Origin of the sequence: Janthinobacterium sp. OK676, from assembly GCF_900103595.1 — a bacterium.
GTDB lineage: Bacteria > Pseudomonadota > Gammaproteobacteria > Burkholderiales > Burkholderiaceae_D > Janthinobacterium.
Window position 1 is genome coordinate 168002 of sequence record NZ_FNHA01000008.1, and the last position, 115343, is coordinate 283344.

The following is a 115343-nucleotide window of genomic DNA, read 5'->3' on the forward strand; positions in this document are numbered from 1 at the left end:
CGTATCGAACAAATGGTTCATGGCCAGCATCCCGCTTGCCTCGTGGAAATCGCCTTCCACCATCAGCTTCGGGTCGATGGCGATGTCCGCTTCGCGCAGCGCGCGCTGGTAGCCCGTCAGGCGCTCGGCCGCATCCGTGTTGTTGGCGGGGCCGGCCACGAAGGCGATGCGGCGGTGGCCCAACTCCACCAGGTGGCGCACGGCCAGGTAGGCGCCGTATTCGTTGTCGAGCTTGAAGCCGATGGCGCTTTTCGTGGCCAGCAGACGGCCCGTCGAGACGATGGGCCGCTGCTGCGAGAAATCGAGCACGCTCTCGTCCGAGATGCGCCCAGACAGTAGGATGATGCCGTCGACCTTCCTCGCCAGCAGCAAGCGGATGCGGTCCGCCTCTTCCTGCGCATTCCAGTGCCCGCTGACGATGACGGACGCATAGCCCGTGTCCTTCAAGCCGTCGTCCACGCCGCGCAGGCTTTCGTCGAAGAAGGGGCTGGAAATATCCTGCACCACGATGCCGATGGTCATCGAGCGGCCCTTCTTCAGACCTTGCGCCATCTGATTCGGCGCGAATTTCATGTGCGCGATGGCCGCCAGCACGGCGTCGCGCTTGTCGTCGGACACCCTGGCCGTGCCATTGAGGATGCGCGAGACGGTGCTGGGCGACACGCCGGCCTGGCGGGCCACGTCGAGCAGGGTGGAAGGGGGAGCAGCGTGGGCGCTATCGTTCAAGGTGATTCCTGGGTGTCAAGATGGCTGGTTCTCAGTGCTCTGAAAACCTTTTCATCGAAAGATTACCATAAATGCCTATAGGGGCTGTAGGTCGAGTTAGCCCGCAGGGCGTAACCCGACATATTGTTGGCTGTGCACGTCGGATTACGCGCTCATGCGCTAATCCGACCTACGCTTGAAAACGTTTTCACAAAAAACAACAGCAATCTCCACAGTCTGTATTTTCGCCTTTTTCATAGGAGAACACGCGCCATGGCGTGGACCTTGTCACGCTGCCCTCAATAAAAATGACAACTTTTTCGATTGACTTGATTTTCTTTGCGGTGTTAAATGGACACATGTTGTGAAAACGTTTTCAAGATAGAAGACGCTCAATAAACGGAGATGAAATAATGAAGTCAAGCATCCTTGGCGCCGCCCCTCTGGCAGCGCTGACCCTGGCCTTTGGCGTGGCCGCCGCACCCGCTACGCCGACCGTCCTCCCGCAGGCCGCACCGTTGCCGGCGCTGGCCCCGGCCACGATTACCGTCGCCTCGTTCCCCGACCTGGACCGCGCCGTGAAAACGGCCTTGCCCCTGTGGGAAAAGCTGTATCCGCAAGTGAAGGTCAAGCTGGTCAGCCTGCAGATCGACGACCACCATAACTCGATGACGACGGCGCTGGCGGCCGGCGCGCGCCTGCCCGACGTGATGGCCATCGACTTCCGCTATGTCGGCAGCTTCGCCGAATCGAAGGGCATGGAAGACTTGCTGCAGCCGCCATACGGCGCAGGGCAGTACCGCGCCCTGTTCGTGCCGTTCACCTTCGTGCAGGCGACCAGTTCGCGCGGCACCCTGGGCGCCATGCCGGCCGACCTGGGACCTGGCACCCTGTTCTACCGCAAGGACCTGATGGACAAGGCGGGCATCCAGGAAACCGACCTGACGCAATCGTGGGAGTCGTATATCGCGGCCGGCAAGAAGCTCAAGGCCGCCACCGGCACCTATCTGCTGGCCGGCGCCAGCGACCTGGCCGACATTGTTATCCGCGCCAATTTAAAAGATGGTGAAGGCATCTATTTTGGCGACAAGGGCCAGGTGCTGGTCGACTCGCCCCGCTTCGTGAAAGCGTTCGAACTGGCCAAGGCGGCCAGGGTCGCCGGCATCGATGCGCGCACCGTGGCCTGGACGGGCGAGTGGGCCGAAGGCTTCAAGCGCGACAAGGTGGCCAGCCAGATGATGGGTTCGTGGCTCAGCGGCCACCTGGCCAAGTGGCTGGCGCCCGATTCCAAGGGCCAGTGGCGCGCGGCGAACCTGCCGGCCGGCGCGCTGGCGTCGTACGGCGGCTCGTTCTACGGCATTCCGAAAAAGGCGGCGAATAAAACCCAGGCCTGGGAATTCATCAAGTTCATGACCGTGAACAAGGATATCCAGCTGCACTCGCTCAAAGAGATCGGCGCCTTCCCGGCCCTCAAGGCCGCGTATGCGGACCCGATGATGGACGAGCCGCAGCCGTATTTCGGCGGCCAGAAGACGCGCCTGCTGGCGCGCGACACGGCGGCCAAAATCCCCGTCATCCGCGTCGACAAGTTCGACGCCGTGGCGCGCGACATCGTCAACATGGAACTGGAAAGCGTGCTGGCGCAAAACAAGGATATCAAGACGGCCCTGGCCGACGCCAAGGCCCTGATCACCCACCGCGCGCGGCGCTAGGAGCAGCATGACTACCTCCATGCCTTGTACCGAGGACGCGCCCGCTGCAGCTGCGGCGCGGCCCGCCAGGAAACGCTACAACATGAAGACGTGGGCGCCGTATCTTTTCATCAGCCCCTTCTTCATCCTGTTCGCCGTCTTCAGCCTGTTCCCGCTGCTGTTTTCCATCTATCTGTCGTTCAACCAGTGGGAAGCGGCCAGCGGCGTGGAAGCCATGCAGTGGGTGGGCCTGGACAATTACAAGTACGCCTTGAGCGACCCGTGGTTTTTGCGTTCGCTGGGCAATACCGTCTGGCTGGCGCTGGCCTCGGGCGTGCCGCAGCACCTGGTCGCCATTCCGCTGGCAGCCTTCATCCACAACAGCTTCAAGCGTTCGCGCAACCTGGTGATCGGCATTTACTTTTTACCGTTCATCACGTCCAGCGTGGCCATCGCCATGGTCTTCAACACCCTGTTCTCGCGCGACTATGGCCAGATCAATGTGCTGCTGCAATGGTGCGCCAGCCTGCCGTTAATCGGTGGCCTGTTCCCGGCCGAATCGATCGACTGGCTGGGCAGCTCGCTGTTCATCAAGCCGGCCGTCGCCTTCGTCATTTTCTGGCGCTACCTGGGCTGGAACCTGGTGCTGTATCTGTCCGCGCTGCAGGTGATCCCCAAGGATTTGTATGAAGCGGCCACCATCGACGGCGCGTCGAAACGCCAGCAGTTCTGGTACATCACCTTGCCGCAGCTGCGTCCGATGATCTACCTGGCCGTGACACTCACCATCATGGGCAACCTGCAGCTGTTCGAGGAACCGTTCGTGCTGGTGGCCGAATCGAGCGGCGTGAGCCAGTCGGTGATGACGACGGCCATCTTCGTCTACAAGACGGCGTTTTCCTCGGGCGACTTCGGCACGGCGTCGGCCATTTCCTGGCTGCTGTTCCTGATCATCGCCAGCACCACCTGGGTCAACAACCGCATTTTCAGCCGCAATGAGCGCAAGGAGGTCCGATGAAAACCACCCGCTGGACGGCCTACGCCATGGTGGCCATCGGCGCCCTGATCATGGTCGCGCCGTTCTACTTCATGTTCGTCTTCGCCACGCACACAAGCGCCGAGATCTACAGCCTGCCGCCGCCGCGCTGGTTCGGCACGGCCCTGCTCAACAACCTGGAATTGCTGCAGGAGCGCCTGCCGTTCTGGCGCAATATCGGCATCAGCCTGTACGTGGCGCTGATGACGACGGCGCTGACCTTGTTCTTCTGCTCGCTGGGCGGCTATGCGTTTGCCATGTACGAGTTCCGCTTCAAGCGGCCCCTGTTCACCCTGGTGATGGCGTCGATGATCATTCCGTCCTTCATGAACATGATTCCGACCTTCATGCTGATGGATTTCTTCGGATGGCTGGACCAGCCGCGCGCCCTGTACGTGCCGGGAGCGGCCGGCGCATTGGGGATTTTCCTGATGCGCCAGTACATCGGCACGGCGATTCCGAAGGATCTGATCGAGGCGGCGCGCATCGACGGCTGCGGCGAATTCGCCATCTACTGGCGCGTCGTGCTGCCGCTGATCGGTCCCGCCATGGGCACCCTGGGCCTGATCACCTTCATCAACTCCTGGAACAATTTCATCACGCCGCTGGTCGTCATGCGCTCGGTCGAGAACTACACGATTCCGCTGGCCCTGCGCAGCATGCAGGCGCCGAACAACACGGAGTGGGGCGCGCTGATGACGGGCGCCGCCATCGCCGTGCTGCCGCTGCTGCTGATGTTTTTTGTCGCCTCGAAGCGTTTAATTGAAGGACTGACCCAGGGCGCCGTCAAAGGCTAGCACTCTCTTTAATCCACTCACACTGACATGACCACCATGCATAACGACGACATTGACACCAACTTTCCCGCCACCTTCACCTGGGGCGTGGCCACCAGCGCCTACCAGATCGAGGGCGCCGCCGCCATCGACGGCCGCGGCCCCTCGATCTGGGATACCTTCAGCCACACGGACGGCAAGATCATCGACGGCAGCAATGGCGACGTGGCCTGCGACCACTATCACCGCTACGCGGAGGACGTGGAACTGATCGCCAGCCTGGGCGTGAACGCCTACCGCTTTTCCATGTCCTGGTCCCGCGTGCAGCCCACGGGTTCCGGCGCCTGGAACGAGGCCGGCTTCGATTTCTATGGGCGCCTGCTCGACGCCCTGGCCGCCAAGGGGCTTGACGCGCACCTGACCTTGTATCACTGGGACTTGCCGCAAGCCTTGCAGGACGAGGGCGGCTGGCTCAATCGCGCCACCTGCTACCACTTCGCCGCCTATGCGGCCGAGGTGGCGCGCCGCTTCGGCCACAAGGTCGCCAGCATCGCCACCCATAACGAACCGTGGTGCACGGCCGTGCTGGGCCACGGCACAGGCCAGTTCGCGCCCGGCATGGCCGACCCGGCCGCCGCCGTGCAAGTGTCGCACCATCTGCTGCTGTCGCACGGCCTGGCCATGCAGGCGATGCGCGCCGTCAATCCGCCCGCGAAACTGGGCATCGTGCTCAATCAATGGACGGCCACGCCGGCCACCGACAGCGCCCAGGACCGCGAACTGGCCGAACTCGAATATGCGCGCTCGGTGCAGTGGTATATGGACGCCATCTTCAAGGGCCGCTACCCGGCTTTGGCCCTGAAACACGTCGACGCTTCAGCTTTGGTCATCTTTGAAAACGATTTCATGGATATCAGGCAGCCCATCGATTTCCTCGGCGTGAACTACTACACACGCGCTTTCATGAGCGCCGAGACGCCGCCGCGCAAGCCCGAGTGCAAGCTCGGCGTCAACGACATGGGCTGGGAAACCTATCCGCAGGGCTTGACGGAACTGCTCGTCGGCCTGCACCGCGAATACCGGCTGCCGCCCGTCTACATCACGGAAAACGGCATGGCCGTGGCCGACAAGCCCGTCGACGGCAAGATCCACGACGCGCCGCGCATCGAGTACGTGCAGCTGCACCTGGACGCCTTGCGCGCCGTGATCGCGCAGGGCATCGACGTGCGCGGCTATTTCTACTGGAGCCTGATGGACAACTTCGAGTGGAACTCGGGCTACGCCAAGCGCTTCGGCATGCTGTACGTCGACTACGCCACGCAGCAGCGCAGCTTCAAGGACAGCGCCCTGTGGTACCGCGACTTCATCGCGGCCCAGCGCGCATCCCACGCCGCCGTCCTGGCCGAGGAGCACTGACATGGCCGCCATCTCCCTGCGCGGCATCCGCAAGACCTACGGCGACGGCCCGGAAATCGTCAAGGGCCTGGACCTCGATATCCATGACGGCGAATTCATGGTGTTCGTGGGACCGTCCGGCTGCGGCAAGTCGACCCTGCTGCGCATGATTGCGGGACTGGAAGACATCAGCGCGGGCCAGCTGCGCATCGGCGACCTGCTGGCCAACGACGTGGCGCCGGCCGAGCGGGGCATCGCCATGGTCTTCCAGAGCTACGCCCTGTATCCGCACATGACGGCGCGCGACAACATGGGTTTTGCCCTCAAGTTGGCGGGCAAGCCGGAAGCGGAAGTGCGCGCGGCCGTCGGCAAGGTAGCCGAGATTTTGCAGATCACGCACCTGCTCGAGCGCAAACCCAAGGCCCTGTCGGGCGGCGAGCGCCAGCGCGTGGCCATCGGCCGCTCCATCGTGCGCCAGCCCAAGGTGTTTTTGTTCGACGAGCCGCTGTCCAACCTCGACGCGTCCTTGCGCGTGCAGACGCGCATCGAGCTGGCCAAGCTGCACCAGGAACTGGGCACGACGATGATCTACGTGACGCACGACCAGGTCGAAGCCATGACCCTCGGTGACCGGGTTGCCGTCTTCCACGGCGGCCACCTGGAGCAGGTGGGCGCGCCGCTGGACCTGTACCGCCATCCGGCCAGCCAGTTCGTGGCCGGCTTCATCGGCGCGCTGCGCATGAACTTTTTGCCGTGCGCCGCCGTCCCCGCGCTGGCCAGCCAGCTTGGCGGCGAGGCCGGCATGCTGGTCGGCATACGCCCCGAGCACCTGCGTCTGGTGCCGCGTCACGAAGGCTACGGCGCCACGGTGACCCTGATCGAGCAGCTGGGCGACGCGCAAATCATTCACGCGACGCTCGACGGCAGTTCGCACGCGGTGGCCATCAAGCTGCACGGCGAGGCGCGCCACAGTCTGGCGCAGGGCAGCGCCATCGGCTTTGCGCCGGAAGAAGGCCATGCCTTTCTATTCGACACGGCCGGTCGCGCCGTGGCTACCCATTGACCCCGCACGGAGGCGACATGACTTCAGATTGACACCCAAAAAATGTGCAGCAATAGCCAAAGAGCTATGTGATCATCAATCAACCAGCGGTACAGGAGACAACAACAATGCAACAGCTCAAACGCAATACCATCGCCCTCAGCCTGGCGCATGCGACCTTCGCCCAGTTCATCTTGCTGGGCAGCGGCGCCGCCATGGCCCAGGAGGCTGCAGCCACGGACGCGGCAAAGCCGGCCGCCGAGCAGATGGACCGCATCGTCGTCACGGCCACGCGCCGCAATACCTTCGTGCAGGAGACGCCGCTGGCCGTCACCGCCTTCAACCAGGACACCCTGCAAAACAACCAGGTTAAGGATCTGGCCTCGCTGGCGACCATGGTGCCCAGCCTCGTCGTCGAGCAGCATGGCGACTCGGGCGGCGTGCACGTCTACATGCGCGGCGTCGGTTCGGCCAACCACACGGAGCTGGGCGACCCGGCCGTCGCCTTCTACGTCGATGGCGTGTATTCGCCGCGTCCGCAGGGCGCCACGGCGCTGATGTATGACCTGTCGCACGTCGAGGTGGCGCGCGGACCGCAGGGCACCCTGAACGGCCGCAATTCGACGGCCGGCGCCGTCAACCTCGTCTCCGCCGCGCCGAGCACGGCCAAGTTCATGGGCTCGGCCGGCATCACGGTGGGCGACTACCGCCATCTGCAGACGCAGGGCATGATCAATATCCCGTTTTCCGACGACGTGGCGCTGCGCATCGCCGCCATCAAGGATAGCCACGACGGCACGGTGGATTTCCGCCGCGGCTCGAACGTCATGCCGGGTACTGCCAAGTATGGCGCCGGCGACCAGATGGGCGTGCGCGCCTCGCTGCTGTGGAAGTTCACGCCGCAGCTGCGCGGTACCTTCATCGCCGACTACTTCCTCGACCAGGGCGCCGGCAACGTCTACCTGGCGGCCGAACCGAAACCCGGTGAAAAACTGCGCTCGGCCCTGATCGATACGTCAGGCACCCTGGACCAGTCGATTCTGACCTATAAGGGCAAGCTCAATTACAAGCCGACGGACGCGCTGGACTTCACGTACCTGGGCAGCTGGAGCCGCTACAAGCGCCAGAACAGCAACGACTCCGATGCGGGCCTGTTCCCCGGCTTCAAGTCGGAAAACCGCACGGACTGGGCGCAGTTCGACAGCTATTCGCACGAGCTGCAGGCCCGCTCGGATGACGACGCGCCGTTCCAGTGGGTGGCCGGCCTGTTCCTGTTCAATGAAAAGAACAAGGTGCGCTTCGATATCGACCGCAGCCAGATTTCGCAGGCGGCCGTGCAGCAGGATATCGCCAACGGCGCCGTGATCTTCGTGCAGCCGACCGTGGGCCAGTACGCGTCCTCGATGTCCTTCATCCAGGGCGACCGCCAGCTCAAATCGAAAGCCGTGTTCGGCCAGGTCAGCCAGCAAGTGACGGACCAGATCAAGCTGACGGCCGGCGCGCGCTACACGAAAGACCATAAATTCGATATCGGCGGCAAGAACTGGGCATGCCCGAACTGGCCGGCCAACACGCCGCTGGGCACCACGGTCCTCACTGCGGACCAGCTGCGCCAGCTCGTCACGCCGGGCACGGGCCTGGCCAACACGCACAATATCGGCCCGGGCGGCGCCATCACGGCCGCCACCTGCGGCAATACGCCGGGCGACAATACGGCCGACCTGAAATACGGCCAGGCCACCTGGCTGGGCCGCATCGAGTACAAGCTGCGCCCCGACATCCTGCTGTTCGGTTCCGTGACGACGGGCTTCCATTCGCCGGCCATCGGCGACGGCGGCGCCACCACCAAGCCGGAAAAACTGACCAGCTATGAAATCGGCTTCAAGTCGGACTTGCTGAACCGCGAACTGACCTTGAACCTCGACGCGTTTTTGATGAAGTACAAGGACAAGCTCGAGTCGCAGGTGGTCAACAGCGTGCTGGCCAACTTCAACGCGGCCGGCGCCACCGTCAAGGGCCTGGAAGCGGAATGGGTGTGGCGGCCAACGAAGGTCGACCGCCTGACGGGCAACGCCACCTGGCTCAAAGCCGTGTATGACGATTTTCTCTCGTGCGACGTCGATGCGGCGCGCGCGAATGGGCAGTCCTGCGGTTCGACGGCGCCACTGGTGAACGTGGGCGGCAGCACCATGAAGCATGCGCCGAAGTTTTCCACCACCGTGCAGTACGAGCATGATTTCACGGTCGCCGGCGGCCAGCTCACGCCGCGCGCTTCGGTGCACTATGAAACCATGTCGTACGTGGGGGCGGGCGCGTTCAACGGCGACGTGCCGGGCCACGCCGGCGTCAAGCGCCAGGAAGCCTACACGACCCTGGACCTGAGCCTGCGCTTCCAGCCGGCCAACAAGGCCTACACGGTCGAAGCGTTCGTGCAGAACGCCACGGACAAGGCCGTCAAGCTGGACGTCAATGAAATCTGCACGGACGTGGGCATGCCATGCCAGCCGACGCAGCAGATCTACGGCGCCTTCTACAACGCGCCGCGCACGTTTGGCGCGCGCGTGTCGATGAAGTTCTAAGTCAGGTAGTGTGAAAGAGCAGTTGCGGTAGCAGTCCACTCAGTAGGGAAGGTGTTGGGCCGGGGTTCTTCCCCGGCCTTTTTTATTCCAACGCTTATTCCAGGCTGGCTTGCACGCTGGCGATGCCGACCTGCGCGCTGCCTTCGGCCAGGCGCACGTTGACGTTCTGGCGCGCCTGCAGCTGCGCCGGCGAGCGCACGATATTCCCTTTTTCATCGCGCAGGATGGCGTAGCCGCGTTCCAGCGTGCGTTGGGGATTGAGCAGTTCCAGCTGCGCCGCCAGGCCGTCGAGGCGGTGGCGCCGCTGGCCCAGCTGCTGCGCCATGGCCGCGCCGCTGCGCCGCTGGGCTTCCAGCAGCCGCGCGCGCGATGCCGTGACGTCGGGCCGCAGGTTGGCCCAGCGCGAGCGCAGGCGTTCGAGCGCGTACTGCGACTGGTTCAGGGGCGCGCGCGCCGCATGCGTCATGGCCGTCGACAGGGCCAGCAGCTGCAAGCGCTGCTTCCGCAGCTGCGCTGTCGGGTTGAGCAGGCGGCGGCTGTGGCGGTCCAGCGTTTGCGCCGCGTCGTCGAGGCTGCGGCGCATGGCGCGGCGCAAATCGGCCGCATCGGCGCGCAGGGACGCCATCCAGTCGGCGCGCGGCGTGGCCGCCAGTTCGGCCGCCGCCGTCGGCGTGGCCGCGCGCAGGTCGGCCGCGAAGTCGGCGATGGTGAAATCCGTCTCGTGTCCCACGCCGCTGATCACGGGCATGGAACAGTCGGCAATCGCATGGGCCACGGCTTCATCGTTGAACGACCACAGGTCTTCGATGCTGCCGCCGCCACGGCACACGAGCAGCACGTCGCACTCGGCCCTTGTCGATGCCGTGCGGATGGCGTGCGCGATCTTTTCCGGCGCCTGCTGTCCCTGCACGGGTGTCGGGTACAGGATGATGTTGACGTGCGGCGCGCGGCGCTTGAGCGCGATCAGCACGTCGCGCAGGGCGGCCGCCTGCGGGCTGGTGACGATGCCGATGCTGCGCGCGAACATGGGGATGGCGCGCTTGCGCTCCTGGTCGAACAGGCCCTGCGCGGCCAGCTTTTCCTTCAGGCGCTGGAATGCTTCGTACAGTGCGCCCACGCCGGCGCGGCGGATGGCTTCCACGTTGATCTGGTAATCGCCGCGCGCGCCGTACAGGGTGACGAGCGCGCGCACTTCGACCTTGTCGCCTTCGCGCGGCGTGAAGCCCGCGTACTGGGCGCGGCCGCGGAACATCACGGCACGGACCTGGGCGCCATCGTCCTTCAAGGTGAAGTACCAGTGGCCGGAAGCGGCGCGCGTGAAGTTGGAAATCTCGCCGGCGATCCAGGTCAGGGGGAACGAGCGCTCGAGCAGGCGCGCGACGGCCTGGTTCAGGGCGCTGACGGTCAGCACGGGCGGGGCGGCAAAGCCGCTGTCAGTGGGGTTGTCGGTCATCATAAAGCTGGGAGCGGGAAGGGAACTGTCCACATATTATCGGCGAGGTCATGCTTATGTCATATATCGCGCAAAACAACAAGTTCTATTTCTAAGTAATTGATTTCATGACGAATTCCCGTATGCCTGATTTGCGTGCACAGGGAAAAAATCCTTTAATATCAAGCACATCAGTGTAGCCCCTGCCACTTACGCACAAAGTTATCCACAGAAAGTGTGCGGAACTTTTTGCCTTGGACAAACATGACACGGCTGGACCTGATCGAGCGATAAAAGTGCCTTGCTACATTTTTGCGCACGGAAATAAAGTACATAGGAATCAAGCGCTTAGTATGCCATGAATGGCCTTGCGCACAATCTTATCCACAAAAAATGTGCAGAACTCTGGCGCGGCACCGGATTTATCCACTGCAAGGCATATTGCATGGCTTGCCTTAATTTTGCGCAGCATAAAAATAGCCATATAAATCAAGGGGGTAGCATCGAACCGTACGCCTTGCTCACAATCTTATCCACAGAATGTGTGCAAAACCGCATAAACCGTTTCGTCTTTTATCGTGTTTTTCCACCGCGCGATCAGCTTGATTTGCTGCCTCATTTTTCAGCATGAAAAAAAAGTCCTTTAAAATCAATGCTCTTGCATGGAGTCAATCGGCTTGCTCACAATCTTATCCACACTTTATGTGTGGAACTGCGCTGGCGCTGGAAAACTGCAGTTTTGAAGTGGAATCGGACCGTGAAAAACACGCTTTTCAGCCATTGCCACATTTTTATGCATGGTAATAAAAACGATATAAATCAATGTACTTGGCGCGTATCCGTACGCTTGCGCACAATCTTGTCCACAGATTGTGTGCAGAACTTTGACGGCCAGTCTGACGCCGATTGCGCGCCTGCTGCCACTTTTTTACGCATCGATTTAATCTCCTTTAAAATCAATGGCTTGATTACATTCCTCGGCTTTGCGCACAATCTTGTCCACAGTAAATGTGCAGAACTCTTCAAGTATTAACTTATTGACATTGACTACTATCGATAAGCTGCTATGCCTGTATTTTGCGCAGTATCATAATCTCCATGTAAATCAATCACTTGCATGCTGGACTTCATGCTTGCTCACAATCTTATCCACACAAAGTGTGCAAAACTGTGCCCCCGCCAGCACGCTGGGGACATGCAGGCGCCTCTTGCCGCCGGCGCGGCAACGCGCTACATTGCGCCATTCCTGCGCGCACGTACAATCGGTCTTCGGCGCTCGGTACAATACAGGCTGTTCTGGCGCTCCATCGCCTTCCCTTTACCAGGAGTTTCTTTTGCTCGCTATATTTCAAGCCGCTGGCTGGCCCATCTGGCTGTTGTTGATCGCTTCCATCGTCGCCCTGGCCCTGATCATCGAGCGCCTGCTGTATTTGCGGCGCGGAAAAATCCTGCCCCGCAAGCTGTTCGATGAAGTGGTGCAGGTGTATCGCAGCGGCAAGATCACGCCGGACACGGTGGCCAAGCTGGAAGACAATTCGCCGCTGGGCGTGGTGCTGGCCGCCGCCCTGCGCAATGTCGACGCGCCGCGCGAGGTGATGAAGGAATCGATCGAAGAGGCAGGCAGCGGCGTGGCCCACACGCTGGAACGTTTCCTGACGACCCTGGGCACCATCGCCACCCTGGCGCCGCTGATGGGTCTGTTCGGCACGGTGGTGGGCATGATTGAAATCTTCGGCTCGCAAAACGCCAGCGGCTCCAATCCGGCCCAGCTGGCGCACGGTATTTCGGTGGCCCTGTACAACACGGGTTTCGGCCTGGCCATCGCCATGCCGACCCTCGTTTTCTACCGCCACTTCCGCGCCCTCGTCGACAGCTTCGTCATCGACATGGAGCAGCAAGCCGTCAAGTTCGTCGACATCGTCCACAGTGGCCGCAAATGAACTTCCGCAAAGGCAAGGGGCGTGAAGACCCCGAAATCAACCTGATCCCGTTCATCGACGTGTTGCTGGTGATCCTGATCTTCCTCATGGTCAGCACCACCTACAGCAAGTTTACGGAGCTGCAGATCACCTTGCCGACGGCCGACGCCGAGCAGGCGAAAGAGAAGCCGCAGCAGATCGACGTCACCATCGACGCCAAGGGCAACTACACGGTCAACCGCGAGCCCGTTTCGTTCCGCGACGTGGCAGGCCTGGCCGACGCCCTGCAAAACGCGGCAAAGGCGGCCAACGGCGGCAAGGCGCCCGCGCAGACGCCCGTGGTGGTGGTCAACGCCGACCAGTTCGCCATGCACCAGATGGTCATCCACGTCATGGAAGCGGCGCGCCTGGCCGGCTATGAAAAGCTGACGTTCGCGGCGCAGGCGGGGGGCAAGTAGGTCGGCTTAGCCGGCACGGCGTAAGCCGACAAAGCCGCAGCCGAGCATGTCGGATTACGCTGCGCCTGGCGGCGCAGCTAATCCGACCTACCCCCAATTTTAAGTCTTCCCCCATGCCCACATCCTCCCCCGCCAAGCTTGAAACCACATTGACCCGCGCCTGGCTGACGCGCGGCCCGCTGGCGTGCGCGCTGTGGCCCGTGTCGCTGGTGTTCGGTGCTTTGAGCCGTATCAGGCGCTGCCTGTACCAGGCAAACATTTTGAAATCCGAACGCCTGCCCGTGCCCGTCGTTGTCGTCGGCAATATTTTCATTGGCGGCACGGGCAAGACGCCGCTGACGATCTGGCTGGTGCAAGCCTTGCGCGACGCGGGCATGCGCCCGGGCGTGATTTCGCGCGGCCATGGCAGCGCCGACCGTTCGCCGCGCGCCGTCACCGCCGCTTCCACGCCGCAGCAGGTGGGCGACGAGCCGCTGCTGATCTTCCAGCGCGGCGGCTGTCCCGTGATGGTGGGACGCGACCGCGCGCAAGCGGGCAGGGCGCTGCTGGCAGCGCACCCCGACGTCGACGTGCTGGTCACGGACGACGGCTTGCAGCATTACGCCTTGCGGCGCGACGTGGAAATCGTGCTGTTCGACGGCCGCGGCGCGGGCAATGGCTGGCTGTTGCCGGCGGGGCCTTTGCGCGAATCGCCGCGCCGCCGGCGCGACGTGACGGTGATCAATGCGCCCGGGCTGGCGCCGGCGCTGGTGGCCAGTGTCGCGCCGCAGGGCGGGCTGGTGGTGCAGATGCTGCTGGCCGGCGGCGTGGCCGAACGCCTGGCGGACCGCGGCGACAGCATGCCGCTTGCAACCCTGGCGGCCAGCGGCCAGCGCATCGTGGCGGCGGCCGGCATCGGCAACCCGCAGCGCTTCTTTGCCATGCTGCGCGGCGCCGGACTGGACTTCATGGAACTGCCCCTGCCCGACCATCACGACTTCCTCGACCAGCCATTTGCCGCGCTCGACACGGATGTGATCTTGATCACCGAGAAGGATGCAGTAAAATGTGCGCAAATTGAATATCTCAAAGACGACCCGAGACTGTGGGTCGTCCCCGTCAGTGCGCGCATCGATAGCGCGCTGGCCCAACAAATTGTGGAGAAATGTCGTGGACGCTCGACTGCTTGATATCCTGGTCTGCCCTGTTTGCAAGGGTCCGCTTGAACACGATAAGAAGGCGCAGGAACTGATTTGCCGCGCCGACCGCCTCGCCTATCCTATCCGCGATGGCATCCCCATCATGTGGGCGGACGAAGCGCGCACCCTGCAAGACGCAGTGGAATAACGATGGCGTTCATCGTCATCATCCCGGCCCGCCTGGCCTCGACGCGCCTGCCGGGCAAGCCGCTGGCCGACCTGGGCGGCAAGCCCATGGTGGTGCGCGTGGCCGAGCAGGCAACCCTGTCGGGCGCCGCGCGCGTCATCGTCGCCACCGACCATGAAGACATCCGCGCCGCCTGCGCCGCGCATGGCGTGGAAGCGTGCATGACGCGCAGCGACCATCCGTCGGGCACGGACCGCATCGCCGAAGTGGCGCGCACGCTCGCCTTGCCGCCGGACGCCGTCGTCGTCAACCTGCAGGGCGACGAACCCTTGATCGATCCGTCCCTGCTGGCCGCCTGCGCCGCGCAGATCAGCGCCGCCGTCCCCATGGCCACGTGTGCCCATCCGCTGCACGACGTGGTCGATGCCTTCAACCCGAACGTCGTCAAAGTCGTGCTGGACAAGAACGGCCGCGCCTTGTATTTCTCGCGCGCGACGATTCCGTGGCACCGCGACGGCTTTGCGCAGTCGAAAGACAGCCTGCCGGCCGGCTACGTGCCGCTGCGCCATATCGGCCTGTATGCCTACAGCAATGCGTTCCTGCAAACGTATCCCGGCCTGTCCGCGTCGCCGCTGGAAGCGATCGAGGCGTTGGAGCAGTTGCGCGTCTTGTGGCATGGCTATGCCATCGCCGTGCACGTGACCGATAGTGCGCCGGCCGCCGGTGTCGACACGCCGGAAGATCTCGCACGCGTGCAGGCCCATTACCGCGCCCTGTAAGCGCTACCCGCAAAACGGCAGGCGTGCAAATAAAATTTTGCGCGCCTGCAGCAAAAACCACATTTTGAAACGTCTGCTTCGATAATTGCTGGCTTTGATCAATCAGGGCATAGCAATTCGACAGCAAACTGGCGTTCCGGGGATTTTTTGTGGTAAGTTTCGTAGGGAAAGATAGCCATAGCAACATCATCTAAAAATAATTACACATACCACCATCCAAAATCTGTTTTTTAGGAACTTTTCAATGCGTCTGATACTTTTAGGAGCACCCGGTGCCGGCAAGGGCACCCAAGCTAACTTCATCAAAGAAAAATACAATATTCCACAAATCTCCACGGGCGACATGCTGCGCGCGGCGATCAAGGAAGGCACGGAACTGGGCCTGGCAGCGAAAAAAGTCATGGATGCGGGCGGCCTCGTGTCGGACGACATCATGATCGGCCTGGTCAAGAACCGCCTGCAGGAAGCCGATTGCGCCAATGGCTACCTGTTCGACGGCTTCCCGCGCACCATCGCGCAAGCGGACGCCATGAAGGATGCCGGCATCAATGTCGACTACGTGCTGGAAATCGACGTGCCCGATGAGTCCATCATCGAGCGCATGGATGGCCGCCGCAGCCACCCGGGTTCGGGCCGCGTCTACCACGTCAAATTCAATCCGCCCAAGGTCGACGGTATCGACGACATCACGGGCGAGCCGCTGATCCAGCGCGACGACGACAAGGCGGAAACGGTCAAGAAGCGCCTGGACGTGTACCACAACCAGACCAAGGTCTTGCTCGGTTACTATAATGACTGGGCCAAGTCGGGCCTGCCGGGCGCGCCGAAATACCGCCGCATCGCCGGCGTGGGTCCGGTCGAGCAAATCCGCGACAGCGCATTTGCCGCCCTGGCGGAATAAGCAGTATTTGAAAAGCGGACCTGAGTGTCCGCTTTTTTTGTGCCCGCGCTTGAGGGCGCCGTGTCGTTTTCGTGGTTCAGTTTTTTTGCAGGTCGTGTTTTCCTGGCTGCGCGTGCCTACCCGGTGCGGTCTGCAGCTGTTGGCAATGACGTCGGATAAAAACAGAAGGGGACGATATGGCAGCCAGTCTGTGGTTTGCGGTAGCCTGCGGCGTGGTCGCAGTCATTTACGGTTTGGTGTCGCGCAGCTGGATCCTGCGCCAGGATCCCGGCAACGCGCGCATGCAGGAAATCGCGCTGGCCATCCAGCAGGGCGCGGCCGCCTATCTGGCGCGCCAGTACCGCACCATCGCCATCGTCGGCGTGGCGCTGCTGATCGCCATCTATCTGCTGCTCGGCCTGCATACGGCGCTGGGTTTTCTGATCGGCGCCGTGCTGTCGGGCGCCTGCGGCTTCATCGGCATGAATGTCTCCGTGCGGGCCAATGTGCGCACGGCGCAGGCGGCCACCCTGGGCATCAACCAGGCCCTGAACGTGGCCTTCAAGGGCGGGGCGATCACGGGCATGCTGGTCGTCGGCCTGGGCCTGCTGGGCGTGACCCTGTTCTACTGGCTGCTGGTGACGACGGGCGCGCCGGGCCTGACCCAGCATGACCTGATCAAGCCGTTGATCGGCCTGGCCTTCGGCGCCTCGCTCATTTCCATCTTCGCGCGGCTGGGCGGCGGCATCTTCACCAAGGGCGCCGACGTGGGCGCGGACCTGGTGGGAAAGGTCGAAGCGGGCATCCCCGAAGACGATCCGCGCAACCCGGCCGTCATCGCCGACAACGTGGGCGACAACGTGGGCGACTGCGCCGGCATGGCGGCCGACCTGTTCGAAACCTATGTCGTGACCCTGATCGCCACCATGCTGCTGGGCGCGCTGCTGATGGCCGAGGCCAGCGGCATGGCCATCATCTATCCGCTGCTGCTGGGCGCCGTGTCCATCCTAGCCTCCATCGTCGGCTGCTCGATGGTCAAGACGGCGCCCGGCAAGAAGATCATGTCGGCCCTGTACACGGGCCTGTGGTGGGCGGCCGGCCTGTCCCTGGTCGGCTTTGCCGTCGTCACGTGGCTGCTGTGGCCCGACGACGCCATGCGCTACAAGATGCTGGGCGCGACCGTCGTCGGCATCGTCCTCACGGGGCTGATGGTGTACATCACCGAGTACTACACGGGCACGGACTTCAAGCCCGTGCGCCACATCGCCGAAGCGTCGACGACGGGCCACGGCACCAACATCATCGCCGGCCTGGGCGTGTCGATGAAGTCCACGGCCTATCCGGTGCTGGCCGTCTGCATCGCCATCCTCGTCTCGTATCAATTGGCGGGCCTGTACGGCATCGCCATCGCGGCGACCTCCATGCTGTCGATGGCCGGCATCATCGTCGCCCTCGACGCGTATGGTCCCATCACGGACAACGCGGGCGGCATCGCGGAAATGTCGGGCTTGCCCGACTCCGTGCGCGCCATTACCGACCCGCTCGACGCCGTCGGGAACACGACCAAGGCCGTCACCAAGGGCTATGCCATCGGCTCGGCGGGCCTGGCCGCGCTGGTGCTGTTTGCCGACTACACGCATGCGCTCGAATCCGTGGGCCAGCACATCACGTTTGACTTGTCGAATCCCATGGTCATCGTGGGCCTGTTCATCGGCGGGCTGATACCGTATCTGTTCGGCGCCATGGCGATGGAAGCCGTGGGCCGCGCGGCCGGCGCCGTGGTGGTCGAGGTGCGCCGGCAGTTCCGCGACATCAAGGGCATCATGGAAGGCACGGCGCGGCCCGAATACGACAAGGCCGTCGACATGCTGACGGCGTCGGCCATCCGCGAAATGATAGCTCCCTCCTTGCTGCCCGTGGTGGTGCCCGTCGTCGTGGGCATGCTGCTGGGGCCTGCGGCCCTGGGCGGCCTCCTGATGGGCACCATCGTGACGGGCCTGTTCGTCGCCATTTCCATGACCACGGGCGGCGGCGCCTGGGACAACGCGAAGAAATACATCGAGGATGGCCATTTCGGCGGCAAGGGGTCCGATGCGCACAAGGCGGCCGTCACGGGCGACACGGTGGGCGACCCGTACAAGGACACGGCCGGTCCGGCAGTGAACCCCCTGATCAAGATCATCAATATCGTGGCCCTGCTGCTGGTGCCGCTGCTGCCGGCCACGGGCTGGCTGGCGGTCAAGGCGCCGGCCCCGATCCACGCGCCCGTACCGCCCATCCTGGCACCGGCCACACCCGTGCAAAGCTTGCCGGCGCAATAAACTGGTCACTCCCTGCAGCCCCGTGGCCCGCGCCGCGGGGCTGTTTGCATTTGTATGGGCGCGACTCCCGGCTGGCCTTGTTCCCGGCGTCTAAAAGGTGAGCAATTGTTACGGCAGCTTGGCTTGCGCCGCCCGTTTGCCAATAATGGAGAAAGGATAATGAACGCCTTGCACGGCAGGAGGATGTCATGGACAGCAAGCACAAAAGACGTGGCCTATGGCTGGCGCTGCTGGTAGCGGGCCTGGTGCTGGCAGGCGATGCCTGGGCCACGCCCGGTGGCCATGGCGGCCACGGTCATTTTCACGGCCGGGTGCATGGCGGCGCGTGGGTTGGCCATGGATGGCACCATGGCCACGGACCACGCTGGTATGGCAATCCCTGGCATGGCTATCCCCGTGTTGACTACTACGGCGGCACGGTCATCGTGCCGCCGCCCGTGTATCCGGAACCGGATGTGTGGTATTACTGCGCGCGGCCACGCGGGTACTACCCGTACGTGGCGCGCTGCATGACACCCTGGCGCGCCGTGGTGCCGGCCAGCGTGCCCTGAACGTCAGAAGCGCGACGTCAGGCCGACGAACATGCGCCGTCCCGGCACGTAATAGTCGACCAGTCCATCGGCCAGCGGGCCTTTCTTGAACAGGTTTTCCACGCCGCCGCGCACGGTCCATTGTGGCGTGACCTTGTACGACACGACCGTGTCGACGATGGTGTAGGCCTTGTTGGCCGCCTGGCCCGCGTCGAGTTCCTTGCCCGTGTACTGGGCCGATACTTCGCCGAACAGCTGGTCGTTGACTTGCCAGCCCAGCGCCGAGTACCACGACAGCTTCGGCGTCGACAGCAGGTTGGCGCCCGTCGTCAGGTTTTTCGCTTCCGCCATGTAGGTGACGTTGTTACGCCAGTTCAGGTTTTTCGTCAGCGGGACGGTGGCCGTCGCTTCCACGCCGCTGGTGCGCGCTTTCTGGATATTCGTCATCTTCGTCCACCACTGCTTCTGGTAAAAACCCAGCGGCGCGTAGTCGATCTTGTTCTTGAAATTTGTGTGGAAGTACGTCACGCCCACGTCCCAGCCATTCTGTTCCCACGCCACGCCGATCTCGCCGGCCGTGCTCGTTTCCGGCTTCAAGTCCGCATTGCCGGCCATGTAGCAGCCGCCCGTGATGTAGCCCAGCGGTTTGAGGCTGCCGCAACCGCGTCCGCCCGACTGCGTGGCCGCCGCCGGCGAGTTTTCCTTCAGGTTCGGGGCGCGGAAGCCTTGCGACACGCCGCCCTTGATGGTCCAGGCGGGGGCAGGGTGGTACACGAGGTACAGGCGCGGGCTGTAGTGGTTGCCGAACTTGCCGTGGTGGTCGAGGCGCAGGCCGGCCGTGGCCGTCAGGTTCTCGCGCAGGAACAGCTGGTCTTCCGCGAACAGGGCCGACGTGGTGCCGGACAGGGTGGCGCCGCTGACGGGGTTGCCCAGGTAATCGGTAGGGATGGTGCCGATGGTGTCCGTATTCGTCAGTTCCTGGTGTTTCCACTGGCCGCCCATCACCAGCATCTGTTCGATGCCGCCCCAGCCGACGCGTTTTTCCAGGCTGGCGTCCAGCGTGCTGTCCTTGGATTTGGCCACTGTGCCGACGACTTCGTTGTCGAAATCGTTGTGGTACAGGTTGATCATGGCCTTGCCGAAATCCCAGCGGCCTTCATAGCCGATGCTGGCGCTCTTGCGTATCAGCTTGCTCGCGCCCCAGGCGCCGAACAGCGGGTAGCCGTCCGCATCGAGTGTGGTCGAATCCGTCGATTGCTGCTTGCCGTAGCTGGCGTCCAGCGTCAGGTTCTGTTTCTTGTCCAGCGCCCAGCTCAGCTGGCCCGTGACCGTCTGGTTGCGTTCGCCGCCGATGCCACCCGATTTGCCGATGGCTTTTTCATCGGGATTCTGGCGCGTCTGGCCCACGCCCAGGCGCATGCCGACCGTGTCCGACAAGGGGCCGGCCACGTTCACGCCCAGCTGGTGCGCCGTGCCGCGGCCGCTGTCCTGCGGCTGCGTGTAGTTGGCCGTGGCCGAGCCGTTCCACTTGCCCGGCACCTTGCGCGTGATGATGTTGATCACGCCGCCCATGGCGTCCGAGCCGTACAGCGAGGACATGGGGCCGCGCACCACTTCGATGCGCTCGATCATGTCGGGCGAAATCCAGTTCAGGTCCTGGCGGCCCAGGTCGGGACGGTAAGCCGTGTCGGCCGAGCTGCCCACGCGCTTGCCGTCGACGAGGATCAAGGTGTATTTGTCGGGCAGGCCGCGCAGCTTGATCTTCGATTCCTCGCCCACGGGGCTGGTGCCGCCCGTCACGCCGGGGATGCGGCGCAGCAGGGTGTTGAGGTCGTACACGGGCTGGCGCTCGATTTCCTCGCGCGTGATGACGCTGATGCTGGCCGGCGCATCCTTGATGTCGATGGCCGTGCCCGATGCGGTGACGACCACCGTGTTCATGGTCGGGTCGGCGGCCGCATTGCCTTCGGCCCAGGCGCTGCTGACGGCCAAGGAGAGCAGGCAGGGCAGGAGCAGGGCGGCGGAATGCATGGAGCGGGCGGGAACGACGACGGGGGCTGCGAGGGGGGCGAAGGCGGGACTGCGCTGTGTCATGGTGAGCTTTCCGGGTATTGTTATTTCCTGGCTGCCTTCCGGGTGGCTCGGGTATGAATGATTGAAAATGCAATAAACTGCGCTCCCATTCTGCTAATTAGAATAAGAATCGTTCTTATTGTAATGCCGTCCTGGCAAGAAGGAAAGTGCTGAAAGGAAATAAAACACTGTTGCAGCATGTGCACGGCAGCTACAAGCGTGAGAAATTGTTACGCGCGCTGGTATCTGTCACGGCGTGTGCCAATAATGAACGCCATGAGATCGATGCTTGGAGAGGCGGCATGAAGATGATGAAAAAAGCGATACCGGCGCTGGCCTGCGCCATGCTGCTCGCTGGCGGCCATGCCTGGTCGCAGGAGCCGCCGGCGCCCGCCGAATCCTTGCCTGAACCTTTGCCCGTATGCCGGCTCGACCCGCGTGACAGCGGCAAGCTGCTAGAGGAACCATGCCGACCGGCGCCGCCCGTGCGGCCGCGCCGTTCCGTGGCGCAGGTGATCGGCCGCATGCCGGCGCAAGTTACACCTCCCGTCGTGCCCATGGCGCCCCTGCCGCCCAGTCCGGCCGTGCCCATGCCCCGCGCGCCGCAGCCGATCGGCGCTTGCGACACGGGCGGCTGCCGCGACGCGTCGGGCGCACGCTACAACGGCGCGGGCAACGCCACGCTCGATGCCAATGGCCGCATCTGTCACCGCAATGGCGTTTTCATCCAGTGTTTTTAGTCCTGCCGTAGGCTGGTGTTACAAGTTTTCGCGCGGTGCGCTCAAAAATGGCTACAATTGTCGCCGACATTACGTTTACGTAAACGTAATGATGGCATCATGTGCCATGCAACCATCAGGCGCCGGGAACATGGCCCTTATTACTCAGGATACTCAGGAGATTTCATGCAGATTCAGAACAATGTATTCATCATCACGGGCGGCGCATCGGGCCTGGGCGCGGCCACGGCGCGCATGCTGACGGCGGCGGGCGGCAAGGTCGTGCTGGCCGACGTGCAGACGGAGGCGGGCCAGGCGCTGGCCGCGGAACTGAACGGCGTGTTCGTGCAATGCGACGTGACGTCGGAAGAAGACGGCATGGCCGTGGTGGCGGCAGCGGCCAAACTCGGCACCTTGCGCGGCCTGGTCAACTGCGCCGGCGTGGCGCCCGCCGTGAAAACCGTGGGCAAGGATGGCCCGCATCCGCTGGCCCTGTTCCAGAAAGTCGTCAACATCAACCTGGTGGGCACCTTCAATATGTGCCGCCTGGCGGCCGACGCCATGGCCAAGCAGGATGCGACTGCCGAAGGCGAGCGCGGCATCATCATCAACACGGCTTCCGTGGCGGCCTACGATGGCCAGATCGGCCAGGCTGCCTACGCGTCGTCGAAGGCGGCCGTGGTGGGACTGACCCTGCCGATGGCGCGCGACCTGTCGCGCAACGGCATCCGCGTGATGACGGTGGCGCCCGGTATTTTCGAAACGCCGATGCTGCTGGGCATGCCGGCCGAAGTGCAGGATGCGCTGGGCAAGATGGTGCCGTTTCCATCGCGCCTGGGCAAGCCCGGCGAATACGCGCAGCTGGTGAAAGCCATCGTGGAAAACGTCATGCTCAATGGCGAAACGATTCGTCTCGACGGCGCCATCCGCATGCAGCCGAAGTAAGCCCTCGGCCAGGGTGCAGCGCCGTGGCCGGCATTTGAGGTAGCATACCCGGGTATCTTTACCGGAGTAAGCATGATCACATTGAAGCCGCTGGCGCTGAGCCTGACCTTGCTGGGAGCCCTCGCTGCCAGTCCCGTATTTGCAGAGGCGCCGCAGAAGGCGCCGGAAATCGCCACCGCGTATGCGGAAAAATCGGGCTGGGCGGCGCAGAAATTCATGGTGGCCGCCGCCAATCCGCTGGCCGCCGATGCGGGCTACCAGATGCTGAAAAAGGGCGGCAGCGCCATCGACGCGGCCATCGCCACGCAACTGGTGCTGACCCTGGTCGAGCCACAATCGTCGGGCATCGGCGGTGGCGCATTCCTGCTGTACTCCACGGCCAAGGGCGTGCAGGCGTTCGACGGACGCGAAACGGCGCCGGCCGCCGCCGATGAACACCTGTTCCAGAATCCGGACGGCAGCCCCGTCTCGCGCGCCACGGGCGTGGTGGGAGGACGTTCCGTGGGCGCCCCGGGCGTGCTGCGCATGCTGGAACTGGCGCACAAGGAACACGGCAAGCTGCCGTGGGCGACCCTGTTCGCTCCCGCCATCAAGCTGGCGCACGGCGGTTTTCCCGTCAGCCAGCGCCTCAACGGCCTGCTGAACTGGGACCAGGCCTTGAAGCGCGACCCTGTCGCCGCCGCGTATTTCTATGACAAAGAGGGCAAGGCCTGGCCCGTCGGCCACGTGCTGAAAAATCCGCAACTGGCGCGCACCCTGCGCGAGATCGCCCGTGGCGGCGCCGACGCCTTTTATAACGGCCGCATCGCGCGCGACATCGCCGCCAAGGTGGCGTCGCATCCGACCAATCCCGGCAAGCTGACGGCGGCCGACATCGCCGGTTACCGGGCCAAGGTACGCGAGCCCGTCTGCAACGATTACAAGGCCTGGACCGTGTGCGGCATGCCGCCGCCATCGTCGGGCGGCATCGCCATCGCGCAGATGCTGGGCATCCTGGAAGTGAAGGATATCCGCCCGTATGCGCCCGTCGACGGCGTGCTCGATGCGCAAGCGATCCACCTGTTCTCGGAAGCGGGGCGCCTGGCCTACGCGGACCGCAACCGCTACGTGGCCGACACGGACTTCGTGCCGCTGCCCGGCAATGGCGTCGCCTCGATGCTCGACAAAACCTACCTGGCGCAGCGCGCTTCCCTGATCGGCGACAAATCCATGGGCCGGGCCTTGCCCGGCACGCCGCCCGGCATGCAGGTGGCGTGGGGCATGGACAACGCCTTGCAGCGCCCGTCGACGTCGCACCTGGTGGCCGTCGACGCTTTTGGCGGCGGTCTGTCGATGACCACGAGCGTGGAAGACGCGTTCGGCTCGCGCCAGATGGTCGACGGCTTCCTGCTGAATAACCAGCTGACGGATTTCTCGTTCGATTCGCGCGATGCGGACGGCCCGATCGCCAACCGGGTCGAAGCGGGCAAGCGTCCGCGCAGCGCCATGTCACCCACCCTCGTGTTCGAGAAGGGCACGCACAAGCTGGTGCTGGCCACGGGTTCGCCCGGCGGCTCGTCCATCATCAACTATGTCGCCAAGGTCCTGGTCGGCACCATGGATTGGGGCTTGAACGTGCAGCAGGCGATCAACCTGCCGAACTTCGGCAGCCGCAACGGCCCGACGGAACTGGAAAAGGGCCGCGCGCCGGCAGCGCAAGTCGAGGCGCTGCAGGCCATGGGCCACGAAGTGCGCGTGATCGAGCAGAACTCGGGCTTGCAGGGCATCATGCGCCTGAATGCGCATGGCAAGGATTTCTGGTTTGGGGGGGCGGATCCACGGCGTGAAGGCATGGTTCGGGGCGATTAGGGGGCACCGGACCAAACCTACTGCGCGTCGGTATAGGCGGCCTGCGATGCTCACCGTACTAGAGTACGGTTGCGCTTCTTAGCCGCCTCTCCCTTCCGCTCGCTACGGTTTTGTCCGGCGCCGTGCTGCCAACAATATACCTGCAGGAACTGGCGTCTACCTTCCAAACTTTTCCACAAAGCATCCAGACCCTGCTAATCTGCCGGCATGGGAATGCAAAATAAAACAGGCTTGATACTCACGGGAGGAGGCGCCCGTGCCGCCTATCAGGTGGGTGTGCTGCAGGCGATTTCGGCGATTCTGTGGGAAGCGGGCTGGGCGCCGGCGCGCAACCCGTTCGACATCATCTGCGGCACCTCGGCCGGAGCCATCAACGCCACGGCGCTGGCCTGCCGGGCCGATAACTTCGGCGAAGGCGTGCAAAAGCTGCTCGATGTCTGGCAGCACATCGAAGTCGAGCAAGTGTACCGCGCCGATTCGCTGGGCGTGATCCGTTCGGGCGCGCGCTGGCTGTCCCTGCTGTCGTTCGGCTGGCTGCTGCGCCAGTGGCATGCGTCGCCGCCCAGTTCCCTGCTCGACAATACCCCGCTGGTCAGCCTGCTGCACCGCATGCTCGACTTGCCGCGCCTGGACGCGGCCCTGGCCGACGGCCTGCTGCATGCGCTGGCCGTGACGGCGTCGTCGTATTCGGGCAGCCGCCACATGACGTTTTACCAGACGGCCGAGGACATCGCGCCCTGGGTGCGCACGCAGCGCCTGGCGCTGCCGGACCAGATCGGCGTGGAGCACTTGCTGGCCTCGGCCGCCATCCCCTTCATCTTCCCCGCCGTGCCCCTGTACGTGGGCGGCCAGCGCGAGTACTGCGGCGACGGTTCCATGCGCCAGCTGGCGCCGATTTCGCCGGCCATCCACCTGGGCGCGAACAAGGTGCTGGTGGTGGGGGCGGGGCGCATGACGGAGCCGGCGCCGGCCGCGTCCGAAGCGGCGCGCTACCCGAGCCTGGCGCAGATCGCCGGCCACGCGCTGTCGTCGATCTTCCTCGACGGCCTGGCCGTCGACATCGAACGCCTGAACCGCATCAACCTGACCCTGTCGATGCTGCCGCCCGAGTTGCTGGGCAAGACGGCGCTGAAACCGGTGGAATTGCTGGTCATCGCGCCGTCCGAGCGGCTCGACGCCATCGCCAGCCGGCATATCGGCAGTTTGCCGCGTCCCATCCGCACCATGCTGTCGGGCATCGGCGCGGCCGAAGCGCGCGGTGCGGCGCTGGCATCGTATTTATTGTTCGAATCGACGTATACTAACGAGCTGATCCGTCTTGGACAGCGCGATACGCAAGCCCGCAAGGACGATGTACTGGCGTTCTTTGGTTCCTGAGACGGCCCTTGGAGCGGCGTGCGGGTTTTTCGCGTTTTTTTTGACAGGACGATTGTGCGGGTATTTCGACGTGTTTGCGATGTTGCCTTACTATTAATTCTGCTGGTGGGTGGCTCGGCCGTGGCGGGGCCTGCGCCCACCCTGCGTTTCGACCAGCTCAGCGTCGACCAGGGCCTGGCGCAGGAATCGGTGCTGGCCATCGCCCAGGACCGGCAGGGCTATATGTGGTTCGGCAGCCAGTCTGGCCTGAGCCGCTACGACGGCTACCGCATGGTCGTCTACAAGAATATCGAAGGTGACAAGACCAGCCTGGCCGACAACTGGGTGGGCGAACTGCACGTCGATGGCCAGGGCCAGCTGTGGGTGGGCACGGACAATGGCCTGGACCGTTTCGACGCCGCCAGCCAGACCTTCATCCATTACGGCCCCGCCGAAAAGAGCAAGCGCGGCAACGGCAACCGGCATATCCACGCCATTCTCGACGATGGCGCGCGCGGCTTCTGGATCGCCACCTCGGACGGCTTGCAGCATTTCGACCCCGCCACGGGCCACTTCCGCACCTGGCACCATGAAGAAGGCAACCCGCACAGCCTGGGCGACAATGAAATCAAGGCGCTGGCGCTGGACGCGCAACAGCGTTTGTGGATAGGCACGGTAACGGGCCTGGACATGCTGGCGCCGGGCAGCGAGCGCTTCGAGCATTTCGCCGTCGATGCGGCGCCCGGTTCGAAGTACAACGTGATCCAGTCGCTGCTGATCGACCGCCAGCAGAACCTGTGGATCGGCACCATGGCCGGGGCCGAGCGCTGGCGCCTGGGCGCCGCCGGCCAGCCGCCGCAATCGAGAGTGCGCTTCGGCGAGAAACATGGCTTCTCCGCCATCCGCGTGGCCAGCCTGTACCAGGATGTCGACGCCACCGTCTGGCTGGGCAGCAATGCCGATGGCCTGTTCCGCTGGCTGCCCGAAAGCGGCACCTTCCTGCAATACCGCCACCAGACGGGCGACAAGTTCAGCGTCGCCGACAACCAGCTGTCATCCTTGTACCGCGACCGCGCCGGCACCTTCTGGGTCGGCTCCTGGTACAACGGCGTGAGCCGTGTCGACCTGGGCAGCGGCGGCTTTTCGCGCATGGCGCGCGCGCCCGGCGACGTGGGCGCGCTGGCCGACAAGAAAGTGCGCGCCGTGGCCGACGCGGGCAATGGCAAGCTGTGGCTGGCCACCAAGGGCGGCCTGAAACTGTACGACACGCGCGACGGCAGCTCGCGCCTGTTCGACCTGCGCAGCGCGCCCGGCATGTCGCGCGACGAGCAAGTCACGACCCTGTACAAGGCGCCGGACGGCGTGCTGTGGGTGGGCGGCTCGACGGGCTTGCACCGCTTCGATCCGGCCCTGGAACGCTTCTTCACCATGCGCTTTGCCGCCGGCGACCCGAATAGCGACACCATCCGCAATATCGTCAGCGACCGCAGCGGCATGCTGTGGGTCTCGACGCGGGGCGGCGTGCACCGCTTCGAGCCGGCCAGCAAGCGGTTTATCACCTACCGCCACGATCCGGCCGACCCGAACAGCCTGTCCGACAACATGGTGCGGCCCGTGCTGGAAGACGGCAAGGGACAGCTGTGGATAGGTTCCTTCCACGGCCTGGACTTGCTGGACCGCGCCAGCGGCCGCTTCCGGCATTTCCGCCACGACCCGCAAAACCCGCAGAGCCTCAGTCACGACGAGGTGCATTTCCTGCACGAGGACAAGCGCGGCGTGCTGTGGGTGGGCACGGCCAATGGCTTGAACCGCATGGACGTCGACGCAAAAGGCGAGATCCGCTTCCGGCGTTTCCTGCGCAAGGATGGCATGGCCGACGACGCCGTCGCCAGCATCCTCGGCGACGACAACGAGCAGCTGTGGCTGAGCACGAATAGCGGCATCACGCGGCTCGACATGCGCAGTGGCCTGTTTCGCAACTACGACAGCGCCGACGGCACGGTGGAAGGCTCGTACTTCGATGGCGCGGCCCTGCGCGCATCGGACGGCACCATGTATTTCGGCGGCTTCAACGGCATGACGGCGTTCGTGCCGCAGGATATCCACGACAACCGCGTGCCGCCGCTGGTGGCCGTCACGGAACTGCAGATCTTCAACAAGCCGGTGGGCATCGGCCGCGGCGAGTTCGCGCACGTGCTCAAGACGGCCATCGACCACACGCGCAAGCTGGTGCTGACCAGCCGCGAAAGCGTCTTTTCGCTGGAATTCGCGGCCCTGCATTTCGCCGCGCCCCAGCGCAATATGTTCGCCTACCGGCTCGAAGGCTTCGACCAGGACTGGGTCATGACGGATGCGGGGCGGCGCTTTGCCACCTACACCAACCTCGATGCGGGCAACTATGTGTTTCGCGTCAAGGCGGCCAACAAGGACGGCGTGTGGAACGAGAGCGGCGCCACCCTGGCCATCACGATCTTGCCGCCGTTCTGGAAAACCTGGTGGTTCCGCACCCTGATGGCGGCGTTGCTGCTGGGCGCCGTGTACGGCGCCTACCGCCAGCGCGTGCGCGCGTTGCGGCGCCAGCAGAACGAATTGGAAAAACTGGTCGGCGAACGCACGGCGGAGCTGCAGAGCAAGGAAATCGAAGTGCTGGCCCAGTCGGAAAAGCTGGCGCAAGTAAACAGCAGCCTGACGAAAAACGAGGAAAGCCTGCGCCAGGCCAAACGCAAGGCCGAGGATGCGACGCGCCAGAAGTCGGAATTTTTGGCCAATATGAGCCACGAGATGCGCACGCCGCTCGCTGGCGTGATCGGCATGCTGGGCTTTGCCCTGCGCGACGAGCAGCTGCACGACGCCACGCGCGAGCAAATCCTGCGCGGCCAGGCCAATGCCCAGTCGCTGCTGGTGATCATCAACGACTTGCTCGACTTTTCCAAGATCGAAGCGGGCAAGCTGAGTATTGAAAACATCGATTTCGCGCTCGGCGCGGCCATCGAGACGGTCGTGGCCCTGTTCGAGGAACAGGCGGCCGCGCGCAGCATCGGCTTTTCCATCGATTTCGCGCCCGACCTGCCCCCATTCGTGGTGGGCGACCCGACCCGCTTGCGCCAGGTGCTGGTCAACCTCGTCGGCAATGCCTTCAAGTTCACCCAGCGCGGCGGCGTGAGCGTTTGCGTCGAGCGGGCCGGCGTGGCCAGCGGCAGGGGCGGGCGCAAGGTCAACCTGATCCGCTTCAGTGTCAGTGACAGCGGCATCGGCATCGATGCGGAAGCGATGGCGCGCCTGTTCCAGAAATTCGAACAGGCCGACGCCAGCACCACGCGGCGCTACGGCGGCACGGGGCTGGGCCTGGCCATCTGCCGCCAGCTGGTCGAACTGATGGATGGCGAGATCGAAGTGACCAGCACGCCGGGGCAGGGCAGCACGTTTGCTTTCACCTTGCCGCTGGCCGACGGCGTGGCGCCGCCGCTGGTGCCGCAGGTGGCGCTGGCGCCGCACAGCCACCAGCTGCGCGTGCTGTGCGCGGAAGACTTCCCCACCAACCAGATCATCATCCGCGTCATGCTCGAAGAGCTGGGGCATCGGGTCGACGTGGTCGCCAATGGCATGCTGGCCGTGGCCGCCTGCGTGCATACGCGCTATGACCTGATCCTGATGGACGGGCGCATGCCGGAGATGGATGGCGCCACGGCGACGCGATTGATCCGCGTGGGCGGCTGGCCGGACCAGCCCGTGCGCGACCAGGAATTGATGATCGTCGCCCTGACGGCGAACGCCAGCGAAGAGGACCGCAGCCGCTACCTGGGCGTCGGCATGGACGATTTCCTCAGCAAGCCGGTGGACGAGACGGCGCTGCATGGCTTGCTGGCGCGCGCCATCGAGCGCCAGCTGCAGCGCGGTTTCCTGTTGCCGCGCATGCCGCCGAATGAGCCACGCGGCGCTCCTCGCGGGCAGGCTGAACTCGACGCCCTGTTCGGCCTTGCGCCGGCAGGTCCCGCCTTCACGCCGTCCCAATCCATCCGCAGCGGTGAACTGCAGCGGCGCATCCGCGTCGCCTTCGTCTCCGACCTGGAAGGGCGCTTGCGCGAACTCGACGACGCCCTGGCGGCGCAGGACCGCGATAACGCCGGGCGCCTGCTGCACGGCTTGAAGGGCAGCGCCGCCTATCTCGATGAAACGCAGCTGCACATGCTGTGCACGGAAATGGAAGAGGCGGCGGATGGCGGGCGCTGGACGCAGGTGGCCCTGCATTTGCCGCAATTGCGCGCACTGTTGGCGCAAATAGCCGTTTCGGGCCAGGAAATGTAAAATAAGCAATTCCGGCTGTGTGGCGCGCCGCGAAACTGGGTAGAATACGGCCAGGGCCCTGACGCCGCCGGCAATGGAGAAAGCAATGAAAGTACTGGTGGTTGACGATGATGTCGTGTCGCGCATGGTGCTGATGCACCTGATCGACAGCTGCGGCGTGCACGATATCGTGGAAGCCGAGGATGGCGCGGCCGCGTGGGAACAGCTCGAAGGCGGCTTGCGTCCCTCGCTGTGCTTTTGCGACTTGCGCATGCCGCGCCTGTCCGGCATGGAGCTGCTGCAGAAGATCCGCTCTGACAGCGCGCTCGACGCCATGCCGCTCGTACTCGTCTCGTCGGCCAATGACCAGGACACGGTGCGCGACGCCGTGCAGGCCGGCGCCGCCGGCTACATCGTGAAACCCTTCCAGCCGGAACAGGTGCGCCAGCATATCGACGCCTGCTTTGACGTTTCCGCCTTGCCGGCCGAGGCGCCGCGCGACACCTTGCAGCGGCTGGGCATCGACAGCGAACGCCTGCTGGCGTATCTGACGGGTTTCCAGGGACAGATCGGCGCCGCCAGCGACCAGGTCGACGACTTGCTGGCGCGCGGCGAACCGGCCCAGGCACGCCAGCAGCTGGAACGGCTGCACCTCGGCTGCCGCACCCTGGGCTTGCACGGCGCGGAAGCGGGCATGAGCGCGCTGCTGCAGTCGGCGGTGCTCGACGGCGAGCAGATGCAAACGGCCCTGGCGGCGCTGGCGCGCAGCGTGGCACAGCAGGCGCGCTTGCTGCAGCAACAGGACAGAGACGACTGAATCTGCTGTTTTTCGCTTGCCGGAAAAATACTTTAGGTTTAAAGTATCTGCTTCCGGGCCTTGTGCACGCGCCCGCTACCCGCCAGGATGAGCATGAGCAGCGACCCTTCGCCTACCACCGCATCTCCCCACGACGACTTTGCGCGCGCGCATTTGCCGCCGCGCGCACTCTGGCCGCAGCTGTGCCTTGATCTGCCCGAGCTGCAATATCCTGCGCGCCTCAATTGCGTCGCCGCGCTGCTCGATGCGGCCGTGGCCAATGGCGGCGGCGGGCGCACCGCCATCCTGGCCGACGGCCAGCGCTGGAGCTACGCCGACCTGGCGCGGCAAGTCGACCGCATCGCCCACGTGCTGCGCAGCGACCTGCGCCTGATCCCCGGCAACCGCGTGCTGCTGCGCGGCGCGAATACCCCGATGATGGCGGCCTGCCTGCTCGCCGTGCTGAAAGCCGGCTGCATCGCCGTGCCCACCATGCCGCTGCTGCGCGCGCGCGAACTGTCCACCATCCTCGCCAAGGCGCAAGTGAACGCCGTGTTGTGCGCGCAGGGCTTGCGCGCGGAGCTCGACGCGGTGCCATCCCTGCCGGCCATGCTGTGCTTTGGCGCCGATGACGGGGAGCTGGAACGGCGCATGGCGGCCCACGCTGCGCCGTTTGCCGCGCACGACACGGCGGCCGACGATGTGTGCCTGATCAGCTTTACCTCGGGCACGACGGGCGTGCCCAAAGGCACCATGCACATGCACCGCGATATGCTGGCCATCTGCGACTGCTTTCCCCGCTCCATGCTGCAGGTGCGCGCCGACGATATCTTCATCGGCACGCCCCCGCTGGCGTTTACCTTCGGCCTGGGCGGCCTGCTGCTGTTCCCCCTGCGCTTTGGCGCGGCCACCGTACTGCTGGAAAAGCTCACGCCCGACGGCCTGCTGCGCGCCATCGGCGCCTATCAAGCCACGATCTGCTTCACGGCGCCCACCTTTTACCGCCAGATGGCGCCCCTGGCGGCCAGCCACGACTTGCGCAGCCTGCGCTTGTCCGTGTCGGCCGGCGAAGCGCTGCCGCTGGCCACGCGCGACGCCTGGCAGGCGGCGACGGGCCTGGCCATGACGGACGGTATCGGCGCGACCGAAATGCTGCACATCTTCATTTCCGCCACAGGCGAGGGCATCCGCCGCGGCGCCATCGGCAAGGCCATTCCCGGCTACCAGGCATGCATCGTCGACGATGCGGGCGTGCCGCAGCCGCCCGGCGTGACGGGCCGCCTGGCCGTGAAAGGCCCCACCGGTTGCCGCTACCTGTCCGACCCGCGCCAGCGCGAGTATGTGCAGAACGGCTGGAACCTGACGGGCGACACCTTCGAGATGGATGCGGACGGCTATTTCTATTACCGTTCGCGCAGCGACGACATGATCGTCTCGGCCGGCTACAACATCGCCGGCCCGGAAGTGGAAGAGGCGCTGCTGCGCCACCCTGCCGTGGCCGAATGCGGCGTGGTCGGGCGCGCCGATGCCGAGCGTGGCCAGATCGTCGAGGCGCACGTGGTGCTGAAAGACGGCAGCCAGGCCAGCGAGGCGCTGGCGGCCGAACTGCAGGACTTCGTGCGCCAGCAGATCGCCCCGTATAAATATCCGCGCGCCATCCGCTTCCTGCCTTCGCTGCCGCGCACGGAAACGGGCAAGCTGCAGCGCTTCAAACTTCGCACGGACACTCCATGAATATTGTCTGCATCGGCGGCGGTCCCGCCGGCCTGTATTTCAGCCTGCTCATGAAAAAGCAGAATCCGGATCACCGCATCACCGTCATCGAGCGCAACCGCCCGTACGACACGTTTGGCTGGGGCGTCGTGTTTTCCGACCAGACCCTGGGCAACCTGGCCAACGCGGACGAGCCGACTGCGCGCGCCATCCTGCAGGCGTTCAATCACTGGGACGATATCGAGATCCACTTCAAGGGCGAGACCGTGCGCTCGGGCGGCCATGGCTTTTGCGGCATCGGCCGCAAGCGCCTGCTCAATATCCTGCAGGCGCGCTGCGAGGAACTTGGCGTGCAGCTGGTGTTCGAGACGGAAGTGCGGGACGACCAGGCCATCGCGAAGCAGTACGGCGCCGACCTGGTGATCGCCAGCGACGGCTTGAACAGCCGTATCCGCACGCGCTATGCGGCCAGCTACCAGCCCGAAGTCGACCAGCGCCATTGCCGCTTCGTCTGGCTGGGCACGCGCAAGAAATTCGAGGCGTTCACGTTTGCCTTCCGCCAGACGCCGCACGGCTGGTTCCAGGCGCATATCTATCAATACGATGGCGACACTTCCACCTTCATCGTCGAGACGCCCGAACACGTGTGGCGCGCGGCGGGGCTGGACAGCATGAGCCAGGAAGAGGGCATCGCCTTTTGCGAAGCCCTGTTCGCCGAGGAACTCGACGGCCATGGTTTGCTGAGCAATTCGCCGCACTTGCGCGGCTCGGCGCAGTGGATCACCTTCCCCCGCATCGTCTGCCGGCAATGGGTGCACCGGCAGGATGGCGTGCCCGTCGTGCTGATGGGAGACGCGGCCCACACGGCCCATTACTCGATCGGCTCGGGCACCAAGCTGGCGCTGGAAGACGCCATCGAGCTGGCCCGCTGCTTCGGCCAGCATGCAGATAGCGATGCTGCGCTGGCCGCCTACCAGCAGCTGCGCGCCATCGAGGTGCTGAAAATCCAGAGCGCGGCGCGCAATTCCATGGAGTGGTTTGAAAACGTCGAGCGCTACAGCGCCATGGAAGCGCCGCAGTTCGCCTATTCCATGCTCACGCGCAGCCAGCGCATTTCGCATGAAAACCTGCGCCTGCGCGACCCTGCCTACGTGGCCGACTATGAACAGTGGCTGGCGCGGCGCGCGGGCGAGCAGGCTGGCGTGACGCTGTCGCAAGAGCCATTGCCGCCCATGCTCACGCCGTTCCGGCTGCGCGGCGTGCTGCTGAAAAACCGCATCGCCGTCTCGCCGATGGCGCAGTACAGCGCCGTCGATGGCGTGGCGGGCGACTACCATCTGATGCACCTGGGCGTGCGCGCCATGGGCGGCGCGGGCCTCGTGTTTGCCGAGATGACGTGCGTGTCGGCGGACGCGCGCATCACGCCCGCCTGTCCCGGCATGTACAGCGAAGCGCACACGCAGGCCTGGCGGCGCATCGTCGATTTCGTGCATGCGAACAGCGATGCGAAGATCGCCCTGCAGCTGGGACACGCGGGCGCGAAAGGCTCGACGCGACCCATGTGGGACGGCATCGACCAGCCGCTCAGCGAGGGCAACTGGCCCTTGATCTCGGCCTCGGAACAGCAGTACCTGGCCGGCGTGTCGCAAACGGCGCGCGCGGCCACGGAAAGCGACCTGGCGCGCATCGAGCAGGACTTCGTGCGCGCCACCCTGGCCGCGGCCGTCGCCGGTTTCGACTGGCTGGAACTGCATTGCGCGCATGGCTATCTGCTGTCGAGTTTTATCTCGCCGCTGACCAACCGCCGCACGGACGAATATGGCGGCAGCCTGGAAAACCGCTGCCGCTATCCGCTGCGCGTGTTCCGCGCCATGCGCGCCGCCTGGCCGCAGGACAAGCCGATGAGCGTGCGCATCTCGGCCCACGACTGGGTCGAAGGCGGCATCACGCCCGACGATGCAGTCGTCATCGCGCGCCTGTTCAAGCAGGCGGGCGCCGACCTGATCGACTGTTCCTCGGGCCAGGTCAGCAAGCTCGAACAGCCCGTGTACGGACGCATGTTCCAGGCGCCGTTCGCCGACCGCGTGCGCAACGAGGCGGGCATCGCCAGCATGGCCGTCGGCTCCATCTTCGAAGCGGACCACGCCAACAGCATCATCGCCGCCGGGCGCGCCGACCTGTGCGCCGTGGGCCGGCCGCACCTGGCCAACCCGGCCTGGACGCTGACGGAAATGGCGCGCATCGGCTACAGCGGCGCCGGTGCGGCGTGGCCGAAACAGTACCGGCCGGGCCAGCAGCAGCTGGAACGCAATCTGCAGCGCGAACGCCAGCTGGCCGCCGCCAATACGGGCCTCACCCCGCAACAGGTGGCCGCGCGGCTGCTGGAAGGATGACATGAGCAAGGAGCAACTGGACGGTGCATTGGCCAACAAGCACGCGCTGGTGACGGGCGCCGGCAGCGGCATCGGCCTGGCCTGCGCGGCCGCCTTGCTGGACGCGGGCGCCAGGGTCACCCTGGCCGGGCGCGATGGCGCGCGGCTGGCGCGCGCGCGCATGCAGCTGGAAGAGGCGGGCCACGCGGGCAGGGTGGCCATCTGCGTGCTCGACGTGGCCGTGGAAGCATCCGTGGAGGCAGGGTTTGCACAGGCGGCCGCGCATTTCGGCCGCATCGACATCTTGATCAATAACGCGGGCCAGGCGCATGCGGCGCCTTTCGGCAAGACGGATGCCGCCATCTGGCAGCAGATGCTGGCCGTGAACCTGACGGGCGTATTCCACTGCTGCCAAGCGGCCATGCCGGCCATGCTGGAAGCGGGCTGGGGGCGTATCGTCAACGTGGCGTCGACGGCGGGCTTGAAGGGGTATCGCTATGTCAGCGCCTATGTCGCGGCCAAGCATGGCGTCATTGGCCTGACGCGCGCGCTGGCGCTGGAAGTGGCGCCGCGCGGCGTCACCGTCAACGCCGTCTGTCCCGGCTACACGGAAACGGAGATGGTGGCGCAGGCCGTGCAGAACATCGTGCGCAAGACGGGGCGCGGCGAAGACGCGGCGCGCGCGGAACTGGCGGCGGGCAATCCGCAGCAGCGGCTGGTGCAGCCGCGGGAAGTGGCCGATGCGGTGGCGTGGCTATGCCTGCCCGCGTCGTCCGCCATGAATGGACAATCGATCGCCGTCGCCGGCGGCGAAGTCATGTAACTGAATGAAGACCATGGATAAAGAACCCGAAAATTTGCGCGACGAACCCGTGCTGGACCTGGCCAGCCGGCTGACGCAGGACCATCACCAGTCGCTGAAATTGTGGCTGCGCATGCTCTCGTGTACGGTGAAGATTGAAAACGAGGTGCGCACGCGCTTGCGCGCCACCTTCGGCATCACCTTGCCGCGCTTCGACCTGATGGCGCAGCTCGAGCGCTTTCCCGACGGCTTGCGCATGGGCGAACTGTCCAAGCGCATGATGGTCACGGGAGGCAACATCACGGGCATCACCGACCAGCTGGAGCAGGAAAAGCTGGTGGTGCGCGTGGTCGATCCGAAGGACCGGCGCTCGTACAGCGTCAAGCTGACGCCGGCGGGCCGGCGCGCCTTCGACGAGATGGCGCGCGTGCACGAGGGCTGGATCGCCGAACTGCTGCACGGCGTGACGCCCGATGACAAAACCCAGTTGATCGACCTGCTGTCGCACATGAAACAGCAGCTGAATGACACCTCGATAAAGGACTGACCATGCGCCATTTACCCGGCCAGCCGCAAGACCTGCCAGGCAACCGCGCCAGCCTGGCCCATTACGCGGCGCGGCATTTTCTGTTTGCCGTCGATGCAGGCGTCGCCACCTTGACACTGCACCGGCCCGAGCGCAAGAATCCGCTCACTTTTGACTCGTACGCGGAATTGCGCGAGCTGTTCCGCGCGCTGGCCCATGCGGACGACGTCAAGGCCGTCATCATCACGGGCAGCGGCGACAATTTCTGTTCGGGCGGCGACGTGCACGACATCATCGGCCCGCTGACGAAACTCGATATGCCCGGCTTGCTGGCCTTTACCCGCATGACGGGCGACGTGGTGAAAGCCATGCGCGCCTGCCCGCAGCCCATCATCGCCGCCATCGACGGCATTTGCGCAGGCGCCGGCGCCATGCTGGCGCTCGCTTCCGATATCCGCATCGGCACGGCGCGCAGCAAGACGGCCTTCTTGTTTACCCGCGTGGGCCTGGCCGGCTGCGACATGGGCGCCTGCGCCTTGCTGCCGCGCGTGATCGGCCAGGGCCGCGCCGCCGAGCTGCTGTACACGGGGCGCTCCCTGGCCGGCGCCGAGGCCGAGCGCTGGGGCTGGCTCAACCGCCTGGTCGAGCCGGAGGAGCTGGCCGAAGCGGCGCAGCTGTTCGCCGCCGGCCTGGCCAGCGGCCCCACGTTCGCGCACGGCATGACGAAAAAAATGCTGCAGCAGGAGTGGAACATGGGCGTCGATGAAGCGATCGAGGCGGAAGCGCAGGCGCAAGCCATTTGCATGGCCACCAACGATTTCCACCGCGCCTATCACGCCTTCGTGGCGAAGGAAAAACCGCAGTTCGAGGGTGATTAAGATGCAAAATACACGCGACACCACTTACCTGGACTGGCCGTTTTTCGAGGCGCATCATGCAAAGCTTGAGTCCGAACTCGACGCCTGGGCGGCACGGCATCTTGGCGAGGCGCACGGCGCCGACGTCGATGCGGCTTGCCGCGCGCTGGTGGCGGAGCTGGGGCAGGGTGGCTGGCTTGCGCATGCCACGGGCACCGATGGCAAGATCGATACGCGCGCCATTTGCCTGATGCGCGAAACCCTGGCGCGCCACGACGGCCTGGCCGATTTCGCTTTTGCCATGCAGGGACTCGGTTCGGGCGCCATCGGCCTGTTCGGCAGCTTGGACAACAAGGCGCGCTATCTGCCAGACGTGGCCAGCGGCAAGCGCATTGCCGCCTTTGCCCTGTCCGAGCCGCAGGCCGGCTCCGACGTGGCAGCCATGGCGTGCGCGGCGCGCCGCGACGGCGACGACTACGTGCTCGATGGCGAAAAGACGTGGATCTCGAACGGCGGCATCGCCGACTTTTACGTGGTGTTCGCCCGCACGGGCGAAGCGCCCGGTGCGCGCGGCATCAGCGCCTTCATCGTCGACGCCGACAATCCGGGGCTGGAAATCGCCGAGCGCATCGCCGTCATCGCGCCGCATCCGCTGGCGCGCCTGCGCTTCAGCCAGTGCCGCGTGCCCGTGTCGCAGCGCCTGGGCGAGGCGGGGCAGGGCTTCAAGGTGGCGATGGCGACGCTCGACGTGTTCCGCACGTCGGTGGCCGCCGCCGCGCTGGGCTTTGCGCGGCGCGCCTTCGACGAAGCGCTGCGCCATGCGACGGCGCGCCAGATGTTCGGCCAGACCTTGGCGGACTTCCAGCTGACGCAGGCAAAATTGGCGCAGATGGCCACCGGCATCGATGCGGCCGCGCTGCTCACCTACCGCGCCGCCTGGCAGCGCGACCAGGGCCGCAAGGTGACGAAGGAAGCGGCCATGGCCAAGCTGACGGCCACGGAAACGGCGCAGCAGGTGATCGATGCGGCCGTGCAGCTGTTCGGCGGGATGGGCGTCGTCAGTGGTCACCCGGTCGAGCGCCTGTACCGCGAAATTCGCGCCTTGCGCATCTACGAGGGCGCCAGCGAAGTACAGCAATTGATCATCGCGCGCGAACTGCTGCGCGAGGCGGGGAACGCATGAGCAGCATGAACGGCATGAACAACGAGGAGAACGCAATGCAAGTGCTGCAACCAGCGGGATGGGCCAGGCCGCGCGGCTATGCGAACGGCGTGGCCGCCAGCGGACGCACGGTGTATGTCAGCGGCATGATAGGCTGGGATGCGCAGGGCCAGTTTCATACGGACGATTTTGCGGGGCAGGTGCGCCAGGCCTTGCAAAATATCGTCGCCGTGCTGGCCGAGGCGGGCGCCTTGCCCGAGCACATCGTGCGCATGAACTGGTATGTGCTGGACAAGAAGGAATATGTGGCGGCATATCCACAAATCGGCGTCGCCTATCGCGAGCTGATCGGCAAGCATTTTCCTGCCATGACGGCGGTGCAGGTGGCGGGACTGATCGAGGACAGAGCGAAGGTCGAGATCGAAGTGACGGCGGTGCTGCCTGACTGAATTTCTGCTGCGAAATATTGCATATTGGCATCTAAATAATAAATATAAAAACAATATCTATCGTGTTATATTTGGCAACCGGAAAATACGCCGGTTTTAAATACTGACAGTCGAGGTAGAGGATGCGTAATAATTTCAGAGCGGCAAGAAGCGTGGCGCTGGCGGTGGCCGGCATGGTTGTTAGCCTGGGGGCGCTGGCCGATTCCGGTCCCTCGCTACTCTCTCCCGGCCACAAGACGCAACTGGAAACCTGGCTCGGCGAAGGCCGCCTGTCGCTGACGAATATTTATACCAAGGCGGCGGGCGATACCTCGCTGGACTTTCATAAGGCATCCGACGGCAAGGGACGTACTTTTTCCGTCATGGAGGCCACGAATTCATCGGGCAAGACGTGGCTGGTGGGCGGCTACAATCCGCAAAGCTGGAGTTCCACCGATGGCGCGCATGTCACCATGGACGACAGCCAGCGGACCGCCTTTCTGTTCAATTTGACCTCGGACTTCATGCTGCCGCAATTGAAGCAGTATTTTAACGGCGACGGCATCGGCAAGGACCAGACCTACAATCTGGCCAATTACGGCCCTACTTTTGGCTACGGCCATGATCTGTATGTGCCGCAGGACCTCACGCACGGCGGCAGTTCCTTCCTGTACACGTATAACTATCTGGGCCAGCCATCGACCGGCGTCAGTCTGCTCGACGGTTCCATCTGGCATGGCAACGATATCACTTTCGGTGCCATCCAGGTGTTTTCCATCAGTGCCGTGCCGGAGCCGGGAACGTATGGAATGTTCATGGCGGGATTGCTGCTGATGGCGGCGCGTCGCCGTGGCAAACGTGCGGTTGACAATGCGCAGGCTGTTAAATGCCGTTGATACAAAATGGTGTGCCGCTGTCCCAGGCGAGCATCGCGGGATGGCGGGTTACGCGCTAGCCAGTTACTCGTGGGGGCGATAAAGCGAACATGTAGGGCGCTTGTTTCGAAATCGGCCCGGCCTTCGGTCTTCGTCTGCTGGATGGGCGTACATGAGCCAAGTCACAAGTATGCCGGGCCATCCATAATCCTCCGTACGCCAATTTATTACCAGTAGGAATCCGCGGTGTTATTTAACACATTTGCTTTCTTCTTGATCTTTTTGCCATTGGCGCTGCTTGGCTATTTTCTCCTGTCAAAGTATTCGTTGCGTGTGTCGATTATCTTCTTGCTGCTGGCATCGCTCGCATTCTATTGTTATTGGGATATTCGTTTTTTGCCATTGCTGGTCTTGTCAATCTGTGTCAATTTTGCGGTAGGGCGCGGGATTTCACAGCGTTATGAACGGGGCAGTAGGCGCTCCGCCAAGGCATGGCTTGGCGTTGGACTGGTTTTCAATCTTTCCCTGCTGATTTTCTTCAAGTATTTTGATTTCCTTATAGAAAATATAGCCGTCCTGACCGGTGCGCCGCTGGCACCGATCGGCATCGTCTTGCCGATCGGGATATCGTTTTTCACGTTTACGCAGATTGCATACCTCGTCGACTGTCATGCAGGGAAGGTCAGGGAGTACCAGCCGGAAAGCTATGGTCTGTTCGTCACGTATTTCCCGCACCTGATCGCTGGTCCTATCTTGCATCATAAAGACATGATGCCGCAGTTTTCACAGCCGGAATCACACTTGTTGCGGCGAGGGCGTATCATCGTCGGCCTGACGTTTTTCACCATCGGCCTGTTCAAGAAAGTGATATTGGCCGATGGCGTGGCCCGTTACGTCGCGCCCGTGTTCGATGCGTACCACCAGAATCTGAGCATGCTGGAAGCCTGGGCCGGAGCTCTGGCGTACACCTTCCAGTTGTATTTCGACTTTTCCGCCTATTCGGACATGGCATACGGCCTGTCCTATATGTTTGGCATCATATTACCCATCAATTTCAACTCGCCGTACCAGGCGACTTCCATCATCGATTTCTGGCGTCGCTGGCACATCACGCTGTCCACATTCTTGCGCGATTATCTGTACATTCCCTTGGGGGGAAATCGCCAGGGCGCCTTCCAGCGCTACCGTAATCTGTTCGTGACCATGCTGCTGGGTGGCTTGTGGCATGGCGCCAACTGGACTTTTCTCATATGGGGCATGCTGCACGGTATTTACCTGATTATTAATCATGCGCTACGCCATGTTCTTGGTGGACGCAGCAATCTGCCGATACGCGTTGCCGGTAGCATCGCCACCTTCCTGGCGGTTGTTTTGGCATGGGTCTTTTTCCGTGCCAGTTCGGTGGGGGTGGCGCTGGATGTACTGCAAGCCATGGGCGGAGGTACTCTGACGCCAGCGATGCAGGGAGCGATGCTGGGAATCGACCGGATTATGGCACTGCAGAGCTGCCTGTGGTGGTTGCTTGCTTGCGCGGCCATTGCCTTCCTCACGCCAAATGCCTACGTCCTGCTGGGTCGGGGAATTTTACGCACACAGGAACAGCGCTTATCCGGCCAGGGCGGCAATATCGTTTTGGGTGCGCTATTGATTCTCTGTTTGCTTTTGCTGGCGATTAGCGAAACGCGTGGTATTTCTGAATTTCTTTATTTTAATTTCTAAATCATATGCGTCCTTTATCTGCCATAGGCTTGGGCATGCTGGCAACGGTGCTGGTGCTCGAGGCCATCCTGCAATGCCTGCCTGTCTCGTCCGGCTTGCGGCTGGAAAATAGCGACCCGCAAATTCCATTTCGCCGCTATCTGGCGTACCAGTCCTATGTGTATTCGTATGGTTGGGCGTTGAACAACGCGCGCAGCGGCGTGATCAATGCCCAAGGGGCATCGAATTCGCGTGACTTCAAGGATGGCGCTGCCGTACTGGTACTCGGTGACAGTTTTGTCGAGAGCTTGATGCTCGATTATTCCGATACCATGCAGGGACAGCTGGAGCATGCGCTTGGCGGCGGGGTGTATGCTGCCGGTAATTCCGGCAATGGCCTTGCCGATACACTGGCCATGGCGCGCTATTATTTGCCGCGCGTGCATCCGCGCACCGTAGTGTTATTTGTCGATGGCAGTAATCTTGCCACCTTGCTGGAACCGGCGAAACGTGGCCACAATCAGATCGAGGCCGGCCCAGTTGGCTTGCACATGGTGCATACGCCGTATATGGAACCCAAGATGAAGCGGGTGGTGTCCTATTCGGCATTGGCCCGGTATTGTTATTACAATCTCAAGTTACCCGATTGGCTATCGTCCACACTGCGCCGCAAGAGTCGGCCACAGGCGGCTCCGTTGCCGGTCCGGGACACGGCGGCGCTGGCATTGGTGCTCGACTACTATCTGACACAGCTGCGTGCCATCGAAGGTAGTTCTAAGGTGCAGTTTCTATTTCTCGTCGATGGTGAGCGGGGCCTGCTGTACGATGCGCGCAAGGGCGAGCCGTCCTGGCAGGTCGGGGATCGGGCATTTTTCCTAGACCGTTTGAAACGGCATGGCTATGCCGCAATCGACATGCAAACTGTGTTCGCGCGGCATTGGGCGGCACAGCGCGAGCGGATGGACTTCGCTCCCATGGATGCGCACTGGAACAAGGTGTCCCATACGCTGGCTGCCCAGCAAATATTGTCCCGGCTAAAATAGACGGCTCCAGCGACTTAGCGTGCGCGCAATGGCAGATGGTACTCGAACCGCCTGCTTGCCACGCTGTCAATGGCGGGCGCTTGCCTGTATAATGCCGCTGCGCGTGTCGCCATCGTACAATGGATAGTACAAGGTCCTCCTAAGACTTAAATGCAGGTTCGATTCCTGCTGGCGACACCACGTTTCCACGCAACGCGCGTCGGCAGCCTGTGGTCATCCAGGCGGTAGTTACTGGTCGATGGCGATTGAAGTCCAGGTTATCGGTACAATGCGTGCTTCATTCATCTAATCGGCGGCTGTTTGGCACACCACGCGGTGTGCGCGAGACGGCGCCCGAGCACTCTTACTCATTATGGCTGTCATTTCTCTTTCATCGGCGCAACTTGCGTTCGGTCACGTCGCGCTGCTCGATCACGCGGAATTTTCACTGGAAACCTCGGAACGGGTCGGCTTGATCGGCCGCAACGGCACGGGCAAATCCTCGCTGTTGAAGGTTATTTCGGGCAAATTCAAGCTCGACGACGGTTTGTTGGTGATGCAGCAAGGCATCAAGATCGCCTATGTGGAGCAGGAACCGCAATTCGACCCGGAGATGTCCGTGTTCGATGCCGTCGCTTCCGGCATGGGCGAGTCGCAGGCGTGGCTGAAGGAATACGATGCGCTGACGGGCCAGTTTGGCCAGGGCAATGACGATGAACTGATGGAACGCATGCACGACATCCAGGTCAAACTCGATGCGGCCGATGCGTGGAGCTTGCCGAACAAGGTGGAAACCGTGCTCGACCGCTTGAACCTGACGGGCGACATGCTGATGAAGACCCTGTCCGGCGGGATGCAAAAGCGCGTGGCGCTGGCGCGCGCGCTGGTGTCGGCGCCCGACGTGTTGCTGCTCGATGAACCGACCAACCATCTGGACTTCAGCTCCATCCTGTGGCTGGAAGGTTTGCTGCGCGACTTCAAGGGCAGCGTGCTGTTCATTACCCATGACCGCTCCTTCCTCGACAACGTCGCCACGCGCATCATCGAACTCGACCGCGGCCGCTTGCTGTCGTATCCGGGCAATTTCACGGCGTACCAGACCCGCAAGGCGGAGCAGCTGGAAATCGAGGAAGTGGAAAACGCCAAGTTCGACAAGTTCCTGGCGCAGGAAGAAGTGTGGATACGCAAGGGCGTCAAGGCCCGCCGCGTGCGCGACGAAGGCCGCGTGCGCCGCCTGGAAGCGCTGCGCCTGACGCGCAATGCGCGCCGCGAACAGCAGGGACAAGTCAAGCTGGACGTGTCGGCCGGCGAACGCTCGGGCAAGATCGTGGCGGATCTGGAAAACGTCTCGAAGATTTATGGCGACAAGGTCATCGTCAAGGATTTCAGTGCCACCATCTTGCGCGGCGACAAGGTCGGCCTGATCGGCGCCAACGGCGCCGGCAAGACCACCTTGCTGAAGATGATCCTCGGCCAGGAAGAGTCGGACACGGGCACCATCCGCCTGGGCACCAAGCTGCAAGTGGCGTATTTCGACCAGATGCGTACGCAGCTGAACGAAGAGGCGAACCTGATGGAAACCATCGCGCCGGGCAGCGATTGGGTCGAGATCAACGGTCAGCGCCGTCACGTGATGACGTATCTGAATGACTTCCTGTTCGCGCCGGAACGCGCCCGTTCGCCCGTCAAGTCGCTGTCCGGTGGCGAGCGCAACCGTTTGCTGCTGGCGCGTCTGTTCGCCAAGCCGGCCAACGTGCTGGTGCTCGATGAGCCGACCAATGACTTGGATATCGATACCCTGGAATTGCTGGAAGAGTTGCTGGAAGAATACACCGGCACCGTCTTCCTCGTCAGCCATGACCGCACCTTCCTCGACAATGTCGTCACCCAGGTGATCGTCGCCGAAGGCGAGGGCAAGTGGCGCGAATTCGTCGGCGGCTATACGGACTGGGAGCGCGTGCGCACCTTGCCGATCGCCACGGCGCCAGCCAGCAAGCCGGCCGTCAAGGTCGAGGCAGCCGCTCCGGCCGCCAAGCAGAAAAAGCTCAGCTACAAGGAACAGCGCGAGCTGGAAGAGTTGCCGAAACTGATTGCCAAGCTGGAAGACGAGCAATCGGTACTGGCCGCCGAGCTGTCGCACCCTGACTTCTACAAGAAGACGCCGGCTGAAGGCAAGCGCCTGAACGCGCGCGTGGCCGAGATCGAAGGCGAACTGCTGGAAGCGCTGGAAAAGTGGGAGCAGATCGAGGCGCGCGCCAACGGTTGATTGTTTTCTGCCTCTTCTGTTGTAATTAAGTTAGGATTACTTGCCACGGCAACGGTTCAGCTTGATATAATTATATAATTATATAATTATATTTATTACATCGGGGGATGCATGTTTGTCATGAACAACACGCGATCCGGACCACGGCGTCCGGCGCGTGGTTTTACCTCCGGTGCGCATCAGCATGTTTGACCGCGCCGCCTTGCCACGCGTAGCGCCATTCCTGGCCTACCTCTCCTTCATCTTCATCGCCGACATGCTGGGCCGGGCGGGCTATGCCGCGCAAGACTTGCGCTGGCTGTACGCCGTCAAGATCGGCGTCGTGCTGGGCATGTTGTTGTACTGGCGCCGCAGTTATGCGGAACTGGCCTGGACGAGACTCGGTGCGCGCGCCACTGCCGTGGCCATCGCCGCCGGGTTTGTTGTTTTTCTGCTGTGGATTAATTTGAATGCAGGCTGGATGATGATCGGCAGTGCCGACGGCTTCGATCCGCGCAATGATGGCCAGATCGAGTGGAGCCTGGTGGTCTTGCGCATCGCCGGCGCCGCTCTCGTGGTGCCCGTGATGGAAGAGCTGTTCTGGCGCTCGTTCCTGCTGCGCTGGATCGACGCCCCTGATTTCCTGAAATATCAGCCACGCCTGGCCAGCGCCAAGGCGTTTGTTGTCAGCGTGGTACTGTTTGGCTTCGAACATAATTTGTGGCTGGCCGGCATCGTTGCCGGCGCCGTGTATAGCTTGCTGTACATGCGCAGCCAGTCGCTGTGGTCGCCCATCCTCGCCCATGGCGTGACGAATGGCGTGCTGGGTCTCTGGATTGTTTCCGGTGGACACTGGACTTACTGGTAATATTGCCAACCAACTGTTTGCTCTTTCAAAGACAATACCCATGTTGAATTCCTTGCCTCATAGCCCAGCCTCTGCCGGGCAACCCAGAATGCAACGCAAGCGATTGGCCTTGGCCATGGCGCGCATCTTGCCTGCCTCGTTGCTGTTGCTCGGCGGCGTGGCCTGCAGCGTACCGGCCTGGGCGGCGATCAGTGACACGATTTCCCCGTTCATCGCGACAACTTATTCATATGATAATAATTTGTTCCGGCTAGACGACAGTGCTCCCGATTTCGACGGCGCGCGCTCCGATACGTCGCGCCAGGTGCAAGCGGGTTTCCTGATTAATCGCCCGATCGGGCGGCAACGCCTGACGGGCCAGGTAAAGTGGTCGCGCGTGTATTTCGATCACTTCGACCAGCTCGACTATACGGGCAAAGACTACCTGGCCGACCTGGAATGGCATATTGCCAATCATCTCGAAGGCCATGTGGGCGCCAGTTATTCGCAGACCTTGACGCCGTTCAGCGACTTGCAAAGTACGGGACGTAACTTGCGCACGATACGCCGTGAATATGTCAATGGTGGCTGGCGCTTCCATCCCAGCTGGCGCGTGCGCGGCGGTTTTGCGCGCGACAAATATACCTATGATGCCATCGCGCAGAAATTTTCGGAGCGCCAGGAAGATGCGTACGAGCTCGGCCTTGATTACCTGCCGGCCAGCGAGAGCCGCATCGGGATCCAGTTGCGCCATCTGAAAGGCACGTATCCGAACCGGGCCAGCCTGGCCGCCTTTGGTGTGGAACAAGGGTATGAGCAGGATGAGGTCAAGGCCAATATCTATTGGCGCTTTAGCGGCATCACGCAAGTGCAGTTGCTCGGCGGCTGGGTGAAGCGCAAGAACCAGCTGTTCAGCGGACGCGATTCCAGTGGCGCCAATGGACGCGTGATCGTGTATTGGGCGCCGCTTGGAAAAGTGCGGTTTACTGGCAGCTTGTGGCATGAGTTTGCCGCTGTGGAAAATTCATTGATTACCAGCAGCTTGAATAATGGCGCCAGCCTGGCAGCGGCCTGGGATATTTCCGCCAAGGTCAGGATGGATGCGCAGGTGCGGCGCGAGAAGCGCGATTTTTCCGCCGCAAGTGGCTTGTCCTTGCCCGTCGATGTCAGCGACACGACCCGCACCGCGACCGTGGGCCTGACGTATGCGCCACGGCCGAATATCCAGTTAGGCGTGAATGCCTTCCGCGATGCACGCCGAGGCGCTCCGTTCATTAATACCAGCAGTTATCACGCCAACGGCATTTCCTTCAATGCCAGTGCCCAGTTTTGAAGAGCATCATGACGGTTAATGATATACCCCTGATTTCGTTTTTCCAGCGCATACTCGACCCATTGATCATCATGGGTACGCTGTATCTGCTGTCCGCCTTGTCAGGTTCGCCATTTACCGGTTACTCGCTGGTATTGATGATCCTTGCGTTCTTTATTTCATCATCCGTATTCCAGTATGTCGATCCGTATCGCACCTGGCGCAGCGGTCGCATGCTGGCCTATGCCCGCGATGTTTTTGTCAGCTGGGGCATCACGGCCCTGATCCTGGTATTTCTGGGCTCGGCGACAGGACTGGCGTTTCATTATGACCGAGAGCTGGTGCTGGCCTGGTTCATGCTGACGCCATTCATCTTGCTGCTCAGTCATCTGGCAGCGCGGCGCATGGTGGCCGATCCCGGGCGCGACAGTGAAGTGCGCTCCGTCGTCATCATCGGCGCCAATGACGCCAGCCTGAAGTTCGCCGCCACCGTCGAGCGTAATCCGAACCTGTTCATGAGCGTGCGCGGTTTTTTTGACGACCGCACCGATGACCGCTGGCCGGAGAAGATGCGTGAACCCATGCTGGGCAAGATGGCCGATATTGCCGCCTATGTGCGCGAACACAATATCAAGATGATATTCATCAGCCAGCCTATTTCGGCCCAGCCGCGCATCCGCAAGATGCTCGATGAATTGCAGGATACGACAGCATCCGTGTATTTCTTGCCGGATATTTATATCTTCGATTTGATGCAGGCGCGCTTCGACAATGTGGGCGGCATGCCGGTGATCGCCATTCGCGAGTCGCCGTTCACCGGTTTTAACAGCATGGTCAAGCGTGGGAGCGACATCGTACTGGGCTTGCTGATCCAGATCATGCTGTTGCCGGTGATGCTGGTCATCGCCATCGCCGTCAAGATGACATCGAAGGGGCCCGTGATTTTTCGTCAGCGCCGCTACGGCCTGTATGGCGAGGAAATCATCGTGTATAAATTCCGCTCGATGACGGTCAGCGAGGATGGTGACAAGGTCGTGCAAGCCACCAAGGACGACCAGCGCGTCACGCCCATCGGTGGTTTTTTACGCCGCAGTTCGCTTGACGAATTGCCGCAATTTATTAATGTATTGCAAGGACGCATGAGTATTGTCGGTCCCCGTCCCCATGCGGTGGCGCATAACGAGCAGTACCGTAAACTGATCAAGGGCTACATGTTGCGCCACAAGGTCAAGCCCGGCATCACGGGGTGGGCCCAGGTCAACGGTTTACGTGGCGAAACGGAGACGTTGGACAAGATGGAAGCGCGCATCCATTTTGACCTCGATTATCTGCGTAACTGGTCACTGTGGCTCGATATCTGGATCATCTTGCGGACAGTGAAAGTCGTGCTGAAGCGTGACAATGCGCATTGATTGCAGGTGCCTGGAAAATGATGTGCAATTTAGTTTGCGCTCAGTCAATACGCGATAAAATATGTCCAGTCAGGTAGCGTTGGGTGCAGTCAGGTATAACCCAGGTGGAGGGTGGCTCGGTGATATGTTCAAACGTCAACGACAGAGTGCACTGGCAATGCATGCTCCCAGTGTCACGGCCGCCCATATGGGCGGCAGCCTATATCATCACTGTCGCTCAGCGGACGTCGCTTGCGACCTGCATGACTCTTGAATCGGCCTCATCCTCGCCGTCATCCGCTGTTAGCGGCCCCCAAGTTCAGCCGCTTGTGATCTAGATGCATTACGAGCCAAGGCGCTATCGCTCTGAACCGATCCACAATGAAGAATATTTCTTTTGTGTAACTATTTTTTTGGGGCTCGACTATGGAAATAGTTGTATTAAAAGCTTCTTAATAGATTTTTAAGCAAAAATGTTTCCATATTGGCTTGCATCTTGTGTATCATATTTACAATATTAATAATTGTTTGCATAGCTTGCTAGTCGCTGGTGACTTGTGTCATTTTGGTAAAGTCCTATGTCTATGCTATCGCGCTGCGTTGCAGTAAATTGTGTTTTTAATAATGAATCCGAAGGAGTAATCTTGAATCATTTCCACAACTCTCGTTTGACTATGCCCAAACCAGCCGGCAACACCCGATTGTTGTGCGCTGTGCTGGTGCTTTTTGCTGCTGCCGGATTGTCCGCTTGCGGAGGTAAGGAAAAAAAGGCCGGTCAGGCGTTGGCGAGCGTCAACGGCGAGGAAATCACAGTACTGCAGCTGAATGAGGAGTTGCAGCGTGCCAATGTTCCCGCAGTACAACAGGAAGCGGCCAGCAAACAATTGCTGGAGTCGTTGATCGACCGCCAGTTATTGCAGAACGAGGCGATCAAGGACAAGGTCGACCGTGATCCGAAGGTCGTGCAAGCCGTTGAGCGGGCCAAGGCGCTGATCGTTGCCCAAGCCTATATGCAAAAACGCATAGGCACCATCAACAAGCCCTCACCGGCGGAAGTGGAAGATTACTTCAACAAGAATCCTCAGTACTTTACCCAGCGCAAGCAGTTCGACATGCGTGAACTGATCATCGCTTCGTCCGACATGAATGATGGCTTGAAGAAGGCGATGGATGACGCGAAAACGCTGGACGAGGTTGCGGCATGGCTGGATGCCAACAAGGTCAAATATGGGCGTACGCAATTGTCGCGCACCAGCGCTGACCTCGCGCCTGAATTGAGCGGCAAACTGGCCGGGATGCCAAAAGGCCAGTTGTTCATCATTCGCGAAGGTGATCGTACTCTGCTGATTTCCCTGGCCGACATCAAGGACACCCCGGTGACGCTGGCGCAGGCGGCGCCGCAGATCGAACAGTTCCTTTTCAATAAAAAGAACAAGGAGGCCGCGGACGCCGAGTTGAAGCGTTTGCGTGCCAGCGCCAAGATCGAGTATCTGAACAAGACGGACAAGCCGGCATCGGCATCGGCGTCCGCTTCAGCCGCTGTTGCCGCTTCAGTGCCAGTGGTGGCGCCAGTGGTGGCGCCAGTGGTGGCGCCAGCTGCACCGGCGGCCGACAGTGGCGACGTGAATGCGCGCGGTGTGGCAGGCATGAAGTAAGAGTGTGCAGGGATCTTTCGGATTTAACAGAAGTTTTTAAAGGGATAGAGCAAATCATGAAACGACTTGCGATGTGGGCAGCCGCCGTACTGATGGCTTGCAGTGTTGGTGTGGCCGGGGCCGCCGAGGTGTTGCTCGGCGCTGGCGATGTATTGAAAATTTCCGTGTATGGCAGTCCTGACCTGGGTTTGGAGACACGTGTCAGCGAGGCCGGCAGCATTACCTTTCCGCTGGTTGGCAGTGTTGCCATAGGGGGCTTGTCCGTTGCTGCTGCAGAAAAGAAACTGGGACAGGCGCTGGAGAGCGGTGGCTTCCTGCGCAAGGCACAGGTCAATATCATTGTCACTGCCCTGCAAAGTCAGCAAGTGTCCGTGCTGGGGCAAGTCAATCGCCCGGGCCGGTATCCGATTGAAGGCAAGCGCAGCTTGCTCGACATCCTGGCTATGGCAGGCGGCCAGAATACCGATGGAGGTGACGTCGTTAGCCTGATCCGCAAGCGCGGCGGCACCACCACCAAGGAAACCATCGATATCGTCGACATGATGCGCAGCGCCGACCTGGCCCGCGATTTCGACCTGACCGGCAACGATGTGCTGTACGTCGAACGGGCGCCACGGTTTTACATTTATGGCGAAGTGCAGCGTCCCGGGGCGTTCCGCCTGGAACGCTCGATGACGGTGCTGCAGGCCTTGTCCGTTGGGGGTGGTTTGACGCAGCGCGGCACCGAGCGTGGCGTGCGCATCAAGCGCCGCGATGCGGCAGGTGTAATGCAAATAATCGACGCCAAGCATGACGACATCATCCAAATCGATGACGTGGTGTATGTCAAAGAAAGCTTGTTCTAAGCTGCGTAGTTCCGGCGCTATGGCCAGGCTGGCTTTGTTTATCAATATGAGAGTTGACCATGAATTTCCACCAGTTTCTGCTCGTCTTGCTTGCCCGCAAACGGATTTTACTATTCACTTTGCTTATCACAGTCGGGGCGACGATGGTGGTGAGCCTGCTGTTGCCCAAGACGTATAAAGGCACGGCATCCCTCCTGATCAACTACAAGGGCGTCGATCCCGTTACGGGTCTGGCATTGCCGATGCAGTTGTTGCCAGGTTATATGGCGACGCAAATTGACATTATCAGCAGCAAGAATGTGGCGCTGAAGGTCGTGGATAATTTGCATCTGGCGGATAATCCTGCCGTCGTCGCCCAGTTTAATGAAGCCACGGAAGGCAAGGGCACCGTGCGCGATTGGCTGGCGGATCTGCTGCTGGCGAAGCTCGAGATCGTACCGTCGCGCGAAAGCAGCGTGGTCGATATCAGTTTCAAGGGTAACGATCCGCAGTTTGTCGCCGTTATTGCGAATGCCTTTGCCGAGGAATACCAGAAAACCAGCATCCAGCTGAAAGTCGACCCCTTGAAAAAGGTGGCCGTGTATTTCAATGAGCAAACGAAGCTGCTGCGCGACAATCTCGAAGTGGCGCAAAGCCGCCTGTCGAAGTACCAGCAGGAACACGGCATCGTCAGCGTCGATAACCGTCTTGACGTCGAATCGAATCGCTTGAATGACCTGTCGGCACAGCTCGTGGCCGCACAAGGACAGGCGATGGAAGCCTCCTCGCGTCAGCGTATGGCCGAAGGCAATGCCGGTTTCGAGTCGCCGGATGTGGCGTCGAATCCGTTGGTGCAGAATCTGAAGCTGAGTTTGGCAACGGCCGAATCGAAGCTGGCCGAGATGGCGCAGCGCCTGGGACGCAATCATCCGCAATATGAAAGCCTGAACGCCGAAGTCGAGCGCATGCGCCGGGAATTGGCGGACGGCACGCGCGTGACGTCGAGCTCGGTGAGCAAGAATGCCGGTATCCTGCAGCAGCGCGAAGGCGCCGTGCGTGCGGCACTGGCGGCGCAAAAGGACAAGGTTCTGGAATTGAACCGTACCCGCGACGAAATGGGCGTCTTGCAAAAAGATGTGGAAAGTGCCCAGCGCGCCTTCGATATCGCCTCGCAACGCTTCTCGCAAACCCGCATCGAGGGGCAATCGGAGCAGTCGGATATCTCCCTGCTCAACCCTGCCGTGGCACCGATCAAGCCGGCCGGTCCGAAAGTGATGTTGAACACGCTGTTGGCCCTGTTTCTGGGTGGCTTGCTGGGCGTGGGTTTTTCCTTGCTGGCCGAGATGCTGGACCGTCGCGTACGTTCCGAAGCCGATTTGAGCGATTTGTTGCAGTTGCCCGTGCTTGGCTCGATCGACTGGAGCGCGCCGACGCGTCCGCGCTTGAATCGCTTCAAATCGTTGTTGCCCCGCAGCTTGCGTCTTAATTAAGTATTGGAAATAATATGAATCCAGCATTGCAACCGCTAGTATCCGCGGCGCCGCGGACGGCCGATTCCAGCATCGGTGGGCTGTTACTCGCATCAGGCAAGATTACGCCGGAAAGTGCCGAACGTGTCCTGCGCATGCAAAAGGAATTGGGCATCCGTTTCGGCGAAGCTGCCCAGCGACTGGGTCTGGTGACGGAGGCGGATATTCAGCAAGTCCTGGCGCGCCAGTTCGACTATCCGTATCTGCAACAGGGCGAGGGCAAGTATTCCGACAAGCTGATCGCCGCTTATCAGCCATTCAGCCCGCAAGTGGAAACGCTGCGCGCCATCCGCAGCCAGCTGATGCTGCGCTGGATGGCGTTGGGCCGCAAGTCGCTGGTGGTTGTGGGCGTCAACGATGGCGACGGCACCAGCCTGTTCGCGGCCAACCTGGCCGTGGTGTTTTCCCAGTTGGGCGAACAGACTTTGCTGGTCGACGCAAATCTGCGCAACCCCAGCCAGCACGAGATCTTTGGCCTTGCAGGGCGCCAGGGCTTGTCCGACATCCTGGCGGGACGTGCCGAGCGCGATGTCATCACGCGTATCGAATCGTTCGTCGATCTGTCCGTGCTGGGAGCCGGCACCTTGCCGCCGAATCCGCAGGAACTGTTGAGCCGCCCCGCGTTTTCTTCGCTGCGCACGGAACTTGAATCGTCTTACGATGTGGTGCTGTACGACTCGGCAGCGTTCTCACTGGGCTCCGATGCGCTGGCCCTGGCCGCCCGGACCGGCGGCGTCCTGCTGGTGGCGCGCAAGAACCACACGCCTGTCGGCGACATCAACGCCATGACCGAGCAGATGCTGCACAGCGGTGCGCAGGTGGTCGGCTCGGTACTGGTCGATTTCTGATGAATACGAGCAGCCGGATGAATCTGCCCCTAGCTTTGCCGCGTCGTGGCCAGTTGCTCGAATGGCTGCCGATCGCCATCGGCCTTGCTGTGCTGTATATTCCGTCGTTCTATACCTTGTTTACCGGTGTATGGGCGACGGAAGAGCAGGCGCATGGCCCCATTATCCTGGCGCTTTCACTCTGGCTCCTGTGGCGCCAGCGTGAACAGATTGTAGCCGTTGCGCAATATAACCGCGCACCGTTGTCCGGCTGGATATTATTGACAACAGGCCTGCTGTTATATATCGCCGGTCGTTCGCAGCAGATACTCGCTTTCGAGATTAGCTCGTTCATTGCCGTTATTGCGTCGGTCCTCGTGATCAAGTTGGGAACACGTGCGCTGGCAGTTGCTTGGTTCCCCTTCTTTTTCATGCTTTTCATGATACCGCTGCCTAGCGCGGTGGTCAGTGCGCTCACCTTGCCAATGAAAATGGCCGTATCGTATGTCTGTGAGCATATCCTGTTCTGGCTGAACTATCCGATTGCGCGCAGTGGCGTAATTTTACAAATAGGTCAATATCAGCTGCTGGTGGCGGATGCCTGTGCCGGCTTGCAAACCCTGCTGACGCTTGAGGCGCTAGGATTGTTCTACCTGAATCTGGTGCGCCATACTTCCGCCATCCGTAACATTGGCCTAGCCATCCTGATCATTCCCATCTCGTTTACTGCCAACGTGATGCGTGTGCTGACATTGACATTGATTACCTATTATTTCGGCGATGCGGCTGGACAGGGCTTCTTGCATGGCTTCGCGGGAATGGTGCTGTTCGTGAGCGCTCTGGTGCTGATTTTGAGTTTGGATTCTCTGCTGCAATGGTTCGCGCGTCGGTGGGAACGCAGAAAGGTGGCCATATGAATAAGAGTGCCGTGATTGGCCTAGTGATGGGGAGCATGATGCTGGCCGGTGCCTTGTGTACCAAGGCTGTCACGCCGACAATACGCCTGTCTGACACCCGCCCGCAAATTGTCCTCAGCGGTGCAATTCCCAGCAAGTTTGGCGACTGGCAGGAGGACGTCACCCAAGTGGCGGCTGTGGTCAATCCAACGACCGTGGCCGAATTGAACAAGATTTATGCAGAGACGCTGTCGCGTACCTACGTCAATAGCCAAGGCCAGCGAATCATGCTGTCGATTGCTTACGGCACGGACCAGCGCGATAACTTGTCTGTCCACTTTCCAGAAGGGTGTTATGGCGGGCAGGGCTTCGCTGTTGGACCCACGTCAACAATTTCTTTGCCCACGAAGGCCGGGAATATTTCCGCTTCGCGCATGGTGGCTACGTTGAATAACCGGATCGAACCGATTACCTATTGGGTAGTCGTGGGTGACAAAGCGGTCCCGAACTCATGGGAAGTCAAGAAGGTGAAGCTGGCCTATGCGGTCAGGGGAATGATTCCTGATGCAACGTTGATGCGTGTATCAAGCATAGGCGGAGATACGAGCGAAGGTTATCAACTGCAGCAGAATTTTGTAGATCAGATGCTGCAAGCCATGCCATCGAATTTACGTACGCATTTTGCAGGGCTTGCTCAGTAAAACTTACCGTTGCGTAAAAAAAGGGCAGGCATTCCCTTCCGAATGCCGCCTGTGTCCAGGTTCAGTGTCACCTGGTGATCGTCTATCAACAGCCTTAAATTAAATGAAGCGTGGTGCACCATGCTTCGCATGGAGCAGATATGAGTTTTTTTCCCCGAAGGCTGCGGATGAGTTCGTCTTCGATATCGGGTGCTGGCTCTCGTGACAAGTCAACAAGGGCCAAGAAGCGCGGCATGCCTGCCGCATCTTCCATACTGATGGTCTTTTGTGGCCTAATCACGGCTTTGTTGCTTGGTATGGTCATTGCTTTAGGTGCAATTCAGCTGACTATCTTGCTGACGGGCATACTGGTTTTTATTCCTATTTTATTCGTCGTCAGCACTAAAAGGCTGTTGCCGATCATGTTTGTCGCGATTTTTTTCGTTGCTGGCACGGCACAGTATTTCTTTAGCTTACGTTTAGCCACATGGCTTGCGAGTGGCTTGAGTGCCTTGTTCTTTGCGCGTGCGATTTTGGAATTGACATTATCGCAAGGGCGGAGCCATATGCCGCTGGGGGAGAATTCGGTGGGCGCCTCTCGCATTATTATTGCTGTATGGATTTATCTTCTGTTTTATGCCTTCAGTATCTTCCTGGGGCATGCATCGACCGTCCAGTTAATTTCGGTCTTGCGCTTTTGCATACCCATGTTTGGCCTTCTATTTGCGATGTACTGGTTTCACTGGTCATGCCGGCGCCTGTTAGTGTTGTGGACCTTAATCGTGCTGATCGCCCTGGCACAATTACCATTGGTTGTTTATCAACATTTCTTCAAAATATCCACTTTGGGATGGGATGGCGTGGTGGGGTCGTTCGGCGGAAACATGAGTCCGGTTCTGGTGCTATTCGTCGTGTCTGCCATGTTGTATATGTTGGCACGCTGGATACGTGGAATCACCCCGTTGTGGCAACTGATTATGGTCTTTATTATAGGCCTCGCCGTTATTTTGCTCGGTGAAGTCAAGGCGGTATTCCTTTGGCTGCCCATAGGCGTGTTCTGGGTTGCACGTAATAAGGTGATGAAAAACTTAGCCTCTTTCATCATATTCGCAGCAATGATGACGGCAATCAGTTCTGGTATTTTCATGGCATATCATGCGATGTATTGGGGGGGCCATACCAAAACCGACACCATGGAGGAGAAAGTGACCAGCGTAGGCGGCTACGTGGTCGATCCGAACGGGATCAACTATGTTACAGGCGAGATGAGCCGTGCCGCTACATTGGTGCTATGGTACAACGACCCAATGCCCACAATTCAGGAACGATTGATAGGTTATGGGCCTGGAGCAAGTTTGACCAGTCAGTCCACGGGACGTGGAGTGGTCGCTGCCCGCTATCGCAATCTTCAAATTGGCTCCACAGGACTGGCGGTATTGCTATGGGATGTCGGCATACTGGGTACCATGGCTTTCCTGTCGATCTTTGTTGGCGGCATCATTCTAGGAATACGCTATGTCTCCCGCAGTAAGGCTGGCCCTGAACAGATGGCCATGGCCGATACCAGCGTGATCGTACTCGCGCTGTATTTGTCCACGCTGGTCTATAACAAAACCATGATCGACGAACCCAGTGCGCAATTGCTGTGTTATTTCTGCCTGGGTTGCATCATTCAGTTTGCACGGTATGCGCCAGCAGCTCCAGTCACTATTTCCACGGGAGATGCGCAGCAAGAAACCATGATTTTGCAGCGTGGGATATCGGCGCAACGATGACTGCTTCAAACAAGGCATTTAGTAACTTAGTCAAAAACAGTTCCATGATGTTCCTATTGAATGTCGCAGGGGCTGGCGTCAGTGTGATCACCATACCGGTGATGCTGGCCATTGCTGGCGTCGAGGCATATGGCCATCTGGTACTTGTACAGTCGATTGCATTAGCGGTGTTTACCGTATGTGGATTTCAGTACTGGCAAGGCATGCTGGTCACTATGCCTGGGCATCAAATTGATGCACGCAGCCTGCGGATGGCGGTTGTTAAAAGTGTGCGCTACGAATTATTGGCCTTGAGCATGGTGTTGTTGGTCGCTTGCGGGCTTGCCGTATCGTCGCTGCCTCAGGTGAAGGAATTTTCCACCTTGAATTTGTTGCTGCTTTCGTTGGCGGCGGTATTTCCGGTCATTGGTACTCAAAGTGCCTATTTCAGGCTGGTAAATCAATACCATGTCTTGATGTTTGCCGGCTTTTTTGCCAATCTGCTCAAGCTGTTCGTGCTGTTTCTAGTCGCGCGATACCAACCTACCCTGTCCGGTATGGTACTGGCTTATACCTTGCCTGAAGTCCTACGTTGCACCTTGTTGTTTACTTTGATAGCCCGACGTAAAACTGGGCTTGATGGCAGCTTGCTGAAAAGCGAGATGAGTCATCGTCGGATAATGGAAGTGGGGAAATGGGGAACCTTGCAGGCTATTTGTGACCTGCCGGTAGTTCAGCTGGACCGTATCATTATTGGTTTTGCTTTGCCGGGTAGTAGTTTAGGTGTGTTTAGCATCCTCAAGCGTATTTATTCACTGATTAATTTGGCCACGGCACCGTTTTACTCCACATCGATTCCGGAATTTGCCGCACGAATCAATTCAGGAGACTTGGGGGAGGCGTTCAAGCTGTGGATCAAGACCATGAAAATGCTTTTTGCCGTGACAGGATTGGCCGCCATTATTTGCTATGCCAGCAAGTTTTTCTGGATGCCGCTGCTGCTGCCTGTCTTACAGGACTATTTATCAGAGTTTTCTGTGGTGTTGCTGAGTGCCGTGTTTGCAGGCACCTTTGTCACGACTCATTCCTTTTATTGGGCAATGGGAAAGTTACGCCAGTCTACGATCATTGCAGTCGCCTCAAATCTGTTGTATTTGCTGGAGCTGTGGCTGTTGACGGTTTATTTCGGTTTGTTTGGTGCGGTGCTGGCTTTCCTTGTCCATGTTCTGTTCGTTGCCACAGTGAAAATTATCCTTTTGCGTAAAGTTGCATTGAAAAATATATGATTCCGAGAGTTATTCATTATTGTTGGTTTGGTGAAGGCGAAATGAGCGTACTCCATCGTCGTTGTATCGAGTCATGGCAAAAATATTGTCCTGAGTACGAGCTAATGTTATGGAATGAAAAAAACTCCGATATTCATAATGAGTATTGCAAAGAGGCCATTATTCAAAAAAAGTGGGCATTTGTTTCGGATTGGGTCCGTTTCGATGTCCTGGCCAAGTATGGCGGTATATACCTTGATACCGATTTGGAGCTGATTCGTTCATTGGATTCGTTGCTCGAACTGAAGGGCTGCCTCATGGCACGCGAGACCAGTTTGGATCTCGGGGGAGGTTATGGTACTGGCTTCCTTGCCTGTGAGGCGGAGAATCCCGTGATCTTGTTGGCGCGCCAACTGATGTCGCAGGAATTGATACCGAAAAAGGTGTTTGCCACCTCGCCGGTGGTACTGAAAAGGGCTGTCGAGATGGATGAGCAACGGCATAGCCTGCAACTCGATCCGGTATCGTTCTATCCATTCAACCCCCACGATCGCAGTAATCCACGCAATGCCATGCAATTGATGTACAGCGATATCACGCAGCAGACATTGGGTATCCATCATTATGGCTTGAAAGCCTCATGGGTTGACCGCCGAATGGCGCGCGCCATATTCAAGGCGCTCAAGTTGCTTGGTTTGCAGCGCCGCTGGGATATTTCCTTTACGCCATTTCAGCGTAGTGTCCGTGCAATTGACGCCTCTTGATGGTCGCCGGTCGCAGATATTGTCTTTGTCTTTAAGGTCATGATGGACGTACTGAGTTTTTTACCTGCCGCCGCCAGTTTGGCGTTGGCACTTCTGTGTTGCCTGTTCATCGTCAAACGGTGGGGGGCACCACCGCTTGCCGGCCGCTTTGCCACCATTGATGGCTTGCGCGGCTATCTGGCTTTCTTTGTATTCTTGCATCACTCCTGTATCTGGTATTTTTATGCACGCTATGGTTCCTGGTCGGTGCCACCGTCGAACATGTATACCAATTTTGGACAAGGCAGTGTTGCCATGTTTTTCATGATTACCAGTTTTCTATTCTTTACGAAATTGTTGCATTCTCGTCAGCACAGTTTTGACTGGGGTAAATTGTACACATCGCGAATCATGCGACTGACCCCCTTGTACATGTTTGCCATGCTGCTACTTTTCAGCATTGTATTTTATATATCTGGCGCCAGGCTTAATGTTGATATTTCGCAATTGTTACTGCAAATAGGGCAGTGGCTCATGTTCACGCCCCTCGGAGCGCCAGACTTGAATGGTGTTGCGCAAACGTCAGTCATTGTTGCCGGCGTCACATGGTCGCTGCCCTATGAGTGGTTGTTTTACCTGCTGCTTCCGCTGCTGGCTTTGCCATTAAGGATCATGCCGCCCTGGCCTTATCTTCTGCTCAGTATGCTGGTACTGGCTGTCACGCTGGTGCTTGTCTGGTACATGCAAGCGCCCGTCCACCATTTTCTTGCCTTTCTGTCTGGGATATGCGCGGCGTTGCTTGTGCAGCGTGAGGCATTTCGACGGTTTTGCGCGGGACGCTGGGCCAGTATCCTGGCAGTTACCTGTCTCGTTGTTGCCTGTCTTGCCTTTCCCACGGCTCACGAAGGCTTTTCTCTCCTATTACTATCCGTCGGCTTCGCCCTGATTGCCGGGGGCAGCAGTCTGTTTGGTGTGCTGAACCTATCCGTTTCGCGTACTTTGGGGGAGTTTGCCTACAGCATATATTTGTTGCATGGCCTGCTTCTGTTTGTCACGTTTCATTTTCTCCTGGGAAGTGAGCGGGCGCGAGAGTTATCGCCAGCCATGCACTGGTCCGTAATCATGTTGCTCACTCCTGTGCTCGTCTTTGGTTGTTTAATGACATTTCGATGTATTGAACGGCCTGGCATGCATTACCGAGGAACTCCCATCAGGTACTTAAGTATGTTTTTGGGAAGCAAGCCTAGTAAGGATGTCCCCGCCCCCTGAGCTGAGTATCGCGGCAGAGGGATAACGTTGTGGCGATGACCAGGCACTGCCGTGAATACTGGCGCCGCGAAACTTGTATAAGTAAAATGACTATGCAAAAAATTCCTCCCAATACATCGATTTGGCTCAATGTCATGCGCGCGTTGGCCGCTCAGGCCGTTGTAATCGGCCATGCGAATTACCTCTTTTTTAGCTATGACAATGCAAGTGGGAATAAGTTGGCTTGGTTGATGAGTTTTTTCGGATCTGGTGCGCACAAAGCTGTGGTCATGTTTTTTGTCATGAGTGGTTTTCTAATCGGCGGCCCGGTCATTCTTGCCTGGCGTTCCAATACTTTTGATGCCACCAAATACTTCGTCGGCCGCCTTACGCGCTTATGGATTGTGATACTTCCAGCTTTGCTGCTGACAGCATTGCTAGATGGCGTGGCCTTTCAGTATGGCAATGGCGCGCACCTGCTGTCGTCGCGTGTGCCGTTCTTTCCAGAATGGTGGGCGTCCATCGAACCAAATTCTCTGCGCACGTTTTTGTTCAATGTTTTCTTTCTGCAAATGATAATCGGTTTTCAATACGGAACCAATCTTTCACTGTGGAGTATTTCAAATGAATTTTGGTATTACATTCTATTGCCTGCAGCCTTGGGTATATATTCGATTGAAAGAAGAACGCGGCTCGTTTTTTTTGCGGTTACTGTGGGGGTGATCTTGCTTTTCATGAGTTCTGCCAAGCCGAATGATCTTGGTCGGCCTGCCGCTTATTTTTTCATGTTTATTTTGTGGATAATGGGTGCGATTCTTTATGTTTATTATGAGTCCAAAGCAAGGAGGATGATATCTCTGACGCTTTTCCTGCTTGGTATGGCTGCATTTGTATTATTCAAGATTATTTACCCTGATGCATTTGGATATGATCTGGCAATGGCTTTTTTTGCCTTGTCATTGATTGCAATTGCCAAGGATGTTCCAGCTGCCAGGCTAAAGAAATTTGCGGATTTTTTTTCCAGTTACAGCTTTTCCTTGTATGCGTTACATTTGCCATTGACCTTTTTTTTGCTTAGCTTCGATCCCGAACTAAGCGAGATGCAGGCATTGCGCGGTGATACCTTGCTGCGTTTTTTCGCCTATCTGCTGGTGATAAATATAGCTGCCATTGCCATGTGGGCGTTGACAGAACGGCATACAGACAAGCTGCGACGCTTCACTATGATCCGACTGGCTGCGTTCAGACCGGCACGGTAAACGAGATGGTAGGCCGCTTGGGCCGTTCCTGTTCGATGCAGAGTCGACGGCGAACATGGCTGTTGCTTGTTCGTATGGATAGTTTGTCTTTATAGAATGTATTTTGTTGCTGCATAAGTGAAATGCGGAAATGGTTAAATTTACAAGGATGGTATTTTATATTTTCATAGCTTGAAGAATGAACGGCTGGAATAAGTTGTGTCAATATTATTTATTTCGTCTGTCGCTAGATTTTTTCTTGTTGTATTGGATGGTTATTTGATTACATTTATGATTTGCAATTAATTTGGTTGGAAAGTAATGCTGATGGTGTTTTATTTTTAATGGATTTGTCGTTGTTGATTTATCACAACGTATGTAGTAAGTTTGAAATGTATGGTTTTTAGTGTTGAATAATGTCGAGTGGGTTTATAATTGCGCTGCTCGCAGTATGTTTTTATCACGGGGTCCGGTGCGCTTTGCTTCATGTAAGGCAGGTCATCCCGTATCGCGGGGTATTACCTGTAGCTTATGATCGTTGTTTTGAGGGAGCCAAGAATGAATATGAAGACGTCTCTTTTTGCAGGCAGTCTTGCACTTGCAATGAGTTTGACCACCGGATCATGTTGGGCGGATTGGGCCGAAGTTGCCGATCTCTACGTCGTGCGCCCTGCGCCGCTTGATCGCCAGATTCAGCCCCAAAACCCGCCTGCTTTTGCGTGGGCGCGTTATCCATCGGCGACCAAGCCGACGTCGTACACGCTGGAAGTGAGCAAAGATGGTCTGGTGGTGGCGACCTATACCTCGACGCGTAACTTCTATCTGCCATCGAAAGCTTTCGAATCCGGGCAATATACTTGGCGGGTACGGCCAAATGTGAAGGAAGATTGGTCGACACCACGCAGCTTTACGATCAATGCGACCTCCAAGGTGTTTGAAGTTCCGGAAACGACGGCGGTTCGCAGTGCCATTCTGGCCCATCCGCGGCCGCGTCAGCAACGGCGTGATTTCTTGCCGCTCAGTGCCTGGACACCCGCGATGCGTACTGCCCGTGGCGCGGCCGTCACGCGTATGGCGACTCTGGTGAGCAGCCAGATGGCAGGGCAGCCAGCGGCCTTGGCCGCGCCGACCAACGACCAATGGCCGTTGACCTCCACGTTGTCGACTGCGGCGCGTGCGCTTTACATTACGCAAATCACGCGTTCGATAGGCAATGTTACCAACCAATTGCTGGGGGCTGCCTTACTGTATCGGCTGACTGGAGAAGCCAAATACTTGCAGGAGGCTTTTGCACGTGGAGACCAGTTGGCCGCACTCGACCCGAATGGCATGACGAGCTATGTGAATCACGATGTGGCGACGCGCAGTATCATGTTGGCGCTCGCCAAGGCGGCCGACTTCCTTTATCCTGAACTGGCGAGTAACGTAACCCGCAAGGCGGCCTGGATGGGAGCCATCCGTGCGAGGGTGGCTCCCATGTACGTGGACCTGGCTGGCGCGAACAGTCGTTTGGACGAACAGCCCTATGATTCGCATGGCACGGTGGCACTTGGATACCTGGCGGTCATCGCCACCCTGACTTTGGGGGATTTGCCTGAAGCGACGGAATGGTTTGACTTTTCTTTCCGCGCCTATGTGAACGCCGTCTATGTCTGGAGCGGGCCGGAAGGGGGCTATGGCAACGGCACGGGCTACGCCATGTTCAGCACCGAGTATGCGATGCAGCTTTGGCAGCCTCTCATCGAAGCGACAGGCGTCAATATTTTCACCAAGCCGTGGGCGGAAGGTTTCTCTCGCTTCCTCATGCATTTCATTCCACCAGGTGCGCCAGGGTTGGTATTTGGTGACCAGCATGAGTTGTATATCTATAATTTTGCTCTGAAAGGGTTTGCTTCCCGTATCAAATCTGCGAACGCGGCATGGTATGTGAAGAACATTGTAGGGGAGGAGGCAGATCTGACTCTGCTGCAGGCACCGTATCCCTTGCCCGTCGATACGGTAACGGAGACGCCTGTGCCACCACCCAATGCTGCCTTATATCCGAGTATCGGCTGGGTTGCAATGCATAGCAGTATGGCCGACCGTGCGCGGACATCCGTGTACTTCAAGTCAAGTCCGTATGGTTCATACAACCATAGCCATGGTGATCAGAACTCCATCGTGATCGATAGCGGTGGCCGTCGACTTCTGATTGAATCCGGTTATGAGGATTACTATTACTCCCCATTGGTTCTGTCCTGGTATCGGCAAACCAAGGCGCATAACGCGATTACCTATAATAGCGGCGTAGGCCAGGTGATTGATGAAAATGTCAATAACATCGCGCGTAATGGAAAAATAACGGCTTTTTCGACGACACCGACTCTTGATTATGCCGCTGGGGATGCGACACCCGCATATGGTGCCGCGTTGACGTCTGCCGTCCGCAAGGTATGGTACCTGCGTGGGCAGGATGCGGTCGTGGTGGTCGATAAACTGGCGGCGCCGACTGGCCTGACGTTTGAGTGGAATCTGCATACGGTGGCACCCATTGTCGTCGAAGCGAGCGATAGAGTGAAGACTACCAATGTCGATCGTACGTTGTGTGTGCGTTACCTCGGCGCGGACAAGACCGCTTATCAGCCACGCTCTGGACCGCCTCCTGCACCCGGCAAGACGGAGAGTCACGGAGCGTTTGTGAAGCCGGCTGCAGCCAATAGCGCTGAATTCATCGTCTTGCTGGATGTCGGCTGCAAACGGCCGAACGTGACTCTGACGCCGACGGCTGTGGGCAAGACTCTGGTGGTTGGTACGCAGTCGATCGTCATTCCAAACTAAGCTATCTTGACATGCACAGAGCATCGGCAATTTGCCGATGCTCTTTTTTACGGCCTATCATTCTGAAATAGCTGGTCACTAACACGCCCGCTGGCGGTGATAGCGAGATGCCTTCGGGGGCATGGTTTACGCAGGCGCCTGATCTTCAGGCATGTCGCTGGAGGTCATGCTAATGTATGGGCAGGCCATGCAAGCATATCAGCTCAGCTCAGCAGGAATTGTTCGATTTCCTCTCCTGGGCTGTTGCGCTTTTCTAGGCGTTGCCATGCCTTCACGATGTCGGAGGAAAGGCTGGCGCGAAAAGCCGGTTCCCGCAGGGCGCGAATCAATGCCGAGCGCATGGCATCGACATCGCCATGTGGAACGAAACCTGGATACGCCAGCCCCAGGTAGGCTTCGATGGCTTCGTGGCGAGTGGCAATCAGTGGTTTGCCATTGCGTAGCACGCGCAGCAGGACACTTTGGCCACACGCTTCTCCTTGACTCAGCAGTGGCATGGCGACCACGCGGCTTTTGGCCAAAAGAACTTCGAATGCGGCCTCCGGTAAGTCACGATGGACTGTCGTGCCGATGCTTGCACTGGCATCGATCTGATTTTGTTCCGACGCCACGATCATCAGGGGCGTATCGATGTCCTGCTTGGCGGCGAGTAGTAAGTCATAGTCGCGGTTGGAGAACCCTCCGCTGAAAATGTATCCTTCGTCAGTGATGGCTGATGCATCGGTTTGACCATCGAGCTCCTGGCGCCACAAATGAAAATGTACCGAAGAGGCGGGCATCTCCACCTCCTCGATCAGATTGCGCACCTCTCCCTGCGAGAAGGCTATGAAGCCAAGTCCAGGAAAACGCAAGTAGCGCCATAGGCGATTGACCACCCGGCGGGCGCGCTGACCGTGGATAAAACATGCCATGAGCAATAATTTCTTTGGCCGTGGCAATAGGCCTATTTTGATCATGGCCAGTACAGGTAATGCCTGCCAACCGACCACGAGTACGCGATCTTCGCGTTTCCATGCTCCGCGTGCGCGCAGCAAGGCCGGCGACAGCATCGATGTGAGAATATCTTTTTTTTTGCGGATGTTCGCTGTTTTCTTTTCCGGACCGATCAGGGTTACATGAGCCCCGTTTGACTGTAAGTGCTCGATGACGTCGCGATAGCTGTCTGGCTGTGACAAAAGAATTTGGATCATCTGCGGCCCCGTAAAAGACTGCAATTATCGCACTATCGGTGTCTATTTTTATGCTTTTTCGATAAAAGTAATGTCTTCAAGTTAAGTTTTTATGGTGTGTGGTATATTCTTATAACTTTGTTATTGTTTCGCCGGCGTGTGCCGCGATAACGTTTCCACCTGATCGCTTATGTCCCTTAAAATCTTGCAGTTCGTGCCTGAAGCCTTGCCAACCTTCCGCGCTGACGTCAGCGTATTATTTGGGAAATACTTGCCTCGCCACCAGATCCGCTGCGAAGTCGTGGGCATGGCATCGGCAGAAGCGGCCGCCGGGCAAGGTTTTGATGCGGCGCATCGCCCCCGGTATCACCGGAGTCGTATCCGCCGCGAATGGTCCTATTTTTGGCTGAGTCTGAGAACTTTGCTGGCCGCGAAGCGCGTTGACTATGCCGCCATCCAGGTGCGCGACATGGTGCCGATAGGCTTGTTGGCCATGCTCGTTTGCAGGTGGAAGAGAATTCCCTTTTACTATTGGGTGTCGTATCTGATGAGCGAAGGCCGCATTGAGCGGGCACAGGAGCAGTTGCGTGCAGGCGCTGGCTTGCGCAGCCGCTTGGTGTTGTGGAAAGGCCAGTTGGAACAGGCTCTGCTTTACAAGGTGTTGTTGCCGCGGGTCGATCATGTTTTTGTGCAAAGCGAGGCCATGCTGACCGTGTTCCAGGAAAAGGGCATACCCGCGCAGAGGATGATGGCGGTGCCGATGGGCGTCGATATGGAATTGCTCGGCAAGTCGCAACTTCCGCGGCGCCGACCGGAGGGCTGGGATGACCTGCCGCTGATCGCGTATCTGGGCACGCTGGACAAGGCGCGTCAGCTGGAGCGTGTAGTCGACGCCTTGGCACTCGTGCGGGCAACTTCCCCAACAGCTTGCTTGTTGTTGATCGGCAATTCACCGACGCCGCGCGATGAAGTTGAGTTGCTTGAGTATGTGCGCAACGCTGGCCTGGCGGATGCGGTGCACATCACGGGATGGTTGCCGTCGGCGCAGGCATGGCAACTGCTGGCGGGAGCCGATGCTGCCGTGTCCTACATTCCCCGCGGCCCATTGTATGACGTCAGTTCACCCACCAAGCTGCTCGAATATTTGGCGCTGGGCATGCCGGCTGTTGGCAATGATAGCCCGGACCAGGCGCATGTACTGCAAGCAAGTGGTGCTGGCTGGCTGACAGGCAGCGACCCTGGCGCACTGGCGCAGGCGTTGAACGAAGTCCTGGCTGATCCGGCCGCCGCGCGCCGCCGCGCCGCCGCCGGCCCGGCCTACATTGACGCGCAGCGCAGCTATCGTGAGCTGGCCGCCATGCTGGCCAGGCGCTATCACGCCCTGCTGCTCAAGTCCCCCCAGGTGCCTTAGCGCTTCTTCCCGCAGCGCAGTACATCCGCTGCTGGCATCGCACTGCAGCGAGAGGGCGTTGGCCGTTGTCGCATGGTTCGCCAGGCTTCCTTGCGCCTGGTCGGTGATTACGATGCGTTGACGGCGGAAAGCGCTCATCCAGGGATCGTGCTTAGGGACTGGCGGCCGGCATTACCAGTTATAGGGCTTGTGCAGGCCGCTGCGGATCGCCAGTTTGCGTACCTCCACTTTAGCGTCAAGCAGTGCCTGCTTGACGGCCGAGTCTATGCGGCCCCAGCCGCGGTAACTCCAGAATACCGTGTTGGCTCGCTTGCCTTCGCTGCCAAATCGGCCCGTTCTGGCAAACCATTTGCGGTACTGGGCATCGTCCATGCCTGCAAACGGGGTGCGCTGTTGTAATTTGGCATCAGATTCTGCCGCATGCGTACCCTGAAAGGACAGGCTCTGATGCTGTGGATCGTAGCGTAGCCAGTGTGAGCGCACCCCGGTCGGCGTTAGTTCCAGCATCAGCTGATCGCAGACTGCTGGCGTGTTGTAATGTAGCTTACGACCGCGGAAGTCTACTTGCGGCAATAAAAGATTTCCCAGGGAGTATGCTATTGCCCCGTGTTTGTAGATTTCATAGCCCTGCGCCACATGCGGGTGGTGGCCAATGACGAAGTCCACGCCCATATCAATCGCCTCGCGTGCCCATTCGCGGTCTGCTGGCTGGGGGAAAGTAGCCAGTTCGTAGCCCCAGTGCATGAATGCGATCAGTTTTGCATTGGGAAAATCCCGTCGCAGTTTGGCCAGCGTTGCCAGCGCTGCCGCGGGCTGGAAGATCAGTGCCGCGTCGTCATGCGTTTCGCGACGCGGTTCGGGTAGGGGGGAACAGGCTGCAAATAGAACATACTGCTGGTCTTTGACCTGCAACTCGCACCAAGGGTGGGCGCGCGTGCCAAATATGCCGATGGCATGTTCAGCCAGCATGGCCTTGCTGGCGTCGATCCCACCTACATAGTCGGATATATGGTTATTGGCCAATCCGCAGGCGCGTACGTTGAGGGCCTTGAGCGTTTCGATAACGCAGGCGTCCGAATACAGATTGAATTTGTGGAGGTTATGGACGCGACTATCATTGGCGCTCGCCTCAAGTACGCCGCCTTCCAGGTTTACGACCATCTGGCCATCTGCGCATACTTTCCGCAGTTCATCAAAAGCGATAATGTCCGCTCCTGGCCAGGCCAGGTCGCCAGCGAAAAAAAGGCTCATCAGGATACTTTCGAAAGGTCTTGGTAAGCTTGTTGTAGGCGGGAAACGGCTTGCTCCGTGGAGAAAAGCTGCCGCGTACGTTCCATCGCCGCGGTGGACAATGCCGACCAGTGTTTCTTCTGCCACAGTGCCAAAATGGCAGACGCATAGGCACTGGCGTCTGCATCGAAGGGCACCACGACGCCGCAATCGCCGATCACCGTGCGGTTGAATCCATTGTCGGTGGCCACTGGTACACACCCCATCGCCATGGCTTCGGTCAGTGCATTGGAATGCCCCTCGCCAAGATGGCGCGTGGGAAAAATGAATATATGCGCCTCGCCAAGCGCCGCGAGTACTTGCGTTGCTGGCAGCGACCCCAGCCATTGCACGCCGACGTCGGCATAATCACGCACCATGTCGTCGATCAACTTCTTATCGCCGGGACCTATGATGCTGATTTCGCAGGCCAGTCCGTTTGCCTGCAGCAGGCCGGCTGTCTGTACTGCTGTCGCAACACCTTTTTCCAGCGTTACGCGGCCCACATAGACCAGGCGCAGCGGAGTGCTGGCACTGAGCGGTATACGGGGCGGCAAATTGCTCGTATCGATGTGATTGGGAAGATAGAAGGCCCGCCGGTATGTTGTCTGTTCGACAAACTGCGCATAGTCCATGCCTTCGATCATGACCTGGTCCGCGCCGCGCAGCAGATGGCAAAACAGCCAGCGATAGAGCGGACCCAGGCGCGCGTAATGCTTGTGCATCGCACCGGCGCGTATATCGTAGATCGTTTTGAGGCCGTGTTTGCGGGCCTGCCACATTAGCAGGATCTCAAAGGCCGTAAATTGTTTGTACAGTCCGGTCAAGTGAAAGATTCTGGCATCCGGCGAGGCTTGGCTTACATGCGCGATTTTCCGGTATAAGGAGAGGTAGCCGCGCAGGTAACCCCCCAGCTTGGCCAGCGGGCTTCCCTTGGGTACTGGATAGTTGAGTTCATGCACGACTGTACCGCCTGCCCGCAATGCTTCGATCGTGCGCACGTTACACGCTTCGTAGCCGCCCACTGGCGTGGCGCCAGGCTGGGGAATGGGGCCGCAAAACAGAATGCTTTCCTTCATGGTGTCTCCGAGAGTGTTTTTGCGCCGGACCATTCCTGCACGATCCACTTGAACTTGCCGCTGGATTGCAGGGCCAGATCGTCTACCAGCACGATGTCAGCCGCCACTTTCAGGCTGACATATTTATTGAAATGTTCGCGCAACGCCAGGCCGTCGGCACTCGTGTAGCCCTGATCCGGCACGACGCGCAATTGCCATTGCCCTGGACCCACCTGCGCTACCTGCGTTTTTTGGATATTGGTGAGAAACTTGACGGCAAACGTAATGATGCCCGCACTGATGGGCGTGCCTTCGCTGTCATATAGCTGATCCTCAACCTTGCCGGAGGATAGTTCGATACGGGGATAATGTCTGCCGCAGGGGCAGGCGCCCGGTACCCAGCGTGCTCGGTCGGCAATCCGGTAGCGTACCAGCGGCATCACGTGGTTATGCAAGGTGGTCCCGACCACGTAGCCGAAATCGTCCGTTGGCTGATCGTGCTGGTCTAGAATTTCCACATAGGAATATTCTGGATGCAGGTGGTAATACCCATGTTCACACTGGCCGGCAAAGGCGATGCGTTCGGCCATGCCGTAGAAGTCGAATACCTTGCAGCCAAAGGCGCGTTCGATTTGTTCGCGCTGGGCCGGATAGACGGGTTCGGAACCGGTGACGACGGCGCGCAGGCGTAAGGGGTGTGCCAGCCGTTCGGCCGCGCGCGCTAGCTCAAACGCTGACGATGGATAGGCCCGCAGCTGTCTGGCTCCCGCACGCGCTATGCTGTCGAGCATGCCCTCGGCCGTGGCGCGACTCAGGTGACGCGTCGATACCAGCAACTGCTTGCCGAAACGATCCCACAGCCAGGGTTGCGCATCCTGCTGGCTGATATCGATGACTTGGTCCCCCCGCAAGATGGCTTGTGCCTGGCCATTTTCATGGCCGGCCCAGTGCCAGAACTGTAACTGAAATGCTTCTTCCCAGATAATCGAATCGATACTGCGGAACACTTCTAGCGGTGTGCCGGATGAGCCGCTGGTTTTTCCCGGTGCCCACCATGGCCGGCGTTTTCCCTCGTTCGGATAAAAACTGCCGCGCCCGGAGACGAGATCGGGTTTGCTGATCACAGGATGCGTCGCGCTCAGCCAGTCGCGGATGGCCACATTGCCTGGCGCCTCGGCAATATGGGCATAGCGAGGCAGGCGGCGCGCGCTCGCGAGAGTGGCGCGCAGCAGGCTTTCTTGGCGTGCCATCAACTGTTCCACAGGCCAGAGCTCGCGTGCGACGAGGTTGCGTGCGCGTGCCAGGGCAAAGGGATTGCGACGTACCAGATGGCGTGTCAGGAACGATAAATTTTTCGCAACTGGGAAAGGCATACGTGAGTTTCTTAGATAGGAGGGGGCCGGTGCACACAGGCGGTGGGGGATACGGGTCGAGTATGTTGACGTATATGAAATTTTCCCACTTGCCCGGACTATAGCGTTATCGGGCCATCTCCGTCAAATGGGTAAGTAAAATAGGCTTTCTCACAGGCATCATGCGTGCGATGGAGAATGTTGCTCAGCGTCATAGACTTCGCAGTTTTGCTGCAATACGGTATTATCATGTCATTGAATTAATAATAATTCCACAAGGAAATTCCTGCTGGTGTGCATTGGATGCGCTTGAAGATGGCAGGCGACAACATGAAAAGAATGGAACGGTAAGGGTATGACGTCGATCGCATGGAAAATCAACCGCATGAAGCTGATGGGCGCGCCCGAAATTGTCTGGCGGGTGCAGCAATTGCTGCAAAAAAAAGCCAGCAAACTGGGCATCGGCTTGCTGCGCCGCGTGCCGGCGCCGCAATTGCAGCATCTGGGCCGGCCCTTCCTGGCCGGTGACGGCCGCGACACGGATATCGCCGCCCTGCGCACCGCGGCCGATGCCGTGCTGGCGGGCCGCTGGAATGTCTTCGCCCTGCGCGGCGCGGAACTGGGTTTCCCACCGCAATGGAACCGCGATCCGAAGACGGGTACCGTGGCGCCGTTGACCCTGGGCAAGCAGATCGATTACCGCAGCGAAAAAGTGGTGGGCGACATCAAATACTTGTGGGAACCGAACCGCCACCTGGAACTGGTGACGCTGGCGCAGGCATGGAAGGCCACTGGCGAAGCGCGCTATGCGGACGGTGCGCGCGTGCTGCTCCAATCGTGGTTCGAGCAATGCCCGTATCCCATGGGCGTGCACTGGACCAGTTCGCTTGAGCTGGCGCTGCGCCTGCTGAACTGGGCTTGCGCCTGGGAATTGCTGGGCGGCCTGGCATCGCCGTTGTTCCAGGGCGAGGCGGGCCAGCGTTTCCTGCAGCAGTGGCTTGCCGCCATCTACCAGCATGCGCACTTTATCGCCGGCTATTTTTCGCGCCACTCGTCGGCGAACAACCATCTGTTCGGCGAATACATGGGCTTGTTTGTGGCCAGTAGCGTATGGCCTTGCTGGCAGGAAAGTGCGAAATGGCAGGCGCTGGCGCGCAAGGGGTTGGAGGAGGAGGCGCTCAAGCAAAATACGCCCGATGGCGTGAACCGCGAGCAAGCCGTCTATTATCAGCATGAGGTGATGGACATGATGCTGCTGTGCCATAGGATCGGCCAGGCCAACGGTGCGGGCTTTTCCACGGCGTACCTGGAGCGCCTGGAGTGCCTGGCTGAGTTCATCGCCGCGCTGATGGACGTGGACGGCAACGTACCGATGACGGGCGATGCCGACGATGCGCAGATGGTGCGCCTGGCGCACGAGGATGGCTGGCATCGCTACCGCTCGCTGCTGGCCAGCTGCGCCGTATTGTTTGGTCGCGCCGACTTCAAGCGCAAGGCCAGGCATTTTGACGACAAGAACCGCTGGCTGTTCGGTGTGGCTGGCTTGCAACACTGGCAGGCGCTCGATGGCGGCTTGCCGGAGGCGCCCGTGATGGCGTTTCCCGACGGCGGCTACTTCCTGCTCGGCAGCGACTTTGGCACGCCCGAGGAAGTGCGTCTGGTGGCCGATTGCGCGCCGCTCGGCTATCTCTCCATTGCCGCGCATGGCCATGCCGATGCGCTGGCCTTTACCCTTTCCGTCGCCGGTGAAGAGTTGCTCACCGATCCCGGCACCTACGCCTATCACACGCAAAAAAAATGGCGCGACTACTTCCGCAGCACGCCCGCGCATAACACGGTAGCCGTCGACGGCCTGGACCAGTCTGAAATCGGCGGCAATTTCATGTGGCTGAAAAAAGCCAATGCGCGCATGATTGTTCATGAAACGAATTCCGACGTGCAAGTTTTTGAGGGCGAGCACGATGGCTATGGCCGCCTGGCCGATCCCGTGCTGCACCGGCGTCGTATCGAGTTCAACTTTAATAATAAATGCATTGTTGTAAAAGACATATTACAATGTATAAATGTACATGATATTTCCGTGCACTGGCAGTTCGGCGACCACTGCGTGGTCACCGTCGACGACGGGCAATTGCAGGCGCAGGGACTGCGGTCCGGATTGCGCATGCGCTGTTCGCATGGAACGCTGGACCTCTTGCGCGGCAGCGATACACCGCCTGGCGGCTGGATATCGCGCCGTTTCGACGAGAAAGCACCGATCGCCAGCGCCGCCTGGCGCGTGAGGGTGCAGGGAACCACTGAAATCGTGACGCACATCGAGCTGATGCCGCAGGCGTCGCCGGCTGATTCGCCGGCTAATCATTAAGGGAGCATATTTTGAAAATCAGTATTTTTGGCCTTGGCTACGTGGGTGCGGTCTCTGCCGGTTGCCTGGCAACGGATGGACACGAAGTGATCGGCGTCGATCCGAACAGGACCAAGGTGGAACTGATCAACCAGGGCACCACGCCCATCATCGAAAAAGACATCGGCGAGATGATCGCCGCCACCGTGAAAAGCGGCCATTTGCGCGCCACGTTCGACGTGCGCGACGCCGTTTTCGGCTCGGACATGTCGCTCATTTGCGTGGGCACGCCGTCGCAGCTCAATGGCAACCTGGACCTGAGCCACGTGCGCAAGGTGTGCCAGGAAATCGGCGCCGCCATCCGTGAAAAAGACAGCTTCCACGTCGTCGTGGCGCGCTCGACCATGCTGCCTGGCTCCATGCGTTCGCTCGTCATTCCGACCCTGGAAGCGGCCTCGGGCAAGGTGGCCGGCGTCGATTTCGGCGTGTGCAACAACCCGGAGTTCCTGCGCGAAGGCACGGCCGTCTACGATTACTACAATCCGCCGAAGACCGTCATCGGCGAGTCCGACGAAAAGGCTGGCGCGCTGCTGGTGCAGCTGTATCAAAAGATGGACGCGCCGCTGGTGCGCACGGACGTCGAGACGGCCGAGATGGTCAAGTACACGGACAATACCTGGCACGCCGTCAAGGTGGCGTTCGCCAACGAGATCGGCAACATCTGCAAGGCCGTCGGCATCGATGGCCACAAGGTGATGGAAATCTTCTGCCAGGACACCAAGCTGAACCTGTCGCCGTACTACATGAAGCCGGGCTTCGCCTTCGGCGGTTCGTGCCTGCCGAAAGACGTGCGCGCGCTGACCTACAAGGCGCGCAGCCTGGACCTCGATTTGCCGCTGCTCAATTCCATCCTGCCGTCGAACCAGCGGCAAGTGGAAAAGGGCATCAAGATGATCGTCGACAAGGGCGCGCGCAAGGTGGGTATCCTGGGTTTCTCGTTCAAGGCCGGCACGGACGACTTGCGCGAATCGCCGCTGGTCGACGTCATCGAGTACCTGCTGGGCAAGGGCTACGAGCTGAAGCTGTACGACAAGAACGTCAACCTGGCCGCCTTGACGGGCGCCAACCAGGATTACATCCTCAACCACATCCCGCACATTTCCAAGCTGATGGTAACGAACATGCAGGACGTGCTCGATTTTGCCGACACCATCGTCATCGGCAATGGCGCGGCCGAATTCAAGACCGTGCCTGGCAGCCTCAAGCCGCACCAGCACATCGTCGACCTGGTGCGCATCAGCAAGGAACAAAGTGGAGAGCAATATGACGGCATCTGCTGGTAAGACCGTGGCAGGTCAGCCGCGTCGCGTGCTGATCCTGGTGGAAAACCTGCCGTCGCCATTCGACCGGCGCGTGTGGCAGGAAGCGACCACACTGCATGCGAACGGCTATGAAGTATCGATCATCTGCCCGACGGGCAAGGGCTACGAGTCGCGCTACGAAGCCATCGACGGCATTCATATCTACCGCTACAACCTGCCGCTGGAAGCGGAGGGTGCGAAGGGGTATCTGGTCGAATATTCGCTGGCGCTGTTCCACACTTTCCGCCTGGCGTGGAAAGTGCATTTCGCGCGCGGCTTCGACGTCATCCACGCCTGCAACCCGCCCGACCTGCTGTTCCTCATCGGCGGTTTTTTCAAGCTGACGATGGGCAAGCGTTTCCTGTTCGACCACCACGACATCAATCCGGAACTGTATGAAGCCAAGTTCGGCCGACGCGATTTCTTTTACAAACTGATGGTGCTGTTCGAGCGCTGGTCATTCCAGAGCGCCGACGTGTCGATCGCCACCAACGAGTCGTACAAGAAGATCGCCATCGAGCGGGGCGGCATGAAGCCCGAGGATGTCTACGTGGTGCGCAGCGGACCCAAGCTGGACCGCCTGCGCGTGCTGCCGCCCGTGCCGGAACTCAAGAGGGACCGTGCCTACCTGGTCGGCTATGTCGGCGTGATGGGCGCGCAGGAAGGCATCGACCTGCTGCTGCAGGCGGCGCAATACATCGTGCAGACCCTGAAGCGCGAGGATGTGCAGTTCGGCCTGGTGGGCGGCGGCACCTCGCTGGAACAGATGAAGCAGATGGCGCAGGACATGGGCATCGCCGACTACGTGACCTTCACGGGACGCGTGCCGGACCAGCAATTGCTGGAAATGCTCAACACGTCCGACGTGTGCGTGAACCCGGACGTGGCCAACGACATGAACGACAAGTCGACCATGAACAAGATCATGGAATACATGGCATTGGGAAAACCGATCGTGCAATTCGACCTGGTCGAGGGCAAGGTCTCCGCGCAGCAGGCATCGCTGTATGCCTTGAAGAACGACCCCATCGACATGGCGCGCAAGATCGTCGAATTGCTCGACGACCCCGCCCGCCGCGAGCAGATGGGCGCGTTCGGCCGCCATCGTGTGATCAACGAGCTGGAGTGGGAATATGAAGCGCCGAAGCTGCTGGCCGCGTATGCGCGCCTGTTTCCCGCCGCCGCGCCCGCCATTCCCGTGACCTTGAGCAAGGATGGCGGCTGACATGCGCCGCCTGGCCAGCCATCCCCAACCCTGATGGAGCATCCCCGACGATGAAAGCAATGATTTTAGCGGCAGGCAAGGGCACGCGCGTGCGGCCCCTGACCTATGATTTGCCCAAGCCGATGATCCCCATCCTGGGCAAGCCCGTGATGGCTTACCTGGTGGAACACCTGGCGCAGCATGGCGTGACCGATATCATGGTCAACGTCAGCTACCTGCATGAAAAGATCGAGGAATATTTTGGCGAGGGCCACCAGTTCGGCGTACAGATCGGTTATTCCTTCGAAGGCTATACGAATGATGCTGGCGAGGTCGTGCCGCAACCGCTGGGTTCGGCTGGCGGCATGAAAAAGATCCAGGAGTTTGGCGGCTTTTTTGATGACACGACGATCGTGCTGTGCGGTGATGCATTGATCGATCTCGACCTGGAGGCGGCGCTGCGCGAACACCGCAGCAAGGGCGCGCTGGCGTCCGTCATCACTCTGGAAGTGCCCTGGGACAAGGTATCGAGCTATGGCGTGGTGGTCAGCGACGACGATGGACGCATCCGTGCCTTCCAGGAAAAACCGGCGCAGGCCGACGCGTTGTCCAATTGCGTCAGCACCGGCATCTATCTGTTCGAGCCGGAAGTGCTGGACCTGATACCCTGCGACCGATCGTTCGATATTGGTTCGGAACTGTTTCCTCTGCTGGTCGAGAAGGGCTTGCCCTTCTATGCGCAGAAGCGCCAGTACAACTGGATCGACATCGGCAGCGTCAAGGATTACTGGGAAGTGCTGCAAAGCGTGCTGATGGGGGAGGTGGCCCAGTTGCACGTGCCTGGCACCCAGATTGCCGATGGCGTATGGGCGGGCCTGAACACCAGCATCGACTGGAGCGAGGGCACGTGTATCGAAGGCCCCGTCTACATCGGCTCAGGCTGTCGTATCGAAGCGGGCGCGACCATTATCGGCCCCACCTGGATCGGCCACGGCAGCCATGTGTGTGGCGGCGCGGAAGTGGTGCGCAGCGTGCTGTTCGAATACACGCGCGTGCTGCCGGACGTGGTGCTCGATGAAATGATCGTCTTCAAGGATTACAGTGTCGACCGTGCCGGCGAGATGCGCCATGTCTCCGATTACGCGACCGATGCCTGGGGCAATGCGCGCGACCGTCGCAGCCAGCGCCGCGCGGAAATGCCGCCGGCCCGGTACGCTACCCTATAAACTGTTTGCGAAGTGAAACCATGAAAATTTACCCAGTCATTCTGTCCGGCGGTTCGGGCACTCGTTTGTGGCCGCTGTCGCGCGCCGTGCTACCCAAGCAACTATTACCGCTGGTAACGGACAAGACCATGCTGCAGGAAACGGCGCTGCGCGTGATCAGTCTGCCCAACCGTCGTGCCGGCGATAGCGGACTGGCCGGTTTCGACGTCATGCCGCCGCTGGTGGTGTGCGGCAACGAGCACCGCTTCATGGTGGCCGAGCAACTGCGCGAGATCGGCTTGCCGCCGCTGGGTATTTTACTTGAGCCGGTTGGACGCAACACGGCGCCGGCCGTGGCCGTGGCCGCGCAATACCTGCTGGCCATCGACCCGCAGGCGCTGATGCTGGTCTTGCCGGCCGACCATGTCATTAGCGATGTTGCTGCTTTTCACCAGTCCATCGCCGACGCGGCACTGCTGGCGGCCGATGGCGCGCTGGCCACCTTCGGCATCGTGCCGACGGCGCCCGAAACTGGCTATGGCTACATCCGCAGCGGCGCGCCCGTGACCCCTGGCGCCGTGGGTTGCAAGGTCGAGCGTTTCGTGGAAAAGCCGGACCTGGCCACGGCGCAGTCGTTCCTGGCTGCCGGCAATTATTTCTGGAACAGCGGCATGTTCATGTTCCGCGCCGAACGCTATTTGACCGAACTGGAGCAATTCCAGCCAGCCATGCTGGCCGCCTGCGAAGCGGCCGTGCGCGACGGCTACCGCGACCTCGATTTCTGCCGCCTGGAAGAGACGGCCTTCGCTGCCTGCCCGTCCGATTCGATCGACTATGCGGTCATGGAGCATACGGCGCATGCGGTGGTGCTGCCGGCCGCCATCGGCTGGAGCGATGTCGGTTCCTGGTCGGCCCTGTGGGAAGTGCAGCACGGTGATGCCAACGGCAACGTGGTGCGCGGCGACGTGTATCTCGATGGCGTGAGCAATTGCCTGATACGCGCCGAGCGCCGCATGGTGGCCGTGCTGGGCGTGCAAGACCTGGTCGTGGTGGAAACGGACGATGCCATCCTGGTGGCGCACAAGGACCAGGTACAGCGCGTGAAACAGGTGGTCGATCACTTGAAGCAGGCGGGGCGCAGCGAACACGTGCAGCACCGCAAGGTGTACCGCCCTTGGGGCAGCTATGAAGGCATCGATATCGGCGAGCGCTTCCAGGTCAAGCGCATCACGGTCAATCCGGGTGGCAAGCTGTCCTTGCAGATGCACCATCACCGCGCCGAACACTGGGTGGTCGTCAGCGGCACGGCGCAAGTGACGTGCGGCGAGAAAGTGACCTTGCTGACGGAAAACGAATCGACCTACATCCCCATTGGCATGACGCACCGGCTGGAAAATCCGGGCAAGCTGCCCTTGCACTTGATCGAAGTGCAGTCGGGCAGTTACCTGGGCGAAGACGACATTGTGCGCCTGGAAGATGTCTACCAGCGTGCCTGATGTGCGGTCTTTACGATATCCGTACAATGGAAACTATTGTCTCTAGGAATGATGCTATAAAGTAACTTCTACTTAAGTAATAGTCAACATAAAAAATTGCTTTATGCTATGATTCTGCCTGGTTTGATCAGATAACTCATGTGGACGCACTGGCGCGTCCGCATTCACGTTGAGTGGAATCGCATGAAGAAAAATACGTATTCGGCGCTGGCCGCGTTGGCCTTTGCCGGCTCAGCCTTATTTTCGCAGGCAGCCGTTGCCGCGCCCGTCGATATCAGCTCTACGCCTGGGGTTGTCAACCTGGCGGCGGGCGGTTCGCTGACCTTCGGCGACAAGTTCAAAAACAATCAAAAGAGCAATTTTTTCAATGACCTGTTCACGTTCAATGTGACACAGGCCAGCGACCTGAGCGTGGTGCTGAATTCGCGCAGCAGCAGCGCGACGAATGGCCTGAACCTGACGGGTTTTGGCTTGTACAGCAGCGTTGGCAATACCTTGTTGCTGGGCGGCGATCAACTGTTGAGCGGCATTGATGACAAGTGGACCCTGTCGTATGCCAACCTGGCTGCCGGTTCCTATTACCTGAAAGTCAGCGGCAACGTGGTCTCGAACACGGGCGCGGCCTTCGGTGCAAACGGCAGTCTGGTATCGGCCGTGCCTGAACCAGGTACGTATGCGATGTTGCTGGCGGGCTTGAGTCTGCTGGGCTTCATGGCACGCCGTCGCCAGAATGAGGCTTGAGTATCGCCTGGCTTCTGGCTGATTGGCGTCCTCGTTTGCGTTTCCATCCCGCAACTGGCTTGAGCCAGTTGCAGTCCTCTTGGTAAAAAGTATGAAAAAATTCCTGACATCCCTGTTTGTCGCCGCCATGTTTGCCGGCAGCAGCCTGGCAGCCCATGCGGCTCCCGTTGACATCAGCCACGCCACCGTGGATCTGACGCAAGACTTGCTCGATTATTCCAGCAGTGAGCTGCTGGGCTCGTTTTCGCTGGCGCCAGGCCAGCTGGCCGGCGCGGGCAATAACTTTTTCAGTGACAAATTCACGTTCAGCGTCACGGGCTTTAACGACCTGAGCGCATTGGCCACGTCGCTCAAGCCGAGCGCCAATTCCGGCCTGACCCTGACCGGCTTCAGCCTGGGCAATGCCAGCGGCATTCTGTTTCATGGCGCGCTTGATCTGATCAATTTCACGGCGCAAGACCAGGCGTGGTCGCTGCAGTCCGGCTCCTCGCCGTTGGCTGCGGGCAATTACTTCCTGCAAATTGACGGTTATGTTGCCTCGCCAACGGGCGGCAGCTATAGCGGCATCCTGGCCGTCACGCCGGTGCCGGAGCCGGAAACCTACGGCATGCTGTTGGCTGGTCTGGGCCTGGTAGGCTTCGCGGCGCGCCGCCGCAAGCTGCAAGCCTGAAGGTAAAAAATTCTGTACATGAAACGGAGGCTGCGGCCTCCGTTTTTCTTGTCGCCGGCCGACGTGGCGCTATAATCGTCACGCACAGTGGGTGGCTGCGGCATGGCTGCTTCGATCTTCCTCAACGGCGATATTGACCTTGCAGAAATCTCTTTTCCTTTCGCTGGCGCTGGCCGCCGGCATCGCACGTGCCGATGCGCCGTCCATGCCGCCAGGATTGACTGCGCCGCAATTGGCGGTCGTGATCAATGACGCCGAGCCGAACAGCATCGCGGTGGGGGAGTATTACCGCCAGGCGCATGGTATTCCTCCTGCAAACGTGGTGCACGTGAATATCCCGAATCGCCCGCGCAAGCTCAGCGTGGCTCAGTTCGCGCAGTTGAAGGAGCATATCGACGCTCAGTTGAAGCCTCATATCCAGGCCGTGCTGATGGTGTGGAGCGCGCCGTACGCGGTCGAATGCAATTCCATCACGTCCGCCTATACCCTGGGCTACGATGCGGCGCAGTGCGCGAAAACGTGTGACGCCGGCAAGCCCAGCACGTATTTCAACAGCAATGTGCCGCAACCATTCACGCAGATGGGCATGCGCCTGTCCATGCTGCTGCCCATCGATTTTGTGGAAGAGGCCAAGGCCGTGGTGGATCGCGGGACGGTCAGCGGTTTTTCCGTGCCCGCCGCCAGCGCGTATTATCTGACCACCAGCGAAAATGCGCGCAACAGCCGTGCCGCCTTTTTCCCGCCTGCCGGGATCGTGCGCCAGCGCAAGCTGACGGTCAAGAACCTGAAGGCCGATGTACTCGATGGCGCGCAAGACATCATGGTGTACCAGACCGGCATGGCCAAGGTCGCCAAGCTCGACACCTTGCGCTTCCTGCCGGGCGCCCTGGCGGATCACCTGACTTCGTTTGGTGGCGATCTGCAGGGGACGGCGCAAATGAGCAGCCAGCGCTGGCTGGAGGCGGGCGCGACGGCCAGCTACGGGACCGTCAGCGAGCCGTGTAACTATTGGCAGAAATTTCCGAATTCGACCGTCTTGCTGCGGCGCTACCTGAGCGGGATGACGGCACTGGAAGCATACTGGGGAAGTGTGGCGTGGCCGGCACAAGGTCTGTTCATCGGCGACCCACTGGCGGCGCCCTATGGGGCGTTCCGACGTTAACGGTGCCAGATCATGTTGCTGTCAGTGAAATAAAAAAAGGCTCTTGCGAGCCTTTTTTATCAGGTTGTAGCCGCACGCTTCCGGCGTCCCATGAAGGCCACCAGCCCCAATCCGGCCAACAACATGGCATAGGTTTCCGGTTCTGGAACGGCGAGTACCGGCGGCAATATGGTGGCGGGAGTAATGCCGCGGCCCTCGATGCCACCGCCGGCGCCGCCGGAGCCGACTCCACCTCCGCCACCTGCAGGTGCCGAGGGGGCGCTATCGGACGATGTCAGCAGCGCAGCGTATTGTTCCGGCATCGCACGTGCGAAACCGCGATACCCGTCGCCAGCAATGGGTTCCTGTTTTTCTTGAGTAACAAAATCGCGCGTTCCCGCACTGTAGTCAAAGCCATCTTGCGTGATGCCTTTTCCCAGGCCGTTGCGGCTGGCACGGCCGTTCGTATCGAACTGGCTCAAATCATGGCCGCGGCTGTCGAAATGCGGCTTGCGCAATACTTGTGACGATTCTTCATTGCCAAATTCGGGCGTGGCCCCTTTGCCGTCGTTGGTGCGCCAACCCATGCCCACGGCACCGTTGGCCAAGCGGCAAGCGCTGTAGGTGCTGTTCATGTCTGCGTCATTGGGATTGCCATTGCCATTGGCGCTGTTTGCTTCGCAGCGCTTGTCATTGGCGGCGGCCGGTGTCGCCGTTTGCGCGCGCGCGTAGCCCGCACTCAATGCCAAGGCGGCGGTGATCAGGGAGAGCTGGACGGTGGTGCTGAATTTTTTCATGGTGTGTTCTCGCTAGGTGTTCATGCTGGCCATGCCTGCATGCCGCTTGATCCGTTTGGTCCTGCAACAGATTCAAGGCCGTTCATCGACTCGGATGGATCGCATTCCGAGGAGTCAGGCGTGGACTGGGCCTTCCCCATCGTACTCATTGCATATTTGCTGATAGGCAAGCTTTTTAAACTTGCAAGGAATAAAACTTATTTAATAGAAATATATCATGTTTCGGCTAAACATGCAGTTCCAGCTTGCGCCCAGGCCCCGCCTGTTGCGGTTTTGATACTTGCTGAAAAAATAAGCGCACATGGCTTTTACTCCGTTCGGCTTAATCAAATGTCATCAAGTCGTCATCCCCGGCCTTTAATATGCAAATAACAAGTCTGAAATACTTTTGTTAATTGTGGCGCGCCGGCCGATCATGTGGGGCCGGCGTCATTTATTTACCGACCGGGATCCTCATGCACACTTCGTTTTCCCCCTTGCGCACGCCGCTGCGCCTGACCGTCATGGCCGCCGTGCTGGCCAGCCTGTCCGTCCCAGCCCTGGCTGCTTCCGATATCGTCATCAGCCAGGTGTATGGCGGTGGCGGCAATACGGGGGCGCTGTACCGCAACGATTTCATCGAAGTCTTCAACCGCGGCGCCAGTCCCGTGAACCTGGGCAACTGGAGCGTGCAATACGCGTCCGCCGCTGGCACGAGCTGGTCCGTGACGGCCTTGCCGGCTATCGATTTGCAACCAGGCCAGTATCTGCTGGTCCAGCAAGCCAAGGGCGCGGGCGGCACGCAGGACTTGCCTGCGCCAGATGCCACGGGCAGCCTGGCCATGTCCGGCACGGCAGGCAAGGTGTTGTTGAGCAATAGCAAGACGGCCCAGACGGGCGCCAGCCCCACGGGCGCCGCCATCGTCGACCTGGTCGGTTTCGGCACGGCCAACGGTTTTGAAGGCGCCGTGGCGCCCGCGCCATCGAATACCCTGTCGATTACGCGCGCGAATGGCGGCTGCGGCGACACGGACGACAATAGCGCGGACTTCGCGGCCGGCAGCGTGGCGCCACGCAATACGGCGTCGCCCTTGAATGTGTGCGGCGGTCCCGTCGTGCACCAGATCGTCACCACTTGCCCGGCCAGCCTGGCCTTGGCTGTGGGCAATGGCGGCAACGCCGTGCTGCGCGCGTCCGACGTCGATGGCGTCGTGAATGCTGCTATCTTGAGCTCGCCGGCCGTGGCCGGCATCAGCCTGGCTAATTTCAGCGCGGCCGGCGTGGCGGGCGAAAGCGCCAGCGTGAACCTGCTGGTGGCCGCCGGCGTGCCGGTGGGCAATTATCCCGTCATCGTCAATTTCAGCAACGACCAGCTGCAAAGCGCCAGCTGCAAGATCGATGTCGCCGTGCAAGGACTGGCCGCCGTCAGCCACACGATCCCGCAAATCCAGGGCAGCGGTGCCAGCAGCCCCTACGCCAATTCCGTGCAGACGACGGAAGGCGTGGTGACCCTGAAAGTGGGCACGGGCTTCTTTATCCAGGACGCGGCCGGCGATGGCGACCCGTCGACGTCGGACGGCATCTTCGTGTACACGGGCGCGACGGCCACCACCGTGCAGCCGGGCGAACTGGTGCGCGTGACGGGCACGGTGGTCGAATACACGCCATCGGGCGCGAAAAATTCCTATACGGAATTCAAGGACGTGACGGCCATCCTCACGCAAAGCGCGGGCCACAGCATCGTGCCGGCGAACGTGACCTTGCCGAACGAGAACCTGGCGGCAGTGGAAGGCATGCTCGTGCGCTTCACGCAACCGTTGACCGTGTCGCAAAACGCCTATCTGGGCGCGCGCGGCGAACTGAGTCTGTCGGCGGGGCGTCGCGAAGTCCCGACCAACCGCTACCCGGCCGGTTCCGCCGAGGCGCAAGCCTTGACCGCCGCCAATGCGAACAACCTGATCGTGCTCGATGACGGCATTTTCGTGGTGCCAGCGACGATACCGTACATCGGCCAGGACAACACCGTGCGCAGCGGCGACACGGTGGCCGATCTGACGGGCGTGGTGGACTTTGGCGCCATCGGCGGTGGCGGCGCCGCGTACAAATTGCAGCCGACGCAAACGCCGCAATTCTCGCGCGACAACCCGCGCACGGGCAGCCCGGAACTGCCGTCCGGCAACGTCAAGGTGGCCAGCGCCAACGTGCTGAATTTCTTTACGACCTTTACCAATGGAAATAACGTATTTGGCCAGACGGGGCAGGGCTGCACCGTGGGCACTTCGACCACGAAGAGCAATTGCCGCGGCGCCGACAACCTGGCCGAGTTCGTGCGCCAGCGCGACAAGATCGTCGCCGAACTCAAGACCATCGATGCGGACGTGGTGGGCTTGATGGAAATCCAGAACAATGGCGAAACAGCCGTCACGTACCTGGTCGAACAGCTGAACGCGGCCATCGGCGGCGTCACGTACGCCGTGGTGCCGAAGCCGGCCGCCACGGGCACGGACGCCATCCGCGTGGCCATGATCTACAAGCCTGCCAAGCTGGGCCTCGTGGGCGGCGCCTTGTCGGACGCCAACGCCATCAACAACCGTCCGCCGATGGCGCAAACCTTCCGTGCCGGCAATGGCGAGAAATTCTCGCTGATCGTCAATCACCTGAAGTCGAAGGGCAGCTGCCCCTCGAGCGGACTGGACGCGGACCAGAACGATAGCCAGAGCTGCTGGAACGCCACCCGCGTGCAGCAGGCCCAGCGCCTGGTGGGCAGCTTCGTGCCGCAGGTGGCGGCCGCCGCCGGCGACGCGGACGTGCTGGTCATCGGCGACTTGAATTCGTATGGCGCGGAAGACCCGATCCAGGTCATCACGGGCGCCGGCTTCGTCAATGAACTCGAGCGTTTCGTGCGGCCGTCCGGCATGCCGTATTCGTACGTGTTTGGCGGCCAGAGCGGCTACCTCGACCATGCACTGGCCAGCGCTTCGCTGAGCCCGCAAGTGGCCGGCGTGGCCGAATGGCATGTGAATGCGGACGAGCCGGAAGTGATCGACTACAACATCGACTCGGCCAAGCCGCAAGACCTGTACAACGCCTTGCCTTACCGCGCCTCGGACCACGATCCCGTCGTCATCAGCCTGGACTTGCAGCCCGCCTACCGCGACATCACGGCCGGCGTGGCGCAAGCGAGCTCGGGCCTGGCCTACAACCGCGCGACGCAAAAATACACGGGCACGTTCTCGTTCACCAATACGGGCACGAGCGCCTTGAACGGCCCGTTCCAAGTGGTGTTCGGCGGCTTGCCTGCCGGCGTCAGCCTGGCCAATGCCACGGGCAGCCATGCGGGCGCCGCCTACGTCACCGTCAACGCGGCCAGCCTGGCGCCAGGCGCGACGGCCTCGTTTGCCGTCAGTTTCACCAATCCGTCGAAAGTGACGATCAATTACTCGGCCAGCATCTTCGCTGGCAACTTCTAAGGACACCATCATGTTGACAACGACACTCAACCTCACCCTGCGTCGCGCCGTGTTGGCCGCCGTGCTGGCCGGCAGCTCCAGCCTGGCGCTGGCGGACCCGCTCGGCTACCACGTGGAGATCGACACGAGCGCCTTTTCCGGCGCCGGCTTCCTCGACTTCGCCTTTATCGCCGGTAACAGCCCCGCGCCGGGCGCCAGCGCCGTGCTCAGCAATTTCTCGGGCGCCTTTGGCGCACTGGAATCGGTGGAAGGCAACGTCAGCGGCAGCTTGCCCGGCACCTTGACCTTTGGTAATAGCGGCGCTTACAACGACTGGTTCCACAACGTGACCCTGGGCGGCAAGTTCGGTTTCAACATCGTCTTTGGCGGCGACTTCCTGAACACGGCCGGCAACGCGGGCACGACGTTTGGCGTGGGCTTGCTCGACTACACCGGCATGGCTTACCTGGGCAATACGAACGGCAACCTGGTGCAGTTCGAACTGACCCCGCTCAACGGTGGTTTGCCGGCCAGCATCGCCGGCAGCACGTATGCGGGCATCGCATCGATCTCGGCCGTGCCGGAAGCGTCGGAATGGATGATGCTGACGGGCGGCCTGGCGCTGATCGGTTTTGCCCTGCGCCGCCGCCAGCCAGTCACACGCGCATAGTTTTTTTTCCAGCCTGGACACAGCGCGCCTGCGGGCCGCTGTGTTTTTTTATCTATTTATTCGTAATAGCTATAAATCAGGAAACTAAATTGTATTAGTCACCGTTTTACGCTTGATGCATAGTCAAAAACTTGTCGGGCAGTCTAGTATTTTCATGACTGCCGCCAACTTTTTCGGGAGATGCATCGATGCCTGGCCATATCCTGGTGCTGGACCCTGCGCCCTCCATGCAGGCGCTGCTGGCGCACAACCTTGAGGGCGCCGGCTACCGGGTCAGCTGCGCCGTTGACGCGCGCGGCGCGCTGGCGCTGCTGGCGACCGACCCGCCCGACGTGCTGCTGCTGGAATGGGAGTTGCCCGATGCGTCCGGCATCGCGCTGCTGCGCCAGGTGCGCCAGGATGGCGTGCTATGCGACTTGCCCATCATCATGATCAGCACGCGCGACAGCGAACAGGACAAGGTGCTGGCGCTGGAAAGCGGCGCCGACGATTATCTGTGCAAGCCTTTCGGTCCCCGTGAAATGCTGGCCCGCGTGCACGCGCTGCTGCGCCGTCGTGCGCCATCTGCCTTGCGCGCTGGTACAGGCACGGCCGGGGCTGCCGCCTTGCGGCTCGATCCGCACACCTTGCGCGTGACGGCGGGCAAGGTGCCCATCCACCTTGGCCGCGTTGAATTCAAGCTGCTGCATTTCCTCATGGACCATCCGGGAAGGGTGCATAGCCGCGCGCAACTGCTGGACCAGGTGTGGGGCCATGCCGCCTATCTCGACGAGCGCACGGTCGATGCCCACGTGGGACGCTTGCGCCACGCCTTGCAGCCGGGCGGTTGCGGCCACCGCATCGAAACCGTGCGGGGCAGCGGCTACCGCTATCTGGCGTTTGATACCGCCGATGCGGCCGTGTACGCATGATGCTGCTGACGGGGCGGGAGCAGGAATATCTGTTGCACGCCATCCTCGGCGCGCATGGCATCGCCGCGCCCGGCGATTTCTTTCTGTGGAGCCAGGGGCCGCTGCAAACGTTGTTGCCGCACGACATATTGATGTGCGCGCAGCTGGACGCCGACGGGGCCGTGCTGTGCAGCGAAGCCTGGCACAGCGCCGCGCCCGACCACGCGCTGCTGCGCCAGCGCCAGGGGCAGCTGGCGCACCTTGCGCTGGCCTGGCGCGCGGGCGGCCGGAGGGCGGGCGTCATCGACGGCGTGCTGGTGCATGGCAGCGTGGGCGACGCCGGCGGCAGCTTTTTTGCCCTCTTCGCCGTGACGCCTGCGGACGCGGCGCGGCAAGCGTATGTGCTGGAATTGCTGCTGCCCTATCTGCACGTGCACTGGCTGGCGTTGCCAGGCAGCCAGCGTGCGCGCGTGACGGGCCCGGCTGCCACGCGCGCGGCCAGCGCGCGCGAACTGGAAGTGCTGCATTGGGTCCGCGAGGGGAAAAGCAATGACGAGGTGGGGCAAATTCTCGGCATCAGCGGCGCCACCGTGAAAAGCCATTTGCAGCGTATCTACAAATTACTCGGTGTCAGCAACCGCACGCAAGCCGTGTCGCGCGGCATCGCGCTGCGCCTGCTCAGCCATTAGCGCTGGTCCCGCGGCCGGGCCTGACTCTTTTCATTACCATCTTGCATGTGTTCGATGCTGCCGGGCGATACCCGCGCCACGTCCGGGCTCGCCTGCAGGCGGGCCACTTCGACCGGTGTCAGCATGGCGGCAAAGCCATTGAAGGCCGCCGTGTAGCGGTATTGCACGGGGGCATCTGGTACCAGCGCCAGCACGGCGTGCTGCTGCGCTTCCAGCCGGGCCGTATAGCGCCGCGCCGCGTCGCTGTTCGTATCGAGCCCATGCACGCCGTCCGCTTGCGAGGCCAGCGGCGGGGTGCGCAATTGCACCACATAGGACTGCCGCGCCTCGGCGGCCTGCGTCGCCACAGGCAGGGCATGGATGCCGGTCATGCCGGCCAGGATGGCAATGCAGAGGCGAAATGTGGACATGCGTCGATTGTACGCGCGTCGCGCATAAAAAACGCGCCCCGCAGGGCGCGCCGTGTTACTGCATGAGCGATACCGTTACAGCTTGGCGTCCGCCCTCACGTTGCGCTGGCTGGGGACGGCCAGCGGCAAGGGGTTGTTGGTCTCCACCGACAGCACGGTGGTGGATGCCGCCGCGTTGTTGCCATCAAGGAAGACCACGCCGCCCAGGTAGCGTTTGCCCGTTTCCAGCCCCGACCAGCTGACGCCGGCCGTGGCGCTGCCGCCCACATATACCTTGGTTGGCAGGGTGGCTTTCAGGTTGCCGCCCTTGTCGGCTGTCGTGACGACGGCCGACGACAGGCCGAAGCCGGTCGAGACGCCATTTGCCAGTTCGTAGCCGATCACGCACACCTTGTAGTTGCCTGCCGCCGGGGTGGTGACGGTGATGGCCTCGTTCGAGCCGGCCGTGGCCGAGGTGGCGACCGTTGCGCCGGCGCTGTTGAGCAGCAGCATGTCGAGGTCATTGCCGGCGCCTTCCGTGGTGTCGCGGTCGAAGATTTCGAAGCGCGCCACGACGGTGCTGGCGGGAATGCTGACATTGACTGCGCGCACGCCGCTGCCGCCCGCCTTGCACGCGTCGGCCATCTGCGCCAGCGTTTCCACGCTGCCCGGCGCGGCCTGGTTGACGGTTTGCTCGCTGCGCGCCACTTCCTTCAGGCCGCCCGTCGCCGCGCCGACCTTGCCGGCAAAGCCGGTGGACAGGGTCAGCGAACGCAGGCCGCTGACCTTGTCGGCTTGCAGCAATGCGGGCGACTGCACCGCGCGGCCTGAGCGGGCCGTGACGGGGCTGCGCACCGTGTGCACGCCGTCGCTCCACACGAGGGCGCCATACTGCCAGGCATTGTCCGGCGCCGTCGTGCGCGCCAGGGTCACGGTGAAGGACTTGGTTTCGCCGGGCGCCAGTGCCAGGGTGGCAGGCGTTACCGTCACGCTGTAGCCGCTGAGCGAGGCGCTGGCCGTGTAGGTGGCGCTGCTGCTGCCCACGTTGGTGACGCGGCGCGTCACCGTTTGCGTGCCCAGCACGTTGCCGATGGTGATGGACGGCATGTTCAGATTGTAGCCGGCCAGGGTGCCGCCCGCGCATTCGGCCGTCATGCCGACGCCGCACATGTATTTCTTGTAGTCGGCCAGGCTGGCGTCATACACGAGGCCCGGATCGGTCGCCTTGTTTGGCGTCACGTGGCCCGCGCCCTGGCCCCATGGCAGGATGCCGCGCGCGTCGCCGGCCTGGATGTCGGGCAAGGTGGCGCTGCCGGTCGTCATCAGGGCCGACTTGATGGCGGCCGGGCTCCAGTCCGGATGCTGCTGGCGCAGCAGGGCGGCCAGGCCGGCCACGTGCGGGCTGGCCATCGAGGTGCCTTGCAGGAAGATGTAGGCTTGCGCCGGTACCAGGCTGCCATCCTGCACGGCGTCGCGCTGGGCGCGCGACAGGGCAGGCGTGCCGCCGGCCAGGATGTCCACGCCCGGCGCGGTGACGTCCGGCTTGAGCAGGTTGGCGTCGTACAGGTTCGGGCCGCGCGACGAGAAGTCGGCCACCACGGGGGCGGCGGGGCCGTTGCCGTTGGTGACGAAGCGCGAGATGGCGGCCGTGGCCGCGCCCGTTTGCGCCTGGGCGTTGATCAGCGCGCCATCGGCGGCGCTCACGTGCACGGCCGGCAGCACGTGCGGGTCGGACACCAGGCCCACGCCCGTGTCGACCAGCACCATGCCGGCGCCGCCCGCTTCGAGCACGGCGACGCCCTTGTCGGTACGCGCCGTGGTGCCGCGCAGGCAGCTGACGACCTTGCCGGCGACCTTGGCCGGGTCCAGCAGGGCCACGCCGCCGTTGTCGCCGGCGCGATAGCACAGGGCCAGTTTTTGCGCATCGGCGCCGGGCAGGCCCGCGTCTTGCGCGCGGATCAGGGCGGTGGCAGGCAGCGGGTTGTAGTTGAGCGAAGCGCCCGTGTAGCTGGCGCCATTGCTCAAAGTCACCTTGGCCTGGTTGGCGCGGTTATGCGTCGAGGCGGCCACCGTCGTGATCCACGGGCTGACGTGGGCTACCGTGTTCGCCGGTCCCGCATTGCCGGCGGACGCGGCAACGAAGACGCCCGCATTCGACGCATGCAGGAAGGCTTGCTCGACCGGGTCATTGACGGTGCCGCCGCCGCTGATCGAGTAGTTGATCACGTGCACGCCATCCTGCACGGCTTTTTCGATCGCCGCCACGCTGTCGCCGCCGTAGCAGCCGTTCTTCGCACCGGTCGGCTGGGTGGCCAGGTTGTACGACCAGCACACCTTGTAGACGGACAGGCGGGCGCGCGGCGCCACGCCGGAAATGGCGCCCAGCGGCGTGCCGTTGACGCTCACGGGCACGCCCGCGTTGCCGCCCGCGGTGGACGAGGTGTGCGTGCCGTGGCCGCCTTCGCCGTTCGGGTCGCCGATGGAGTCGCGCGGCGAGGTGAATTCGCTCCAGTGCTGGATCTTGTCCGTCTCGGTCAGGCGCACGGCGTTGAAGTATTGCGCGCCCAGCAGCTTGTTGTTGCAGTGGTCGGACGTAAAGCCTTCGCCTGCCTGGCAGCTGCCTTTCCAGGCGGCCGGCGCGGCGCCGTAGGCCAGGGTGGCGTTCGGGTCGAAGGTGGGGGCGCCGTTGGCGTCGACCTTGTCCGCATACGACAGGTTTTCCGGCCACACGCCGCCATCGACGATGCCGATGATGATGTTCTCGCCCGCATGCTGCTTGCCGCCCAGCTGGCTCCACAGGCCGCCCGGCTGGTCCAGGCCCAGGAAGGTGGGCGTGTAGTTCGTTTGCAGGGCGCGCGGCTCGTCGGGCGCGATGCTGGCCACTTCGCCGCTCGCCTGCAGCTGGCGCACTTCGGCGTCGGTCAGCAGGGCGGAAAAACCGTTGAGGACGATCTTGTATTGGTATTGCACGGGCGCGGCGGCGACGAGCGCCTGTACCCGCGCCTGTTTCTGCTCAAGGTAATCGCCGTACAGCTGCACTTGCGTGCTGGCCAGGTCGAGGCGGCTGCCGGCGGCAGGCTGGGTGGCATCGAGGCCTTCCACCGAGCCGGTGTAGGAGGCGATCGGTTTGTCGGTCAGCTGCACGATGTAGGGGCGGCGCAGGTCGTCGGCGTGGGCCTGGAAGCTGAGGCTGGCAAACAGGCTCAGCACGGCGAGCGAAATGGGACGCAAGGCGGGACGGAATGTCATGTAGGGTTTCCTGGTGACGGTAGCGGAATCGAAAGGGAGCGATCAGGCTTGCTGGCGGCGGCGCGCCGCGAAACCGATGCCTGCCAGGCCCAGCAGCATCATCGCGTAGGTCGATGGCTCCGGTACCGAGGCGACGATATTGTCGAGCGCAAACTGGCCCTTGTTGGTGCTGAACGCATTGCAACTGCCGGCCGTGTTGCAAGTGAAGCCGAAGAAGGCCAGCGAGGCGAATTGCTGGCTGCCGAAGCTGGCGCTGGTGTTGTAGTGCTGGAACAGGAAGTTGCCGCCGACGGGGCCGCCCAGCTGATAGGTTTCATAAATGGAAGAACCGTTGGCGTAGAAGCCTTGCACGCGCAGCAGGCCGGCCACGGCTGGGTAGGTGACGCCCTGGGCGTAGCCGATGAAGCTGGCGTCGAAGCCCTGCAGGCTGACGCTGCCGCCCGTCTTCAGGGGATCGAGGTAGACGATGCCGTCGTTCAGCGATGCATAGTAATTGCTCGTATTGTTGGTCGGGCACGCCATGCCGCAGGCGGCGCGGTCCGTGCCATCGAACACGGCGCCGACCAGGTCGCCATAATTGGCACCGGCGGCATTCGAAGCACCCGTCAGCAGGAATTTGCCAAATTCCAGGGAGTCGCCATGGCCGACGAACTGGCTGTCGACGTTGTCAAAGTTGATCACGTCCGCGATGGCGGCGGGGGCCCAGGCGGCGGACAGGGCCAGGATGGCGGCGCCGGTCCACTGCTTGGCCGAGAAAGGACTTGCTGCGGCAGTTGCCTTCGAATGCACAATACGAGTCATGAATTTTCCCTTGGTGATTATGTAGGATGCAATATGTTTTGCGTCTGGGATGCTCTCTCCTGCGCGGCCGGATAGGATTAATGCGGACCAATGCGTAGAAAATTGATTTTTACTATAGCAAAAGAGGCAATTTCATTGTTTGATATTCTTGCAAATTTAATTTGAAAGTTACAAATAATGAATGAATAAAATTCATCATTTACTATGAGTTGGTAACCAGGAGTAGATAGTTTCTGGATTGAAAATAGTTGAGTAATTAACCAGGCTGTCAAGCGCGCGCGGCGCCGTGGCGGTTTCGCGCACACTGGATGGTTTCCGCGAGAATTTGTTGTTCACAGTACAAAGAAAAGATTGTATTAACCATAACCGGCATGGTAGGCTGATACGCATCAGGCAAGCGCGTGTCGCCCGTGCGTGGCCATCCGCCGCGCATGGCGACGCAATGTATTGAAGGTAGGCAATAAGGAGTTAGCGGATGCATGCAGCACACAGGCAGAACCTTGCGGCAACGCGCCATGCGCGCGGCTTTACCTTGCTCGAATTGCTGGTCGTGATCGTGATCATCGGCTTGCTGGCGGCGTATGTCGGCCCCAAGTATTTCGCCCAGTTGGGCAAGTCGGAAGTGACGGTGGCCAAGGCGCAGATCGAGGCGTTTGAAAAATCGCTCGACACCTACCGCCTCGACGTGGGCCGCTATCCGACCACGGAAGAAGGCCTGGCCGCGCTGCTGGTGGCACCGCCCGCCGCCGGCACGCGCTGGAATGGCCCTTACCTGAAAAAAGCCGTGCCGCTCGACCCGTGGGGTCATGCCTATCAATACCGCGCACCCGGCAGCAAGGGCGAATATGACATCGTCTCGATGGGCAAGGATGGCCAGCCGGGCGGCAGCGGCGAGAACGCCGACATCAGCTCGCAATAGCGCCAGCGCCATTCTTTTTCCTACGGACAAGCCATCATGCAGTTCGAAGTACGCGCGCTTTCCACGGACCAGGCCGTAGCTACCTTGCAGACGTGCGTGATCGACGGGCGCGACGAGGCCGACGCGCGCCGCCAGGCCGAGGCGCGCGGCCTGTTCGTCAGCGCCATCCGCCCCGTGCGGGCCACGCCGTTCAGCGCGGCCGGGCGCCAGCGGGCGCGGGCGCTGCCCCTGCTGCTGTTCAGCCAGGAATTGCTGGCGCTGCTGCAGGCGGGCCTGGGCATCGTCGAAGCGCTGGAAGCCTTGCTGGAAAAGGAAGCCTCGCCGGCCACGCGCAGCGTGCTCACGCGCCTGCTGGAAGGCTTACGCGAAGGCAAGCGCTTTTCCGCCGTGCTGGGCGAGCAATCTGAACTGTTTCCTCCCTTGTACATCGGCATCGTCAAGGCGGCCGAGGGCACGAGCGACTTGCCGCGCGCGCTGTCGCGTTACATCGATTACCAGCAGCGCATCGATGCGGTGCGGTCCAAGATCGTCAGCGCCGCCATCTATCCCGCCATCCTGCTGGCCGTGGGCGGCGGCGTCAGCGCCTTCCTGATCAGCTATGTGGTGCCCCGTTTCGCCGAGGTATACCAGGGCGCCGGGCGCAACCTGCCGTGGATGTCGCAAGTGATGCTCAGCTGGGGCCAGTTCGTCACGCAGCATGGCGTGTTGCTGTTGCTGGGGATGGCGCTGGTCGGCAGCATCGTGTTGACTGCCGTGCGGCGCGTGCTGCGCAATGGCGGCGTGGCGCGCCTGCTGGCGAAACTGCCCGGCATCGGCGAGCGCGTGCGCATCTATGAATTGTCGCGCCTGTACCTGACCCTGGGCATGCTGGCCGAGGGCGGCATCACCATCGTGCAGGCGATCGCCACCGTGCAGGCCATGGTCTCGCCGGGCATGCAGGCGTCCTTGCAGCGGGCGCGCGGCGCCATCGAGGCGGGTCAGCCCCTGTCGTCGGCGTTCGAGCAGCACCAATTGACGACGCCCATTTCCCTGCGCATGCTGCGCGTGGGCGAGCGCACGGGCGACATGGGGCCCATGCTGACGCAGTCGGCCGCTTTTTACGACGGCGAAATCAGCCGCTGGATCGACCGTTTTACGCGCACCTTCGAACCCTTGCTGATGGCCGCCATCGGCCTGGTCGTGGGCGCCATCGTGATCCTGCTGTACATGCCCATCTTTGACCTTGCCGGCGATATTTCATGAACCAGATTTCCTCCGTTCCTGTCGCCATCGATCCCGCGCTGCTGCAGCGCGCGCGTATCCTGAGCCGGCAATCGAAGCGCAGCCTGGTCGAGGAATTGCAGGAGCTGAGCGGCATCGAGGCGCGCGCCGTAGTGCGCGAACTGGCGCGCCCGTTCGGCCTGGACGTGCTGGAAACGGCCGACATGCTGGCCTTGTCTCCCGCCTTCGACGTGCTGCCCCTGTCGCAGGCGCTGGCGCGCCACAGCGTGCTGCTGCGCGCCGCCGGCGGCCAGCTGGTGGGCGTGATCGCCGACCCGTTCGACCTCGACCTGCAAACCTGGCTCGGCGCGCGCGCCGGGCAGGGCGTCTTGGACGTGCGCCTGGCGCTGCAGGCCGACATCGGCGCCTATTTGTCGAAGCAGGAAGAATCGGCGCGCGCCGTCGACAGCCTGCTGCCGGGCGCCGCCACCGACGCGCGGCGCGACGGCAAGACGGCCGCCGTGCTGTCGTTCGCCAGCGTCTCGGAAGCGGCCAGCCCCGCCGTCAAGCTGGTCAACTCGACCCTGTATGACGCGCTGAAGGCGGGCGCCTCGGACATCCACCTGGAAAGCACGGCTGGCGGCCTGGCCGTCAAGTACAGGGTCGACGGCGTGCTCGATCACGCCACGTCCGTCAACGGCATCGAAGTGGCCGAGCACATCATCTCGCGCCTGAAAGTGCTGGCCGAACTCGATATCGCCGAGCGCCGCGTGCCGCAGGACGGCAGCTTCCGCGTCGAATCGGGCGGGCGCGAAATCGACTTGCGCGTCTCCATCATGCCCAGCATCCATGGCGAGGATGCCGTCATCCGCATCCTCGACAAGCGCGCCATGATAGAGGCGTATGGCGCGCTGACCCTTGAAGCCTTGGGCTTTGACTCGCCATCGCTGGTCGCCTTGCGCGCGCTGGCGCAGGAAGCCTACGGCATGCTGCTCGTCACCGGCCCCACGGGTTCGGGCAAGACGACGACCCTGTATGCGGCACTGACGGAAATCCATAACGGGCGCGAAAAGATCATCACCATCGAAGACCCCGTCGAATATCAGCTGCCCGGCATTTTGCAAATCCCTGTCAATGAAAAGAAGGGACTGACCTTTGCCAAGGGCTTGCGTTCCATCCTGCGCCACGACCCCGACAAGATCATGGTGGGCGAGATCCGCGACCGCGAGACGGCGGAAATCGCCGTGCAGTCGGCCCTCACGGGCCACCTGGTGCTCACCACCGTGCATGCGAATAATGTGTTCGACGTGTTCGGCCGTTTTACGCACATGGGCATCGACCCGTATGCCTTCGTCTCGGCCCTGAACGGCATCTGGGCGCAGCGGCTGATCCGCACCAACTGCCCCCATTGCGCCACGGAGTACACGCCGGACGACAGTGAGCTGGCCAGCGTGGGCCTGGCGCGCGCCGACGTGGGCGAGTATCAATTCAAGCAGGGCAAGGGTTGCGGCGATTGCCGCGGCACCGGTTACAAGGGGCGCCGCTCGATCGCCGAGATTCTCGTGCTGACCGATGAAATTCGCGAACTGATCGTCGATAAAAAACCGATCCGCCAGATCAAGGCGGCCGCGTATGCGAACGGCACGCGCAGCCTGCGCCTGGCGGCGCTGGAACTGGTCAAGCGGGGCGCCACCACCATCACGGAAATCAAGAGGGTCACCCTGCATGCGTAGAGGTCTCGGACAAGGATTGCGCCTGGGCGTGGCGGCGGGCAAGGTGAGCCTGTGGCGCAGCAGCCGCTGGCGCACGCCCGCCTGGACCTCGCTCGGCGAAGCCGCGTATGCACCGGACGACGCGGCGTACGGCGGCTTTGCCGCCCTGGGCCAGGCGCTGGAACAGATACTGCCGGCTGGCGAATACGCGGGCTGGCCCTTGTCCGTGGTGCTCGACGATGGATTGGCGCGCCTGTGGCAAGTGGACATGCCGCAAGGCGCGGCCCGCCTGGCCGACATCGAGGCGGCCGCCGCGCTGCGCTTCCAGTCGCTGTATGGCGATGCGCCGGGCCTGTGGCACATGAGCCGCGCCTGGGATGCGCGCGCGCCCTTCTTTTGCGCCGTGCCCCGTGCGCTGCTGGCGCAGCTGACGCGCGTGGCCGACGCTCGCAAGCTGGCCCTGATTTTCATTACGCCGCAATTCGCGCGCCACTGGAACCGCTGGCATGGCGCGTTGAAGCCGGGCGCCTGGTTTGGCCAGTTGCAGGAAAATACCCTGACCCTGGGCGTGCGCCACGAGGGCCGCCTGCGCGCCGTGCGCGCGCTGCCTGTGCCGCCTGGCACTGGCAGGGACTGGCTGGCGCAGACCTTGGCGCGCGAGGCGCTGCTGCAAGGCGTATGCGCACCGGCGCTGCTGCAGCTGTGCGGCGCGCCGCCACCCGCATGGCTGACGCCGGCGAAAGAACTCCACTGCCAGCTTTTTTCTACGCCGGACGGGGAAGGTGCCTTGTCGCCGGCCGCCCGGCTGGCGCATAGCGGAGGCGTGGCATGACGCGCCTCGATATCGATTTCGCGCCGCCAAACTGGCGCCGCAGCCTGCACCGCGTGCCCGCGTGGGCGTGGTGCGTCGGCGCGCTGGGCGTGGCGCTGGCCGTCACGGCGGCGTACGGCGGCAGCGCCGCGCTGCAGCGCCAGCAGCTGCGCGAGGGACAGTTGCAGCGCGCCCAGCAGCGCGTGCTGGCTGCCACGCAGGGGCCGGCGCCGGTGGTGTCCACGCCGATCGCACCCGCACAGGCGGCGGCCGTGAACGCGGCCATCCTGCAATTGAACCTGCCGTGGCGCGACCTGCAGGATGCGCTGGCCAGCGCCACGCCGCCCACCGTCGCGCTGCTGGCGCTGGAACCGGACGCGCGCAAGCGGATATTGAAAATCACGGCCGAAACCACCGGCAGCGACGCCATGGTGGCCTACATCGCGCAATTGAAGCGGCAGGAGCTGTTCGGCACGCGCGTGCAGCTGCTGCGCCATGAAATCAACGCGCTCGATCCGAACAAACCCTTGCGCTTCCAGCTCGAAGCGCGCTGGGGCACGCCATGATGGCCATCGACCTCAATACCTTGCGCCTGCGCGCGCAGCTGCTGTTGCGCCGCCTGGGCGCGCCAGCCTGCGTGGCCGTGGCCCTGCTCGCGCTGGGCGTGGCCGCCTGGGTGTGGGCCTGGCAGCAGTGTGCCGTGGCGACGCAGCTGGAAGCGCGGCCCTTGCCGCAGCCAGCGCTGGCCGTGGTGGCCGCGGCGGCGCCGGCGACGGCCAGCGAAAACCTGGCGCGCTTTTATGCCGCCCTGGGACAGCAGCGCCACGCGGAGCAGCAGGTCAAGCAGCTGTTCGACCTGGCCGCGAAAAACGGCTTGCTGCTGGCGCAGGGTGAATACAAGAGCGGCTACGACAAGGCCAGCCGGGTCGCTACATACCAGGTGACCTTGCCGCTGAAGGGCAGTTATGCGGCCGTGTCGCAGTTCGCGCTGCAAGCGCTGCGCGCCGTCCCCTTCGCCTCGCTCGACGAACTGAGTTTTCGCCGCGAGCAGATCGCCGATACGGATCTCGAAGCGCGCTTGCGCCTGACCTTTTATCTGAGCGATGCGCCGGGCGCTGCGGGAGAGGTGCCATGACCCCGCGCCATTATCTGATGCTGGCCGGCGTGCTGGGCGCGGGCGCCTTGCTGCTGTTCGGCGAGCGCCAGCCCGTGGCCGACGTGGCCGAAGCCGTGGAGCGGGCCGTCGCGCCCGCGCGCCGTGCCTCCGCCAGGGCGCCGGCCGCGCAGCCGGCCATCCTGGCCCTGCTGCCGCGCAGCGAAGTGGCGGGCGAGGATGGCGATACCTTTGGCGGCGCCGGCGCGGTCTTCCAGAGCCAGAACTGGAATCCGCCGCCGCCAAAAATGGCGGTGACGGCCGCGCCGCCGCCACCGCCGCCGATGGCGCCGCCGCTGCCCTTCGTCTACCTGGGCAAGGCGGCCGCCGACGGCGCCTGGGAAGTGTTTTTGTCGCGCGCCGACAAGACGTATATCGTGCGCGCCAATACCGTCATCGACGGCGCCTACAAGGTCGTGGCGATCGCGCCGCCCGTCATGACGCTCACTTATCTGCCGTTGAACCAGGTTCAGCAGCTCAACATTGGAGTACTCGATTGATGTCTCGTTCCTATTCACCGGCGCCGTTGCTGGCGCTGCTGGTGCTGCTGTCCGGCTGCGCAGGACAGCAAGCCTACCGCGACGGGCGCGAGCTGATTGCGCAAGACCAGGTGCCGGCCGGCCTGCAAAAGCTGCAGGAGGCGCTGCGGCAAGACCCCGGCAACGCGCAATACCGCAGCGCCTATCTGCAGGCGCGCGAACGGGCCACCGGCAGCCGTCTGCAGCAGGCCGAGCGCCAGGCGCAGGCGGGGCAGGGCGAGCTGGCGCGCGCGGGCTTTCTGAGCGTGCTGGAAATCGATGCGCAGAACGAGCGCGCCAACAGCGGCTTGCGCGCGCTCGAACGCGAGCAGCGCCAGGTGAAATTGCTGGCCGATGCGCGCACGGCGTTCGATGCCAAACAATACGACCCGGCGCGCCAGCGCCTGAACGCCATCCTGACGGAGCAGCCAGGTCACGCCGGTGCGCGCGCGCTGCTGCGCGAAGTCGATGACAAGACGGCGCCGCCCCTCGTCGAATCGGGCCTGGCCAAGTCGTACAAGCAGCCGATCACGATCGAGTTTCGCGACGCGCCGTTAAAACAGGTGTTCGAGCTGATCGCGCGCCGTTCCGGCCTCAATTTCGTCTTCGACAAGGACGTCAAGGCGGACGCGAAGACCTCGATCTTCCTGAAAAACAGCACGGTGGAATCGGCCGTGTACTTCCTGCTGGTGACGAACCAGCTGGAGCAGCAGGTGATGGATGCGAACACGATCCTGATTTACCCGAACGTGGCGGCCAAGCTGAAGGAATACCAGGAAGTGCTGGTGAAAACCTTCTTCCTGGCGAACGCGGACGCCAAGCAGGTGGCCAATACGCTCAAGACCATCCTCAAGACGCGCGACGTGGTGGCCGATGAAAAGCTCAACCTCGTCATCGTGCGCGACACGCCCGAGGCGATCCGCCTGGCCGAGCGCCTGATCGCGCTGCAGGACGTGCCCGAGGCGGAAGTGGTGCTGGAACTGGAAATCCTCGAAGTCAAGCGCAGCCGCCTGATGGAGCTGGGCGTGGCCTGGCCATCGAGCCTGACCCTGACGCCGCTTTCCACCTCGGGCGGGATCGGGCTGACCGTCAACGACCTGAATAACCTGAACCAGCGTACCATCGGCGTGAGCAACCTGGCCGTGACGGCGAACGCCAACAAGACGGACGGCGACGCGAACATCCTGGCCAACCCGCGCATCCGCGTGCGCAACCGGGAAAAGGCGAAATTCGTCATCGGCGACAGGGTGCCCGTGGTGACCACCACCATTTCACCGGGCACGGGCGGCTTCGCTTCCGAGTCGATCAGCTACCTGGACGTGGGCTTGACGGTGAACGCCGAGCCGACCATCTATTTGAACAATGAAGTGGGCATCCGCATCTCGCTCGAAGTGAGCAACCTGGGCGCGGCCACCACCACCCGGAGCGGCTCGACCCTGTACCAGATCGGCACGCGCCAGGCCTCGACCATGCTGCAGCTGAAGGATGGTGAAAACCAGGTGCTGGCGGGCTTGATCAACAATGAGGAGCGCAGTTCGGGCAACAAGGTGCCTGGCCTGGGCGACATCCCCGTGCTGGGACGGCTGTTCGGCAGCAGCAAGGATGACAGCCAGAAGACGGAGATCGTGCTGTCGATCACGCCGCACCTGGTGCGCACGGTGCAGCGCCCGGAAGCGAAGGAATCGGAATTCTCGGCCGGCACGGAAGGCAGCTTCCGCCGCCGTCCCGACATGGCGGCCAAGGCGCCCACGCAGATGCCTGGCACGGTGATCGTGCGTTCCGGTCCGTCCGCCGTCGGCATGCAGCCGGCGCCGGCGCAGCCGCTGATGGAACCCGTCCAAATTCCGTCGGCCTTGCCGCAAAGCGTGCCCGCGCCGGCAGTGGCGCCGTCGCCCGAACCGGCCGCCTCGCCCTTGCCGATATCGGCGGGCCAGCCCGTGCCGCTGCAGGCGGCGCCGTTGCCGCTGTCGTCGAGCCAGCCGGTGCCGGTGGCGCCGCCGCCCGTCAAATGAGACTGGCGCATCATGCGCAGGGGGCGCAGGGCGGCTTCACCCTGATCGAGCTGCTGGTGACCCTGGCCATCCTGGGCGTGCTGGCCACCCTGGTGATCCCCGTCACGCAGGTGACGGTGCAGCGGCGCCAGGAGCAGGAATTGCGGCGCGCGCTGCGCGAGATCCGCCAGGGGCTCGACGCCTATAAACGGGCCGGCGACGAAGGCCGCATTGCGCGCGCGCCCGACGCCAGCGGCTATCCGAAAAGCCTGGAACTGCTGGTCGAGGGCGTGCCGGACCAGCGCAACCCGAAGCGCAGCAAGCTGTTTTTTCTGCGCCGCGTGCCGCGCGACCCGTTCAATGCGGACGCGGTATTGAGCGATGCGCAGACGTGGGGCAAGCGCAGCTATACCAGCGAAGCGACCGAGCCGCGCGAAGGCGACGACGTGTACGACGTGTACTCGACTTCCAGCAAGACCGGCTTGAACAACGTGCCTTACCGTCTATGGTGAACCATGGCTGCTGACCCCCTTCCCGCCCGCAGGCGCGGCTTCACCCTGATCGAATTGCTGGTGGTGCTCGGCATCGTGGCGCTGCTGCTGACCCTGGCCGTGCCCCGCTACTTCCCCAGCCTCGACAAGGCGAAGGAAACCGTGTTGGCGGACAACTTGCGCAACCTGCGCACGACCATCGACCAGTTCCACGGCGATACGGGACGCTATCCCGACTCTCTGGAGCAACTGGTGGAAAAGAAATACCTGCGCGCCATGCCCATCGATCCCATCACGGACAGCGACGCCAGCTGGGTCACCGTGCCGCCACCCGACGACACGCCGGGCCAGGTGTATGACGTGAAAAGCGGCGCGCCCGGCAAGGACCGCAGCGGCACGCCGTTCGCCGACTGGTAGCGGCCATGCACCGTCCTGCGCGCCGCCAGCGCGGTTTTACGTATCTGGGCCTGATCATCCTGGTGGCCATCCTGGGGCTGGTGGGGGCGGCCGGGCTGAAGATGGGCTCGCTGCTGCAGCGCCAGGCGGCCGAGCAGGAATTGCTCGACATCGGCGCGCAGTTTTCCGACGCCTTGTACAGCTATGCGGCCGCCACGCCGCCCGGCCAGCCGCAACAGCCGCCGACCCTGGCCGCCTTGCTGCGCGATCCGCGCTTTCCGCAAGTGCGCCGCCATTTGCGCAAGCTGTTTGTCGACCCCGTCACGGGGCGCGCCGAGTGGGGGTTGCTGTACCAGCCGGGCAGCCAGGGCATCATCGGTGTGCACAGCCTGTCGCAGGCGGCGCCATTGAAGGTTGGCAACTTCGAGGCCCGTTACGCCGGTTTTGAAGGCAAGGCGCACCTGTCGGAGTGGCAGTTCATGTTGCCTGCCCAGCCAGCGCCGCCGTCCAGTGCGGCGCAGGCGCCTGGCAGCGATGGCGCGCCCGCCGCGCCGGACGTGCCGGCGCCCGCGTTGTTTTCTCGTCCTATTTCCCCTACGCAAGAAACCGAGCCTGCGCCCGCGCCGGAAGAGGTCGAATTGCCCGCGCCAAGTCCGGAACAGGCAGTTTCACCTGAAAAGTAAGGTAAAAAGCCATCGATACCATGTGAACTGTTTTTGTCGGGAAAGTACTCGGCGAAGGTAACTATTGCAGTCAAAAAATAGTTATTAGAAGTGAAACTAACATAAAATATTTATAATTAAATCAATGTAATTATGCTACCATTCTCATCGGTACTTCCGGTACTACAACTATTGGTGGCCTGCGCATTGCAGCCATAAATTACTTTTGAGGATAAACTATGAAATTGAAATTTATCGCTGCAGGCATTCTGGCAGCAGCATCGTTCAGCGCATCGGCAGCGACGTACGACCTGGGTATCCTGGATCCAACGGGTTCCGACACCCTGTCGGCCATCACCACCAAGTTTGCCGCAAACAGCGCGGTCGATGACTACTGGACCTTCAAACTGGTCACGCCATCGTCGACCTCGTTTGGCGCGCTGCAAACGTTTTCCGTGGTCGAAGGCGCGATCAAGGATTTCTCGGCCACCTTGCTGGGCTACGGCAACCTGACCTACACCGCCGCTGCCGGCATCCAGAGCCTGAGCTGGGATGGCCAACTGGCCGCCGGTTCGTACACCGTGCACGTCACGGGCCTGACGGGTCTGAAAAACGCCGCTTACCTGGGTTCCGTCTCCGCACTGCCAGTGCCAGAGCCAGAAACCTATGGCATGCTGCTCGGCGGCCTGGCGCTGGTCGGTTTCGCCGCCCGCCGTCGCGCCCAAAAAGCTGCCTAAGCTTACGCCGCAACGAGAAAAAACCCGCTTCGGCGGGTTTTTTTTCGTCTTTCGTCTTTCGTCTTTCCTCGGTACAGCGAGGCGCCGGCAACAACGTCCTGCACAGCTTGTCACGCGTGGCGCTTGAAGGCGCGGAAGCGGAAGCCCACCGCAAGTAAGGTCGCAAAATACGCCGCACCGCACACGGCCACCACCAGGGCCAGCGCGCCGGCCCGCAACAGCGGATGGGCTTGCATAGCGATCCAGTCGATGCGTACGGCGCCAAGATAGGCCACGCCGCCCATCACGATGAGCGCCGGCAGCAGGCGCAGGAAGAACTTGGCCCAGCCCGGTTTCGGCTGGTAGATGCCGCGCTTGCGCAAGCCCCAGTACAGGAAACTGGCGTTCAGGCAGGCGCCCAGGCCGATCGACAGGGCCAGGCCGGCCACGGCGATGTAGGGCACGAACAGCAGATTCATCAGCTGCGTGGCGATCAAGACGCCGATGGCGATCTTCACGGGCGTGCGGATGTCCTGGCGCGCATAGAAGGCGGGCGCCAGGGTTTTCACGAGGATGATGCCGATCAGGCCCAGGCTGTAGGCCACCAGCGGCTGCGTCGACATGGTCACGGATTCGGCCGTGAACTTGCCATAATGGAAGAGGGTGGCGATCAGCGGCGTGGCCAGGGTCGCCATGCCGACGGCGGCGGGCAGGGCCAGCAAAAAGGTCAGGCGCAAGCCCCAGTCCAGCAGGGCCGAGTATTCCGTCTTGTCGCCATCCACGTTCGCCTTCGACAGGCTGGGCAGCAAGATGGTGCCCAGGGCCACGCCCAGCATGGCGGTGGGGAACTCCATCAGGCGGTCCGCATACGACAGCCAGGAAATGCTGCCCTCGGCCAGGCGCGAGGCGATGCTCGTGTTGATCATCAGGCTGATCTGCGCTGCCGAGACGGCGAACACGGCCGGTCCCATCTTTTTCAGCACGCGGCGCACGCCGCCGTCGGACAGGCCGATGGCGGGATTGATCGACAGGCGCGGCAGCATGCCGATCTTGATCAGCGCGGGAATCTGGATGGCCACCTGCAGCAGGCCGCCGGCGAACACGGCAATGGCCATGGCGTAGATCGGTTGTTTCAAATAGGGAGCGAGGAACAGCGAGGCGGCGATGAACGACAGGTTCAGCAGCACCGGCGTGAACGCGGGAATCTTGAATTCGCGCCAGGTGTTCAGGATGCCGCCGGCCAGGGCCACGAAGGACATGCAACTAATATAAGGGAACATCAGCCGCGTCATCCACACGGCCGCGTCAAAAGCGCCCGCATCCTTGGTCAGGCCCGTGGCGATCGCATACACGAACCAGGGCGCGCCGATGATGCCGATGGCGGACACGAGCAAGGTGGCCCAGACGAGCGTGGTGGCCACGTGGTCGGCCAACTGCTTGCTCGCTTCCTGGCCATGCTGGTTCTTGTATTCAGACAAGATCGGCACGAAGGCTTGCGAGAACGCCCCCTCGGCAAACAGCCGGCGCAACAGGTTGGGGATGCGGAAGGCAACAATGAAGGCGTCCGTGTAGGCGCCGGCGCCAAAGGCGCGCGCGAACAGGCTCTCGCGCAATAATCCGGTTACACGGGACAGCATGGTCATGCTGGAAATGGCGGCGAGGGTTTTAAGCAAGTTCATGGGGGCAGATTATAGCCGGGAGCGGTACCGGAAAACGGTTAAAATATGGTAACAACCGCTGCCGATTCGCCCTTGCCCGCCTCATTTTCACGTGTTTTTGGCGTGACACACGGTTTTTTGATTTGCCCCCGCTTGAAAATATCGCTATAATCGAAGGCTGTACAGAATTCTGTTACGCAGACACTAATGTTTGACAGGCACTGGTTTGGCACACATGGTTCGGCAGACGCACAGAACGCACCGGTTGGCAAACACTAATGTTTGCAAACGCACTTTGACCCTGTTTTAGGAAATTCCATGGCAAATACCGCACAAGCGCGCAAACGCGCTCGTCAAGCAGTTAAGCAAAACGCACACAATTCGTCCCAACGTTCGACCTTGCGCACGGCTATCAAAGCTGCTCGCAAAGCGATCCAGGGCGGCGACAAGGCAGCTGCTGCTGCAATCTTCCAAGCATCCGTGTCGACCATCGACCGTATCGCTGACAAGAAGATCATCCACAAAAACAAGGCAGCTCGCCATAAGAGCCGTCTGGCAGCTGCTTTGAAAGCACTGTCCGCTTAATATTCGCCAGCAGGCAAGCCACCATGGTGGCCTTGCCTGTGCCGGTATGCTGGCACTGGTTGAAAAGCAAAAACCCGCAGATTCGTTCTGGCGGGTTTTTCGCGTTCCCGCGCCGGTTTTTAAGGCCGTGGCCGTCTGCGGTCGCCCGTATCTTGCGCGCTAGCGCGCCGCCGGCAAGTTGCCGATGCTCATGCCTGGCTTGATGTTCTTTTGCTTGAACCAGCCCAGATGCATTTCCAGCGCATAGCGCACGGGCACGGTCTTGGTGGAGCAATGGCTGTCGAGCGTGTGCGGCTGCATGTCTTCGATGTTGACGATCTTGCCGCTGGCATCGATAAAGGCCACCGACAGGGGCAGCGGCGTGTTTTTCATCCACATGCATTGCGTGGATGGATTGCCAAAGACAAACAGCATGCCTGCATTGGCCGGCATCTTTTCGCGGTACATCAAGCCCTGTTCGCGCTGCGCTTCCGTGGCGGCCACTTCCGCCTGGATCAAATGCATGCCGGCTGACAGTTGCAAGCTCCTCGTTTGCGCCTGGGCCATGCTGACGCAAGACAGCAGGGCGATGGACAGACTGAGACGGCGCAGGCAATTTTTCATGGGGCGGGGCGGTGGCGATCGAAGCGGCGATTAAGCCATGCTGGCGCACGCCTGGTCAAGCCTGCCGCCCGGCCGCGCCGAAAGCGTGGGGTTACCGCAACATGCTCGCCGTCGCCACCCCGGAAACTGCGTTTACTTGACGGGCTTGCCTGCTTCGGCGGGCTGCTTCGTCTTGCGTGCCAGGGGAATCAGGCGCGCCGCATCGGTCGCGGCGGAAGCGTGCACCTGGGCGCCCGACTGGGCCAGTGCGGCGCCGGCAAGCGGGGAGGCGGCCAGGGTTGATATTGCTTTTTTCATCATCTTCCCTTTTGTATCATGTCAGGGTCCGATGATCTTAATTGCATTATCTAAAAATAAATAGTGCTTTCTAGAAAAATTTAGTGCCGCGGCCGCTTTTCCTGGTCGCTTTACGCTTTGCCTATGTTCTCGGCCGGCACTTCGCACCATTCTCCCGGCATCAATGGATGGCTGGCCAGCGAGAACGGGCCGATGGCGCTGCGCACGAGGCGCAGGGTGGGCAGGCCGACGGCCGCCGTCATGCGCCGCACTTGCCGGTTTTTTCCTTCTTTCAAGGTGATCGCCAGCCATGAGGTCGGCTTGTCGGCGCGCGCGCGGATGGGGGGATTGCGGGGCCACAGCCAGTCCGGCTCGGCGATGCGCACGGCCTTGCACGGCTTGGTGATGAAGTCGCCCAGGTCCAGCGGCGCCTGCAGGCGCGCCAGGCTGGCCGCATCGGGCACGCCGTCGACCTGCACCAGATAGGTTTTCGCTTCCTTGCGGTCCGGATGGCTGATCTCGTGCTGCAGGCGGCCGTCGTCCGTCAGCAGCAGCAAGCCTTCGCTGTCGGCGTCGAGCCGGCCGGCCGGATAGATGCCGGGGATGGTGAGATGGTCGGCCAGGGTGGCGCGGCCCTCCTGCGGCGAAAACTGGCACAGGACCTGGAACGGTTTATTGAAGAGGATGAGTGGCATGCTGGTAGAGGAATTGATGTAAACGATGGTGGCTGCTGGTCGGCGCCGCAAAAGCGTGGCGCCCTGTAAGATACTGGTGCATAATGTGAAACGTTAGTCTTATGTCTTATAGAAGACTGTGGCGGTGGGCTTCTTTGGCGATGCGGATGGCCCGGGTGTTCTTTCCCTGCTAAAGTGCGTTGTTGCCGCCCTGTTCGGACTTGTTTTTGTAAACTCTGCAACCGCAGAGCGCGTCGCCGGCCTGCGTTGCCCGCCAGCGGTGTGTCCCACTTCGGAGATCACGATGTATCAACATATCACTGTACCTGCTGACGGCCAAAAAATCACCGTCAACGCCGATTTTTCGCTGAATGTACCAGATAATCCCATCGTTCCCTTCATTGAAGGCGATGGCACGGGCATCGACATCAGCCCGGTCATGATCAAGGTGATCGACGCGGCCGTGGCCAAGGCCTACGGCGGCGCGCGCAAGATCAGCTGGATGGAAATCTACGCAGGCGAAAAATCGACGAATGTGTACGGCCCCGATGTGTGGCTGCCGGAAGAAACACTGGAAGTGCTGAAAGATTACGTGGTGTCCATCAAGGGCCCGCTGACGACGCCCGTCGGCGGCGGCATCCGTTCGCTGAACGTGGCCCTGCGCCAGCAGCTGGACCTGTACGTCTGCCTGCGCCCCGTGCGCTACTTCACGGGCGTGCCGTCGCCCGTGAAAGAGCCGGAAAAGACGGACATGGTGATTTTCCGCGAAAACTCGGAAGATATCTACGCCGGCATCGAATACCAGCAAGGTTCCCCTGAAGCCAAGAAATTGATGGATTTCCTCGTCAATGAAATGGGCGTGACCAAGATCCGCTTCCCGGCCACGTCGGGCCTGGGCATCAAGCCCGTGTCCATCGAAGGCACGGAGCGTCTCGTGCGCAAGGCCATCCAGTACGCGATCGACAATGACAAGCCATCCGTGACGATCGTGCACAAAGGTAACATCATGAAGTACACGGAAGGCGGCTTCCGCGACTGGGCGTATGCGCTGGCGCAAAAGGAATTCGGCGCCGAGCTGATCGATGGCGGCCCATGGTGCAAGTTCAAGAATCCGAAGACGGGCCGCGACATCATCGTCAAGGATTCCATTGCTGACGCGTTCCTGCAACAAATCCTGCTGCGTCCGGCCGAATACAGCGTCATCGCCACCCTGAATCTGAACGGCGATTACATTTCCGACGCGCTGGCGGCGCAAGTGGGCGGCATCGGCATCGCGCCGGGCGCCAACCTGTCCGACTCCGTCGCCATGTTTGAAGCGACGCACGGCACGGCGCCCAAGTATGCGGGCAAGGATTACGTGAACCCCGGTTCCTTGATTTTGTCGGCGGAAATGATGCTGCGCCACATGGGCTGGCTGGAAGCGGCCGACCTGGTCATTTCCTCGATGCAAAAGTCGATCGCCTCGAAGCGCGTCACCTACGATTTCGCCCGCCTGATGGAAGGCGCGACGCAAGTGTCGTGCTCGGGCTTCGGCGAGGTGATGATCGAGCACATGTAATGGAGGGGCAGGGCGCTGCGCGCCCTGCGGACGAAAAAAAACCCCGTTCGAAAACGGGGTTTTTCACATCTGAGGGCCGGCGATGCTTAGGCTGCTTGGATGTTGGAAGCTTGCTTGCCTTTAGGGCCTTGCGTGACTTCGAATTGAACTTTTTGACCTTCTTTGAGGGTCTTGAAACCGTTCATGTTGATTGCGGAGAAATGAGCAAACAAATCTTCGCCGCCATCATCTGGAGTGATGAAGCCAAAACCTTTGGAATCATTGAACCACTTAACTGTACCTGTTGCCATAAAAAGAACTTTCAAAATTAAAACAAATCACACGAGCCATAAAAGCAAGAAGCTTCTTGCCCCCTCCTCGACGTCTCACTTCTTATCAAGCTGTACATTACTGCAACAGTCGATACAGCATTGTTGGCGGAATAAATAATGAAGTCAAGCGCTTTTCCATCGATATTGCCAAATTCTTCACGACAACCAAAAAAGCAACTCTTGATTTTGACGGCAAGGTCGCCATCTGCGCACTATTAAGAAAACGCGTAAGATTGAAAACAATTGGAAAGGCGTAGATATTGCGCATGACAACCACTGTGAAAGCATTAGAATAAGCGTATGGCAACCAAGCACGACACAGAAACCCTGCTGGAGCGGCAAGTGCTGAAGCCGCCACCGCTCTACCAGGTGGCCTTGCTCAATGACGACTACACCCCGATGGAATTCGTGGTGGCCATCATTCAGGAGTATTTCAACAAGGACCGTGAAACGGCGACGCAAATCATGCTCAGTGTTCATCGCTACGGCAAAGGAGTGTGCGGCGTGTTCTCTAAAGATATAGCGTGTACCAAAGTGGAGTTCGTTTTAACGCATGCGCGCAAGGCGGGGCATCCCCTGCAGTGCGTGATGGAGGAAGTATGATTGCGCAGGAATTAGAAGTAAGTTTGCACATGGCGTTTGTCGAAGCTCGGCAGGCACGGCACGAATTCATCACGGTTGAGCATTTACTGCTGGCACTGCTGGACAATCCCTCCGCTGCCGAGGTATTGCGTGCCTGCGCGGTCAATATTGAAGACCTGCGCAAGACCCTCACCAATTTCATCGGCGATAACACGCCGACCGTGCCTGGCACGGGCGAAGTCGACACCCAGCCGACGCTTGGTTTCCAGCGCGTGATCCAGCGCGCCATCATGCACGTCCAGTCCGCCTCGAACGGCAAGAAGGAAGTCACGGGCGCCAATGTGCTCGTGGCCATCTTCGGCGAAAAGGACTCGCATGCTGTTTACTACCTGCACCAGCAGGGCGTGACGCGCCTGGACGTGGTCAATTTCATTTCGCACGGCGTGCGCAAGGACCAGTCGACGGAAAGCGCGAAAGCCTCCGAAGGCGTGGAAGAAGCGCCCGTCGATGGCCAGCCGAAGGAAAGCCCGCTCGACCAGTTCACGCAAAACCTGAACAAGGCCGCGGCCGAAGGCAGGATCGACCCGCTGATCGGGCGCGAGGACGAAGTCGACCGCGTGATCCAGATCCTCTGCCGTCGCCGCAAGAACAATCCGCTGCTCGTGGGTGAAGCGGGCGTGGGCAAGACGGCCATCGCCGAAGGCCTGGCCTACCGCGTCACGCAAAGCGACGTGCCGGAAATCCTGCAGAATGCCGTCGTGTATTCGCTGGACATGGGCGCCTTGCTGGCCGGTACCAAATACCGCGGCGACTTCGAACAGCGTTTGAAAGCCGTGCTGAAACAGTTGAAGGACAATCCGAACGGCATCCTGTTCATTGACGAGATCCACACCATCATCGGTGCCGGCTCGGCCTCGGGCGGCACGCTGGACGCGTCCAACCTGCTGAAACCGGCACTGGCGAATGGCCAGCTGAAGTGCATCGGCGCGACCACGTACACGGAATTCCGCGGCGTGTTCGAGAAAGACCATGCGCTCTCGCGCCGCTTCCAGAAAGTGGACGTCAACGAGCCGACCGTCGAGCAAACCGTGCAAATCTTGCGCGGCCTCAAATCGCGCTTCGAAGAGCACCATGGCGTGAAATACTCGGCTTCGGCCCTGTCGACGGCGGCCGAACTGGCGGCGCGCTTCATCAACGACCGCCATCTGCCCGACAAGGCGATCGACGTGATCGATGAAGCGGGCGCGGCGCAGCGCATCTTGCCGAAGTCGAAACAAAAGAAAACCATCGGCAAGGCCGAGATCGAGGACATCATCGCCAAGATCGCGCGCATTCCGCCGCAAACGGTCAACCAGGACGACCGCAGCAAGCTGCAGACGATCGACCGCGACCTGCGCAATGTCGTCTTCGGGCAAGATCCCGCCATCGACGCGCTGGCTTCGGCCATCAAGATGGCGCGTGCCGGCCTGGGCAAGACGGACAAGCCGATCGGCTCCTTCTTGTTCTCCGGTCCGACCGGCGTCGGCAAGACCGAGGTGGCCAAGCAACTGGCCTTCATCCTCGGTATCGAGCTGATCCGTTTCGACATGTCGGAATACATGGAACGCCACGCCGTCAGCCGTTTGATCGGCGCGCCGCCGGGCTACGTCGGTTTCGACCAGGGCGGCTTGCTGACGGAAGCGATCACCAAGAAGCCGCATGCGGTCTTGCTGCTCGATGAAATTGAAAAAGCCCATCCGGACATTTTCAATATCCTGCTGCAAGTGATGGACCATGGCACCTTGACGGACAACAATGGCCGCAAAGCCGATTTCCGCAACGTGATCATCATCATGACGACCAATGCGGGCGCGGAAAGCTTGCAAAAGACGTCGATCGGCTTCACCAATTCGAAGCAGGCCGGCGACGAGATGGCCGACATCAAGCGCATGTTCACGCCGGAGTTCCGCAACCGTATCGACGCGACCATCAGCTTCCGCGCGCTGGACCAGGAAATCATCCTGCGCGTGGTCGACAAGTTCCTCATGCAGCTGGAAGAGCAGTTGCACGAGAAAAAGGTCGAAGCCGTGTTTACCGAGAAGCTGCGTGCCTTCCTTGGCAAGAAAGGCTTCGATCCGCTGATGGGCGCGCGGCCGATGGCGCGCTTGATTCAGGACATGATCCGCAAGGCCCTGGCCGACGAACTGCTGTTCGGCCGCCTGGTCACCGGCGGACGCGTCACGGTCGACCTCGACGACAAGGACCAGGTCTTGCTGGAATTCCCGGAACCGCCAGATGCGGCGCCGACGGCTGCGCCGGAAACGGTGGAAGTGGAATAAACTTCCTGCAGTCAATGAAAAACCCGCCCACGCAAGTGGCGCGGGTTTTTTTACGTTTTTGTGGGCAATAAAGAAGGTTTTCTTTGGTCGCGCTTATGCCAGAATTGCTATCCGGTATCGACATGATGTCCATGCCGCCTTGACCGCTATCTGGATGCCCACATGAAAATTTCCCGCAATCTAACCTTGCTCCTGTTGTCCGCCGGCCTGCTGGCTGACGCGGCTGCGGCCGCTCCTGCCGGCAGCTATTTCCGTTTCCCCGCCGTACGCGGCGATACCGTCGTTTTCACGGCTGAAGGTGATTTGTGGAAAAGCAATATCCACGGTGGCGCGGCGCAGCGCCTGACCACGCATCCCGGCTATGAAACGAACGCGGCAATTTCGCGCGACGGCCAGTGGCTGGCGTTTTCCGCCGCCTATGAAGGGGCGCAGGAAGCGTACGTGATGCCGCTGGCGGGCGGCTTGCCGCGCCGCATTTCGTATGACAATGGCGGCGTGCTGGTGCTGGGCTGGACGGCGCAGGGCGAGGTGCTGGTCAGCACGCAAAATACGGATGGGCCGGCATCGCGCCGCATCGTCGCCGCCATCGATCCCGTGAAACAGACGCGGCGCGTGTTTCCCGTGGCCGACGCCAACGACGCCACGCTCGACGACGCGGGCAAGACGCTGTTCTTCACGCGTTTCGGCCTGGCCATGACCAACGACAATGTGCGCAACTACCGGGGCGGCGCGCATGCCACCCTGTGGCGCTTTGACCTCGATGGCAAGGGCGAGGCCGTGCGCATGCATGCGGAGCCTGCCGTGTTGGCGGGCAACAACAAGCGCCCCATGTGGTGGCAGGGCCGCGTCTATTACATCAGCGACGCGGGCGGCAGCGACAATCTGTGGAGCATGCTGCCCGACGGCTCCGACCGCCGCGCCTTGACGACCCACACGCAGTGGGACGTGCGCAATGCCCAGCTGGGCGATGGCAAGATCGTGTATCAATTGGGCGCGGACCTGCAGGTGCTGGACCTGGCGGCAGGCACGGACTCGCCGCCACTAGCGATCAGCCTCGTGTCCGACTTCGACCAGCAGCGCGCGCGCCAGATCCGCTCGCCATTGGACACCCTTTCCAACGTGCAGCTGTCAGGCAAGGATGAGCGCATCATCCTGACGGCGCGCGGCAAGGTCAGCATCGCCGGCACGGGCAGCCTGCGCCGGGTCGATATCGCCATTCCCGATGGGGCAAGGGCGCGCGACGCCGTCTTTTCCAGCGACGAGAAATCCGTCTTCGCCATCGTCGACACGAGCGGAGAAAACGAAATCTGGAAGTATGCCGCCGATGGCTCGGGCAAGGGCGAGCAGCTGACGACGCAGGGCGACAACCACCGCTGGAAGCTGTACCCGTCGCCGGATGGGCGCTGGCTGGCGCACACGGACAAGAAGGGCCGCTTCTGGCTGCTGGACCTGGCGACCAGGGGCAACCAGCTGATCGACGATGCGGGCAAGGCGGGCGTGGACAAGCACGACGAAGTGCAATGGTCGCCCGACAGCCGCAACCTGGCCATCGTGCGCGTGGCCAGCAACGAGCAGCGCGAGCAGATCGGCCTGTACAACCTTGCATCGAAACAGCTGCAATTCGTCACCAGCGACCGTTATACCTCCGGTTCGCCCGTGTTTTCGCCCGACGGCAAGTGGTTGTACTTTTTGTCGGCGCGCAATTTTCAGCTGGCCAATGGCTCGCCATGGGGCGACCGCAACATGGGTCCCGTGTTCGACAAGCGCATCGGCGTGTATGCGCTGGCGCTGCAGCCGGGCAACCGTTTCCCGTTCCAGGCCGACGATGAGCTGAGCCGTCCGGGAGTGAAACCGGCCGAGACGGACGATGAAAAGGCGGCCGAACAGGCGGCGGAAAAAGCGCTGGAAAAGGCCGGTGGCAAGTCGGCCGTGAAAAAGGCGCCGGCCGCCTTGCCTGCCATCGTCAGCCAGAGCCTGGCCGAGCGTTTGTATGAAGTGCCGCTGGCTGCGGGCAACTACAGTGCGCTGGCTGTGGACGACAAGCGCCTGTATTTCCTCGAACGCGACAGCGGCGAGAACAAGTCCAGCCTGAAGACGCTTGCCATAGGCAATGCGGGCTCGAAGCCGGAACTGCTGGTGACCAATGTGCGCGAATTCGACCTGGCGCAGGATAAAAAACATTTGTACTACCGCACGGCCACGGCCACCGGCCCGGGCGAGATGCTGGTGATCGAGGCGGGCGCCAAGCTGCCGGCCGACCTGTCGAAAGCCAAGGTCAAGGTCGACGACTGGACGTTCGTGTCGAATCCGCGCCTGGAATGGAAACAGATGTTCAACGACGCCTGGCGCCTGCACCGCGACTTCCTGTACGACGCGAAGATGCGCGGCGTGAACTGGAAGGCGGCGCGCGACAAATATGCGCCGCTGGTCGAGCGGGTCACGGACCGGGCCGAACTCAATGACGTGCTGGGCATGATGGTGGCCGAAGTGGGCGCCCTGCATTCGCAGATACGCCCCGGCGAATTGCGCCGCACGGAGCAGGAAGGTACGCCGGCGGGCTTGGGCGCCGTGCTGGCGCGCACCAGCGATGGCTACTTGGTCGAGCATGTCTACCGCAGCGAAGCGGAATTGCCGTCGGCGCGCGCGCCGCTGTCGCGCCCCGACGTGGACGTGAAGGCGGGCGACGTGATCACGGCCGTCAACGGCAAGGACGTGCTGGCCGCGCGCGATATCAGCGATTTGCTGTTGAATCAGGCCGACAAGCAGGTGCTGCTGCAGGTCAAACGTGGCAAGGGCGCGCCGCGCGCCGTCATCGTCACGCCCGTCAACATGGCGAAACAGACGGTGCTGCGCTATGGCGACTGGGAATTGAGCCGCGCCGAGCAGGTGGCTGCCGCCTCGCAGGGACGCATCGGCTACCTGCACCTGCGCGCCATGGGCGCCAATGACATCGCCTCGTTCGCCCGCGATTTTTACGCCAACATCAACCGCGAAGGCTTGATCATCGACGTGCGGCGCAATAACGGCGGCAATATCGACAGCTGGATCATCGAAAAACTGCTGCGCAAGGCCTGGGCTTACTGGGCGCCGCCAGGCGTGCAGCCGTCGTCGAACATGCAGAACACCTTCCGCGGCCATTTGGTGGTGTTGGTCGATGAACTCACGTATTCGGATGGCGAGACTTTCGCCGCCGGCATCAAGGCATTGAAACTGGCGCCGCTGGTGGGCAAGCGCACGGCCGGCGCCGGCGTCTGGCTCAGCGACAATACGCGCCTGGCCGACAACGGCATGGCGCGCGTGGCGGAAAACGGCCAGTTCGGCATCGACGGCCAGTGGCTGATCGAAGGCGTGGGCGTGGTGCCGGATGTGGAGGTGGAAAACCCGCCGCACGCTACCTTCAATGGCGCCGACCGCCAGCTGGAAGTGGCGCTCGACATGCTGGCGAAAAAGCTCAAGGAGCAGCCGCGCCCCGCCTTCCAGGCGCAGCCGATCCCCGCGCTCAGGTAGTCCCGCTACAGGCCGCAGGCGGCCTTGAACTGCTGCGCGCGGCGGCGCGACACCTCGACCACGCTGCCGTCCAGCAGGTGCAGGACCAGGCCATCGGCGGCGTTCGGCGCCAGCTGCGCCACCTGCGCCAGGTTGACGATCTGGCGCCGGTTGGCGCGCAGGAACAGGGCGGGATCGAGCTTTTCTTCCAGCTGGTTCAGGGTGCGCAGCATCAGCGGCCGCTGCGCGCCGAAATGCACGCGCGTGTAATTGCCTTCCGATTCCAGCAGGCGGATATCGCCAAACGCGACGAACCAGCAGCGTTCCCCATCCTTGATGAAGACCTTGCGCGGCGCAGGCGGCGGCACGGCTTGGGCCCGCGCGCCGGCGCGCGCCAGCGCCGTGGCCAGGCGCGCCGCCTGCACGGGTTTTTGCAGGTAGTCGAGGGCGCTCACCTCGAACGCCTGTAGCGCGTACTGGTCGAAGGCCGTGCAAAAGATGACGTCGGGCGCATCATCGAGCGCGGCCAGCAGGTCGAAGCCGGAGCCGCCCGGCATCTGCACGTCGAGCAGCAGCAGGTCGGGGCGCAGCTTGCCGATCTGCGCGACGGCATCGGCTGCGCTGGCCGCCTCGCCGACGATCTCCACGGCGCCGCACTGCACATGCGGTGCCAGCAGCCGACGCAGCTCGGCGCGCGCCAGGCGCTCGTCATCGACCAGCATGACCTTGAGCGGCGATCCGTTCATGGCCGCTCCGGCAGGTCGATGGTGGCGTAGACCCAGCCCGCCTCTTGGCGCAAGGCCAGGCTGGCGCGCTCGCCGCAGGCCAGCTGCAAGCGCTGGCGCGCATTGCGCAAGCCGATGCCGGTGGAGCCGGACGCGCCGCGCAGCTGGCCCGTGTTGGCCACCTCGATCCGCAGCATGTCCACGCCGGTGCTGCGCTGCGCGGCAATGCGGATATCGCCGCCGTCGGCGCTCGCTTCGACGCCGTATTTGACGGCGTTTTCCACCAGCGTTTGCACGGCCATGGGCGGCACGCGCACGTGTTCCAGGTCGGGCGCGCTGATCTCGACCGCGAAGCTGACGCGCAGGCGTTCCTCGAAGCGTATCTGTTCGATGGCCAGGTAGGCGCGCACGGCGTCCAGTTCGGCCGCCAGCGGCACGGTGGGGTGCTGGCCCGATTGCAGCGCGTGGCGCATCAGCTTGGCCAGCTGGTCGATCATGTGCGCGGCCGCGTCGCGGTCTTCGAAGATCAGCGCACGCACGCTATTGAGGCTGTTGAAGAAGAAATGCGGATTGACCTGCGCCTGCAAGGCGCGCAGTTCCGCTTCCCGCCCACGCAGTTGCAGGCGCAGGGTTTCCGCTTCCAGGTGGGCGGCGCGGCGCAGCGACAGCGTGGTGAAGTAAAACACCGTCCAGGTCAAAAATACCCCGAACCAGAACAGCAGCGCGCCGGGCAGCCAGGCGATGCCCCGGATGGTGCCGGGCGGGTACATGACGTGGAAGGCTACCGTCACGCTGGCCGTCTGGATGGCGGCCAGCACCATCAGCGACGGCACGATGCGTTTCCAGCGCAAGCCGTTTGCCGCCCAGCCGCGCCGGAGCAGGACGCCATGCCACAGGTGCGACAGCAGCAGCCCGCCCAGCGAGCCCCAGCAGGCAATCGTCACGACGATGCGCAGCTGCGAGGAGCCGCCATACACGCTGTTGAACAGGGCGAGGGCGCCCCAGCCGGCCAGCTGGAAGGTCCAGTACCAGTTGATCCTGGCCAGCAGCGGCGGCCGGTGCACGGGCA

The 115343-nt window shown here is 61.4% G+C and carries 94 protein-coding genes and 1 tRNA gene (2 of these 95 running past the window's edge); 77 read left to right on the top strand and 18 right to left on the bottom strand.

The genetic code is table 11. The annotated features are described in order from the left end of the window. Positions 1-726: the 5' portion of a LacI family DNA-binding transcriptional regulator gene (locus BLU39_RS17165; protein ID WP_034751748.1), read on the bottom strand. The gene continues 294 nt to the left of window position 1, outside the view; 726 of the gene's 1020 nt are visible here — the first part of the coding sequence; it begins with the start codon at positions 724-726; its stop codon lies off the left edge, out of view. Between the two features lie 392 nt (positions 727-1118). Here BLU39_RS17165 and BLU39_RS17170 point away from each other — a divergent pair, with 392 nt between their 5' ends. From BLU39_RS17170 to BLU39_RS17195, 6 genes are all read left to right on the top strand, one after another. Further along, positions 1119-2417 carry an extracellular solute-binding protein gene (locus BLU39_RS17170; RefSeq protein WP_092715053.1) on the top strand — a complete coding sequence of 433 codons (1299 nt, stop codon included), beginning with the start codon at positions 1119-1121 and terminating at the stop codon, positions 2415-2417. Positions 2418-2424: 7 nt separating this feature from the next. Continuing rightward, positions 2425-3414, top strand: coding sequence for a carbohydrate ABC transporter permease (locus BLU39_RS17175; RefSeq protein ID WP_092715056.1), 990 nt, complete (start codon positions 2425-2427; stop codon positions 3412-3414). Further along, on the top strand, positions 3411-4229 hold the full coding sequence (locus tag BLU39_RS17180) for a carbohydrate ABC transporter permease (protein ID WP_092715058.1): 819 nt from the start codon (positions 3411-3413) through the stop codon (positions 4227-4229). The genes BLU39_RS17175 and BLU39_RS17180 overlap by 4 nt, the downstream gene beginning before the upstream one ends. 27 nt (positions 4230-4256) lie before the next feature. After that, complete coding sequence (locus BLU39_RS17185) at positions 4257-5624, top strand: GH1 family beta-glucosidase (RefSeq protein ID WP_092715061.1); 1368 nt, start codon at positions 4257-4259, stop codon at positions 5622-5624. Between the two features lies 1 nt (position 5625). Beyond that, a complete protein-coding gene (locus BLU39_RS17190) occupies positions 5626-6666 on the top strand; it encodes an ABC transporter ATP-binding protein (protein ID WP_092715063.1) in 1041 nt (346 codons plus the stop codon). 107 nt (positions 6667-6773) lie between these two features. Beyond that, the gene (locus BLU39_RS17195; RefSeq protein ID WP_092715066.1) at positions 6774-9224 is read left to right on the top strand and encodes a TonB-dependent receptor; all 2451 of its coding nucleotides are present in this window, start codon (positions 6774-6776) and stop codon (positions 9222-9224) included. A gap of 94 nt (positions 9225-9318) precedes the next feature. Here the strand turns inward: BLU39_RS17195 and xseA are convergent, their stop codons facing one another. Further along, a complete protein-coding gene (xseA, locus tag BLU39_RS17200; protein ID WP_092715068.1) occupies positions 9319-10680 on the bottom strand; it encodes an exodeoxyribonuclease VII large subunit in 1362 nt (453 codons plus the stop codon). A gap of 1310 nt (positions 10681-11990) precedes the next feature. On the opposite strand from xseA, the gene BLU39_RS17205 reads away from it, so the two are divergent. The 8 genes from BLU39_RS17205 (at position 11991) to BLU39_RS17240 (ending at position 18869) form a co-directional block, all read left to right on the top strand. Beyond that, the gene (locus BLU39_RS17205) at positions 11991-12596 is read left to right on the top strand and encodes a MotA/TolQ/ExbB proton channel family protein (protein ID WP_092715070.1); all 606 of its coding nucleotides are present in this window, start codon (positions 11991-11993) and stop codon (positions 12594-12596) included. Beyond that, entirely contained in the window at positions 12593-13033 is a 441-nt protein-coding gene (locus BLU39_RS17210) for an ExbD/TolR family protein (protein WP_034751736.1), read from the top strand. The genes BLU39_RS17205 and BLU39_RS17210 overlap by 4 nt, the downstream gene beginning before the upstream one ends. A gap of 113 nt (positions 13034-13146) precedes the next feature. Next, entirely contained in the window at positions 13147-14202 is a 1056-nt protein-coding gene (lpxK, locus tag BLU39_RS17215; protein WP_092715072.1) for a tetraacyldisaccharide 4'-kinase, read from the top strand. Continuing rightward, positions 14183-14359 carry a Trm112 family protein gene (locus BLU39_RS17220; protein WP_010395789.1) on the top strand — a complete coding sequence of 59 codons (177 nt, stop codon included), beginning with the start codon at positions 14183-14185 and terminating at the stop codon, positions 14357-14359. The genes lpxK and BLU39_RS17220 overlap by 20 nt, the downstream gene beginning before the upstream one ends. A 2-nt stretch (positions 14360-14361) precedes the next feature. After that, on the top strand, positions 14362-15117 hold the full coding sequence (gene kdsB, locus BLU39_RS17225) for a 3-deoxy-manno-octulosonate cytidylyltransferase (RefSeq protein WP_092715074.1): 756 nt from the start codon (positions 14362-14364) through the stop codon (positions 15115-15117). A 244-nt stretch (positions 15118-15361) separates the two neighbouring features. Beyond that, positions 15362-16018 (top strand): adenylate kinase, encoded by a 657-nt coding sequence (gene adk, locus BLU39_RS17230; RefSeq protein WP_092715077.1) that lies wholly within the window; start codon positions 15362-15364, stop codon positions 16016-16018. Positions 16019-16194: 176 nt separating this feature from the next. Next, positions 16195-18318 (top strand): sodium-translocating pyrophosphatase, encoded by a 2124-nt coding sequence (locus BLU39_RS17235; RefSeq protein ID WP_092715079.1) that lies wholly within the window; start codon positions 16195-16197, stop codon positions 18316-18318. Between the two features lie 188 nt (positions 18319-18506). Next, on the top strand, positions 18507-18869 hold the full coding sequence (locus tag BLU39_RS17240; RefSeq protein WP_092715082.1) for a hypothetical protein: 363 nt from the start codon (positions 18507-18509) through the stop codon (positions 18867-18869). Positions 18870-18872: 3 nt separating this feature from the next. Here the strand turns inward: BLU39_RS17240 and BLU39_RS17245 are convergent, their stop codons facing one another. Next, positions 18873-20942 (bottom strand): TonB-dependent receptor domain-containing protein, encoded by a 2070-nt coding sequence (locus BLU39_RS17245; protein WP_092715084.1) that lies wholly within the window; start codon positions 20940-20942, stop codon positions 18873-18875. 281 nt (positions 20943-21223) lie between these two features. Here BLU39_RS17245 and BLU39_RS17250 point away from each other — a divergent pair, with 281 nt between their 5' ends. From BLU39_RS17250 to BLU39_RS17410, 33 genes are all read left to right on the top strand, one after another. Further along, positions 21224-21661, top strand: a complete 438-nt coding sequence (locus BLU39_RS17250; RefSeq protein ID WP_092715086.1) for a hypothetical protein — start codon at positions 21224-21226, stop codon at positions 21659-21661. Positions 21662-21826: 165 nt separating this feature from the next. Continuing rightward, complete coding sequence (locus BLU39_RS17255; protein WP_092715088.1) at positions 21827-22585, top strand: 3-hydroxyacyl-CoA dehydrogenase; 759 nt, start codon at positions 21827-21829, stop codon at positions 22583-22585. Between the two features lie 72 nt (positions 22586-22657). Further along, the gene (ggt, locus tag BLU39_RS17260) at positions 22658-24433 is read left to right on the top strand and encodes a gamma-glutamyltransferase (RefSeq protein WP_092715091.1); all 1776 of its coding nucleotides are present in this window, start codon (positions 22658-22660) and stop codon (positions 24431-24433) included. Between the two features lie 207 nt (positions 24434-24640). Then, complete coding sequence (locus BLU39_RS17265) at positions 24641-25810, top strand: patatin-like phospholipase family protein (protein ID WP_092715093.1); 1170 nt, start codon at positions 24641-24643, stop codon at positions 25808-25810. A 120-nt stretch (positions 25811-25930) separates the two neighbouring features. Continuing rightward, positions 25931-30094 (top strand): hybrid sensor histidine kinase/response regulator, encoded by a 4164-nt coding sequence (locus tag BLU39_RS17270; RefSeq protein WP_254788996.1) that lies wholly within the window; start codon positions 25931-25933, stop codon positions 30092-30094. Between the two features lie 85 nt (positions 30095-30179). Next, positions 30180-30890, top strand: coding sequence for a response regulator (locus BLU39_RS17275; RefSeq protein WP_092715097.1), 711 nt, complete (start codon positions 30180-30182; stop codon positions 30888-30890). A 93-nt stretch (positions 30891-30983) separates the two neighbouring features. Further along, positions 30984-32603 carry an AMP-binding protein gene (locus BLU39_RS17280; RefSeq protein ID WP_092715100.1) on the top strand — a complete coding sequence of 540 codons (1620 nt, stop codon included), beginning with the start codon at positions 30984-30986 and terminating at the stop codon, positions 32601-32603. Continuing rightward, complete coding sequence (locus BLU39_RS17285) at positions 32600-34975, top strand: bifunctional salicylyl-CoA 5-hydroxylase/oxidoreductase (RefSeq protein WP_092715102.1); 2376 nt, start codon at positions 32600-32602, stop codon at positions 34973-34975. Before BLU39_RS17280 ends, BLU39_RS17285 begins: the two co-directional genes overlap by 4 nt. Before the next feature lies 1 nt (position 34976). Next, positions 34977-35777 carry an SDR family NAD(P)-dependent oxidoreductase gene (locus BLU39_RS17290; RefSeq protein ID WP_092715105.1) on the top strand — a complete coding sequence of 267 codons (801 nt, stop codon included), beginning with the start codon at positions 34977-34979 and terminating at the stop codon, positions 35775-35777. Positions 35778-35790: 13 nt separating this feature from the next. Beyond that, positions 35791-36303, top strand: coding sequence for a MarR family winged helix-turn-helix transcriptional regulator (locus BLU39_RS17295; RefSeq protein WP_092715107.1), 513 nt, complete (start codon positions 35791-35793; stop codon positions 36301-36303). A gap of 2 nt (positions 36304-36305) precedes the next feature. Next, positions 36306-37160, top strand: coding sequence for an enoyl-CoA hydratase family protein (locus BLU39_RS17300; RefSeq protein WP_092715110.1), 855 nt, complete (start codon positions 36306-36308; stop codon positions 37158-37160). A gap of 1 nt (position 37161) precedes the next feature. Then, positions 37162-38322 (top strand): acyl-CoA dehydrogenase family protein, encoded by a 1161-nt coding sequence (locus BLU39_RS17305; RefSeq protein ID WP_092715112.1) that lies wholly within the window; start codon positions 37162-37164, stop codon positions 38320-38322. A gap of 35 nt (positions 38323-38357) precedes the next feature. Further along, a complete protein-coding gene (locus BLU39_RS17310) occupies positions 38358-38750 on the top strand; it encodes a RidA family protein (RefSeq protein WP_092715307.1) in 393 nt (130 codons plus the stop codon). A gap of 122 nt (positions 38751-38872) precedes the next feature. Beyond that, entirely contained in the window at positions 38873-39625 is a 753-nt protein-coding gene (locus BLU39_RS17315) for a PEP_CTERM-anchored TLD domain-containing protein (RefSeq protein WP_254788997.1), read from the top strand. A 225-nt stretch (positions 39626-39850) separates the two neighbouring features. Further along, a complete protein-coding gene (locus tag BLU39_RS17320) occupies positions 39851-41323 on the top strand; it encodes an MBOAT family O-acyltransferase (protein WP_092715116.1) in 1473 nt (490 codons plus the stop codon). Positions 41324-41358: 35 nt separating this feature from the next. Next, positions 41359-42345, top strand: coding sequence for a hypothetical protein (locus BLU39_RS17325; RefSeq protein WP_092715118.1), 987 nt, complete (start codon positions 41359-41361; stop codon positions 42343-42345). A gap of 105 nt (positions 42346-42450) precedes the next feature. Next, positions 42451-42525: transfer RNA gene (locus BLU39_RS17330), tRNA-Arg, on the top strand. Positions 42526-42697: 172 nt separating this feature from the next. Continuing rightward, positions 42698-44590, top strand: a complete 1893-nt coding sequence (locus tag BLU39_RS17335; protein WP_092715120.1) for an ATP-binding cassette domain-containing protein — start codon at positions 42698-42700, stop codon at positions 44588-44590. A 157-nt stretch (positions 44591-44747) separates the two neighbouring features. Next, positions 44748-45437: a CAAX prenyl protease-related protein gene (locus tag BLU39_RS17340; RefSeq protein WP_254788998.1), complete on the top strand. Its 690-nt coding sequence runs from the start codon at positions 44748-44750 to the stop codon at positions 45435-45437. Continuing rightward, a complete protein-coding gene (epsL, locus tag BLU39_RS17345; protein ID WP_254788999.1) occupies positions 45415-46749 on the top strand; it encodes an XrtB/PEP-CTERM-associated polysaccharide biosynthesis outer membrane protein EpsL in 1335 nt (444 codons plus the stop codon). The genes BLU39_RS17340 and epsL overlap by 23 nt, the downstream gene beginning before the upstream one ends. An 8-nt stretch (positions 46750-46757) precedes the next feature. Further along, positions 46758-48140, top strand: coding sequence for an undecaprenyl-phosphate glucose phosphotransferase (locus BLU39_RS17350; RefSeq protein ID WP_092715124.1), 1383 nt, complete (start codon positions 46758-46760; stop codon positions 48138-48140). 653 nt (positions 48141-48793) lie between these two features. Next, positions 48794-49774: an EpsD family peptidyl-prolyl cis-trans isomerase gene (locus BLU39_RS17355; protein WP_092715126.1), complete on the top strand. Its 981-nt coding sequence runs from the start codon at positions 48794-48796 to the stop codon at positions 49772-49774. 56 nt (positions 49775-49830) lie between these two features. Then, a complete protein-coding gene (gene epsE / locus BLU39_RS17360; protein ID WP_092715128.1) occupies positions 49831-50619 on the top strand; it encodes a polysaccharide export protein EpsE in 789 nt (262 codons plus the stop codon). A 59-nt stretch (positions 50620-50678) separates the two neighbouring features. Next, positions 50679-52088: a chain length determinant protein EpsF gene (gene epsF, locus BLU39_RS17365; protein WP_092715130.1), complete on the top strand. Its 1410-nt coding sequence runs from the start codon at positions 50679-50681 to the stop codon at positions 52086-52088. Positions 52089-52102: 14 nt separating this feature from the next. Continuing rightward, the gene (gene epsG, locus BLU39_RS17370; RefSeq protein WP_092715132.1) at positions 52103-52975 is read left to right on the top strand and encodes a chain length determinant protein tyrosine kinase EpsG; all 873 of its coding nucleotides are present in this window, start codon (positions 52103-52105) and stop codon (positions 52973-52975) included. Further along, positions 52975-53871 (top strand): exosortase B, encoded by an 897-nt coding sequence (xrtB, locus tag BLU39_RS17375; RefSeq protein WP_092715134.1) that lies wholly within the window; start codon positions 52975-52977, stop codon positions 53869-53871. Before epsG ends, xrtB begins: the two co-directional genes overlap by 1 nt. Then, positions 53868-54551 carry an exosortase-associated protein EpsI, B-type gene (gene epsI / locus BLU39_RS17380; RefSeq protein ID WP_175539345.1) on the top strand — a complete coding sequence of 228 codons (684 nt, stop codon included), beginning with the start codon at positions 53868-53870 and terminating at the stop codon, positions 54549-54551. Before xrtB ends, epsI begins: the two co-directional genes overlap by 4 nt. Before the next feature lie 140 nt (positions 54552-54691). Then, positions 54692-56305 carry a hypothetical protein gene (locus BLU39_RS17385; protein ID WP_139178321.1) on the top strand — a complete coding sequence of 538 codons (1614 nt, stop codon included), beginning with the start codon at positions 54692-54694 and terminating at the stop codon, positions 56303-56305. Further along, on the top strand, positions 56302-57570 hold the full coding sequence (locus tag BLU39_RS17390; protein WP_139178322.1) for a lipopolysaccharide biosynthesis protein: 1269 nt from the start codon (positions 56302-56304) through the stop codon (positions 57568-57570). The genes BLU39_RS17385 and BLU39_RS17390 overlap by 4 nt, the downstream gene beginning before the upstream one ends. Continuing rightward, entirely contained in the window at positions 57567-58313 is a 747-nt protein-coding gene (locus BLU39_RS17395; RefSeq protein WP_092715145.1) for a glycosyltransferase family 32 protein, read from the top strand. The genes BLU39_RS17390 and BLU39_RS17395 overlap by 4 nt, the downstream gene beginning before the upstream one ends. Before the next feature lie 39 nt (positions 58314-58352). Then, positions 58353-59561 (top strand): acyltransferase family protein, encoded by a 1209-nt coding sequence (locus tag BLU39_RS17400; RefSeq protein ID WP_092715147.1) that lies wholly within the window; start codon positions 58353-58355, stop codon positions 59559-59561. A gap of 92 nt (positions 59562-59653) precedes the next feature. Continuing rightward, a complete protein-coding gene (locus BLU39_RS17405; RefSeq protein WP_175539346.1) occupies positions 59654-60799 on the top strand; it encodes an acyltransferase family protein in 1146 nt (381 codons plus the stop codon). A 537-nt stretch (positions 60800-61336) separates the two neighbouring features. After that, positions 61337-63595 (top strand): DUF4962 domain-containing protein, encoded by a 2259-nt coding sequence (locus tag BLU39_RS17410; protein WP_254789000.1) that lies wholly within the window; start codon positions 61337-61339, stop codon positions 63593-63595. Positions 63596-63798: 203 nt separating this feature from the next. Here the strand turns inward: BLU39_RS17410 and BLU39_RS17415 are convergent, their stop codons facing one another. Next, positions 63799-64785 (bottom strand): glycosyltransferase family protein, encoded by a 987-nt coding sequence (locus BLU39_RS17415; RefSeq protein ID WP_092715153.1) that lies wholly within the window; start codon positions 64783-64785, stop codon positions 63799-63801. Positions 64786-64954: 169 nt separating this feature from the next. Here BLU39_RS17415 and BLU39_RS17420 point away from each other — a divergent pair, with 169 nt between their 5' ends. After that, positions 64955-66175, top strand: a complete 1221-nt coding sequence (locus tag BLU39_RS17420; RefSeq protein WP_092715155.1) for a glycosyltransferase — start codon at positions 64955-64957, stop codon at positions 66173-66175. Positions 66176-66346: 171 nt separating this feature from the next. Here BLU39_RS17420 and BLU39_RS17425 read toward each other — a convergent pair whose 3' ends face one another. Genes BLU39_RS17425 through BLU39_RS17435 form a run of 3 tightly spaced genes read right to left on the bottom strand, consistent with a single transcriptional unit; the run spans position 66347 to position 69875 of the window. Further along, entirely contained in the window at positions 66347-67426 is a 1080-nt protein-coding gene (locus tag BLU39_RS17425) for a CapA family protein (protein ID WP_092715158.1), read from the bottom strand. Continuing rightward, positions 67426-68523 (bottom strand): glycosyltransferase family 4 protein, encoded by a 1098-nt coding sequence (locus BLU39_RS17430; protein WP_175539347.1) that lies wholly within the window; start codon positions 68521-68523, stop codon positions 67426-67428. The genes BLU39_RS17425 and BLU39_RS17430 overlap by 1 nt, the downstream gene beginning before the upstream one ends. Next, on the bottom strand, positions 68520-69875 hold the full coding sequence (locus tag BLU39_RS17435) for a phenylacetate--CoA ligase family protein (protein WP_139178324.1): 1356 nt from the start codon (positions 69873-69875) through the stop codon (positions 68520-68522). The genes BLU39_RS17430 and BLU39_RS17435 overlap by 4 nt, the downstream gene beginning before the upstream one ends. A gap of 334 nt (positions 69876-70209) precedes the next feature. Here BLU39_RS17435 and BLU39_RS17440 point away from each other — a divergent pair, with 334 nt between their 5' ends. From BLU39_RS17440 to BLU39_RS17475, 8 genes are all read left to right on the top strand, one after another. Next, entirely contained in the window at positions 70210-72219 is a 2010-nt protein-coding gene (locus BLU39_RS17440; RefSeq protein WP_092715166.1) for a heparinase II/III family protein, read from the top strand. Between the two features lie 11 nt (positions 72220-72230). Beyond that, positions 72231-73541, top strand: a complete 1311-nt coding sequence (locus BLU39_RS17445; protein ID WP_092715168.1) for a nucleotide sugar dehydrogenase — start codon at positions 72231-72233, stop codon at positions 73539-73541. Then, positions 73522-74784: a glycosyltransferase family 4 protein gene (locus tag BLU39_RS17450; protein WP_092715170.1), complete on the top strand. Its 1263-nt coding sequence runs from the start codon at positions 73522-73524 to the stop codon at positions 74782-74784. The genes BLU39_RS17445 and BLU39_RS17450 overlap by 20 nt, the downstream gene beginning before the upstream one ends. 50 nt (positions 74785-74834) lie before the next feature. Then, positions 74835-75989, top strand: coding sequence for a nucleotidyltransferase family protein (locus BLU39_RS17455; RefSeq protein ID WP_092715172.1), 1155 nt, complete (start codon positions 74835-74837; stop codon positions 75987-75989). 20 nt (positions 75990-76009) lie between these two features. Further along, entirely contained in the window at positions 76010-77464 is a 1455-nt protein-coding gene (locus BLU39_RS17460) for a mannose-1-phosphate guanylyltransferase/mannose-6-phosphate isomerase (protein WP_092715174.1), read from the top strand. A gap of 183 nt (positions 77465-77647) precedes the next feature. After that, entirely contained in the window at positions 77648-78205 is a 558-nt protein-coding gene (locus BLU39_RS17465) for an FxDxF family PEP-CTERM protein (RefSeq protein WP_092715176.1), read from the top strand. 91 nt (positions 78206-78296) lie between these two features. Continuing rightward, positions 78297-78875, top strand: coding sequence for an FxDxF family PEP-CTERM protein (locus tag BLU39_RS17470; RefSeq protein WP_092715179.1), 579 nt, complete (start codon positions 78297-78299; stop codon positions 78873-78875). A gap of 139 nt (positions 78876-79014) precedes the next feature. Continuing rightward, positions 79015-80037 (top strand): TIGR03790 family protein, encoded by a 1023-nt coding sequence (locus tag BLU39_RS17475; RefSeq protein ID WP_368087028.1) that lies wholly within the window; start codon positions 79015-79017, stop codon positions 80035-80037. A 59-nt stretch (positions 80038-80096) separates the two neighbouring features. On the opposite strand, the gene BLU39_RS28995 is transcribed toward BLU39_RS17475, so the two are convergent. After that, positions 80097-80813: a PEP-CTERM sorting domain-containing protein gene (locus BLU39_RS28995; protein WP_092715184.1), complete on the bottom strand. Its 717-nt coding sequence runs from the start codon at positions 80811-80813 to the stop codon at positions 80097-80099. Positions 80814-81268: 455 nt separating this feature from the next. On the opposite strand from BLU39_RS28995, the gene BLU39_RS17485 reads away from it, so the two are divergent. The 4 genes from BLU39_RS17485 (at position 81269) to BLU39_RS17500 (ending at position 86490) form a co-directional block, all read left to right on the top strand. After that, positions 81269-84262 (top strand): ExeM/NucH family extracellular endonuclease, encoded by a 2994-nt coding sequence (locus BLU39_RS17485; protein WP_092715186.1) that lies wholly within the window; start codon positions 81269-81271, stop codon positions 84260-84262. A gap of 10 nt (positions 84263-84272) precedes the next feature. Next, the gene (locus BLU39_RS17490; protein ID WP_092715188.1) at positions 84273-84911 is read left to right on the top strand and encodes an NF038129 family PEP-CTERM protein; all 639 of its coding nucleotides are present in this window, start codon (positions 84273-84275) and stop codon (positions 84909-84911) included. A gap of 188 nt (positions 84912-85099) precedes the next feature. Continuing rightward, entirely contained in the window at positions 85100-85822 is a 723-nt protein-coding gene (locus tag BLU39_RS17495) for a winged helix-turn-helix domain-containing protein (protein WP_092715190.1), read from the top strand. Beyond that, positions 85819-86490: a LuxR C-terminal-related transcriptional regulator gene (locus BLU39_RS17500; RefSeq protein ID WP_092715192.1), complete on the top strand. Its 672-nt coding sequence runs from the start codon at positions 85819-85821 to the stop codon at positions 86488-86490. Before BLU39_RS17495 ends, BLU39_RS17500 begins: the two co-directional genes overlap by 4 nt. On the opposite strand, the gene BLU39_RS17505 is transcribed toward BLU39_RS17500, so the two are convergent. The 3 genes from BLU39_RS17505 to BLU39_RS17515 form a co-directional block, all read right to left on the bottom strand. Beyond that, positions 86487-86900 (bottom strand): protease inhibitor I9 family protein, encoded by a 414-nt coding sequence (locus BLU39_RS17505; RefSeq protein WP_092715194.1) that lies wholly within the window; start codon positions 86898-86900, stop codon positions 86487-86489. The genes BLU39_RS17500 and BLU39_RS17505 overlap by 4 nt on opposite strands. Positions 86901-86975: 75 nt before the next feature. Next, a complete protein-coding gene (locus tag BLU39_RS17510; RefSeq protein WP_092715196.1) occupies positions 86976-90128 on the bottom strand; it encodes a S8 family serine peptidase in 3153 nt (1050 codons plus the stop codon). A 42-nt stretch (positions 90129-90170) separates the two neighbouring features. Beyond that, positions 90171-90929: an NF038120 family PEP-CTERM protein gene (locus BLU39_RS17515; RefSeq protein ID WP_092715198.1), complete on the bottom strand. Its 759-nt coding sequence runs from the start codon at positions 90927-90929 to the stop codon at positions 90171-90173. Between the two features lie 475 nt (positions 90930-91404). On the opposite strand from BLU39_RS17515, the gene gspG reads away from it, so the two are divergent. The 12 genes from gspG to BLU39_RS17575 all read left to right on the top strand — a co-directional run bounded on the left by gspG (position 91405) and on the right by BLU39_RS17575 (position 101519). Further along, positions 91405-91848, top strand: coding sequence for a type II secretion system major pseudopilin GspG (gene gspG, locus BLU39_RS17520; protein WP_034751618.1), 444 nt, complete (start codon positions 91405-91407; stop codon positions 91846-91848). A gap of 36 nt (positions 91849-91884) precedes the next feature. Beyond that, positions 91885-93090: a type II secretion system F family protein gene (locus BLU39_RS17525; protein WP_092715200.1), complete on the top strand. Its 1206-nt coding sequence runs from the start codon at positions 91885-91887 to the stop codon at positions 93088-93090. Continuing rightward, positions 93087-94781 (top strand): GspE/PulE family protein, encoded by a 1695-nt coding sequence (locus tag BLU39_RS17530; protein ID WP_092715202.1) that lies wholly within the window; start codon positions 93087-93089, stop codon positions 94779-94781. The genes BLU39_RS17525 and BLU39_RS17530 overlap by 4 nt, the downstream gene beginning before the upstream one ends. Beyond that, positions 94774-95592 carry a hypothetical protein gene (locus BLU39_RS17535; RefSeq protein ID WP_139178325.1) on the top strand — a complete coding sequence of 273 codons (819 nt, stop codon included), beginning with the start codon at positions 94774-94776 and terminating at the stop codon, positions 95590-95592. The genes BLU39_RS17530 and BLU39_RS17535 overlap by 8 nt, the downstream gene beginning before the upstream one ends. After that, complete coding sequence (locus BLU39_RS17540; protein WP_092715206.1) at positions 95589-96137, top strand: hypothetical protein; 549 nt, start codon at positions 95589-95591, stop codon at positions 96135-96137. The genes BLU39_RS17535 and BLU39_RS17540 overlap by 4 nt, the downstream gene beginning before the upstream one ends. Next, a complete protein-coding gene (locus tag BLU39_RS17545) occupies positions 96134-96706 on the top strand; it encodes a hypothetical protein (protein ID WP_092715208.1) in 573 nt (190 codons plus the stop codon). The genes BLU39_RS17540 and BLU39_RS17545 overlap by 4 nt, the downstream gene beginning before the upstream one ends. Beyond that, a complete protein-coding gene (locus BLU39_RS17550) occupies positions 96703-97224 on the top strand; it encodes a hypothetical protein (protein ID WP_092715210.1) in 522 nt (173 codons plus the stop codon). Before BLU39_RS17545 ends, BLU39_RS17550 begins: the two co-directional genes overlap by 4 nt. Further along, entirely contained in the window at positions 97224-99254 is a 2031-nt protein-coding gene (locus BLU39_RS17555) for a secretin N-terminal domain-containing protein (RefSeq protein ID WP_092715212.1), read from the top strand. The genes BLU39_RS17550 and BLU39_RS17555 overlap by 1 nt, the downstream gene beginning before the upstream one ends. Next, the gene (locus BLU39_RS17560) at positions 99251-99745 is read left to right on the top strand and encodes a type II secretion system protein (protein WP_092715214.1); all 495 of its coding nucleotides are present in this window, start codon (positions 99251-99253) and stop codon (positions 99743-99745) included. Before BLU39_RS17555 ends, BLU39_RS17560 begins: the two co-directional genes overlap by 4 nt. A gap of 3 nt (positions 99746-99748) precedes the next feature. Continuing rightward, complete coding sequence (locus tag BLU39_RS17565; protein WP_092715216.1) at positions 99749-100141, top strand: type II secretion system protein; 393 nt, start codon at positions 99749-99751, stop codon at positions 100139-100141. 5 nt (positions 100142-100146) lie between these two features. Further along, the gene (locus BLU39_RS17570) at positions 100147-100803 is read left to right on the top strand and encodes a type II secretion system protein (protein ID WP_092715218.1); all 657 of its coding nucleotides are present in this window, start codon (positions 100147-100149) and stop codon (positions 100801-100803) included. 218 nt (positions 100804-101021) lie between these two features. Beyond that, positions 101022-101519 carry an FxDxF family PEP-CTERM protein gene (locus BLU39_RS17575; RefSeq protein ID WP_092715220.1) on the top strand — a complete coding sequence of 166 codons (498 nt, stop codon included), beginning with the start codon at positions 101022-101024 and terminating at the stop codon, positions 101517-101519. 110 nt (positions 101520-101629) lie between these two features. Here the strand turns inward: BLU39_RS17575 and murJ are convergent, their stop codons facing one another. Next, positions 101630-103177 carry a murein biosynthesis integral membrane protein MurJ gene (murJ, locus tag BLU39_RS17580; protein ID WP_092715222.1) on the bottom strand — a complete coding sequence of 516 codons (1548 nt, stop codon included), beginning with the start codon at positions 103175-103177 and terminating at the stop codon, positions 101630-101632. A 297-nt stretch (positions 103178-103474) separates the two neighbouring features. On the opposite strand from murJ, the gene rpsT reads away from it, so the two are divergent. Next, complete coding sequence (gene rpsT, locus BLU39_RS17585) at positions 103475-103741, top strand: 30S ribosomal protein S20 (protein ID WP_010395935.1); 267 nt, start codon at positions 103475-103477, stop codon at positions 103739-103741. Between the two features lie 159 nt (positions 103742-103900). On the opposite strand, the gene BLU39_RS17590 is transcribed toward rpsT, so the two are convergent. From BLU39_RS17590 to BLU39_RS17595, 3 genes are all read right to left on the bottom strand, one after another. Beyond that, positions 103901-104344 (bottom strand): DUF192 domain-containing protein, encoded by a 444-nt coding sequence (locus BLU39_RS17590; RefSeq protein ID WP_092715224.1) that lies wholly within the window; start codon positions 104342-104344, stop codon positions 103901-103903. Positions 104345-104476: 132 nt separating this feature from the next. After that, on the bottom strand, positions 104477-104644 hold the full coding sequence (locus BLU39_RS28675) for a hypothetical protein (RefSeq protein ID WP_157808903.1): 168 nt from the start codon (positions 104642-104644) through the stop codon (positions 104477-104479). A 107-nt stretch (positions 104645-104751) separates the two neighbouring features. After that, the gene (locus tag BLU39_RS17595) at positions 104752-105315 is read right to left on the bottom strand and encodes a pseudouridine synthase (protein ID WP_092715225.1); all 564 of its coding nucleotides are present in this window, start codon (positions 105313-105315) and stop codon (positions 104752-104754) included. Positions 105316-105598: 283 nt separating this feature from the next. Here BLU39_RS17595 and icd point away from each other — a divergent pair, with 283 nt between their 5' ends. Further along, complete coding sequence (gene icd / locus BLU39_RS17600) at positions 105599-106852, top strand: NADP-dependent isocitrate dehydrogenase (protein WP_046682579.1); 1254 nt, start codon at positions 105599-105601, stop codon at positions 106850-106852. Positions 106853-106938: 86 nt separating this feature from the next. On the opposite strand, the gene BLU39_RS17605 is transcribed toward icd, so the two are convergent. Beyond that, the gene (locus tag BLU39_RS17605) at positions 106939-107142 is read right to left on the bottom strand and encodes a transcription antiterminator/RNA stability regulator CspE (protein ID WP_010395943.1); all 204 of its coding nucleotides are present in this window, start codon (positions 107140-107142) and stop codon (positions 106939-106941) included. A gap of 321 nt (positions 107143-107463) precedes the next feature. On the opposite strand from BLU39_RS17605, the gene clpS reads away from it, so the two are divergent. The 3 genes from clpS (at position 107464) to BLU39_RS17620 (ending at position 113570) form a co-directional block, all read left to right on the top strand. Beyond that, positions 107464-107766: an ATP-dependent Clp protease adapter ClpS gene (gene clpS / locus BLU39_RS17610; protein WP_034751577.1), complete on the top strand. Its 303-nt coding sequence runs from the start codon at positions 107464-107466 to the stop codon at positions 107764-107766. Further along, positions 107763-110063 carry an ATP-dependent Clp protease ATP-binding subunit ClpA gene (gene clpA / locus BLU39_RS17615; protein WP_092715227.1) on the top strand — a complete coding sequence of 767 codons (2301 nt, stop codon included), beginning with the start codon at positions 107763-107765 and terminating at the stop codon, positions 110061-110063. Before clpS ends, clpA begins: the two co-directional genes overlap by 4 nt. A gap of 162 nt (positions 110064-110225) precedes the next feature. Beyond that, a complete protein-coding gene (locus tag BLU39_RS17620) occupies positions 110226-113570 on the top strand; it encodes a S41 family peptidase (RefSeq protein ID WP_092715229.1) in 3345 nt (1114 codons plus the stop codon). A gap of 5 nt (positions 113571-113575) precedes the next feature. On the opposite strand, the gene BLU39_RS17625 is transcribed toward BLU39_RS17620, so the two are convergent. Then, the gene (locus tag BLU39_RS17625) at positions 113576-114295 is read right to left on the bottom strand and encodes a LytR/AlgR family response regulator transcription factor (protein WP_092715231.1); all 720 of its coding nucleotides are present in this window, start codon (positions 114293-114295) and stop codon (positions 113576-113578) included. Beyond that, on the bottom strand, positions 114292-115343 hold the 3' portion of the coding sequence (locus BLU39_RS17630) for a sensor histidine kinase (protein ID WP_232731337.1). Its footprint extends 7 nt past the window's final position; the window shows 1052 of its 1059 coding nt (coding positions 8-1059); the start codon falls outside the window, past its right edge — the gene reads right to left on this strand; the stop codon is at positions 114292-114294. Before BLU39_RS17630 ends, BLU39_RS17625 begins: the two co-directional genes overlap by 4 nt.

Bases quoted from the DNA above. Each gene is read 5' to 3' on its own strand.
- BLU39_RS17595 (WP_092715225.1), bottom strand. From the start codon at position 105,315: ATGCCACTCATCCTCTTCAATAAACCGTTCCAGGTCCTGTGCCAGTTT.
- BLU39_RS17410 (WP_254789000.1), top strand. From the start codon at position 61,337: ATGAATATGAAGACGTCTCTTTTTGCAGGCAGTCTTGCACTTGCAATG.
- rpsT (WP_010395935.1), top strand. From the start codon at position 103,475: ATGGCAAATACCGCACAAGCGCGCAAACGCGCTCGTCAAGCAGTTAAG.
- clpA (WP_092715227.1), top strand. From the start codon at position 107,763: ATGATTGCGCAGGAATTAGAAGTAAGTTTGCACATGGCGTTTGTCGAA.
- kdsB (WP_092715074.1), top strand. From the start codon at position 14,362: ATGGCGTTCATCGTCATCATCCCGGCCCGCCTGGCCTCGACGCGCCTG.
- BLU39_RS17555 (WP_092715212.1), top strand. From the start codon at position 97,224: ATGTCTCGTTCCTATTCACCGGCGCCGTTGCTGGCGCTGCTGGTGCTG.
- BLU39_RS17325 (WP_092715118.1), top strand. From the start codon at position 41,359: ATGCTGGCAACGGTGCTGGTGCTCGAGGCCATCCTGCAATGCCTGCCT.
- BLU39_RS17605 (WP_010395943.1), bottom strand. From the start codon at position 107,142: ATGGCAACAGGTACAGTTAAGTGGTTCAATGATTCCAAAGGTTTTGGC.
- BLU39_RS17495 (WP_092715190.1), top strand. From the start codon at position 85,100: ATGCCTGGCCATATCCTGGTGCTGGACCCTGCGCCCTCCATGCAGGCG.
- BLU39_RS17245 (WP_092715084.1), bottom strand. From the start codon at position 20,942: ATGACACAGCGCAGTCCCGCCTTCGCCCCCCTCGCAGCCCCCGTCGTC.
- adk (WP_092715077.1), top strand. From the start codon at position 15,362: ATGCGTCTGATACTTTTAGGAGCACCCGGTGCCGGCAAGGGCACCCAA.
- BLU39_RS17400 (WP_092715147.1), top strand. From the start codon at position 58,353: ATGATGGACGTACTGAGTTTTTTACCTGCCGCCGCCAGTTTGGCGTTG.
- BLU39_RS17210 (WP_034751736.1), top strand. From the start codon at position 12,593: ATGAACTTCCGCAAAGGCAAGGGGCGTGAAGACCCCGAAATCAACCTG.
- BLU39_RS17510 (WP_092715196.1), bottom strand. From the start codon at position 90,128: ATGACATTCCGTCCCGCCTTGCGTCCCATTTCGCTCGCCGTGCTGAGC.
- BLU39_RS17430 (WP_175539347.1), bottom strand. From the start codon at position 68,523: ATGAAGGAAAGCATTCTGTTTTGCGGCCCCATTCCCCAGCCTGGCGCC.
- BLU39_RS17350 (WP_092715124.1), top strand. From the start codon at position 46,758: ATGACGGTTAATGATATACCCCTGATTTCGTTTTTCCAGCGCATACTC.
- BLU39_RS17470 (WP_092715179.1), top strand. From the start codon at position 78,297: ATGAAAAAATTCCTGACATCCCTGTTTGTCGCCGCCATGTTTGCCGGC.
- murJ (WP_092715222.1), bottom strand. From the start codon at position 103,177: ATGAACTTGCTTAAAACCCTCGCCGCCATTTCCAGCATGACCATGCTG.
- epsI (WP_175539345.1), top strand. From the start codon at position 53,868: ATGAATAAGAGTGCCGTGATTGGCCTAGTGATGGGGAGCATGATGCTG.
- BLU39_RS17265 (WP_092715093.1), top strand. From the start codon at position 24,641: ATGGGAATGCAAAATAAAACAGGCTTGATACTCACGGGAGGAGGCGCC.
- BLU39_RS17300 (WP_092715110.1), top strand. From the start codon at position 36,306: ATGCGCCATTTACCCGGCCAGCCGCAAGACCTGCCAGGCAACCGCGCC.
- BLU39_RS17425 (WP_092715158.1), bottom strand. From the start codon at position 67,426: ATGAGCCTTTTTTTCGCTGGCGACCTGGCCTGGCCAGGAGCGGACATT.
- BLU39_RS17500 (WP_092715192.1), top strand. From the start codon at position 85,819: ATGATGCTGCTGACGGGGCGGGAGCAGGAATATCTGTTGCACGCCATC.
- BLU39_RS17590 (WP_092715224.1), bottom strand. From the start codon at position 104,344: ATGAAAAATTGCCTGCGCCGTCTCAGTCTGTCCATCGCCCTGCTGTCT.
- BLU39_RS17465 (WP_092715176.1), top strand. From the start codon at position 77,648: ATGAAGAAAAATACGTATTCGGCGCTGGCCGCGTTGGCCTTTGCCGGC.
- BLU39_RS17440 (WP_092715166.1), top strand. From the start codon at position 70,210: ATGACGTCGATCGCATGGAAAATCAACCGCATGAAGCTGATGGGCGCG.
- ggt (WP_092715091.1), top strand. From the start codon at position 22,658: ATGATCACATTGAAGCCGCTGGCGCTGAGCCTGACCTTGCTGGGAGCC.
- BLU39_RS17240 (WP_092715082.1), top strand. From the start codon at position 18,507: ATGGACAGCAAGCACAAAAGACGTGGCCTATGGCTGGCGCTGCTGGTA.
- BLU39_RS17525 (WP_092715200.1), top strand. From the start codon at position 91,885: ATGCAGTTCGAAGTACGCGCGCTTTCCACGGACCAGGCCGTAGCTACC.
- BLU39_RS17180 (WP_092715058.1), top strand. From the start codon at position 3,411: ATGAAAACCACCCGCTGGACGGCCTACGCCATGGTGGCCATCGGCGCC.
- BLU39_RS17545 (WP_092715208.1), top strand. From the start codon at position 96,134: ATGATGGCCATCGACCTCAATACCTTGCGCCTGCGCGCGCAGCTGCTG.
- BLU39_RS17275 (WP_092715097.1), top strand. From the start codon at position 30,180: ATGAAAGTACTGGTGGTTGACGATGATGTCGTGTCGCGCATGGTGCTG.
- BLU39_RS28995 (WP_092715184.1), bottom strand. From the start codon at position 80,813: ATGAAAAAATTCAGCACCACCGTCCAGCTCTCCCTGATCACCGCCGCC.
- BLU39_RS17530 (WP_092715202.1), top strand. From the start codon at position 93,087: ATGAACCAGATTTCCTCCGTTCCTGTCGCCATCGATCCCGCGCTGCTG.
- gspG (WP_034751618.1), top strand. From the start codon at position 91,405: ATGCATGCAGCACACAGGCAGAACCTTGCGGCAACGCGCCATGCGCGC.
- BLU39_RS17255 (WP_092715088.1), top strand. From the start codon at position 21,827: ATGCAGATTCAGAACAATGTATTCATCATCACGGGCGGCGCATCGGGC.
- BLU39_RS17290 (WP_092715105.1), top strand. From the start codon at position 34,977: ATGAGCAAGGAGCAACTGGACGGTGCATTGGCCAACAAGCACGCGCTG.
- xseA (WP_092715068.1), bottom strand. From the start codon at position 10,680: ATGATGACCGACAACCCCACTGACAGCGGCTTTGCCGCCCCGCCCGTG.
- BLU39_RS17450 (WP_092715170.1), top strand. From the start codon at position 73,522: ATGACGGCATCTGCTGGTAAGACCGTGGCAGGTCAGCCGCGTCGCGTG.
- BLU39_RS17355 (WP_092715126.1), top strand. From the start codon at position 48,794: ATGCCCAAACCAGCCGGCAACACCCGATTGTTGTGCGCTGTGCTGGTG.
- BLU39_RS17490 (WP_092715188.1), top strand. From the start codon at position 84,273: ATGTTGACAACGACACTCAACCTCACCCTGCGTCGCGCCGTGTTGGCC.
- BLU39_RS17570 (WP_092715218.1), top strand. From the start codon at position 100,147: ATGCACCGTCCTGCGCGCCGCCAGCGCGGTTTTACGTATCTGGGCCTG.
- BLU39_RS17310 (WP_092715307.1), top strand. From the start codon at position 38,358: ATGCAAGTGCTGCAACCAGCGGGATGGGCCAGGCCGCGCGGCTATGCG.
- lpxK (WP_092715072.1), top strand. From the start codon at position 13,147: ATGCCCACATCCTCCCCCGCCAAGCTTGAAACCACATTGACCCGCGCC.
- BLU39_RS17560 (WP_092715214.1), top strand. From the start codon at position 99,251: ATGAGACTGGCGCATCATGCGCAGGGGGCGCAGGGCGGCTTCACCCTG.
- BLU39_RS17625 (WP_092715231.1), bottom strand. From the start codon at position 114,295: ATGAACGGATCGCCGCTCAAGGTCATGCTGGTCGATGACGAGCGCCTG.
- BLU39_RS17250 (WP_092715086.1), top strand. From the start codon at position 21,224: ATGAAGATGATGAAAAAAGCGATACCGGCGCTGGCCTGCGCCATGCTG.
- BLU39_RS17175 (WP_092715056.1), top strand. From the start codon at position 2,425: ATGACTACCTCCATGCCTTGTACCGAGGACGCGCCCGCTGCAGCTGCG.
- BLU39_RS17235 (WP_092715079.1), top strand. From the start codon at position 16,195: ATGGCAGCCAGTCTGTGGTTTGCGGTAGCCTGCGGCGTGGTCGCAGTC.
- BLU39_RS17385 (WP_139178321.1), top strand. From the start codon at position 54,692: ATGAGTTTTTTTCCCCGAAGGCTGCGGATGAGTTCGTCTTCGATATCG.
- BLU39_RS17565 (WP_092715216.1), top strand. From the start codon at position 99,749: ATGGCTGCTGACCCCCTTCCCGCCCGCAGGCGCGGCTTCACCCTGATC.
- BLU39_RS17485 (WP_092715186.1), top strand. From the start codon at position 81,269: ATGCACACTTCGTTTTCCCCCTTGCGCACGCCGCTGCGCCTGACCGTC.
- BLU39_RS17390 (WP_139178322.1), top strand. From the start codon at position 56,302: ATGACTGCTTCAAACAAGGCATTTAGTAACTTAGTCAAAAACAGTTCC.
- BLU39_RS17620 (WP_092715229.1), top strand. From the start codon at position 110,226: ATGAAAATTTCCCGCAATCTAACCTTGCTCCTGTTGTCCGCCGGCCTG.
- BLU39_RS17315 (WP_254788997.1), top strand. From the start codon at position 38,873: ATGCGTAATAATTTCAGAGCGGCAAGAAGCGTGGCGCTGGCGGTGGCC.
- epsE (WP_092715128.1), top strand. From the start codon at position 49,831: ATGAAACGACTTGCGATGTGGGCAGCCGCCGTACTGATGGCTTGCAGT.
- BLU39_RS28675 (WP_157808903.1), bottom strand. From the start codon at position 104,644: ATGATGAAAAAAGCAATATCAACCCTGGCCGCCTCCCCGCTTGCCGGC.
- BLU39_RS17190 (WP_092715063.1), top strand. From the start codon at position 5,626: ATGGCCGCCATCTCCCTGCGCGGCATCCGCAAGACCTACGGCGACGGC.
- BLU39_RS17185 (WP_092715061.1), top strand. From the start codon at position 4,257: ATGACCACCATGCATAACGACGACATTGACACCAACTTTCCCGCCACC.
- BLU39_RS17415 (WP_092715153.1), bottom strand. From the start codon at position 64,785: ATGATCCAAATTCTTTTGTCACAGCCAGACAGCTATCGCGACGTCATC.
- BLU39_RS17435 (WP_139178324.1), bottom strand. From the start codon at position 69,875: ATGCCTTTCCCAGTTGCGAAAAATTTATCGTTCCTGACACGCCATCTG.
- epsF (WP_092715130.1), top strand. From the start codon at position 50,679: ATGAATTTCCACCAGTTTCTGCTCGTCTTGCTTGCCCGCAAACGGATT.
- BLU39_RS17460 (WP_092715174.1), top strand. From the start codon at position 76,010: ATGAAAATTTACCCAGTCATTCTGTCCGGCGGTTCGGGCACTCGTTTG.
- BLU39_RS17535 (WP_139178325.1), top strand. From the start codon at position 94,774: ATGCGTAGAGGTCTCGGACAAGGATTGCGCCTGGGCGTGGCGGCGGGC.
- BLU39_RS17575 (WP_092715220.1), top strand. From the start codon at position 101,022: ATGAAATTGAAATTTATCGCTGCAGGCATTCTGGCAGCAGCATCGTTC.
- BLU39_RS17305 (WP_092715112.1), top strand. From the start codon at position 37,162: ATGCAAAATACACGCGACACCACTTACCTGGACTGGCCGTTTTTCGAG.
- BLU39_RS17395 (WP_092715145.1), top strand. From the start codon at position 57,567: ATGATTCCGAGAGTTATTCATTATTGTTGGTTTGGTGAAGGCGAAATG.
- icd (WP_046682579.1), top strand. From the start codon at position 105,599: ATGTATCAACATATCACTGTACCTGCTGACGGCCAAAAAATCACCGTC.
- xrtB (WP_092715134.1), top strand. From the start codon at position 52,975: ATGAATACGAGCAGCCGGATGAATCTGCCCCTAGCTTTGCCGCGTCGT.
- BLU39_RS17420 (WP_092715155.1), top strand. From the start codon at position 64,955: ATGTCCCTTAAAATCTTGCAGTTCGTGCCTGAAGCCTTGCCAACCTTC.
- BLU39_RS17170 (WP_092715053.1), top strand. From the start codon at position 1,119: ATGAAGTCAAGCATCCTTGGCGCCGCCCCTCTGGCAGCGCTGACCCTG.
- BLU39_RS17505 (WP_092715194.1), bottom strand. From the start codon at position 86,900: ATGTCCACATTTCGCCTCTGCATTGCCATCCTGGCCGGCATGACCGGC.
- BLU39_RS17405 (WP_175539346.1), top strand. From the start codon at position 59,654: ATGCAAAAAATTCCTCCCAATACATCGATTTGGCTCAATGTCATGCGC.
- BLU39_RS17335 (WP_092715120.1), top strand. From the start codon at position 42,698: ATGGCTGTCATTTCTCTTTCATCGGCGCAACTTGCGTTCGGTCACGTC.
- BLU39_RS17280 (WP_092715100.1), top strand. From the start codon at position 30,984: ATGAGCAGCGACCCTTCGCCTACCACCGCATCTCCCCACGACGACTTT.
- clpS (WP_034751577.1), top strand. From the start codon at position 107,464: ATGGCAACCAAGCACGACACAGAAACCCTGCTGGAGCGGCAAGTGCTG.
- BLU39_RS17550 (WP_092715210.1), top strand. From the start codon at position 96,703: ATGACCCCGCGCCATTATCTGATGCTGGCCGGCGTGCTGGGCGCGGGC.
- BLU39_RS17195 (WP_092715066.1), top strand. From the start codon at position 6,774: ATGCAACAGCTCAAACGCAATACCATCGCCCTCAGCCTGGCGCATGCG.
- BLU39_RS17295 (WP_092715107.1), top strand. From the start codon at position 35,791: ATGGATAAAGAACCCGAAAATTTGCGCGACGAACCCGTGCTGGACCTG.
- BLU39_RS17285 (WP_092715102.1), top strand. From the start codon at position 32,600: ATGAATATTGTCTGCATCGGCGGCGGTCCCGCCGGCCTGTATTTCAGC.
- BLU39_RS17540 (WP_092715206.1), top strand. From the start codon at position 95,589: ATGACGCGCCTCGATATCGATTTCGCGCCGCCAAACTGGCGCCGCAGC.
- BLU39_RS17455 (WP_092715172.1), top strand. From the start codon at position 74,835: ATGAAAGCAATGATTTTAGCGGCAGGCAAGGGCACGCGCGTGCGGCCC.
- BLU39_RS17515 (WP_092715198.1), bottom strand. From the start codon at position 90,929: ATGACTCGTATTGTGCATTCGAAGGCAACTGCCGCAGCAAGTCCTTTC.
- epsG (WP_092715132.1), top strand. From the start codon at position 52,103: ATGAATCCAGCATTGCAACCGCTAGTATCCGCGGCGCCGCGGACGGCC.